This window comes from Epibacterium ulvae (assembly GCF_900102795.1).
Lineage (GTDB): Bacteria > Pseudomonadota > Alphaproteobacteria > Rhodobacterales > Rhodobacteraceae > Epibacterium > Epibacterium ulvae.
Genome location: NZ_FMWG01000007.1, coordinates 57672 through 173014 on the forward strand (window position 1 = coordinate 57672; position 115343 = coordinate 173014).

Here is a 115343-nt window from a genome sequence, read left to right on the forward strand (position 1 = left end):
GTCGGTCAAATCATCTATGGAGGTAATGCCGTTTTCTTCGGCAAACTTAGTGGGCACACACATTGCTGTGAAGGCTTCAACGCCATCACCGCCACCACGAATGACAGACTTCTTACCTTCCACATAGGTGTCATGAAGGTTTTGCTGGTTCGGCATCCAGACTTCGGGGTGGATATGCATAGAGCCCGTATCCATAGCCTCGAAAATGATGGGGTTGGTGCCGTTCTGGATTTCGACCTCCAGGCCCAAGTTATCCTCGATCACGACTTTCAGAATGTTGCCAACAGCATTCACCGACGGCCAACTGGGAAGACCGATAACGATGTCCGCCGCCATCGCGTTAGACGCAACACCCAGTGCAACTGTCGTCGATAGGCAGAGTGCTTTGAATTTCATTTTACAGTTCTCCATCTCTGTTGCTTTTCATTTTATGATTTTTATTTTTCACATTATACAACAAAGCGGGGCGCATTCTGATTGTCAATAGATTTGCGCTTGGGCAAGAAAAAAGGGTCTGCGTTCAGCACAGACCCACATCAAATTATGATGAATTTTTGACCTATTTAAATCAGCTTAACAATCGCCCGAACCGAGCAGATATCTCAGCCGCGGCATCCATTAACTTTGGAGCAAGGGCAACAAGCCCCTCCGCTGAGACGTAATGCGTTGGCGACCAAAGGCTAATAGCCGCCAGAATCCGGTCATCATAGTCAAGTATTGGCGCTGCAATACCGCGAATCTGCCAAAATTCCTCACGGTTGGAAAAGGCATAGCCCTGCTTGCGAACAACGCCCACCTCATCGCGCAGAGCATCCTCATCGGTGATTGTGCTCTCGGTAAACTTTTCAAGTTTCGCCGCCTCGTAATACGCAGCCTGCTCAGTGTCGGTCATATAGGCGAGAAAAACTTTACCGGCAGCGGTACAGTGCAGCTCTGATTGCCCACCAACCTTAATAGCAAATTTATAAGGCTTTGGGATATGCGTACGAATAAAGGTTATATTCGCGTCACTTAAAACGGAAACCGCTACATTGAAACCAGTCGCGCCACTCAATGACGCCAGATCCTGATCCTCTATCAAGTTAAGATCTGTCTTTTGCCAGGCCGCGCGCGCCCAACTGATCAGCTTAGGCCCCACTGAATAAAGCTTTTCGCGTTCATCAAATTGCACAAGACCCTGACCGACCAAAATCGACAAGATGCGGTAAACAGAACTTTTACTCAGACCGCTAGCCTTCATGATTTCCAATTGATTCATTTTGTTGGGCGCCTGCGCAAGCAAATCAACAACGCGCACACTCTTCTCAACAATTGAACTTTGAACGTCCCTTACCATGCCACTCTCCACCTCTTGCCCAACCGCGTTATGCCCGAGCGCACACCAACGCAAGAGCACCGCGCCAACACAAGGTACACCTCACCCACCCATTACCCAAGCAAAGATAAGAATTGACAGAAAATCCACCTCGCAGATAGAACACATTGTGAAATACAAAATTCACATTATGATATTTTAAGGTGAAAAGATGTCTCAGAACTATCAAGCCGTTGTTATCGGCGGGGGAATTGTTGGTTGCAGCGTCCTGTATGGCCTGGCCGAGCGCGGAGTCACCGACACACTGCTCATCGAAAAGAATGAGCTGACGGCCGGTTCGACCTGGCACGCAGCCGGTAACTGCACTCACTTTGGACATGATGCAGAGATCACCCAGCTCTATATCAATTCGCTGAAAACCTATGAACGCGCACAGGCGGATTCCGGTCAAAACGTTGGATTTCATAAAACCGGCAGCTTGCGCCTAGCCAGCAAACCAGAGGAACTGGCAGCTTATCAATCCCTCGTGCCGATGTATGAACAATTGGGCATTCCCTATTCGATCGTAGACCCAGAACAAATTAAGAAGTTGCATCCGTTCATAAATGTCGAGGGCGTTCTGGGCGCAGCGCATACTCCGGATGATGGACACGTAGATCCCACCGGCGCAACCCACGCTTTAGCAGCTTCTGCGCGATCACGCGGTGCAAAAATCCTTCGCCAGCACCCTGTTGATGCGATCGAACAATTGGCAGATGGTAGTTGGAAGGTCTTGGCAAAGGGCCAAGAGTTCACAACAGAAATTCTGATTGTCGCCACAAGCTTCTGGGCGCGCGAAATGCTATTACCCTTGGGGATAGACATGCCGCTTTATGCGTTGGAGCACCACGAGATCGTGACTGACGCACATGAAAGTGTAAAAAGGCTCGGATGGGAACTCCCAACCGTCCGTGATCCGATCATCCCCGGCAATGTCCGTCAGGAAGGCAACGGCTTTTTGATTGGTATCTACGAACCGCAGCCAAAATCGTGGAACACTGAAGGTATTCCACCTGAGTTTGGTCAAGAATTGTTGGCACCCGATCTAGAGCGATTAATGGACAACCTTGAAACAGCCATGTGGCGTTTCCCTGTCTTGGCGGAAGTCGGAGTTAAGGTCGCGAACAATGGACCTCTTTGTTACGCACCAGATGGAATGCCGGTGCTCGGCCCGATCTCCAGCCACCCGGGGCTTTGGATGGCTTCAGGTTTCCACGTTGGTATTGGCACAGGTGGTGGCGCAGGTCAGTTCCTTAGTGACTGGATCGTCAACGGCACGCCTCCATATGCGCTGCACTCCGTACATCCTGATCGTTTTGCCAATCCCATGTCACGCGAGGACGCCGTGCGGCAGTGTTTAAGCCACTACGCCGCAGGCTACGCCACACCAAAGAACGATCTGGAAGTCGCCTGAACGCCGTCAGATCAAACAATCATTTGGAGCTGCAATGAAAAAACTCATCAATAAACCCGAAAACTATGTCGACGAAGTCTTGCAAGGAATGGCTGCGGCTCACCCTGAGACCTATGCAATAGGCGGAGCGACAGGGCGTATGCTTCATCGTCCGCAGCCTGTGGCGCAGAAAGTTGGAGTCGTCTCCGGCGGCGGTTTTGGCCACATACCAGTGTTTGGTGGCTATATCGGCGATGGCTTGCTTGACGCTTGCGCTATTGGGGATGTTTTCGCCTCGCCTGATATGAATCCGATGCTTGAAAGCATCCAATTTGCCAGCACCGGCAAAGGCGTTCTGTGTATCGTTGGCAATTACGGCGGCGACCGGATGAACTTCGACATGGCCTGTGAAATGGCGGCAATGGAGGACATTACTGCTGTTAAGGTCGTTGTGGCTGATGATGTTGCAGCAGCACCACCGGAAGAATCTGAAAAGCGTCGGGGTGTTGCCGGGTTCGTTTATGTCACCAAGATCGCCGGTGCAGCGGCGGCGGCAGGGTATGACCTTATCCAAACGCAGAACGTAGCACAAAAGGCTGCTGACAACATCCGCTCAATAGGCGTTGCCTTGACGTCCTGTACGGTTCCGCAGGCCGGTAAGCCGACTTTCGACATTGCAGATGACGAGATTGAGATCGGCATGGGCATTCACGGTGAACCGGGCGTTGGACGCTCCAAGCTCACATCTGTGGATACCATTGCGGATCAAATGATCGACCGCCTTCTCACGGACAAACCCGTTAACTCTGGAGATCGCGTGGCAATTCTGGTCAATGGCCTCGGAGCGACTCCGGTTGAGGAACTTTACCTAATGATGCGCCGTGCAAAGGCCCGCCTTGCTGATCTCGGTGCAGAACTGGCGCATATTCGCGTTGGAAACTACGCAACATCGATGGAAATGGCAGGCGCATCCATCACTTTGATGCATCTTGATGACGAATTGGAATGCCTGCTTAACGCCGGTGCCGATTGTCCCTTCTGGAGAAACTAAAATGGCTTTCACCACAGAGAATTTACGTACGAGTATTGTCCGCATCAAAGACCGTATTGGCCCGATTGGCGATGAAATGAACGCATTAGACGGCCGTTTGGGCGACGGAGACCTTGGCGTGACACTGGTCAATGGGTTTCGCAACATGTCTGAGGCGACGGAAGCAATGCCGGAAGACCTTGGCATGGCACTATTCCATGCAGCCAAGGCAATGACAGCCGTGTCAGGGTCCAGCTTTGGAACACTAATGGCGACAGCATTGATGGCTGCGGGGAAGAACGTGAAGGGTCAGAAAGAGGTAGAATGGGTAGAAGTCGCCCAACTTTTACAATCAGCGCAAGACGCTATGATCGCACGTGGTGGTGCTAAACTCGGCGACAAAACAGTACTTGACTCATTGGCTGCGATCATCGCTGAAGTGCGCGATGAAGACTCTCCCGACGCTCTTTTAAACAAAGCAGCAAGTGCGGCCCGGGAGGCCCGAGATTCATTCAAGGACAAACCCAACAAGATTGGGCGCGCCAGAGTTTATGCCGATAAATCAATTGGCCTTGAGGATCCCGGAATGGCTGCCATCGTCCGGCTGCTCGAGGCATTGCATCCGTAATCGAGAATTTGCAATTCCCAAAATTTGCGGTGCGCACACAACGCGCCGCTTTTTTTGAGTAGCTTGCTCACTATGCATATGAATTTCTTACTAACCCTCGCTCCATGACGGATACGATGGAATAGAAATTCTCGGTGTTCAGAAATTCAATTTGTCACGCACAGTTCTAATCAGGAGATCTTCTGTTTTCGCACGGTAGCACATAGCAGTAATACGGGCGGTGCTTGCAGCATCGGAACAAGGCACTGAGCGTCTGACATAGCCGTTTTTACTACGTTCAGCTTTCCGCAAAAGCAATATTCAGCCTATGCATCCATGGTAAAAGTGGGCTCAAACCGGCGTTGCGGCTATTAAACAGCCGCGGCTGCCTCAAAGCGAACCGGGTGAGCCAAAATGCTTTAGTTCCGGCATATTTCCGCAAGGAGAGGCAATTTTGGACTTTTGCGGCGCGCCTCCCAGTATCCCAATCGTCACACCGATCTGGCACCCCCCCGGCAATCGTTGCGCCTTGTCCTTACAAAACCTCCACCTGCCGAAGCTTTGATACACTCTCTTCGGGCTTTTCTCCTTTCCCAGCAATCGCTGATCCTCCAATTTGGGGGATATCCGATCCCAGTTGGTGGACCACTTTCAGGGCGCCACTCCAATAGCACTTCTTAGGAAACGATAGCATCTGACATTGGTTACGATCCCCATATGGCAAAGGCATTACGACCAAGTATCAGCGATCTTGAGGTCCTCATGTCGCTGCACTGGAAATATTCGCAGACAACAAGGAAATTGAAGCAACAATTCATACGTTATCGAGGAAGAGTTCTTCCGCAGAAATCACTCCAAGTGGCGGCCGTCATCTCAGCTTCGGGCCGATAGCCTGCTTTCTAAACCTAGCCCCACTTTAAGCCTAACCTGTTCACCCGTGAGTGTAATCCGCCTTATCATCATTGCTTGAATGCGATTGGAACTTACTGCGGCACGTCCGCTTAATTTTTATTGGCGATAAAGCTTGAGCCTAGGCGATACGAGAGCTCTTGGGGCGGGGTTTGCGAAGCGCTTCACGAGAATAAATAGGACAGCCTTTTTTGTTTATTGAAATTGACAACATCGCCTCAAGTGTAAAATAGGCGCGCAAAATTCTGAGCACCAGATATTCAGGTAAAAACAACACTGCAAAGGGGCGCCCCAACAAACAGGCGCATAAGGTGGCCATGATCGCAGGTGCCCCGATAAAAACAGCAACCAAAGCTTGCCAAGACAATATGTTAAAGCTGTCATAAACGGTAAAATATTCAATCACACCAAACAATGCCAAAGGGATCATCATTGCCCGTCGCGCTGAATTGACCAGCATATAAGGCAGCGTGATCTTCCCCCGAATGCTCGCTTGCGGAGCATATAACAGATCCCTGCAACGCGCCGAGATATGAAACACTGAACGGAACCAGCGTGTTCGTTGCTCTCGCATGTGTTTATAGGTTGCTGGCACTTCGGAGAGGTAGCGCGCAGATGGGTCGACCAAAAGTTTGTATCCAGACTCTCCCGCGCGCAATGAGATATCTGTGTCTTCTCCGTTCATCCCAGCAACAAATCCCCCCAAGCTGCGCGGAATTTCAGTCCTATAAACAGAAAACATGCCTGGTATCCCTACGACCGAATTAATCGCAGAAAAGGCCACTGAGTAGAATCCGTGTTTCACTGCAACTTCTAAAAACCGAGCACGATCAAACAAGCCACCACCCGGAGGCAAGGGCAGCCCTCCAACGACGCCGACAGTGGGATCAACAAAATGGCGTAAAGCACGATTAAATGCCTGTGGATGCAGTTGTGTGTCAGCATCGACCCGAACGCAAAAATCCGTCTGGACCATGTCCAGCCCTTTATTCAAAGCATTTGCTTTACCCGGCTGCGGTACATCAATGACTTCCCCAGTCAGCACAGAACACTGCGAAAGCGCGTATTCGGCAACTTGTTGGGTTTGATCGACGGAACCGTTGTTCATCACCAGCAATCGAACACGCCCGGCATAAGCAGCGGCGGCACTATCCATAGCTTTGATCGTTTCAGTGATAATATGTTCTTCGTTATGAGCCGGAACAAACACGGTTAAATCTGGGCTAAACGTCGACTTACGCGCCATCTGCGCTTCGACAACTGCACCCAGATAAAGCAGGATAAAAAATAGGGGGAGAAACAAGAAAACCCCCGGGCCAATCCCACCCAAAAGGCTGACATTTCTCAATCTTGCTTCAACAGGTAGATTTAGTGACCCGATATACCAGGCAAAAACACCCGCAATAGACGCAACAAAGAGAAGCCGCGCGGCAATGAGCCGTGTCTGAGCACTGTCAATGTTCAGCGGGAGACGGGATGGCATTTCGCCATGTTCGAGAAGCTTGAAAGAAAAGATCGCAAACCCGATCAAACCCGATGCGATTTCAACAATATGCAGGGTAAAAATAATTCCAAATCCTGCAAAAACCAATGTTAACAACAAGTCCAACGCGAGGCAGAACAGAAAATATGTCGCCACCAGATCCGCGGTTATGGTTAGTTTGCGTTTCCACCGCGGATCGCAGGACATCCCAAACGCAACAAGAAAACTGAACAGGAAAATTCGAACAGGTATCGCATGTCCCCCAGTTGCCGGGGCAAAGATAATGTCATTGTGCAGGAAGTAGGCGTTCAATAGCGGCAGGTTATTGAGCAGCCACAGCAAAACAAAAGCAACCAAGCAAAAAATCAGCAAGAGCACGGGCGCCCGCCACGGCGAAACTTTTTCGGCAAAACGCCGTGGCGCACTGTCTACAGACCAGTAAGTCTCATTGTCTTTTTTAGCGGTTGTGCTGTCCTGCTGCGCCACTCACGCACCCTTTGCAACGCGTGAGGTCACAAGCAACAGCGAACGCGGCATGTGTCTAATAGGCAACTTGGCTGCTTCGGTCTTGGATACAACAACAAGCCGGTTGTTATCCTCACGCGCCAGATAAACAAGCCAGCTAACACTCTCACCTGCTTCGGTAAGAACACTTGGCAATTTGTCTGGAGTGATCACTGAAACCCGTGTTTCTGCGGTTTCGTCCCCCGCAGAAAATTGCATGTCAAACCCCAGTGCTGACAGCCCCTTTAAGGTTTCAAATGCAATTTGTGCATCATACGTCGAAACCGCAGATGGGACCAGAAGCGCTACCTTACCGCTGAGAGCAGCACGTAAGTTTCGCGTAGCGGCAGCCTGATCTGTTTTTTCATCCAAAACAATATCAGCTCGGCGGACATCAACAACAGAAGGCACACCAGTTGCGCATAAATTCTGATGCTCTGCGCCGCTTTGCATGGTCACTGTCACGAAATTTTCGCTCGCAAGATAGCTGTTGGGCAAAGCGATACGCTGTTGAAACACCCCTGTGTGTGCCGATGTTCTCTCTGCGTGCACCAGCCGATCATTGAGAAAAACCGAGATCAGCCATGAAGCGTCATTCTGTTCTGCTGATACATATTGCATCTCCAGGTCAAGCGCCTTCACCTGCCCGTCGAGCGTTGCAAGATCAAACGGCATGCGAAAACGCGTTTCACGCTCAAACGTCTGCGCGCGACGCTGGCCCAGACCGACCGCTAGATCTGTATACTCGCGGTCTATACCGGCTTCAAAATCAGGCAATTGCGCATCCAATGCGGCAATATCATCCGAGGTCAAAGCAAATTCACCGCTCTGGGCCTCAACGAACAAAAGATCCCGGTCGTTTTGATGCAAACGATGAGCAAGACCCAGAGTCTTAGCTTGATCAACGACAGTCTGACTAGGCCATATCAGCCTTGTCGGGGCACCAGCGAGCAACAACTTGTCCAGTGGATTGGTCACGACGTCGTTAAGCTGAAGCTTGAGATGAGAACTGGGCAACACCTGAAGTGCAACACCACCGTTCCATTCCGCAGTACATGCAACTTGCGGCGTGCGCCCCTCAATAGACAATGAAACAGTAAGTTGATCCGATGCCAGCTCACGTGTGTTCAGCGGCATGACAAGTTTGCGTTGAATTCTACCTTCGTCGAGTGCGAGTGCCGTTCTACGCACACCATTTACGGAGATCCGCAACACTCCTTCGGCGCCTTCGTTCAGCTCTCCTGCAAGCTCAAGCAGAATTTCACCTGATCGCGCCAAAACACTGGTTGGCATATCAAAACGCGCCCGCGCAAAATCGGGAAAGCTGGTCAGCGTAGTTAAGGTTCCTCCTTCACGCATCGCAATCGTTGCAAGTCCTGCAGTCAGATTTTCAGGTTCTAGACCCGCTGCCGGTGCGTCAATCACCGCAAAGTCACGGGGCAGCAGATTCTCAACGCTCTCGGTCAGGTGGTTGGTGATCTCATGGCGACGCTCATAACCAAAGACCAAAGCCGTCAAGAGGATCACACATAAAGCAACAACCCCAAGAAGCCGCATGGCTTTCTCCTTAAATAACTTATGAAGCTGGTCGGTTCGTCAAGAACCCGATCAATGCATTTGGATCACGCAGCTTTACCTGACCCTACCCGCAACTTAAAGCGTTTCTGCCCATGCCGCTTCACAACGAGACCCGGTTTCTGCTCATCGGTCCAAATTGACTTGCTTGCGATCGTTTCAGTGCGCGCTCTATGGCTATATGTCTTTGCGATTTCAACCGTTTCGCTAAGCAACCCCTGTGCCAATGTGGTCGGATTTAAACCGAGATCAAGAAAGGTCTTATTGGAGACTTTTAGGTCGTTCTCTGCCGCTTCTTTCCGGGGATTGTTCACATAGGCCAGCTCAGTATTTGTGACACGTGCGACCAATTTTGCGAGGTCACGCACACGGTGCGTTTCGGTCATTTGATTCAGGATCTGAACCTTCCCATCTGGCAATGGCGGGTTTTCAAGCGCCATTGCAATACAACGCACCGTATCCTGAATATGGATAAAGGCCCGTGTCTGCCCTCCGGTTCCATGCACCGTAAGCGGATGCCCCAACGCAGCCTGCATCAGAAAGCGGTTTAACACGGTTCCATAGTCACCGTCGTAATCAAAACGGTTGATCAATCTTTGATCCAGTCGCGTTTCTGAAGTTTGGGTTCCCCAGACGATGCCCTGATGCAAGTCAGTAATGCGCAAATCATTGTTCTTTGCATAAAACTGGAATAACAGCTGATCCATAGATTTGGTCATGTGGTACACGCTGCCAGGGTTCGTAGGGTACAAGATATCCCGGTCAATCAACTTATCATGGTCAGGAGACTGAACTTTTACGTTGAGATATCCCTCGGGAATTTCCAGCCCGTCTCCGTCATAACCATAGACCCCCATTGTTCCCAAATGAACTATGTGCGGGTTGAGACCAAGTTCTGCTACCAGAGCAAGCAGATTATGCGTACCTGAAATATTGTTATCAACAGTATATAATTTCTCTGTCAGGCCGCGCATGGAGTATGGCGCCGCGCGCTGCTCACCAAAATGAATGATTGCATCTGGACGATGTGCGGAAAGCACATTTTGCAATCCATCCACATCGCGCGCGATGTCCAATTCCACAAATTCTATCGTCCGTTTCGTCACATCATGCCACGCCGCAATACGTTCTTGCGGTGAGGAAATAGGCGTCAAACTGTCCGTACCCATCTCCTGATCAATGCGACGTCGAGACAGATTGTCGACAATTACAACATCAAAGCCACACGCCGACAAATGCAACGATGTTGGCCAGCCACAAAACCCGTCACCACCCAGAATCAATACTTTCGCCATGTATCTGCTCTCCGCTTTTTTGTCGCGACATGTTATTTAGTAGGATTTTTATACAACAAACTAGAACGGGAAAAATTCGCTCAGAAGATCATATCTAATATACCAAACGGATAGAGATCAGTATCGAGACAGAGAGCTATTCTGTAAAAATATTTTAAAAACAAAAGATTACAAAACACTCAACCCCTACCCATAAGATCACATGGCACGTGCTTCACCTAAGTGTTACCTCAATTCCAAGACGTAACGTCACGCCCTGATAGTCTCTCACAGGAATATTTGACCGATTTGTCTCCCAGCCAACTGCAGCAAAGAATGCAGTGTCGAGGCTGTAGGCCTTGCGGAGTTCAACTTCAAATGCTGTACGCGTGTCATTGCGTTCGATCGGGAAGACCGCCGAAAACACATCTTTGTAGTCGCGCACAAAAGCACGTGCGCTTGCATTCAACGTCACATCACTTCTCAATCGATATCGACTTTGCACGCGAATGCCAAATTCATCGTAACTAAAATTCTGACCTTCGGCATCACGCAAGTCGAAATAAGGTGTTACAGCGATTTGCTCCACCCGCCCCTGTGGCGGAGCCCAAGCATATCTAACGCTCCCAAACAGCTCGTTCTGATCAAACCCATCAAATGAGTTTGCCTCGTTCTGGTCACGATACCGATACCGCAACGTGTAGATGCTGGAACGCCCCCGCGCGTGCCTCACTCGCAGTGCCCCTTGCGCGGTGTAGCGAATAAAACGTTCATCCGGAAACCGGCTAAGACGCTCAATGCCGGTTCTCAGCCGGATCTGCTTGTCCCGTTCTGGTGTCAAGTTGAACCGATATTCACCAAACAATGAGAGACGCGCTTCGTTCAAATCGGTTTGACTTGGGAACAGGTTCACAGTGATCCCTGGATCCAAATAGATCTGACGCCCATCCGCATTTTGCCATTCAACCCTGCCCTGAGCAGACAGAGATGGTGAAAAGCGCAGTTCAGTCGCAGCAATATCGCTGCTTTGGTCAACAACACGTGCCGCCGTTCCCAACTGACCGACCAACCGAAGAGATGTTTTGGGCGGGCCAAACGTCTCTGCCGTTGCATATGTCCCTCCCGAAAGGATCACGGCCGCTATGCAAGAAAAACACATGTTGGAAATTACGTTTAAAGGCAATGGCACGCTCCTAAAGCACGCGTCTGGCGCTATAAATTTGCCGCGATGCTGTCAACTACAATGAGATCAACACATGCAAGTAGTCCCTGCGGCGTCCTAACGTGGCTTGATCGTATGAAATGAGAGCCGAACGCATAGGTTTATAATCAATTATCATTCAGGGTCGAAGGGCTTTCCAGATAGGCAACCACCAGTCGTTCGATAATTTTCTGCACGCTGGTATCTTCTTCAATCGCGCGGATTTTTAATGCTTTCAAAGTTTTACGATCCAACCGCAACGAGGTGTTCTTTTTGTCAGCCTCTTTTTTATCAGACGTTTTATCTTTGCCCATCACATATTCCTTTCATGACGTCAAAATCGCAGTTGCCTTAAACAAAGTCAAACAGCTGACCCCCTAGAATTTTTGCGCGACACAGGGCATTACCTTCAACAACACCCTTAACGTGAGACACCCTATGAAGCTCTTTGTTGGCCTTGGAAACCCCGGTTCCAAATATGCAAGAAACCGCCACAACATTGGGTTCATGGCCCTTGATGAGATTGCCTCTGCGCATGGTTTCAGCCCTTGGAAATCTAAATTTCAGGCAGAAATCTGCGATGGAACACTAGGTGACAGCAAAGTTTTGCTACTTAAACCACAGACCTTTATGAACAATTCTGGCCAATCCGTCGGCGAAGCCATGCGATTTTACAAGCTCACGCCCGCCGACGTTGTTGTCCTGCATGACGAATTGGATCTGGCACCCGGAAAATGTCGTGTCAAACAAGGCGGCGGTCATGCCGGTCACAACGGGTTACGCTCCATTCATGCGCATATTGGCGCAGATTATGGGCGCGTGCGTTTGGGCATTGGGCACCCCGGACATAAAGACGCGGTTTCAGGATATGTACTGCGCGATTTTCCAAAAGCGGATGAAACGTGGCTTGATGATCTGATGCGTGGCATATCCGATGGAGCCGCGGCGCTTGCGGCCGGAGACGGCGGTAAATTCATGAATGCCGTTTCCTTGCGTGTGGCCCCGCCGCGCAGCTCAACCAGCAAACCAAAAGAGCAAAAAGCACAAAAGCCGGAAAACGCAGCATCAAAAGAAGATACCCGGTCGCCGATGGAAAAACTGATGGATAAATTTCGTTAACCTCACGCATCTGAGGGCGTCATGGGCTTTCCTTGCCCAAAAAATGCGCTAGGCTTTTGCACATGGAAAAAGATCAAAGCATCAATGTTCTGGGGCAGGCTCTTGCGCCCTGCTCCACTCGACCTCTGACGGGTTTCTTTCGTGACGGCCATTGTAATACCTGTGCCAGCGACACGGGCAGCCACACGGTGTGTGCCGTGATGACCGAAGAGTTCCTCGCTTATTCGAAATATGTCGGTAATGACCTGTCAACGCCGCAACCACAATTTGGCTTTGCAGGTCTAAAACCCGGAGACCAGTGGTGTCTGTGTGCGGCACGTTTTTTACAAGCCGCCGACGAAGGCTGCGCGCCGGACGTACATCTGGAAGCAACCCATCAGCGCGCATTGGACATTGTGCCAATGCACATTCTGGAACGCCACGCAGCCAAGCAAAGCGAATCTTAGATCAAAGACCGTTTCAAAGCAAAACGGCCCCGCACAGGTGCAGGGCCGCTTGAATAAATGAAATCTGCGCAAGGTCAGCCTTATTTTCTATCCAGATCGCGCCCTTCTTCGGTGTCTGACATATCAAACCCCAGATGACGGGCCACGGTAAAGACATCTTTGTCGCCGCGCCCACACATGTTCATCACAATGATATGGTCCTTGGGCAGATCTGGTGCAATCTTTGTCACATGAGCCAGCGCATGGCTGGGCTCCAATGCAGGGATAATCCCCTCCATTGCGCAGCTCAGTTGGAAAGCCTCCAGCGCTTCACGGTCAGTGATTGCCACATATTCCGCACGACCAATATCATGCAGCCAGGCATGTTCAGGGCCAATACCCGGATAATCCAGACCTGCTGAGATTGAAAAACCTTCGAGGATCTGGCCATCGTCATCCTGCAACAAATAGGTCCGATTACCATGCAGCACGCCCGGACGGCCGCCAGTCAAAGACGCGCAGTGCTCCATTTTTTCGTTGACGCCTTTGCCACCAGCCTCAACACCAATGATGCGCACAGATTTATCATCAAGGAAGGGATAAAACAGGCCCATCGCGTTTGATCCGCCACCGATAGCAGCGATCACGGTGTCCGGCAAACGTCCCTCGCCTTCCTGCTCCGCCAGTTGCCAGCGTACCTCTTTACCAATCACAGATTGGAAATCCCGCACCATCGCAGGGTATGGGTGTGGACCCGCAACAGTACCGATGCAGTAGAAGGTGTCATTTACATTGGTCACCCAATCGCGCAGCGCATCGTTCATTGCGTCTTTCAGCGTACCACGGCCCGAGGTCACAGGGATGACTTCAGCCCCCAGAAGACGCATCCGGAACACATTCGGCGCCTGACGTTTCACATCATGCGCGCCCATATAAACCACGCATTTCAGACCAAATTTTGCACAGACCGTCGCTGTGGCGACACCGTGTTGCCCTGCACCTGTTTCGGCGATAATGCGGCTTTTGCCCATACGGCGCGCCAGCAAGATCTGGCCCAACACGTTGTTAACCTTGTGCGCACCAGTATGGTTCAACTCATCCCGTTTGAGATAGATCTTTGCACCACCCAGATGTTCAGTCAGACGCTCTGCAAAATAAAGCGGACTGGGGCGGCCCACATAGTGTTTCCACAGATCATCCATTTCTGCCCAAAAGGTCGGATCATCCTTGGCCTTATTATATTCCTCTTCCAGGCTCAGAATTAGTGGCATCAAGGTTTCGCTTACAAAACGCCCACCATGAATGCCAAAACGTCCCTGTTCATCAGGGCCATTCATAAAGCTGTTGAATAGATCGTCGGCCATAGGTCTCTCCATCGTCGTACCTGTTGGTTCTAGAGCGCTATGCCCAGAGTGGAAACTCTGTTTTGCAAGTTTTTACACCGATTGCGACCTTTCCCAGACGAATCTCAACCCTTTGCAGGCACGCCTGAGGGGTTTCGCGATGGTCAGCGTCAAAACGAGGAGCGCCGCGCCTCCGGCGCGGCGCGCGGCCCAACGCTGTGAAGGGGCCTAGAAGGCCACAAGCAGGGGCGGGAGCCCCCGTTCTCTTAGATCTTTTATGAACACAGTAACTCTGACAGCCGATCCAAAGCATCCCGGATCACGCGATCATGACGGGCTTCGTGATGACAAACCAGCCATTCTTCATGCGAAAGCGCCTCGATCCTTTCTCCGATCTGCTGTAGCTCCTGAACCGTCTCACCAACAAAACAGGGTAAGACCACAAGGCCAGCACCGGCACAGGCCAGATCCAGTAACATACGTGGGTTGGTCGCGGTTATTGAAATGTCTTCACGGTATGTATCCCAAACCCACTTGGCCGAAGGTGTTTGTCTCACCCGTTCAGACAGGCCAAGAAAACCTTTGACCTCAATTGAGCGAGCGTAAACTGCGTAAGTCACACGTCGCGTACGCCGCCCTGCCAGCCAGGGCTGTTCTGGCGGAGCATTCCGAAGACCAATATCAGCACCGCGCCGCGCGATATCCAGCGGAACGGTACTTTCCATGAAATCCGGAACCCAAGCACAGGTCTGATTCCAAAAACGGGGCAAGTTTTGTGCCAAAAACAGCGCCGTCCAACTGCCTGCCGTAATACGCACCTGAGGGCGTGGACCATGCTCCAGAACCTTTCGCAAATCGCGCTCGATCCCTTGAAATTCAGACAGGTTCTCACGCAGCACACGACCCTGCGCAGTCAAAATATATCCTTGTTTTCCACGTGAAAACAAAACCAGTTCCAGCACACGCTCCAGCTGCTGCATACGTCGGCTCAACGTTGGAACAGAGCGCCCGGTTAAACGTGCAGCACCCGCAAGACCGCCATTGTCTGCCACGGCAAGAAACAGCATCAAATCATCCAGTGATGGCATCTCTTTCATTTTTGAAAGTCTTCTCTCAAATTTCATTACTTTTGCAAAAGGCGCTTCAAAGCGAAATTCAAACACAGATTTCAAATATGGAGCAAGCTATGATTTTCCTCTTTGCCCTGCCACGGACACAAACCGCACACGAAGAAAAATCAACCTGGCAGAAAGAACGGGCCGCTATAAAAACTGCACTCGATCAAAGAAAAACCCGACGACGCGTATTGCGACGTCGGCTCTTCTTCAGATGGATAAAACGAACCCGCAGGTTGGCCGGAGCGTACCTTATCCAGCCTTTGAAACAGCTGCTAAAAACGCATGGATCAGATCTGGATCTTTAACGCCCGGTGCACTCTCTACCCCCGATGACAGGTCAAGTTGCCGAGTGCCTGTCTTACGCACGGCTTCTGCTACATTCTCAAGCGTTAGGCCGCCTGCCAACATCCAAGGTTTTTGCCAATATTTTTTGCGCGCAAGCAAAGACCAGTCAAAGGCGATACCATTGCCCCCCGGTAAATCAGATGTCTTTGGCGCTTTTGCGTCAATCAACAGCTGATCGGCAACCTGCGCATAGGTATCAATCTGTGCCAAATCTTCCGCATCAGCGATACCAATTGCTTTCATCACTGGCAGGCCATAGCGGCTGCGGACCTCAGCGACACGATCTGGCGTTTCCGTGCCGTGTAACTGCAACATATCGATTGGAACCTGCGATGTAAGCGCATCAAGTTCAGCATTATCTGCATTCACCGTCAGGGCAACCTTGCACAACCCAACAGCAGCCTCTGCTGCGAGAGACGCCGCCTGCTCATATGAAACGTTACGCGGAGATTTAGGAAAGAACACAAAACCAACGTATGCCGCCCCTGCCTCTGCAGCCGCAGCAATATCCTGTGGCCGGGACAGGCCACAGATTTTCGTCCGAATGCGGCTCATCTTTAGCCCGCGTCTTCAAGCAGCGCGAGAACCTCGTCCTTGCCTTTGTTTTTCTGCTCTTTCAATTTGTTCACTTCGCGTGCCAAACGACGCGCTTCGCGTTTGCGTTCTCCTGCTTCACGGCGGTGCTTATGCTCGCGCAGGTATTCTGCAAGGAAACCAATCATCAACCCGGCACCAACACCCCCGATTACCACAACAAAGAGCGGCAGCGAAATACCAGGGTTCACCCCAACCAATTCCGCCAAGGCATCCGGCATCAGTTTTAGGTCAACAAAGTTGCGATTGGCCATCGCAATAGAGGCAAGGATGATTGCAAGGCTCGCAAGAACCGCATAGCGAAGATAGCGCATTTATTCTTTTCCGTTCAGCCGATCCCTCAAGAGCTTACCCGTCTTGAAAAAGGGAACATGTTTCTCTTCCACTTGGACCGTTTCGCCGGTGCGCGGGTTGCGCCCAACGCGTGCATCGCGTTGCTTGACTGAAAAGGCGCCAAAGCCACGCAGTTCTACCCGATCACCGCGCGCCATCGCCTCGGTAACTTCATCAAACACCGTATTAACGATCCGCTCTACATCACGCTGATACAGGTGTGGGTTTTCGTCTGCAATCTTCTGAATCAATTCCGACCGGATCATGCTGTCACGGGCCTCCCAAACCAGTTGTTCGTTCTGCTGTTCCATCGACTATAAGAACAAATCGCAATTCCGGGAACAGTTTCAGCACGTTGCAGGGTGAAATACGCATGGTTTTGCGTTCAAACCTGCTGCATGGGGCCTTTTCAACACAACTTATGCCCCAAACAGATCATCAAGTTCCCCACAAAAAGCTCACAACAATTTGATTCGGAATGTTCAGAAATAAAAAACGGCCCCGAAATCCGGGGCCGTTCTATCGTTTTATCAGTGAAAACAGCGACGATTAGTCGTTGTTCAGAGCTGCACCGAGGATGTCGCCCAAAGACGCGCCGGAGTCGGAAGAACCATACTGTTCGACGGCTTCTTTCTCTTCCGCGATTTCGCGTGCTTTGATCGACAGACCCAGACGGCGGGTCTTGCTGTCAACGTTGGTAACGCGCACGTCGACCTTATCGCCAACATTGAAACGCTCAGGACGCTGGTCAGCGCGATCACGAGACAGATCGGAGCGACGGATGAAGGACTTCATGCCTTCATATTCAACTTCGATGCCACCTTCTTCGATCGCGGTCACGTTAACAGTTACGATAGAGCCGCGCTTCACGCCGCCAACCGCTTCTGCGAACTTGTCGCCACCCAGGGCTTTGATCGAGAGCGAGATACGCTCTTTTTCAACGTCAACTTCAGAGACAACGGCCTGAACCACATCGTTTTTGTGGTAGTTCTGGATCGCATCTTCGCCACGTTCGTCCCATGACAGGTCGGACAGGTGAACCATGCCGTCGATGTCGCCTTCGAGACCAATGAACAGACCGAATTCGGTGATGTTCTTGACTTCGCCTTCGACCTCGGTGCCCTCGGGGTGTGTTTCTGCAAACACTTCCCATGGGTTGCGCTGTGTCTGTTTCAGACCCAGTGACACACGGCGCTTGGAACCGTCGATTTCCAGAACCATGACGTCGACTTCTTGTGAAGTAGAGACGATCTTGCCGGGGTGTACGTTCTTCTTGGTCCAGGACATTTCAGAAACGTGAACCAGACCTTCAACACCGGCTTCCAGCTCAACAAATGCACCGTAATCGGTGATGTTGGTGACACGGCCTTTGTGCACAGAACCCAATGGGTATTTCGCGCCAACCAGATCCCATGGATCTTCTTGCAGCTGCTTCATACCCAAAGAGATACGGTGGGTGTCTTTGTTGATCTTGATCACTTGAACTTTGACAGTTTCGCCAATGTTCAAGATCTCGTTCGGGTGGTTCACACGGCGCCATGCCATGTCGGTGACGTGCAACAGGCCGTCAACGCCGCCCAGGTCAACAAACGCACCGTATTCGGTGATGTTTTTGACGACACCGTCAACCGCTTGGCCTTCGGACAGATTGCCGATGACTTCAGCGCGCTGCTCGGCACGGGATTCTTCAAGGATCGCACGACGTGAAACAACGATGTTGCCACGGCGACGGTCCATTTTCAGGATTTGGAATGGCTGCTTGAGACCCATCAGCGGGCCAGCATCGCGCACGGGGCGCACGTCAACTTGCGAACCAGGCAAGAAGGCAACTGCGCCACCCAGATCGACAGTGAAGCCACCTTTGACACGGCCAAAGATCGCGCCTTCGACGCGTGCGTCGTCTGCGTATGCTTTTTCCAGGCGGTCCCATGCTTCTTCGCGACGTGCCATCTCACGAGAGATAACCGCTTCACCGCGTGCGTTTTCTGCAGCGCGCAGGAAGACTTCAACTTCGTCGCCTACAGCAAGCTCAGGCGCTTCGCCAGGGTTTGCGAATTCTTTCAGATCAACGCGGCCTTCCATCTTGTAGCCTACGTCGATAATGGCTTGGCCTGCTTCAATTGCGAGAACCTTACCTTTGACAACAGAACCCTCATCGGGTGTGTCCATTTCGAAGCTTTCTTGCAGGAGGGCTTCGAATTCCTCCATAATGTTATCAGCCATCTGGCGTCATTTTCCTTTACTAAGTTTTGCTGGCCGCGCGGTTGTCTCCGCCGGTCTTGGTGGTCTTGAACGCAATCTGCAGATCCCGAAACGGGCCTTCACACAGACAGCCATTGCAAACATACACAAAGGGCCGGAGGAAACCCCGACCCTGCTCAGGCTGTCGATTGTGCGTTTTCCACATCTCACTCGACAGGCGCCTTATAAGTGCTCGCGTTTTAGGAAACAAGTAAAAGCAACCTGTTTCCTCCCGTTTCCTACGATTCAACAGCCCTGTTTCGATCAGTAGTCACTTAAATCGTGATACATTTTCCAATCAAAGCGAATCGATTCCCAAACAACAGCAAATCTCAGGCATTTGCTCGCCTCAGTCAGACACAAGCTATCAACTGGCGAAACGGATTAAATCTCTTCACCCTTTTTCAGCAGATCATCAATCAGCTGACGCTGCAGATTGCCACTGTCTCCGCCGCCAAATTGCATCGCACCACCTGAATATAACGTGCCATAAGTCTGTGCGGCATTCACCGTTTGACCTAGGCCAGAAATCAACTGATCTCGCTGCAGAGCGGACAGAGGGTGAATAAAGGTCGCCCATACCGTTCCATTTGCTACAGCGTAGCGTGCATCCAATGCGCTGTCGAAATTGGCCTGCATCATCCGCAACAGCTCTTCACCACTAAGCCCTTCGGCAGGTCGGATCGGCACCATAGCGCGCATGCGATCCGCACTGCTGTCTGTCACAACAAGCATGGGCATTTCCGCAAGGGTCAGCGCGAAAGAGGCCCCATTGGGCTCCAGTTCAGGATCAAGCGCGGCCAATATACGCCCCAAACGCTCATAGGTCATTGGCGGCTCAACCTGACTTTCAGGCGCCGGTGCGTCTGGTGCAGTCTGCGCCAAGGCTGAAAAAGGCAGGGCAAGACTGAACACAACGGCAGACAGGCGTAGGATATGCATAATGTTATCTCCTATAAGGTTGTTTCAAACTATGCGAGAACATGCAGCGGAGCGATGCACAGCTTAGTGATGAAATGCGACCTGCGGCTGAATGCTAAGCTGACATGCATGTGAGGTAAAGATGACTGACAGACCTGCAACAGCGATCTTCACGATCCAACCAATTGCGATTGATCATGCCCTCCCCCTTCGGCAAGAGGTTTTATGGCCCAACCACCCCATTGCCGCCAGTCAGGTCAAAGGGGATGACGCAGCGCTGCATTTTGGTGGTTTTCTCGCAAACTCCCTTATCTGCACCGCATCATTATTTGCCTTTGAACACAGCTTGAGACTGCGAAAATTCGCAACCCGCCCCCAGTATCAAGGGAACGGCTATGGCGGACAGATGCTCATGCATCTAATCGAATATGCCAAAGCAGAAGAAGCCCGGCTCTTTTGGTTGGATGCAAGGGAAAACGCGCTGCGCTTTTATCAAAGGCACGGGTTCCACCCCGTTGGTGCACCTTTTCGCAAGCGCACAAAAACATATCTGCGCATGGAATTGTCGCTATAGGAGCGCCCCCGCTCAGGCTTTGGCCCGCAGCGCCTCGATAGAGGTCAGAGCTTTAGTGACAGCCTCATCAATGTTCAGATCACTGGTATCAATCAAAATCGCATCATCGGCAGGTTTCAAAGGAGATTCGGCCCGGTTTATATCACGCTCATCCCGCGCCTTTACATCGGCCAGAACTTCATCAAGAGAATCCGCAAGACCCTTAGCGGCGAGCTCAACAAAACGACGCTTTGCCCGCACCTCTGCGCTTGCGGTGACAAACAGCTTTGCCTCGGCCCAGGGGCAAATCACGGTCCCAATATCCCGTCCATCAAGAACAGCGCCACCGGCACGACGGGCAAATGCGCGCTGAAAATCTACCAGCGCAGAACGCACTTCGCTAATGACCGCCACCTTAGAGGCCGCTTGTGCAATTTCGGGCGCCCGTAACTTAGGGTGCTCCAAGTCATCCGGTTCTAGATTCTGCGCCGCAGAAATCGGCGCGACACCCTCCAACATCTTTGCACCAACCGCCCGGTACAATAGCCCGGTATCCAAATGCGCAAATCCGTAATGCGCTGAAACCGCACGAGAGATTGTGCCTTTGCCCGCCGCGGCAGGGCCATCAATAGCTATGGTGAACCGCATCGCTGGCCCTCCGGGTTCTGTCCAAACACTTACTGATTGCTACGCACAATCTGCGCGCCAAGGTCTCCCATCAGGCGCTCAAAGATCGGGAAAGACGTAGCAATAGGTGTACCATCATCCACTGAAACCGGTTTTTGCGCCCCCATGCCCATCACCATAAAGGACATGGCAATGCGGTGATCGAGGAAACTTTCACAAGTTGCGCCACCTTGCACGCCATCTGGGCCAAGCCCTTCAACAGACCACCAGTCTTCACCTTCTTCAACGGTCACACCATTGGCGCGCAAACCCCGTGCCATTGCATCGATCCGATCGCTTTCCTTCACACGCAGTTCTTTGACACCAGCCATCATCGTCGTGCCGGTCGCAAATGCAGCCACCACCGACAATACAGGGTATTCGTCAATCATCGAGGCGGCCCGCTCCGGCGGGACCTCGATCCCCTTCATATTGGGCGAAAATCGCGCGCGCAGATCTGCGACGGGCTCGCCGCCTTCTTCGCGTTCATTCTCATAGGTTAGATCCGCGCCCATATCCCGCAACGTGGTGAAAAGACCCGCCCGCGTTGGATTCAGACCGATTCCCGGCACCAAGACATCAGATCCCGGTGTCACCAGTGCTGCACAGACCGGAAACGCCGCCGAAGACGGATCACGTGGCACCGCTATCACCTGTGGTTTTAGTTCAGGCTGTCCTGTCAGGGTAATCACACGCCCTTCATCCGTATCTTCTACGGTGATTTCCGCGCCAAAGCCCGCCAACATACGTTCGGAATGGTCGCGCGTGGCCTCTTTTTCAACAACAACGGTTTTACCCGGCGCATTCAATCCTGCCAGAAGAACGGCCGATTTCACCTGCGCAGACGGAACAGGAACGACATAGCGCACAGGCGTTGGTTCCTCCGCACCAACAAGCGTCATTGGCAGCCGCCCACCGCTGCGACCAACTGCTTTGGTGCCAAATAGAGCCAAGGGGTCTGTTACCCGTGCCATTGGGCGCTTGTTCAACGAGGCATCACCGGTAAAGGTCACCGCAATCGGAGAGGTCGCCATAACCCCCATGATCAGGCGCACGCCCGTACCGGAATTGCCGCAATCAATCACATTGTCCGGTTCTGCAAAGCCGCCGACACCAACACCAAATACAGACCATTCGCCGCCGCCGTGATTGATCACCTCAGCCCCAAAGGCGCGCATCGCTTTTGCAGTGTCCAGAACGTCTTCGCCTTCCAACAGACCAGATATCTTGGTTTCGCCAACCGCCATTGCACCTAGAATCAAGGAGCGGTGCGAAATTGATTTATCACCTGGCACCTCAGCAACCCCTTTCAGGGGCTGCGCACGGCGAGAGGTCATCGGGATCGGCGTTCCATGTGCGGACATCGGGGCTTCCTCGTCTAAGTTGCTGGATGCTGTTAGCGCATGCGGCCGCTGTAGTCCACGCCCAGAACGCAGGCTTCTGTCATGCACGCAGGCCCAACACAGCAACAAGAGACAAGGGGATCAGTCCGCCAAACGCCTAAATGTCAGATAATGTGGTGTACGCCCTTCCCGCAGTGCCTTTTGCTCATACCGGGTTGAGATCCAATCACCCCAAGGTTCACGCCAGTTCTCAGGTCCTTCTGCCAGCCATTCAAATCCCTCCTTTGGCACCTCTTCCAATGTTTGCCGCACATAATCAGGAATATCTGTCGCCACACGAAAAATGGCCCCGGGTTTCAGAACCTCAGCCAAAGGCTTCAAATGTTCTGGGGTCACAAAACGGCGACGATGATGGCGCGCTTTGGGCCAGGGGTCGGGATAAAGAAGAAACGCACGCGAAATCGATTGGGGTGGCAAAACATCCATCAAATCACGCGCATCGCCGGGGTGCACAGCGATATTGTCGTTGTTGCTGGCCCGAATTTTTCCCAACAACATGGCCACACCATTGATATAAGGTTCCGCGCCAATAATACCCACATCCGGGTTTTGCCCAGCCTGATGAACCAAATGTTCGCCCCCGCCAAAGCCCACTTCCAGCCAGACATCACGTTTGCCAAACAGCGCCTCAAGATCAAGAGGGCTACGATCTGGGTTTACATCCCAATCCACCGCGCCGGGGCTCAGTGCTGCAAGGTCTTCTTCGATATACCGCTGCTGGCTCTGTTTCAGCTGCTTGCCCTTAATGCGCCCATAAAAATTACGCCAGGGCGCACCGCTTGCGTGTTTTTCGGCGGCATTTGGCTTTTGATCATCAGACATCGGGCGCAGATCCATCTTCTTGCTTGGCTGGGCGACCCTGTGCCGTATCACTGGCCATCGGTCAACCCCGCCGCAACTCTTTGCCCACCTGCCAATAGTTCTGCCATTCTTGCAAAACCAACTTTTGCGCCGCGGCAGGCATCACTGACAGCAAGGTACAATGTTGCATTCGCAGCAAAAGAACGCAGCGATCCGTTCCATGCGGCAGAAGCAGACACTGCGTTTCATGCGCATATGTTTTGCTAGCAAGATCGGCAAGTATAGCCTGTAAAACATCCACATCACTCTCGTGCTCGTTTTGTTCTATCAGTTCGCCAGCCGCATCCAGCACCCACCAGCTGCGACCAAAGGTTTGCAGCGTTTCAAAAAGCACTTTGAGATCTTCGACGCCCTCCCCTGATGAAGACTTCAGCTGCGCCACCGTTAGGCTTGATGCGCTCACTGGTATCTTATCGGCTGTCGGCTTTATGATAATGCGTTCGGTGCCAAGCTGCCCTGCGGCATCCCAGAATTGCTGCCTAAGGCTGTCAGGCTGCGTCCATGTTTCCATTGAGACCAAGCGGCGTTGCACAACCCACATTGCAAACATCTCAGTTTCTGAGGCGCCTTTAAGGCGCACGCTCAGACGTCGCGGCAATATGGTTTCATCAATCTCTGCCAAAAGCCGTGCAACCGGGTGAGCGACCTCGACATAAGGCGATGCCAGACGCTCCATAGCCTCACCCAAGACGCCATGTTGTTCAGGATCCGGTGAAAAAGAGTGCGCTGGTTTGGACATATCAAGTTGCACCGATATGCAATATGTCGCGCACTTTCGGAATCAAGGCTTGCATCTCTGTAAGGTCAGCGCCAGCAAGCATGATGATGTCATGCCTGTGCCTTACAAAGATACGGGCCTCATCAGGCGCTAAAGCAACCAGATGATCAGGCTGACCCGCCACATGCTCCAGAAGGGAAAGCGCTTGGCAAGCCTCTGTAAAAAGACGCTCTAGCTGCGCGCCCTTCCAAATCGCATCACGGCTTTCCGCCAGCACCGATTGCGTTTTCAAGTCCCCAAATGCCACCAATCCGCACCCCATTGCAGAGGCGCGGATCGCAGTAAGCTCTTGTTCAATTGCCCTTCGGGATCTTTGTGGTGTCATCCCAAATCCAATTTCACCCGTTCAGGCCGCACACTATGGCGTTCTCGTTTGACCCGGCGCGGCACAACACGTGCTTGCAGGATCGTATCCGGGGTCGGTGATGAGGTACGCCCCCGATCACGCGCGGCCTCCAGCGCCAGAACATTGGCCGCCGTCGGCCCATCCTCACACGTCGGCGCAGCCCAGCGCAGAAGATATTCGATCAAATTCTCGACAAAAGCATCTGCACCGCTGGCCTCCCAGACTTCCATATCGTCCCCTGCAGAGATCGCTTGTAACAGAGAAATCGGATAAACAGATTTAAATGTATCCCCTGCTTCACGCACTACCCGCTTCAGAACCCGTGTTTTGTCGGTGTCTTCGTGTAATTTATCGAAATGCGTGATCAACAGAGTGCTTGGCCCCGGCAGTTCCGCACGAATACTCTCCCAGGCGGCAGCCTCTGATTGGCGCCAGGCCTGTGTCGCATGCGTACACCAGATCACCCCGTCGACTTCGGGCATCAAGGCCCGCCAGACATCCGAAGGCATATTCGGATCAGAGATCCCCGGCATATCGATGATATCGCAAAGCTCCAGCGCTTCAGCTGGCAACGATAAGCGGATAAACGCCGTGTCTTCCAGCGGAACATCATCGATTTTATCCAATAATACAGGGGTTTCGATCCCTTCCAGATCAACCCGCACCGCTGATGTCGGACCATAACTGATCCAGACAGGCGGTAAACGCGTTGCCGTGACCCGTACAGGCAAAGGTTCCAACCCGACGAGCAGATGCGTCAGCGTGCTTTTTCCCGCACTGAACTCTCCCATCAAGGCAATGCGCGGTTTACGGGTCTGTGCGGTCTTGTCGGGCATCACAAGCTCCTGTGTCAGGCGACGTAGTTGCGCAAAACCTGCAGTGCATCTGCAACAGCGGCCCTGCGCGCAGCGGTTTCGCCATCCGACAAATGCGTTTCGAAATCACGTTCCTGCGCATCAGACAGCTCGACCAAGATAGCTTCCATTTCGTCAAGAAATCCTTGCAGCCGCGTTAAAAAATCCTGTTTTATCCCTTCAAGTTGGTTAAATTTCACCTGCTGCATAAAGTCTTCTGTCTCACCGGCGATTAATGCCCGGAATTTATCTGCAAATGCAGAATAGCCCCGGGTCCTGCGCCACCAGCCAGCCCACCACCCATCATAGAAATCTAAAGCAAGCGTCTGGCCTAAACCAACCGGTGCAGGCACATCGGGACAGGTTGGCACGCCCAGCATGATCCCCTCGATCTTGGTACCAAAACGTGCATGGAGCAGGCGCGCAACATCTTCGACGGCGGCCTCATACCGCGATTTACCGGTGTTTTGCAGCGCGCGGTTCATCACGGAATAGGCGCTGCGCAGCAACATCCGTAACCCCGAAGGATCATACTCCCATTGCGTCTGGTCGCCGTGATTATCCAGATGCAGCAACAAGGCCTGAGTTGCCCGGTCCAGAAAACCCGCATGGGCGCGATCGGCGCGGTTTTGAAACGACGTCTCGATCTCCGTCAACTCTCGCTCAAACTCTCGCAGGTGATGGGATTTCAGCTGGGTAAAATCTTCAAACAACCGCCCTTGCGCAACCTCACGTGCATCAACATCTTGGCTGGATTGGATTTGGATTCCAAAACTCGCCTCAACGCCACTTGCAGCAGCAACAGCCGCTGCCGCCGCACGCTCCAAAAGCGGCTTTCCCTCACGTTCGACACACCGCTTAGACAATAAATGATTCAGCGCAGGCACCGCCGACAGAGACCACAATAACGCCTCGGTGCTGTCTTCCTGCGTGACCCCTAGCTCCTGCTGGCGCTCAAGCCGCACCTCTGCCCAATTCAACAAAGCAGCCGCACTGGCCGGCGAAAGGGTCTCGACCTCGCCGCGCAGGGCTGCATTGGCCCAATAAGCACTGCCAAACAAGATCTCCGCATCCTCTGGCCCCTGATGCACCCGCAGTGTTTCCCGGATTGAAGCTTCGATTTCAGGGATCTGTTGGGCGGGATCAGAGAGTTCATCAATCCGGTTCACAAAAATGATCACTTCACGCCGGTCCAGATTGGCCAAAATGCGGATCAACCCCAAATCAACCGAGGACAAAGCCTGCCCTGCAGACAGGACCACCACACATAAGCCGCTGTCGCGCACGGCACGCAAGGTAACCTGCTCACGCATCATAAAGGTATCATTCACCCCGGGCGTGTCACGCAAACACAGGCCCTGCGGCAGCGCCTGAGCGTTCAGCGTTAAGTCTGCCGCGCGGGTGATATCAGCAAACCGTCCCTGATCAGAGCCGTCTTGATCCTCATAAGTATCGCCGAGACAGATGTAGCGTTCAATCAAATCGGGTTCGACATATCCATATTCGTGCACCTGCCCCATGAGCGTTTCGAACTTATCACCCAGGCGTCTCCTTGAGCGGGCGCGCATGTCATCGATTTGGGCACGGATTTTCTGCAATTCACCCTCGGCGCCGATCCGCCCCGCCATTTCACCAATGCGCCCGCCTTTTTGAAGCAGCCGATCCCATTCCTCTTCTGACATGAATTGAAAACGCGCTGAGGCCACACTTTGATCGCGTCCGGGGCGCAAATGCAAAGAGGTCACAACCGAAGTCCAGGGGTTCACATCACACGGCAGTAAATCAGGACGACCCGCCATCGCATTGATCAGTGAGGTCTTTCCAGATTTCACCTGCCCCAAAACGGTCATTGCAGGTTCAAACCCATCCAAAGCCCGCCATTGGCGCTCCAATCCGCGCGCGATCTTTGGACTGCATACCCCGGCCAAGCGTTGTAATGCCCGTCGCACCTCGTCCTTTTCTTTGCGAAACGCCGCAAAAGCCGTAAATCCCGTGTCTAAAAGAGCCACCTCGGATGCGGGTGCAACCTCTTGTGCGACCTCAAATTGCGTCTTTGCGTTCATTCGCCTCCCTCCTGTCCGGCAGCATGTGAGGTGAGTTCCTTTTTCAGTTGCAACAATACAGTAACAGCATCAGTCGCCGCCTCTTCATCCTGCTCCAATTGCAACAGCATCAACATCTCTTCCCCCTCTTCAGCGGCAGCGCGCGCTGCAGTGAGGCCAGTCCCCTGTTCGGTGGTGTTACACAAAGCGTTGGTCATCTCGCGCGCGGCCTCAACACATTGTGCCAAAACGGCTGCACTGCGCGGATCCATGTCTTGCGTCTCTGCCAACATCGCTTGCGTTTTGTGTTGCAGGTGATCCAAAGCCTGCTCCAAAACAGTGCCACTGGCGACCTCCTTGGCAACAGGCCTGGGCTGCTCCACCTGCTGAAACCACGGCGCGGTTTGGATTTTCTGCAGCAAGACTGCTGCTTGATCGGCATCCCCCGCGCGTCCTGACGCGACAAGCTGCAACACATCTTTGCGCAACTGTCCCGCACCACTGGTGCCCCACAGATTAGCATCAGCCCCATCTCCTGCGTCCAAAGCCTCAGCGTCGCGCAATGCTGCAACCGGGTAAATGCCCAGAAATTCAGTCTCTGCGACAGGTGCAACACGTGACAGGGTTTCGGGCAAAGCTTCGTGCGCGCCAACAGGGCCAACCATCGTCAAGGCCAGAAAACTATTGTCTTTGCGACGCTCCGGAACCTGCGCCCACAGCGCTTGCTCTCTGGTATCAAAGGAACCGCTGCACCAGATCAGAACATCGGCATAATCTGCAGCATGCTGCACAATCGCCTGCTGATGGGCCAGATCACCGTCGACGGTGATCTCGATAATATTATGAGCTTTCAGGCTCTCAAGCGGCAACTCTTGCGCAACGCTCAGAACTTCACCCTTGATTTCATAATCACACAGGCACCCCATCTGGTCTTCAACCGTGCCATCAGGGGTCTCAAACCGGACCGTTTCATAGGCACCATAGGTAATCTCTACGATCGGAATACCAGCTTGTACGCCCAAGACACGCTGCCCAAGCAGCATATCAATCACCACCGATTTGCCGGACCTTGGCGCCCCCAGGACGACAATCTTTACCGTATTGCGCAAACGATGCAGCAAATCCTGCGCTCGTCGCTGAACCTCCGGCGGCATCTGCGGATGCCTAAGCGCCTGTTCAAGCGTATCATCCAAAGCGGGAGACGTCTGCTGCAATGAGGTCACGACGAACTCCGGGTTAACGTTTCAAAAGCCAACTCACCCTCCCGACGGCTGGCGACGGCGGCAAAGGTCAATCGCCGCAGACGCGGTTTGCACTGTTGCGTTGATTGGGGCGACACGACAGGTGCAATTGGCCTGCCATTGGGCAAAACACGGATCACACAAAAGGCCAGATTATCCTGATCCGGGTCCGCCTGATCCAACACGCGCTGCTGCAGCTTTTCGGCAAGCGCCGTACTTGACAAGTTCATGTCAGTGCAAAGTGCGTCCGCCATCTCAGCCAGTGACAAGGTTTCGATACCATCACTTGCAGCAAGGATGATATCCCCCGCAGATAACGCCACGGGAGCACGATCGACATCCACCTCATGCACCTCACGCCCCATCAAAACAGATGTCACACAATGGCGATCAGGATGTGTTTGTGCGGCGTGTTCAGAAATCCTGCCCTCTGCCACCCACTGATCCAAACGTTCCGCCATCGCGTGGTTTTCGTTCAACCGCCGGCCCCGACCCTCGCGAAACAGATAAAGGGGCGAATCCCCAACTGAAATCCAGTGCAGCGCACCCCTGACAACCAACGGAGCCAGCAATGTTGTGCCCATGCCGGACTGATCAGGTCTGGCTGCGACATAAGCGCCAAGCGACGTGTTTGCCCCTTCTGCAGCGTCTTGCAACAGGGCTCCGATACGACCTGCATTAGAACTCAGATCATCTGCACGCAGTTTGAGGGCCGCGAAAACCTCGCTCACGACAATTTTGCTGGCCACATCACCAGCCGCATGCCCCCCCATCCCATCAGCTAGAATCGCAAAACCTCCGTTTGCGCCCGTTGGAAAATCAGCCACGACAGCATCCTCCTGCCGCGACCGGCATCCCTGGCTGATCGCGGTGGCGCTGTCGTACACAAAATCACGCAAAAGGACGCTCGTCGCCCAAGGGCTGATCTGCCGTGTCTTGCCAATCAAATCCTTCGCTGCAAAGCGGCACGAACTTTAGCGTTGTCTCTCCAATGCGCAGCTGATCGCCAGCCTCTAAGGCCTCGGTGCATAAAACAGGCCGCCCATTGCGACGCACCAGATTTGCCTTGCCACCGTGGCCCACAAAAAACGTGCGTTGTTCAGCATCATAGGCAACGGCTGCGTGATTATCTCTTGAGATACTATTGTCGCCAAAATCCAGACGCACCGCTTGCCCTTCACCGCGGCCGATCGAAGACACCCCACTGAACAAGGTAAAGGTGGCACCACGCCCTGGGCCTTCGACAACTGCCAGCCATCCGACTGGAAAATGCACCAGATGGGCGGCAGCCTCACCGAGTTCCTGATCCAAGGGCCCCGCAATATCGGCCTCTGCCGCAAAGCCAAGCAACCGTGTCTTTACCCGCCGTGATCGTGGCGCTGCGGGTTCTCTTTCGGCCTGATCAAGGGAAACAGGTGGATCAACCTGTTCAGGTGCAACTGGGGGATCAAAGGTTGCATCCATGCGCAATGGCGGCTCTGTCTCTCCCTCACCAGAAGCTGAACGTGACTCAGCCTCTGATACCAAATCTGATTGACCTTCCATATTCTGGCTAAGGGATTTGCGCCGTGTAAACACACGACGCACCGGCTCCTTTGGTACGCCATCGGTACTGGGATCACGCTGTACCTCCTGCACCTCCTGCGCGGGCACACGCTGTGTCGCACGTTCAGCTTGCCGCGCCAGAAACGCAGCAACAACATCTTGGGCGTGCTCGTCTGGTGTCTCTGTCACTGCGGGCTGTCGACGCGATCCAAAGGCAGCCTCTGAGGTCGCCACCTCTTCAGACATATTCTGTTCAGGCTCAGCAGCTGTTTCAACGCGCAATGCATCGCCCAGTTGCAAAGGCTGATCGCTCTCCACCCTCTCTGCAAGAACCCGCGTGATCTGTTCAGGCGTTGCTAACGTTGCACCTTCAGGGTAGCCAACCTCTTCACGCTTTTCTGCAATGATATCTTTGATGAATTTCATGCCCAATCCCCATAATCATCCCGAGTGGTTCTGCGCGAAAATCCGAAAAAAAGCCCCCCAACGCGATGCAGCAATGATCGCTTCTCCGGCTGTGAAGACACGGCCGGCTGCACAGATGCGGATTGCTGCAAACGCGGGGGGCTGCGGGTGACCTCTGGTGATAAGTCTTCTTGTAGTGGTTGGGATGCTTTGGCCCGCGCCAGTCGATCCTGATCTTCTAACCACGTATCAATGTCGGAAATCGGGTTTCCAAACAGGTCTACCACCTGACGCGGGGCGTCTTGGACCGGCAGCAATGGAGCAGCTGCGGGGCGCACGCTTGGGTTTAGAACTGTAGCCTCTGACGCAGAAACCAGATCAGCGATTGCACTTTCAATGGCAGCTGTCGCAGAGACAGCAGAAGCGCTGTGAACCTGCGGCTCCTCAGTCTGCAGGGGCCGGTCCAACGGTTCTGGCAGGGATGCACACCACTCTGCCGCGCTCTGATACCTTGCACCTGGCAGGATCGACAAAGCCTTATCAATGGTCTCCAAGAAGGCTGTTTCGTAGGGCCAATCGCCCATGGCCAAAAGCGCCATAGGATCCTCGGCCCCAGCCGTTACCGCATCCAAACGTTTGACACTGCTAACAGGTGTTTCGCCAGTCACAAGAAAATAAAGCGTCGCCCCAAGCGCGTATATGTCACAGGCTGGGCGATGGGCAATATTTGGGCGATACAGCTCGTGTGCGGAATAGCCATCCTTGACCGATAAAATCGCAGACAACGCTGTGTCCTGACCATCTTCCAAACTGCAAGCGGCCCCGAAATCGATCAGCATCACCTGATCCAGTTTGTCGATCAAAATATTGTCGGGTGCAATATCACGGTGCAATATCGCTTTGTCGTGCAAAGATTGCAAAGCCTGCAACATCTGTGTCGCGATATGCCGCACCAATTGTGGAGACACACGCACAGCTTGCTCGTGGCGCAAATCATGCAGATCACAACCTTGCACGTAGTCCATTGCAATATAGGCCGTGCTATTTTCCTTAAACACCTGATGAACGGAAACGATATTTTGATGGCGCGCACGTTCCAACCATTGAGCTTCGCGCAGAAAATGGCGCAGCACATTGCGGTATGATTTCTTCTGCAAAGGCGATTGCGCCGCGACCTCCGTTCCTAAGCGGCGACAAAACCCCGCTGGAAAGCACTCCTTCACCACCACTTGCCGTTCCAAACTGTCCCGCGCAATATAGGTCACGCCAAATCCACCCGCACGGATCACCCGTTCGATATGATATTGACCCTCCAATAAGCTGCGCCCCGGGGGCAAGCCCTCTTGGAGGGGGGTGTCAGTTTGGCGACTTTGGTGCAGCACGAGCGTATCCTCATTGCGTTGGTGTGACGCGACAAGGCTGAGTAAGATCCAGGGCACAAATACGGCACTATTTAGGCAAACAAGGCAAATTCAACGTATTTCCGCCGCAATTCAGGTTAAACCTCATGAAACAAAGGATTTACCCTAGCTTAACGATCTGTTGCGACTTTTGGTAAAATTGTTTTCTTTCAACGAAATAGGATAAATACTCCACGACATCCTTCATCCTTGCGATCTGACGTGTTCGGAAAGCTGGCTTTGATTCTCTGGCCGAGCGAAATCGGCGAACATCCACAGCCAGTGCGTTTAAAAGGAGCTACTCGACGAACGAGAGTGGCGACTGTGCTGGTATCCGAAACGGCGCGATCCACATTTCAAGATTGACAGAACCTTAATTAAAATACCTTGCAATTTGCAACCTACCCGGTTCAGGCTGCCAAATCTTGCAGCAGATCTGGTTCCAACTTCCAGCTACCTGCCGCTCCGAGCCATATATACTTGCCCAATCGATGAAACTTAGCGCTGAACGACGGCACAACCCAAGATTGCTAGAAATAATGGATAACTCTCAACGATTTAAATAGAGCATCAAAAAATCATATTTCCTTGAAAACCCTCCCCGCCCGCCAAGCTCTTTAACGATTTTTTATCTACTAGAACGGTTATTAAGTTTAGTTTTTTGGTGGTTTTCGCTCTTGGGGAGGGTGATAATGAGTAAGATATGGAAAGCGACGAAAGGTGTCGAAATAGGTTTTTTGATGTGCTGGGGTGGGATCACCAATACATTAAATTACATCAAATTTAATAAAAAGCGTGCATTTGACGTGGTAGTTTCAGCTCTTCTACTGCCCACTTTAATCAGCACCATTATCATCGTCTGGGTTTTGAACTTTAAGCTCAATCCTGGCCCCATGTTTTATGTCCAAAAGCGCATGGGAAAAGATATAAAACCTATATATGTTTTCAAACTACGCAGTATGTCACCGACAACACAGACAACGCGCAACAGCACTGATCCATTAGAGTTGGACCGAATTACGCCGCTCGGGGCAATTTTGCGAAAGACGCGTCTGGATGAGTTACCTCAGATACTTAATGTCTTGCGTGGCGAAATGTCTTTGATTGGACCACGGCCCGACGCATGGGAGCACGCGCTCTACTTCTGCGAAGCTCTTGATGACTATAAAAAACGTCATGCTGTCACTCCGGGTATCAGTGGGCTCGCGCAGGTCCGGGTGGGTTATGCGGAGGATATGGATGCCGTCAAAGAGAAAGTGAAAGCTGACCTAGAATATATAGAACACGCATCATTTGCCTTAGACCTTCGTCTGGTCTGGGAAACAATCCGCACAGTTATCTTATGCCGCGGCACTTGAACCATTGAGAGCGTGAACGACATGTCCGAGCATCAGTTTAACTCTTCTTCCTTGCCGACAGCACATCACGATGTGACCATCGGTGATTTAATAGGATACCTATGGCACTACCGGGTTAGGCTTTGCTCGATCATGGTCATAAGCTGCGCTCTGGCAGTGTATTATTTAGGTGCATTTACTCAAAACACGTACCAAGCCATGACAACGGTTCGCCTAGATCCGCAAAATATAAATGTCGTGGATGTAGAACAGATACATGAGCAGTTTTCTGTCGACGCGTATCTCTTAAATACCGAATTACGCGTCATGAAATCTCCTAAAATCCTGCGCAACGTCATCGACAAACTGGAACTCCACAAAGATCCAGATTTCATATCAGAAGCTGGCAGCGGGTTTTCGATAGGCGCACTCAGAAACCTGATATTAGGCAGCGGCGAAACCAAAGCCCCAACCGACCTTGCACAAACAGAACTGATGGAAGCTCTTCGCGCTATCTTAGATGTTAAATTAATTCGTGAAACCTACATCATAGAGATCTGGGCTGAAACAATATCTCCCGATCTATCCGTTAAAATTGCAAACGCTATGGCGGATTCATATATAAAGCATCAGCGGGATGAAAAGATTGACTCTGCTGCTGAAGCCGCACATTGGCTCGAAAACGAGCTGAGGGTTTTGTCTTCGGATTTGTTGACAGTGGATCGCAAAATCGCAATGCGCCGCGCGATTTTGGAAAGCACCTCAGAGGTCGAACTACAAGAGAACGCAGACCAGATCCGTCAAATGCGTCTGCGTTTGGCGGATCTGCGTGCGCAACGTGACGCCCTCAAAGTCCAGCCCCCCCCACAGGAGGGCGCAGAACTTGCAGAAAGTGACATCAAGGCAATTCTGGAAACAGCAGAAACCGTATTGGGACCAATGGAGGCACCGTCGGACGTCGAGAGATACGAGGCCATTCTGCCTCCGTTACAACGTTTGGCCCGTATTGATTTTCTGGATACACAAATCGAGTCCTTGGAACGCACCTTGCATGGTCTGACTGAACGGATTTCAACCCGCGCAGCTGACCTAAATCGCCTGAAAGAGCTTGAACGGGCACAATCCAATACAGAAGCCCTTCATGAAAAATTCTCAAATCGGCTCCGCGAAACAGCTTTGCAATCCGGCCTTTTGCGACCGGATGCCAGACTGCTGGACTATGCCAAGCGGCCCAACCAGCCTTCTGGTCCAAGATGGTTACGTACAATCTTTTTCATCATCAGCGCCGGAACAATTCTGGCATCTATGTTGATCATCCTCTGGAACCTGATTGAGCCAGTGATACGATCAACCCAAGACTGGAAACGCCTGAACACCGTCCCAATTCTGGCCGAACTTCCCAAACTACGTACCTCACCATGGCAACAGCCTTTGCCATGGTGGCCTGCGACAGGGTCAGATTCAAAATTCTACTTAACTGAGTTGCGGACCAAACTCATGCGCCGCTTTGCGAAACCTCACGGGGTCATAATGGTGACGGGATGTGGCATCAGGTCTGATCACACAACGCTAGCGGCGCAACTGGCCGAAACCTTTTCTACACTGCCAAACAGACGCGTATTGCTGATTGATTTTGACCTTCAAAATCGCACCCTATCACAACAGCTAGCGCCTTCTCAAAATAGCCTATCCCTACAAGGGATGCTGGCAACACCTGAGCACGAATGGAGCGAGGCTTTCACACAAATCTCTGAAACGTCCTCAAATCCGAACCTCAACTATCTTCCTGCAGACAAGACAAACGGCCTGCCATTGGATATTGTGGCCGATACCCTACTCCCAAACCTGTTAGAACATTGCCGCAGCCGATATGATTGGATCATCGCCTGTCTCCCAGTTGCAGAACAGGGCGAAATTGTAGCGCTCACCGCGGAACTGGGGGATCACACGCTTTATGCTGTCGACAACGGCTCACCTCAACGCGCTGTGGTGTCTTCACTAGGAAATTTAATGGTCAATAGCGACATAGTATTAAGCCCAATCCTGATGAATATGCGCGGTTTGAAACAGCCCAAAAATCAACGTCTTTCAAACTTTAAACTTAAAAGACTGCAGGCATGATACACGAACGAAACTGCCCCCTTAAGGACACCCCGTGTCTGATCATAGCCGGACAACCCAAAGCCAGCAGCACATCCCTGTTTGACTGGCTGGCCAGCCATCCGGATTTTAGACCTTCACGTATAAAAGAAGCCCGTTTTTTCCTGGATCCTGACTATCCAGTTCCAAGTGGAGCACGCCACACAGGCAGCAATCTGGAGCGCTACCTGGATCTGTTCCCAGACAGTGGCGGACGCATCCTTCTGGACGCATCACCAGATTACATGTTCTGCTCTGGGTTTACCGAAGTGGCCCAGCTTTTGCCGCGTGCACGGGTTATCCTGCTGCAGCGCGACCCTGTTGATCGGTTGATTTCATGGTATCGGTACGCAGCACAGCGCGGCTTTTTACCACCACACACAAGCTTTGAGACATTCATGTCTCTGCAACACTCTCCCGTACAGGATCCACAGCTTCCGGTCTGGCGACGCGCCTTAGATCAAAACCGTTTTGATCACTATGCCGCTCCAATACTAAAAGCTTTTGGCGCACGCTCGCAGGTCGTTCACTTTGATCAACTGCGCGACAACCCCCGTGCAACTCTGGAAAACATCTGCGATTTTGCCGGCGCAGATGCTGCAGGCCTCTCTGACCTGACGTTTGAAGCACGGAATGTGACATCAGGACAGACCAGCAGCACATTGATGTGGACCTATGACAGACTGCGTGCAAAAGCTGTCTATAATCTGCCCCTCTCCCAGAAAAACATGGCCCGGTTAAGACCTCTCAGCCGCTTTGTACGCAAACTTCTAAGCCGTCGCGGCCCGCGTATAGAGCGCCCCGAAATCGACATCGAAACACGTGATTTCATACGGCATGCGGCCACCCGATGATCCAGTCTCTGCATAGATATTCCATTTTACGGCTTCATCGTGTTCGGCTAACCGATGCACTGATGGTCGCCGCAATATTGGGCGTTCTTTATGCCGAATTCTTACGCCAATTTTTGCCCTCATCCATTGGGGGCCTCATTCAACATGGCGTGGTCATGGGCACCTTTGCTGTCGTCATAACGCGCGGCATAATTCAGAAAGCACTGCCCCATTCAGCACTGATCTGGTTGTTGGTTCTGGCAAGCGGCCTAGGATTGCTTTCAATATTGGGCAGCCATTCACGTGGCATTCCAACCGACCTGATTTCAACGGTTCTTCTGGTTAAACTAGGCTATATCGCCTGTATTGCGGCAGTGTTTGGTCCAGACCGATTGGCACGGTTGATCCCCATTTTATCAATGGTTCAAGTGATGGGCCTTTTTGTAAACTTGGCGTTTCCTGATCAAATTGCGACAATGATTCCTCAGGTTTATGGCTGGCTGGATCGCAGCGATCTGGTTGGGTTTCAACTAAACGTAAACCGCTTTGGTATTCTCGCAGCGCTCCTATTCACCTGGTACTGTTTCCTGCGCCCAGACCCTCTGCTGGCGACACTGATGCTGATTTGCCTCGTAATGTCTGGCTCGCGTTCTGGGATTTTGATGCTGATCCTGTTTGTCGGCTACTTTTCTGTTCGCGGCTCCAACCGCAACATTACAGTATCGCTAATTGCGTTTATATTCGCCTGTCTGCCCATCGGCTTTTTATTGCGCGATGCCCTTATGCTGGGCATAGAGTTCATGCGCCAATCTCTCATGGTCGAAACCGGCTACATCCGAACTATTATGCTGATGCATGGCGGCAAACTTGCAGTGGAAAATTTTCCATTTGGCACGGGCGGTGGCACATTCGGATCACCTCTCTCGTTGGGCTCTGCAGTCTATCATGAAATCGGAATAGCGCAGCTGCCCACTGTTTTAGAGGGACACGGCATCAACGATAGCGGCATCGGCTCCCTTTTAGGAGAATATGGATTGCTCGGTTTTGCGCTGGTTTCGATTTGCGTCGTGCAGCTTCTTAAAACCGTGGCGCCCGACCGTATCAGCGCTGCCGATCAGATTTTTCTGCTCATTGTGTTTCTCATGGGGTCTTTATTTCGCGCAATGATTTCAAGCTATTACTATGCAGCACTTATGATCCTTCTCGTGGTCATGCTCGCCGTACATCGCCCCGGCAAGAAAAGACAGAAAGCCTATGCCCCATGAAGGTTTTACAGATAAACAATTTCCACAGCCTGCGTGGCGGCGCAGATCGGATCTATCTCGAGACGGGTCACTTGCTTGCACGCAAAGGACACGAAATCATGTGGTTTTCGGGTGCCCACCCCGAGAATCTTTCTCCTGTTGAACCCGCAGCGTTTGCACCTGTTGCAGACCTAAAACATCCAAAAGCAACAAGCGTGCCAAAATTTCTATACAACCGCACGGCAGCACAGGCATTGGAGCAGTTGATTCAAACACAAGGTAAACCGGACATTGCCCATCTCCACATTTACCATGGGGGTTTGACGACCGCGATTTTGCCAGTTCTTCGCCGTCACCAAATCCCGATTGTACAAACCGCGCACGAATATAAACTCGTCTGCCCCGTCTATCGTCTGGAACGTCAGGGCAAAAATTGCATGGATTGTATTTCAGGATCAAAGCTCAACGTTATCAAGCACCGGTGCAAAAGCAATTCGGCGCTGCAATCCGTAGTACTTTGGGCCGAATCCTTTGTGTCGCGCCTAGGTGGGGACCTTGCAAAGGTCGACAAAATTCTATGTGTAAGCGCGCGTCAAAAAGAAATTCTCGCACAGGCTGGCATACCCAAAACCAAATTGACCCTCTGCCATAATTTCGTTGACACCACTCATTTCAAACCAGTGCCGCATACCGAAAAGCAATCCTACTTCTTATACTTTGGGCGCATTGAAACGCTGAAAGGGTTGCCGACCCTTCTAGCTGCAGCTGAAAACACAGACCTGCCTGTCAAAATCGTCGGCGAAGGCAGCTGGGAGAATGAACTCTCGGAAGCAATTCAATCAATGCCACATGTAGAGTTTCTGGGCCGCAAAGATGGTGCCGAATTACGGGAACTTATTGCACGAGCAAAAGCTGTTATCGTACCCTCACAATGGGAAGAACCTTTTGGTTTAACTGTCGTTGAATCTCTGGCCTCTGGAACGGCTGTCATTGGGTCCGCAATCGGTGCGATTCCCGAATTATTGCGGGACGGAGTTGATGGGATTCTCGCCCCGGTTGGCGACAGCATAGCCCTTACGCAGGCCATGTCGTGCCTGTCACACGAGAAAGCAATCGCAATGGGACACGCAGGGCGCGAACATGTCGAAAATAATTTCAATTCAGAGGTTTACATTGCTCGTTTGCTAGAAATTTATTCAGGTTTGACGGCGTAAAATCATCCTATCGCAAGATGGGATTAGAATATGGTTTTCCAGTTAGATAAAGAGTATCTGCGCCAAAGACCGTCAAAAATTTGGGCACGGTTGGTGGCCTATTTGTTGTTCGAAGGGCGCCCCCTTACCACGCGTGGGCAGTTTATAAATCCGATCCTACAACACTTTCACCGCGGACTGCTGCTGCTGCCTCAGCTGCGCACAGTCGAAAAGCCTGCCTTTATCATTGGCACCGGACGCAGTGGTACAACAATACTTGGAAAACTGCTATCAGCGCACCCTGACGTTGGCTTCCTCAATGAGCCCAAGATCCTTTGGAATGCAGCCTTTGAAGAAGAAGACCTGATCGGCAGCTATTCACGCCGCCCCGTCAAGGTCCGCATGACTGCTAAAGATGTCACGCATACAGCGCGCCACAAAATACACAGCCTTCAAGGGGCGTATCTGCGGTTTGCTGGCGCACGACGTCTGGTCGATAAATACCCCGAATTGGTGTTTCGCTGCGACTGCGTGCGTGCACTTTACCCGGATGCGCGCTTTATCTTTATTTCGCGCGGTGGCCAAGCAACAACCTCCTCGATCAAAGCCTGGTCTGAACGCCTCGGGGAACAACGTGATGGGGAGCGTCACGACTGGTGGGGAGCAGATGACCGCAAATGGCATGCAATTGTAGATCAGTTGGTTGCTGAAACACCTCAGTTTAAGGACCACGTTGACCACCTGCGGCACACATCGGACCACCAACTCAGGGCCGCCGTTGAATGGCTTTTGTCGATGCAGGAAGGTCTGGAGCTGCAAAGAACACTCTCGTCTGATCAATTCTTACATGTACGCTACGAAGCACTCTGTGAAACACCCGATCAGGTATTGGGCAATATCTTGCGCTTTGCGGACTTATCCGCTGACCCACGCTGCTTTCAATATGCGCGCTCTATTTTGTCCCCTGCGCAGCCCTATCCAAAACCAGAATGGCCACATTGGTTTGCACCGCTCTTTGAAGAGACGCAGGCCCAACTTGACAGGCTGCAAAGCCCTGCGGAGTGCTCAACATGACAAAAATTGCGATCGTTGGCACCGTCGGCCTGCCTGCAAACTACGGGGGGTTTGAAACACTCGCAGAGAACCTTGTGCTTAATCTTGGCGAGGGTCCAGATAAACTGGATCTCTCGGTCTATTGCAGCACCAAGGCCTATTCAGAGCATCCCACCCATTTTAAAGGCGCTCAGCTTCGATATATTTCGCTTGATGCAAATGGACCGCAAAGCGTTCTCTATGACGCCCTGTCATTGTTTGATTCCTGCCGGAAAGGCGATGATGTAGTACTGCTCCTTGGCGTATCCGGTGCCTTATTTATTCCAATCGCCAAACTCTTTTGGAACATAAAAGTCGTCACCAATATTGACGGCTTGGAATGGCGGCGCGCGAAATGGGGGCGTTTGGCGCGGGCCTTTCTGAAGTTTTCAGAACGCATCGCCGTTCGGTTTTCAGACACGGTTGTTTGTGACAATCAGGCCATTTCTGACCATGTCACACAGGCCTACGCCGCACAAAGCACGATGATCGCTTATGGCGGCGATCAAGCACTTGCCACAGAGCCCGGAGATATCCAAGATCTCTCCCTGCCAGCCGACTATGCGCTTGGCTTGTGCCGTATCGAACCTGAAAACAATGTTGAAATGATCCTGAACGGGTTCAGCAAATGTATCGAACGTAAACTGGTATTTGTCGGAAATTGGAACGCCAGCGACTATGGTAAAAACCTCCGGCAAACCTATAGTACCTACGAAAATATTACGCTGTTAGACCCGATCTACGATGCGCCACGCTTACGCGCGATCCGGGATGGCGCTGAAATTTATGTACATGGTCACTCAGCAGGTGGCACAAATCCATCCCTCGTCGAAATGATGCATTTTGGCATTCCCGTGCTTGCCTTCGATTGCACCTACAATCGTTACAGTACCGAAGATCAAGCAACATATTTTTCATCGGCTTCGGACCTGCGTCAAAAGGTTGAACAAAATGATCTGTGCGATGGGAGCACCATCAAATCTATCGCAAACAAACGGTATTGTTGGGCCCAGATTACAAGTTCCTACAGCAGCTTATTTAAGCCTTTACCGAAAGAAAAGCGCTTAAAGCGCCGCCGGGACAAACGCGTGTTTGTCGTTGCGCTTATGGCCTTATGTGGTCTGCTTCTTAGCAGCTGTGGTGTCCTTTATATTTCACCATCGGTGAAGACCGACGATGATCAATTCCCCGTCTCCATCATACCTGTTTCATTCCAAACTATTGAAACTGCAAATAAAAGTACCTATAAACCTCTCTCCCTTCCCAAGGCTTTTTACCAATTTATCCCAGCCTCAAGCGCGACTTCCGAAGTGGCGAAGCTAACTCTGCCAATGACACCTCAAGACGGCGGTATCAATCTTGACGCGAAGCTTCCTCCTAAGATCAAGTCAAAGCCTTATCGTATCGGCGTTGGTGATGTGGTTGCTTTGCAGTCAGACGTGGAAAACGGCACTGAATTACCCTCGGAAGGCATGGCAAAACAAAGCCTTGGCTATAGTGTTCGTGATGATGGTGCGATTGTCGTCCCTTCGATTGGAGCTGTACAGATCGCTGGCCGTACGTTGAGCGAAAGCAACCAGCTCATATTTGATCGTCTGCTTGCACAGGGGCGGGATCCTGGAATTTCGGTTGATATCTTAGAATTTAACTCGCAGTTTGTGACGCTGGGCGGCGCCGTCGGCGCTCCCGGTCGTATCCCACTCAAAATGTCACCGATGACATTGAACGAAGCCATAGCCAAAGCTGCCGGCCTACGCTTACGTGAAGATCGGGCTGGCGTCATCCTGATCGCACGGGGCAATGATCTATACCAGATCCCGATGAATCTTTACAAACGCACACCAGCCTTACAAAAAACGCTGCTGCAGTCAGAAGACGCGATTTTCGTCGAAGAAAACTATGATGTCGAACAATCGCTGGCTTTCTTTGAACGGCAAATTCAGCTCGCAGGGGTTCGAAATAATGAACGCAGCGGCGCAGTGGCACGGTTAACACAACGGTTGAGCCATCGCCGGAATGCTCTGGATGAACAGCGCCGCAGTTTTGAAATGCGTGATGCTCTGGATGCTGTGCCACGTGATTACGTCTACCTTGCTGGTGAGACCGATGGACAGGCGCGCTTCACCCTCCCCTACCAACGCCATGCAACCCTGGCTGATGTCCTGTTTAGCGAAGGGGGCATAAACGTCCCATTTGGCGATCCCAGAGAAATCTACATCCTGCGGATTGTCCAAACGGATGAAGATGCAAAACAGGTTACGGCCTATCATCTGGACTCGCGCAATGCCGCCCGCCTGTCATTGGCCACCGAATTGCAGATGCGTCCAAACGATGTGATCTTTGTCGAAGAACAACCCATTGCAAAATGGGAACGCTCCTTGCGATCTATTTGGGATCTCAACGTAACCCACTCGATCAAATAGCAATAAGCAGGTTGATACCCAATAAAATGAGGTGCACCGCGCTCGCAGCGGTGCATTGAAACGCAAACCTGTCAAACCATCGCCCGATAGATCAGGACAAGCCCAACACCGCACAGCGATGCGTGAACAAACGTCACAAACCGCTCGGCACTGATCCAGCGCACAACCAAAATCCCCAAAAACGTTGCCCCAATTGCCGCAGGCATAAGGATCGCAGACAGGCGCAGACTATCAACTGTGAACAGGCCCATGCTCATATAGGCCGGTAGCTTCAGCACATTTGTCACCCCAAAGAAAAACACCGTGGTGGCGACAAACCCATTTTTTGAAAGCTTCTGAGACAACAGATAGATCTGAATAGGCGGTGCTCCCGCATGGGCGATTGCGCTTGTCAGCCCGGCAAGCGCCCCCGCGCTTGCCCCCAGCAACAGTCCCGCACGCCTGATCTGAAAACGTCCCCTGCCACCGTTCACCAATCCAAACAGGCCAAACGCCAGCGAAATCAGCCCAAGTATCCAGACAAAGACAACTGGTTCCACCACCTGTGCCAACCCCACGGCCCCGAAAATCCCGATCACTGCACCGGGTAGCAAAACCTTCAAAAGATCCCAAGCCACAGAGGCACGAAAGGACCACATGCTGAACACATCCTGTGCTACAAGAATTGGCAACATGATCGCTGCGGCCTGCAAAGGGGGCATCACCAATGCCATCACGGGCGTCGCCAGCATGCCGAGCCCAGCCAGCCCTCCTTTGGACAGGCCAGATAACATCACAGCCAAAAGCATCGCGCCCCAATAGAGATACTCCGCCATGGCTCAAACCTCATTTGATTGGATACAGGGGCCAAAACCCACCTGCCCTGAAGCAAAGGGCCCTTTCATCTACTGATAGATGTAACCGGGATCAAAGCGGAAGATGAGGGAGAGTGCAATATTCTGCTACGTTTTCGATGCCTGTCCAATCACAAACCAGACTGCCCGCCTCGGCCATAGCTGAAGCGGGCATGACATAGGTCACTGCGCAAAGAGCCAAAACGACGCCAAACGTGACAGGTCAGTTATGCGCTTGCGGGGTCTGATCAGACCTTGGTTGCCGTCAGTGATTTCAAAACAGCGACGGTGTCTGTCACTTCAGGGCGTACAGTGTAGTCTGGGTTGATATCCAGATAGCGCACGACGCCATCGGTATCGATCACAGCGCGCAGCGGCATCGGCAAAGTCCAGCTGTCATCGCCATTATACATGGGCATATCGATACCAAACCCAGCATATAGTTTTTCCAGATCTTCGGGCAGACGGAACACGGTGCCCAACTCGTTTGCATAGGCATTGCCCGCATCCACCAGAACATCACAGGTCAGCGCGCGGTCCTTATGGCTTTTCTGCGCAAATTGCTGGGTCTGCGGTGAAATCACCACAAGATCACCACCCGCCGCACGAATTTCATCTGCTGCAGCACCCAGATGCTCTAGTTCGATATTGCAATAGGGGCACCAAACGCCGCGGAAAAAACTCACCACCAACGGGCCTTTGGCCAGCTTCTCGCTCAGGCTAACGGTGTCACCATCCTGGTTGGTCAATGCAAACTCGGGCATCTTGTCGCCCAATTTGATCGTCTTCTCCATAATACCAGAATCGCGCAACGCTTGTGTTGCACCATGCATAACCTTCAGGGCTTCAGCTGGGGCCTTGTTGGTCTCAAAATCTTCGCGAAATGCTTCTAGTTTTTCTTTGAGAGTTGTCATCGGTAGAGGTCCTTTGATTTGGAAAGCCTACCCGCAGCCACGGAGGCGGTATGTTTAAGACATAGCGGGGTAGTCGGTGTAACCGCGATGGTCGCTTGCATAGATTGTGGCTTGCTCGATCCCTTTCAAGAGCGCAGGGACGTGCGCTGTTTGTCAGTGATCGGATCTAAAAAAGAGAAATGTTCAACCATATAGAGAAAGCCCAACTTAAATTCGTTCATCGTGGCGACGACCGTTTTAAACCCCATCAGCGTATCGCGGGTGGGCAGATCATTGAAATCACCATTTAGAGAGAATCATAACTGAGCCTGCAGCAACGCCCACAGCATGATCATGCACTTCACGCGAAACCGGCAACGCTTTTAGTGCGCCCCAAGCCGATCCGCGAACAAGCATCCAGAACTCGATAGGTCGCCCAGCCTTGGTTCTTCAAAAAATTGAAGAACCAATATGCAAAGAAAGAGCGCCCAAAGGCGCTCAATATTCTATATCAGCAAAGTCTTCGCGGTGTCTTCACCCCGGTCTACAAACCTCAGTGTGTCCAAGGGGTCCGGCGGTTGGTTGCAAAATTTTCACCGTATCCGCCTGCGCGAATGTTGGCTTTGCGGGTCTTAGGTTCAACCACTTGCGCCAAAATGCCATTGGCGTCTGCATATTCCAAAGCCGCTTCTTTGCTGTCAAAGCGCAGACGAACCTGTGCCTGTGTATCATCAGATGAGGTCCAGCCCATCAACGGATCCACTTCACGCGCCGAACTTTGTGCATATTCCAACACCCATTTGCGCGTTTTTGCCATGCCCGAAGTCATAGCGTTTCTGGCTGGCCGATAGATGCGCGCTTGCATGGCAGTCTCCTTGCTGAAAACCTGTGTGAATCCTTTGTCCCCTTATGCGACAGCCCAACACCGGGCCGCAAGATGGCATTTAGCCTGCATTGCATGGAAATCACGCAAGCGTTTCACGATTGCGACAATTCAAACCACAAAAGCCTCTTGCAGCGGAACAAAAACAGATCAAAATCAGCACACCCTGATCCAGTCGAGAGAGTCGCAATGACTGATGCCCCAATTGCCCCAGAAAACCCCATGATGGTGGATCGTGCCGCAGCGCGCCGCCCCAAGCTGGAAGGCGGCAAACAGTTCATTATGCAAACAAATTTCGCACCTGCAGGGGATCAACCCACGGCAATATCGGAACTCAGCCAAGGGATCTTGGACGGAGATCGGGATCAGGTGCTCTTGGGTGCAACCGGCACCGGTAAAACCTTCACCATGGCCAAAGTGATTGAAGAAACCCAGCGCCCGGCGATTATTCTGGCCCCAAACAAGACCCTTGCGGCCCAGCTTTACGGCGAATTTAAAGGGTTTTTTCCAGAGAATTCGGTCGAGTACTTTGTCTCGTTCTATGACTATTACCAACCCGAGGCCTATGTTCCGCGCTCTGACACCTATATTGAAAAGGAAAGCCAGATCAACGAACAGATCGACCGGATGCGCCACTCGGCGACCCGTGCGCTGTTGGAACGTGACGATGTAATCATCATTGCATCCGTGTCCTGCATCTACGGGATTGGCTCGGTTGAAACCTATTCCGCAATGACACAGGATCTGAAAGTTGGAGAGGATTACGATCAGCGTCAGGTGATGGCAGATCTGGTGGCCCAACAATACAAACGCAACGATCAGGCCTTTCAGCGCGGCTCGTTCCGGGTGCGCGGCGACAGTCTGGAAATTTTTCCCGCCCACCTCGAAGACCGCGCATGGAAACTGTCATTTTTTGGCGAAGAGCTCGAAGCAATCACCGAATTTGACCCCCTGACAGGTGAGCGCACAGGCAGCTTTGAGCAGATCCGGATCTATGCCAACTCTCACTATGTGACGCCAAAACCAACGCTGAACCAAGCCGTCATCAAGATCAAAGAAGAGCTGCGTCAACGTTTGAATCAACTCACCAACGAAGGCAAACTCCTCGAAGCACAACGCCTAGAGCAACGCACCAATTTTGATATCGAAATGCTGGAAGCCACCGGTCACTGCAACGGGATCGAAAACTACTCACGCTATCTGACGGGCCGCGCACCGGGTGAACCACCCCCCACCCTGTTTGAATTTATCCCTGACAATGCAATTGTTTTTGCAGATGAAAGCCATGTTTCCGTGCCCCAGATCGGCGGCATGTACAAAGGCGACTTTCGGCGCAAATCCACCCTTGCAGAACATGGCTTCCGCCTGCCCTCGTGCATGGACAACCGCCCGCTCAAATTTGAGGAATGGGACGCGATGCGCTCTCAATCGGTCTTTGTGTCAGCGACCCCTTCAGGCTGGGAGATGGAGCAATCAGGCGGTGTCTTCACCGAACAGGTGATCCGCCCAACAGGTCTGTTAGACCCCGAGGTTGAGATCCGCCCTGTCTCTATGCAGGTTGATGATTTGCTGGATGAAATCCGCAAGGTGTCAGCCGACGGCTTCCGCACGCTCTGCACGGTTCTGACCAAACGTATGGCCGAAGATCTTACAGAATACCTGCATGAACAAGGCATCAAAGTGCGCTATATGCACTCAGATATCGACACGCTGGAGCGGATCGAAATCCTGCGTGATCTGCGTCTTGGGGCCTTTGATGTTTTGATCGGCATCAACCTCTTGCGCGAGGGTCTGGACATCCCCGAATGTGGGCTGGTGGCCATTCTGGACGCTGATAAAGAAGGGTTCTTACGCTCTGAGACCTCTTTGATCCAGACCATTGGCCGCGCCGCGCGTAATGCCGAAGGCCGCGTGATCATGTATGCGGATAAGATCACCGGATCGATGGAGCGCGCGATTGGCGAAACCAACCGCCGTCGTGAAAAGCAAATCGCTTATAACAGCGAACATGGCATCACGCCTGAAACGGTGAAAAAGAACGTCGATGATGTTCTCGCTGGGCTGTATGAGGGCGATGTGGACATGAACCGCGTCACTGCCACCGTTGATAAACCTATGCATGGTGCGAATCTTGAGGCAGTTCTGGAAGGCCTGCGCAGCGATATGCGCAAGGCGGCCGAAAACCTTGAATTCGAAGAAGCCGCCCGCCTGCGTGATGAGGTCAAACGCCTTGAAGCCGTGGATCTGGCCGTTTCAGACGACCCACTGGCCCGCCAATCCGCAGTAGAGGCAGCCAGCGACGCTGCCGTCAAATCAAGGGGGCGCTCAACGGCTGGCAAGGCTGGTACGCGAACGTATCGGGGAAAGTCACAGAAGAAATATTCGTAAGCCAAACGTTCCTTACGAGACGTATTCCGATCCTGAACGAAGCATCAAAAAGAGGCGACAATGACACGTACATCTTTCCTATTGCCAATCTTTGGGGTCGCTCTTGGCGTGCTGAGCGCCTGTGCCACGCCACTTGAACGCTGTATCAAGACTGCGAATTCAGAGACGGCCACATTAAATCGCCTCATTTCGGAAACGGAAAAAAACCTCGCACGAGGGTATGCAATTCACAAAACGACTGTGCCCTACACCTATAGCGGCGTGTGTCATAATCCCACTATCGGCTCGTATAGCTGCCCTCAAACCGGCTATCGCACTCAAGAGACGCCGGTGGCCATTGATGTGCCTTTGGAGCAAAATAAGCTCTCAACCCTGCGGACAAAGCTTGCCCCCGCCCAGAAAACAGCAAGGCAGGCAGAGCAACAATGCCACATCGCTCATCCAATAACATGATAGCCCGCGTGTGCTGCAATCCAAGCCACAGGCCCAGGCTAAAACCATTTCTCAACCATTCCCTGCGAAGTTATTTGAAGTTTATTGTATAATAATCCCACTGCGGGCCAACCGCGGGGGAGACGTCGTGGGATACAGACTATGCAAAACCCCCATACCGCCAACCGGTTGCACCCCCAGCGGCGGGCAGCGCCGCAGCCCGAACAACGCCGCCTAACACAAGAAGAAAAAGATCAGGTTGGGGATTGGGTTGCCAGCAAAGCCACAAATTCAAACTGCCCGGTTTGTGACCACAACAGTTGGGCGGTAGGGGATTACCTTGTCCAAAATCCCGCATACGTGCCGGGTAGCTCGAAACCCGGACGCGCATCTTATCCAGCGGCCATGCTCATGTGCAGCCATTGCGCCTATTTGCGTTTGTTTATGGCAGCCCCAATGGGGCTACTTGATTGATCGCAGGTCGCGGCTTTTCCCTGCCTGCTTAGTCAAATGTTGCAGCGACATCATACATCACAGGCTCAAAGCTGCGACACAGCGCATTAAAGGCGCGGGTACGTTCGCGCATCTCAGGTGTGCGCAGCATGGCCTGAAAATCTTCGCGCTTCTGCCATTGTGAATAATTGGCAATCCGGGTCTGGGCATCATTCACATGCAGCCCTGCCGCCAGAAAACCCGGCTGTTTGGAAATGAACTCACCATAAGCGGCCTCCAGCGCGTCCATCAGATCCTGACATGTACCCGGCGTCACCTCAAATGTGGTGATCACGGTTTGGATCGAGGCCGATTTGTTAATTGTTGGCATGCGCACCTCCCTATTGCGTAGCATGTTGCCCTGTCAGCTTAAGCCGAATGCCCCACATTCCGAGGCTTTTTTCAAAAAAAATTCCCCTCATCCGCCACGTCTCTTACAATTTAATACAACCTATGGTATATTTTCTCAATGTGGCATTCCCTTCGCCTATTGTATTCCCTGGGCCTGATCCTCCCCCTGATCGCAGGGATTGGCCAGGCTGGTGCCTGGCTTGAACCTGTGGGTCAGGGGTTTTCCGCAACAACGGCAACGGTGCGACAAGGCGGCAGAACAGAGCTGTCATACTATGCAACCTACGGCCTGCGCCCCCGTTTGAACCTTGGTGTCGATTTAAACCGCGGCCAAAATTACGCGCATGCCTTTGTCTTTTTACGCCAACCCTTGGGCGATCAAAACCTCGCAAGTAAATGGGCGGTAGAGCTTGGCGCGGGCGGGCTGAAGGTTGATGGGATCTGGATGCCCGCCCTACGGGGCAGCCTGTCGTTTGGTCGGGGGTTGACTGGCTCGGTTTCGGGTTGGATCGCAGCTGATTTCACATTTGAAACCAACCAGATCACACGGCAACGCACCTATAAGCTGGATGCGACACTTGGCATCCGGCCCAACACTGGTCCAGCTCACCTCCTTCAATTTGAAAGCAATCGCACAGGCTCCCATGCCACGTCATATAGTCTTACGCCTGCCCTTCTGTTTCCCCTCCCTTATGCGCAAAGCGAGGGGCTGCTGGGGCTTTCTTTTAGCCCCGCGCGGAAGGATCGGCTTGGCCTGAAACTCGGCCTATGGCATAGGTTCTAGGGTTTCTCGCAAGGGTTTTCAAACCATGACCAAGGTGATTCAAGATACCGATAGCGATGCCTGTACATTGGCCCAGACGCTGCTGAAAAATGCCCGGCATGCGGCCCTTGCCGTGATGATAGAGCCAGGCCAGCCGATGGTCACCCGTATTGCCCTTGCACAGGACATGGATGGGGCTCCACTCAGCCTGATCTCGGACCTTGCAACCCATACGCGCGCTCTGCGCGAACACGCTGCCTGCTCGCTTCTTATTGGTGAACCCGGCGAAAAAGGGGATGTTTTAGCTCACCCCCGTTTGACCCTAGTGGCCAAGGCGCAGCTCATACCACGTGATCATGCCGATCACGACAAGCGTGCAGCCCAGTATCTGGAACATAACCCCAAAGCCAAACTGTATCTTGGCCTTGGAGATTTCAAATTTGTGCGATTTGACGTGCAAAGCGCGCTGTTAAACGCAGGTTTTGGCAAAGCATATCACCTCACCCCTGCGGATCTCGCGCTCTGAAACTTAACGATCCATACGGACCTGCAATTGCACCTCTCCACGCACGGCCTCTTGCCAGACCAGTTCGATCTCATCATCGTCACTGCCACGTTGAACACGCACATAAGGAAGGGCAAAACGATTGGACCCACTGGCGCTTTCGATACTCCCCAAGGGCAAAACGCTATCGACCCCTCGTGCTTCTCCCGCAAAGGGTAAGGCGCCCTCTGTTTCAATGCGCCAGACACGATCTGCAGACCCTTGCTCATATCGCATTCGAAGCGGGTTCGCCGCGCGCACTGAAATACCGTGATAGGTATTCCCATCAAAAAAGACATTGTTGGACCGCCCCAAGTCCAGATTTGAGAAACTTGTGTCCACGCGCTCTGCCCGTTCTATACTCCCGTTGATCGAGCGGAACTTGTTGCCTGTCACCGAAACACCATTCAGGAAATGCCCGGTTCCATAGGGCTTTACCACGATAGGGCTGAACCAGGAGGCAACATCTCCTGACAGAAAAACATTGTCAGTGATCGACATCGCGCTGAAAGAAAACCCGCCATCATAATCAGGCTCTTCGTCGCGCTCGTTTGTCCATTCGATAAAACAGTTGTCAACGTAGTTGTCTGATATGGTTGTCGAGCAATAGGTGCTTGTCAAAATCAGACCCGCCGTGCGCACACCGTTGTTTTCCCCGTCTCCTTGAAAGAAATGATTGCCAATGATCGTGTTATTATCTCCGCCCAAAACAGCAAAATGACGAAACTGCGTGGCACGACAATTGCGGATTTTCGGATCATTGGCGTTCAGGTTCATCGCAATGGACTCGCGCTGTGGCACGGTTAAAGGTGCCTCATCCGAGAGAAACTGGCAATTGTCGATCAAAATGCCCTGACACCCCCGCCCATGTGATGTCAGCCCACGATCTTTGGGGCGGGTGATAAAACAGTGATCCAATGAAAACGTCGCCCCTTCGGGCGCCAGCCGTATACCGCTTGCACGCCCATTGCATTGCACATCAATTTCCGTCAGGCCAAATTTAGACAAGGCGCTGAAACCGCTGAAATCAAGCAAGCATTTAAAGTACTTAAAGGTATAATTCTGCGTCCCCGCCGCATCATAGAGCGGCTCGCTCAGGGTGATTTCACGCGCACCTACATTGATTGAACGCACATAGATTTCGCGCCCAACCCCACTGCCTTCGACCAACGAACCCACACGGATATTTGCGGCGTTGCTCACATTGCTCAGCACGCGCTGATCATCGGGATCATAAGTCCCGCGTGAGCTCACCTCAATCGTATCCCATTGACCACTGTCAGAGGCCTGCAGCTGCCCATTCCGGATCACCCGCCGTGTCGCATAAGACGCGCGGTTGGGACAGGCGGCCTGCATATCGATCGGTGCACGAACCGAGATAATCCGCCCCTTTAGATCAAGTGATTCATGATCAACAGAGTTCAATAAAGCCTGAAAGGCCTTCTTAAACGCCAGTTCTTCCTCCCCAAACGCCGCCGCATAGCTGGGAAAATCAAAGCTCTTCGTCAGTAAAAGCATGCTAGCCGTGGGCATCCTGACGGTGCCTTCAAACACAACTTCATGGTTCAGTGAAAGCGAGCTTGCCAAATAAAACTGTCCCTCTGGAACAAGGATACGCCGCCCATTTGCTGCCTGATCAGCCGCTTCAAAAGCGGCGGTGTTATCGGTGCTATTGTCACCAATCGCACCGTAATCAACGACATCGACAAGGCTTAGCATATCCCGATGATAGATATGGGTGACATCTTCGATGACCAAATCATCAATGCGCACAATCGCACCATTTGGCCCCGTCAGGTCCAGACCAATATGGCCATATTCAGCTGCCCGCCCCCAGGCCATATCGACACCACCGCGCCGCCCACTGCCGATGATTGCGCTGACCTCAAACACCCGTCCATATTCGGTGAGGGGGACACTTGGACCAATCTCCAGAACATTGTTCAGATGGGCCGTGCCCCCGGAACTGGCCCAGGCCCCAATTCGCACAGCCGGTAGCGGCCCGCTCAACACTTTCACGCGGGCGCGCACCTGCACATAGCATCCCGGCTCGATGGGCGTACGCCCCATAAATCGGAGGCGTTGCAGCGTTTCGGTTTTTTGCACCTCCAGACAGCCTGCAAAATCGGCATCTGCTGCGACCAACGCCGCGTTGCTGGACCCTTGGTAAGTAGCCGTCCCTGCAGTTCCATTGCTGCGGGACCATTGGTTCAAGCCTTCTGCAAAGGCAGGGGGCATCAGGGGAACGTTATCTGTGATTGCCTTATTCATCGGAGAGAACCTTTTCTGTGAACATCGAAACGCGCTATATGCCTACGCCGATGCCGTTCACATCCACTGACCAATACGTACGCCTGCCCCGCAACACCAACTGCTTTGCAGTGGTGGGCTTTGATGCGTTCTTACAAACAAAAAGAGCGCCCAATAGGCGCTCAATTCAGGAATATATTCAGCGCCTTACGTTAGGTCGCCCGCAAGCGCGCGATTGATAAGCTGAACAGTTTCTTCAACACCATAAAGCGCGATAAAACCGCCAAAACGCGGACCTTGGCTGGCGCCCAGCAGCACCTCGTAAATGGCGGTAAACCAATCCCGCAGCGGCTCAAACCCGTGGATTTTTCCGATCGCAAAGACCACCGATTGCAGGAATTCATCATCGCCAAAATCAGCCACTGGCAGGGGATCGTCCTTGCCCAGCATCTCGTTTTTCTTGCTGATCGCATCCAGTGCTGCCTCAGGCGAGGCCAAGGCCGCTGCCAAATCTACCAATGCGGCGCGTTCCTGCTCGCTTGGCGCGCGGAAGGTTTTATGGGGTTTTACCTTGTCGTTGAAATAAGCCACCGCAAATCCAGCGGCCTGATCCATCCCCGGATGGGTATCCGCCGTTGCATTGGGCGCATATTTGTTGATGAACCCCCACATGGTTTCTTTGTCTTCCGCGCTGGAGGCCGACGCCAGATTAAGGAGCATCGAAAACGGCACCACCATATCCGACTGTGGCACATCCCCGCCATGAATGTGCCAAACTGGATTGTTCAACTGCTGCTTTGCATCTTGCCCATGATAGGCGCGCAATTGTTGGTGATATTCGTCCACCGCCTTGGGGATCACATCAAAATGCATCCGCTTCGCGGTTTTGGGCTTTTGATACATGAAATAAGACAGGCTTTCGGCCGAAGCATAGGTCAGCCATTCATCAATCGACACGCCATTGCCGGAGGTTTTCGAGATCTTCTGTCCGTTTTCATCCAAGAACAATTCATAAGTGAAATGTTCAGGCGCGCGATGGCCCAGAATGCGGCAGATCTTGTCATAGATCGGCGTGTTGGTGCTGTGGTCTTTGCCATACATTTCAAAGTCCACCTCCAGCGCGGCCCAGCGCGCGCCAAAGTCAGGTTTCCACTGCAGTTTCACATTGCCGCCAGTGACGGGGAGCGTCCATTCCTTACCGTCGTCATCATCAAAGGTGATGGTATAGGTCTCCGCGCAGACCTTTTTCATCGGCACATACAAAACGCGGCCGGTTTCAGGGTGGATCGGCAAAAAGATCGAATAGGTCTGGCGACGCTCTTCCCGTAGGGATTTCAGCATCACTTCCATCACATCATCATATTTATCAACCGCGCGTTTCAACACCGCGTCAAACTGGCCGGTCCCGTAAAATTCAGCGGCTGAGATGAACTCATACTCAAACCCAAAGGTATCCAGAAAGCGGCGCAGCATGGCGTTGTTGTGATGGCCAAAGCTTTCATGGGTGCCAAAGGGATCTGGCACCTGCGTCAAGGGCTTTTGCAAATGCTCTTCCAGCGCCTCCGGGCTTGGCACGTTTGACGGCACTTTGCGCATGCCATCCAGATCATCCGAAAAACAGACCAGCTTGGTTGGAATGTCGGAAATCTCTTCAAAGGCGCGTTTGATCATTGTGGTGCGCGCAACCTCGCCAAAGGTGCCGATATGGGGCAGACCAGACGGGCCATAGCCCGTTTCAAACAACACATACCCCTTGTCCGGCGCGCCCTTGGCATAACGTTTGAGAATGCGGCGTGCTTCTTCAAACGGCCAGGCTTTGCTCTTGAGAGCCTCTTCGCGCAAGTTCGACATGATGTTCTCCGGTAGGCGGCCCCCATGGCCGCAAGATCGCTGATTGCCCCATGCAATCCAGCCGCCTCCCTTATGATGGGTTGAGGAGCCAAGTCAACCAACCCCACCCTTGTAAAACACCGCGGATGCCGCCAATCTGGCCCGAAATTTAATTTCATGAGATTTTGATGGACGCACTGCTGTCGCCCCTTGTTGCGATTGTCAAAGGTTGGAAAGAGTGGGGCACCGTTCTGCAGATCTGGGCTATTCTGACCCTCGGTTTTTACAACTGGCTGTGGCGCGGGGTTTGGCGCGACGAAAAGACCCGAAAGGCCATAAATGGCTGGCTGGGTCAGGACCGTGTGTTCACACGTTACCAGCGCAGCCTTGGCCGCGTTCTGGATCAGCTGGATCACTGGCTTTCGGTGCCTGAAATTAACGCCAACCGCGCGCCGCTGTCCCGTGCGTTTAGCCGCGGCCTGATCCAAACCACCATGCTGTGGGCGGTGGTCTATCCGTTTACACTATTCTTGTTGCAATGGCTGTTTGGCAGTGCGCTTACCCTAGGGGGGATCACGCTAACCTCTGCCCCTGAAACAGAACAGATCCTGTTTGTGATGGTCTGGATCAGCGTTGTGGCTGGGGTATTGGTCGCAATGCGCATAGCGCTACATGTATCCTTTCTGTGTTACCTCATCTCATTTCTCGCAGCTTTGGGGAGCTCGATAGCCGGTCCATGGCTCGCCAATCAAATCAATACTCCACTGCCAGACATAGTCGAAATCCTAGGCATGGTTGCAGTTGTCGTCGTATTTACTGCAACAGCCGGACTTGCTGGTACGACCGCAATCACAATCGCGTTCTCGAGCACAGTAGCAAATATGGAATTAGTCATAGGCGCGATCGTCGGCGCGCTTGTGATCGTAGTTCTAGGTGCAGCCGTTCTAGAAGTACGCGTAAAACGACGCAGCTCAAGCTCACTAGATTCGATTGGCTACATTCTACTCCTATTGAGTGGGTTGGCTGCCCTCGCCCAGTTCATCCCCGAGACTGCTCTTCCAGCCACAAACGAAAGGAGCGCTCTCCTATTTCTGGGCTTTTTCCCGGTGCTGAACGCACTGGCGGATTTTGCATCAATCGGTGCCACCCGGTATTTCCTGCGGCGTGGGCTGGCCAAGGGCAACAATGCCACCCTTTGTGCGCTCAGCGATCTGGCGGTGGGGCTGGGCATTTTCTTTGCCCTTGGATGTGGCATGATCTGGCTGATTGATACGGTGCGTTTTGCCGATGGCTCCGCCCTGCTGGATCTGGAAGGCCTGTTTGAGGATCTGCGCCACAGCCCAGCAGATCAGATCTGGGTACTGATCATGCTGGGCTCTACCCTGTTGCCAACACTGCTGCATGCAGCCCTTGGGCTGACGACGGTTGTGCTCAGCCACCCGGAAAAGCTGCAGAAATTTATTAGTTACTTGTTGCACAAAGGCGGTGAAGGCTACGCGCCCCTTGGACGTTTGGGGCAGCTTTTGCTGTCTGTGGTCTGCGCCAGTGTTGTGACGCTGATGGGCCTTATGATGTATCTGATTACCCAGTTTGACCACGGCTGGCTACTAAAGCACCTGATCGACATCTTTGAAGGCTTTGCACAGATCATCGGCGCGGTCTCTATCGTGGTCTGACTACGCCAAAGACCTGCGCACGGCCAGATTTTTCCACGTATTTCCCTATCACGCAGCGGCATGGTTGAACATTTTGCACATCTGATGCATTTTCACGCACCTTACCACACTGCCCGGACCAAAGGGTCAGCAATATAGGACTGTCAATTCGTGAATTTCCTAAAGGCGCTTGCACTGGTGCATCTTCTTTCCGCAAGCGCGGTTTCAATGATCCCTGCCGATCAGCTTTGGCTTTTTGGAGAAACGGGACCGTTTGAGATTCTAAGCTTATTTGCCCTGGTGCTGGCCGCTGTGGTCCTGATCTGGCATGCCCCTTTGCGCCCTGCACTGTTTCCGATACTCAGCCTTTTATTGCTGGCGGAACGCGAGTTGGAAGAAGACGTTTGGAAAGACGACAATCTGCTGAAAAACATCGCAATCTGGCTGGATGATTCTGTTTTGGACAATCAGGTGGTGCTTTATGGGTTGGGCCTGTTTCTGCTGACCACGTTCTTTTTCTTTACCCTGCCCTATTTACGCAACCGCCCGTTTTTCAAAGCCAAAGACGTTCAGGTGCTTGCCTTTGGCGCGGTCTGCGCTTTCATCGGGCAATTGGGGGAATTTATCGCAAAAGACATCCTCAACGATCCGTCACCGGGGGTGATTGGGTTTTTCCTTGGCATTGAAGAGGTGTCCGAGGCGTATTTTGCGCTATCTGTACTATGTGCCTGTGTGCTGGCAACAGTGCACAGCCGCACCCCAAAACACAGCATGGATACAACTGCTTTGCCTGCGTCGCGCATTTGATCCACGTCTGGAACATCGAAAAAGAAGGGCCAGCCCCGTTGAAGGCAGGCGGCCAAGATCCTAGGATCAAACCGTCTGAACGCGATACGATAGGATTTGCATATGAACGCCCAAGCCCTGCATCCAATGAGCCCTCAAGATTGTCTGGTGGCTCTGATGGTGGCGGTTTCAGCCTCGGATGAGGATATCCGAACTGCGGAACTCGTGAAAATTCAGAACTCTGTCAATATGCTGCCCGTTTTTGCGAACTATGACATCGACCGCACCAAAGTTGTCAGTGAGGTGGTTTTTGATCTGTTCGAACAGGAAGACGGGCTGGATGCATTATTTGGGCTGATCCGCGAAGAGCTGCCAAAACGGTTGTATGAGACCGCTTATGCCTTGGCCTGTGATGTCGCGGCCGCGGATGGCACAATTGCCGAAACAGAGCTGCGTCTATTGGGCGAAATCCGGTATGAGCTGGATATCGATCGCCTGCACGCCGCTGCAATCGAACGCGGTGCGCGCGCGCGCCACATGGTGTAATTTCACCCAAAAAACGACTTATCAAATGCAATGCGCCGCCCCTGTCACAAGGGCGGCGCGCTTGTTTTAAGTATTTGGCGCTTTGGGCTCTTCGTTCAGGTGATCCCGCTTGATCCAGACCTTTGCACCCCCGTCTGCGACGGTGAGCGATGTCTGGCCGCCTTTGGGCAGGCGCAGCCAGCTTTGCGCGGTGAAGTCCTCACCGCCTTCGCGAAAGCCACCCTCCAGAACAAGGATCTCCAAACCACCCGGAGCGTCAAGATCCAGCGCAGTGCCAGCTGCCCAGCGTTCAAGCACAACATCCTCGCGCGTGTCCGAGAATAAAGGCATCAGCTCTACGCCGGGGGCTGTTTCGACAAAGCGCATCTTGTTGGTATCTACGCGAATATGCGTGCGATCCTTGGGGTCAAATTGCCAGAGTTTCACAAAGATCGTACAGCCCTCATCAGAGCCCGGTGTATGCGAAGACTCTGGCGGATTGCGAATATAGCTTCCGGCAGGAAAATCACCGTGCTCGTCCTGGAAAACGCCTTCCAGAACAACAAACTCTTCGCCGCCTGTGTGCACGTGAGGTGAAAACTTGCTGCCAGGTGCATACCGCACAATCGTGGTTGCGCGGGCCACTTCGTCTCCGATGCGATCTAGGATGCGACGATCAACCCCTGCCATAGGGGATGCAACCCAAGGTTCTTTGGTGCTGTGAACAGCGGCGCGTTTTGTGAAATCTTCATTACGTCCCATAGCAGGGCTCCTTTTATTAAATCTTATGCGGCGATTGAAGGACGTGCCGCCACGCGTGCCTGCCAGTCTTTCAGATTGGCACAGTCTTCTGGAACGTCAATGCTGGCAAAGCCTGCAAAGCCCAGACCCGCAAATGCGGTAATATCTGCCATCGAGAAATTTTCGCCTGCAAGATAGGGGCGATCAGCCAGAAGACCATCCAGATATCGCATACCTTTTAATGCAACTTCCTTTTGATGGTTTCCCCATTCAGCGCATTGGTAGCCCTCGATCTCTTTACCAAGACCAGGTGTGGCATGGTGGAAATAGGTCCCTACAGCATCCAAAAGGCCAGACTCCGCCCGACGCTGCATCATGTGGATAACGGCGCGCTCTTTGGGTGTGCCGCCGGTCAGTGTTGGATTGCCATCCAGATGATCAAGATATTCGGTAATCGCAGTGCATTCTGAAATGCATGTGCCGTCTTCCAGCTCTAGCAGAGGGACCGCCGCAGATGGGTTTTTTGCGCGAAACGCTTCGGATTGGTGCTCTCCTTCCGGGACATTCACCGAGATAAATTCAACTTTATCCGTCAAACCTTTCTCAGCCAAGGCGATACGCACGCGCGCAGGATTTGGGAAGCCTTCAAATTCGTAGATCTTCATGAGTGAGTCTCCTTACCTATCGGTAGGTAGATAGTTAGGGTTGCTTTCTCCGTTCGTCAAGCCTATCTACTGATAGGTTTCAAAAAAGAGCTCACTATGCCTGATACCCGTACTCAAATTCTTGATCTCGCCGAAGAAAGCGTGCGCGCGCGCGGCTATCACGCTGTCAGTTTTCGTGACATCGCAACGGCGTTGGACGTGAAATCTGCTAGCATCCACTATCACTTTCGCCACAAACAGGATCTTGGTCTCGCGATTGTAGACCGCTATGCGCTGCGCGTTGCAGATCGTCTTGGATCATCAGAAGGATTGAGCTGGCCTGAAGCCGTTCAACGCTTTGGGCAAGTCTACCAAGAGGCTGTACAACAACAGGGCCTGCAGTGTTTATGCGGATTGCTTGCTGCAGAAAGCGCTGGCTTACCTGAAGAGATTTCAAAACGTGTTGCAGAATTTTTTGCGGGCAACCTTAAATGGTTGGAAGCTGCACAACGTCAAACTCCTACCCCTCTCAGCCGTGAGCGCGCAGTGCGGGTTCAATCTGAGGTTCAGGGCGCAATGCTGCTGGCAGTAAGCCTAAAAGATCCGGCCCTACTTGCCATGGTGATCAAACGATTACACAGCGAAGCGCTTCAGCTTTGATAGACGCTGCCCCAGCGTTCAATCAGATCCTGTTGTAGACGCTTTGCCTTTGTATTCCAGGTGCGCGCACCTTTGGGACGTTCCCGATTGGCACGGGGAATTTTAGCGCGCGTTTCTTGATCGGCTGAGAAAATCGCAAATACCAGTTCGGTTCCGTCGGCTGCGGTCAAAAAGCCGCCAAGACCCGATACAAAATTTAGCGTTCCCGTCTTTGCCGCCACTTTCACGGGATGTGATTTAATCTCTCTCCCGTTTTTGTCCCGCAGTTTGACAGGTTTCAGCAAAGGTTTAAGCTGACCAGTCCGATGCGCAATCACCAAAGCCCCGACCAAATCATGTGGCGTCATACGCGAGGCTGATCCCAACCCGGAATGATCAACCAGTTTTGTGTTTGTCATGCCATAGGTCTGCGCGGCCCAACGGCTCATTTCAGCAGCAGAGGCTGCAAGGCTCGACACGTTGACACCCCGCGCCACAGTGGCAGACAAACCGATCATCTCAGCCATCAGATTGTTGGAATATTTCAACATATCTTTGAGCAGAACAGAAAGGGGTGCGCTTTGATGCACCGCCAGCACGGTGCCTTTAGGGCGGGTTTTAGTGATCTTTGGCGCAGGCAACTGAATACCATGTGACCGCACAAGAGTGCGCAATACATCGCCCGCATAGGCCGCAGGCTGGCGCACAGGCAGCCAGCGCGTACCACCATTCCCGAGCGCACGATTGGCCACTGTCCACTGATCCACACCCGCCTTATCCGCATAAGTGTAAACCGGGGTTGTGCGCTGAGCAATTTTCATCCGTGCGACCGAGACTTCAGGACGGTATTTATCGGTGCGCGCATCCATCGACACCCGCCAATGCTGTCCGGCTCTTTTCCACTCAAAATGTACGCGGTTGAAATTCAGCGCCAGCCCAGAAACCGCAGGACTGTATGAAACATGATCGGGTTGGGCTGGATCGATTGTTTTGACATTTGGCAGCGCACGCTCCCAGATCCGAAACCCGCCTTTGACCTCACGCACCCCAGCTGATTTCAAACTGCGCGCCAGGGCTGCCAGATGATCCGTCGTCAACGTGCTATCACCGCCTCCGGTGAGGACCAAATCCCCCTGTAACACTCCCCCGACCACAGGCCCGGTGGCGACAAGCTGTGTTTGGAAACGATGTTCGGGGCCAAGCACATCCAACGCATATAGAGCTGTCAGGGCTTTTGCGACACTGGCAGGAGGCAGAGATTTATCGCCGCCTACATCTTCCAGCCGTGCTCCGGTTCGCGCATTCGCAACCGCACAAATGACCTGCCCACGCAGGTTTGCACGTTGCAACAGCCCCGCAAGCCCACCTCCTGCTGAGGGGCTGACAGGTGTTCCAGGGCGTGCAACCGGGCGCAAGGAAACTTGCACACCTGTGTTGGCCGTAGCAGTGCTACCAAGGCTTGCAGCAGATGCTGCCAGAAAAAAACGTCGTGTAATCATCAATGCCATCTTGAATCAAAATCACTACAAAAGCGCAAACACTACCAGCGCTAACTCAGCTAAAATCGATCACGCTTATGTTAATATGGTCTCGCTCTTGCTGTTTGAGGCCGTCCATTCACCGTTTGCGCGAAGCTTTGTAGAGCTAAGATCCACCATCGGCATATTTAAAAAACACCATGCTGGCGCGGGCTTTTTCCCCAAACCACGGCTTTCATTGGGCTTCAACAGTGCGTGGCGATAGATCTGCGCCACGGCAGACGTACGTGCCGAGATGCGATCTCCTGGCCGTGCCAGAACCCCCATCGGAACAGTTTCAATAATGCGACGCCATTCCCGCCAATGGTGAAAATGCGTGAGATTATCAGCCCCCATAAGCCAGACAAAACGAACACCGGGATGATTTTTTTGCAAAACACGCAGTGTATCTGCCGTGAAACGGGTCTTTAGCTCAGCTTCAATGGCGCTGACATGCACCCGCGGGTGACGCAGTAAGCTGCGCGACCGGGCTACGCGGCGCGAGAGCATAGCCGGTGCATGCGGTTTCAACGGATTGCCCGGGGACACAAGCCAAAACAAATGATCAAGGGCAAAGTGTTGCAGGGCAACTTTGCTCAGCGCCACATGGCCTCCATGAGGCGGGTCAAAAGATCCCCCCAATAATCCCACGACCTGTCCCGGGCGAATATGTGGCAAACGTATCGGCATCAAAACCTGATGCACATAAAAACCCCATAAGATCAATCGCAACCGCGCGTTCAATACAATCCAGAAAGGCAATGCGATTGACACACAACATTAGTTGACGTAAGTCAACTTAATGACACCCAATCCTATTGCTCGCATTCGCCGCTTCAATCGCGCCGTCACATCACAGATTGGCGCACTTGATCAGTCCTTTTTAGGGCGCGGGCGCCCTTTGGGCGTTGCGCGTGTTCTGCATGCTATTGGCCATTTTGGCTCTGACATTTCCATAATCCGTACCCGATTAAACTTAGATAAGGCCGTATTAAGCAGGCATTTAAAAGGGTTAGAAGATGAAGGGCTCATTCGGTTTGCGATTGATCCCAAAGACGCGCGCAAACGTCACGCTGTTTTCACAATCGAAGGCGAAAGGGAATTTGCAGCCTATAATGCGCTTTCTGATGCCCATGCTGAGGGTCTGCTCGAACGACACCCACGCCCGGATGCCCTGCTTGCAGCGATGGACCTTGTCGCCTCGGCCTTAACTGCTGATCAATTGGAAATCACCCTATGTGATCCCCAATCACCAGAGGCTGTCTATTGCCTTGAAAACTATTACGCAGAACTGTCACAACGCTTGGAGAGAGGCTTTGACGTCTCACTCTCTTGTGATCCCGAAGCCAAAGATATGACGCCGCCGCGCGGAGGATTTTTCGTTGCTCATTCAGATGGGCTTGCACAAGGGTGCTGCGGGTTAAAAGGCACCAATAAAGGATACGGCGAAATCAAACGCTTGTGGGTTGCCCCGTCTGCCCGGGGATTGGGCCTTGCCCAGAACCTTTTAGAAGCCTGCGAGACGCAAGCCAAATCTCTCGGCACCACATTACTGCGCCTTGATACAAATTCCGCCCTTCCCGAAGCCGCCCGATTGTATGAGAAATCAGGTTGGACACAGATAGAGCGCTTTAACGCAGACCCCTACCCCGATCTGTTCTTTGAAAAGAAGCTACAAATTTAACAAAAGCCAGAACAGAAAAACCCGCTGCGTTATTGGTTTAACAACCATGTTCCTCCTATTCTTAATCCAAGTATTAAGCCTGCGCTTGCGCGGGAGGGGAACAACCGTGCGCCATATAGGCGCACCAAAGTGATTGGGTAAAATTCGATGACCTTCTCTCCGATTATTACCGGACCCGGCATTATCGGGTATCGCTACCTTACGGAAACCCGTGAAAGCCAACAGGCCGTTCTTGCCGAATCTGCCGAAGTGTCACGTCTGACCGACGGGTTTGTCGAGGAACTCAATTCCATCGAAACAGCTGATCAACTGCTTGCCAATCGCGATGTGCTGACCGTGGTTCTAGGGTCTTTTGGATTGCAGGATGATATTGGTAATTTTGGCCTCTTGAAGCGCGTTTTGGAAAGTGATCTGTCAGATTCCAGCTCCCTAGCCAATCGGATGCCAGACACACGCTATCTTGAACTGGCACGCGCCTTCAATTTTGTCGGAGAAGGCGGCCCAAGCCTCGCAGCTTTGGAAGTCAGCAACCCCGCGCGTGATCAACTGGCACGATTTGAAACCGCCGATGATCTGCTCAACGCGACATCCTTTGCAGATCGCAATGTACTGAATGATGTCTTAGAACAGTTCGGCCTTGAACAATACGCGGCCAATACCAACTTTTTAAAACGTGTTCTGGAGTCTGATCCGGATGAGGTTGGCTCGTTCACCAATCGCCTACTAGATCAAGGTTTAATCGAGTTTTCGAGAGCGTTTAACAACGTCGAGAAAGAAGCAGAGCGCGCAAAATACGACAATACAATCTACCGGTTTGCCGAACTGTTTGAAGACGAAGCTGCAAATATCAAAACGGTTGACGACCTATTTGCAAAACCTGAGCTTTTAGACGAAGCTTTAAACCTATTCGGCGTCAGCCGGGCAGCTGACAGAACTGACTTCCTGCGTGATGTGCTCGAGTCTGATCTAGACGATGAAAATTCTTTTGTAAACCAACAGGAAGATCCCCGTTATTTCGCACTGGCAAGCGCATTTGAATTCCATGAACGCAGTGAACGTGAAGCCTTTATCGCGACCTTTGCAGAAGATGACGAGGATCGCCCACGTCCCTTTGAAAGCAATCTGGAAAAAATGGTTGAAGCCATTAACGACCTACCTGCCCCCTTGGAAGAACCTCAACAATTTCTAGAAAGTTTTTCAGTCTTGCTGAGCGCTAAAGACTTCTTCGGATTGGAATTTTCATCGGCCGACAACGATCCGCGATTTGCAAATCAGGGCGAACTGGAAGCCTTCCAATACGATCGTATCCTCTCCTCTGACCGCAGCGATCCTTTCTCATTTGTAAACGTGAAATCCGATCCTCGGTTCAGAGTTCTGGCTGACGCCTTTAATTTTCAGCCCCCCCAAGAGGACACATTTACCTATCCCGACGGGTTTGCAGAAAAAATCTTGGAAAACTATCTGGATGAAGAGTTTGTTATCAGTGTCGGGGAAGTCGATCCAACCCAACGGTTTGCGTTGGCCTTTGAACCCGGTGTCACGGAAATTGTTGATGGGGCTTCCTCTGAAGATTCAGAATGGTTTTCTGTGATTGCGTCAAATCCCCTGCGTGAAGTCTTTCAGACAATTTTCGGCCTGCCAGATAGTTTTGGAACATTGGATGTGGATCAGCAGGTGACAGACCTGAAGGCCCGCGCGCAATCGCAATTTGGAGTGACAAGCGTGTCTGGTTTGATCGACGGCGGCCACATTGATACGATCCGCACGCGCTATCTGTCAATCGCAAGCATAACAAACCCACCATCGACGGTTAGTAGCCCGCTGCTTTCCTTGTTTGCATAGTTTGGACAATAAACGGTATTAAAAACACCTTTTCTAAAAAGTCTTAAAAAAGCCCAGACTTTTGCGGAATCCTTTTGTAGGGTCTCTCCTGCAGGAGGATCTATCCGTGAACTTACCCCAGCTATGCAAACGCCCAACAATAGGCATACTCCTGCTTTTCATGTTCGCACTGCTGGGCAGTTGTGGGAGTTCAATCAATAGGTTGGCTCCAACGCCCAATCTCTATCTGGATGGACGCAATTATAATCCTGAACAGGTGCCGATCGCACAACAGACAATTGCGCCGCAGATCCTCTATGTAACCAATCGTGCCCAAACAGATCGAAGACGTTCATTTGCATATGCGGCTGAACGATCTGATCAAATGGCCTTTGGCACTGCAGATGTATCTTTTGACGGGGTCGATGACTGGCAAGACCTGATTGACATCACACAAGGCCAGAAACGTGGACGCTCTCGTCTACGTGTCGCCAATTATTCCGAGGAAATTAAGTTTTCAACCACACCGCTTGCCACCGAACGTGCTGAGGGAAACCTGCGCGTCCAAGAACCTGTTCAAGCCGAATATGAAGCCCTAGGAGAAGAGTTTAAAGCTGCCCTCGCTGAACAGATGAGACGCCAAGAAAGCGGGCGTGTTCTGCTTTACATTCACGGTTTCAACAATCAATTCGATGATGCACTCGTCACATTGGCCAATATCTGGCATTATGCTGGACGCAGGTCCGTTCCTATGATTTTTTCCTGGCCCGCCGGAAACAGCGGCGTCTTTAAGTACTTTAAAGACCGCGAAGCAAGCAACTTTTCAGCCTTTCACCTGAAAGAAACACTGGATCTGATTGCAGAGGTGCCCGAGGTTGAAACCATTGATATCGTAGCACATTCTCTTGGCAGCGATGTCACCACTGTTGCGTTGAGAGAATTAATCATTCGGGAACGTGCCAAGGGCAATAAACCCAAAATATCTCTGAAAACTGGCACCTTGATCCTTGCCGCCCCTGATCTGGATGTCGGCAGTGTCCGACAACGCCTGCTGACGGAACGTTTCTCAGAAGCGTTCGAGCAGGTGAGTGTCTATATCAATCCAAATGATACCGCGCTTGCGCTGTCCTCGCTGTTCACCCAAGTCAGCCGCCTTGGGCGCTTTGAAAGCGATGATTTCGCGCCAGGGGAAATCGAGCGCATCATGAAGGTCGGATTGATGCACTTCATCTTGGTTGAAGGTGCGGCCGGGTCTGGTCACTCTTACTTCCGACAAAACCCAAGTGTTCTGTCTGATATTGCCCTCACCTTGCGCACCCGGGCCTTCCCAGGAGGGCAACTGCGACCGCTTGAAGTCAATGATGATCACATCTGGACCCTGCACCATGACTATCCTCTGGATCGTTTACCTGTCCTGACCCCACAAGAACTACGCGATCTGCGCTGATCGCATATGATCGTTGTGGGGCGGCGTTACATCCGTTATCACCTCTGCCAAACTTCGTTTCCCATCATGGAGCAGCTCTCATGGCAGCCTATCAATACGTCTACCATATGGAAGGGGTCTCAAAGACCTATCCCGGTGGTAAAAAATGTTTTGAAAACATCCACCTGTCCTTCTTACCCGGTGTAAAAATTGGTGTTGTTGGCGTCAACGGCGCGGGTAAATCGACCCTGATGAAAATCATGGCCGGTATGGATAAGGATTTCTCCGGCGAAGCTTGGGCAGCTGAGGGCGCAAAAGTCGGCTACCTGCCTCAGGAACCAAAGCTGGATGAAAGCCTCACCGTGCGTGAAAATGTTATGCTGGGCGTCGCCGAAAAAAAAGCCAAGGTGGATCGTTTCAACCAGATCGCGGTAGAGATGGCGGAAAACTACACCGATGAGCTGATGGAAGAGATGACAACCCTGCAGGATGCCATCGATTCTGAAAACCTTTGGGACCTTGACAGCCAGATCGATGTGTCGATGGAGGCTCTGCGCTGCCCCCCGGATGACGCCGACATTGCCAACCTCTCGGGTGGTGAAAAACGTCGTGTTGCGCTGTGCAAATTGTTGCTTGAAGCGCCTGATATGCTGTTGCTCGACGAACCGACCAACCACCTGGACGCCGAGACCATCGCCTGGCTGCAGCAACACCTGATTGACTACAAAGGCACAATCCTTTGTGTAACCCACGACCGCTATTTCCTGGATGATATCACAGGCTGGATTCTCGAACTTGATCGGGGCCGCGGCATTCCATACGAAGGCAACTATTCTGCGTGGCTGGAACAAAAGGCCAAACGCCTGGAGCAGGAAGCGCGCGAAGACAAATCCCGCCAGAAAACGCTAGAACGCGAGTTGGAGTGGATGCGTCAAGGTGCAAAGGCCCGTCAGGCAAAATCCAAAGCCCGGATCAACGCCTATAACGATCTGGCAGGCCAATCTGAGCGTGAAAAACTGACCCGCGCCCAGATTGTCATCCCCAATGGCCCACGTCTGGGCAATAAGGTGATCGACGTTGAAGGCATTTCCAAACACTACGGTGACAAGCAACTGGTGGAAGGTCTGTCTTTTGATCTGCCCCCCGGTGGCATCGTCGGCGTAATCGGCCCCAACGGCGCGGGTAAATCCACCCTGTTCCGTATGCTGACCGGTCAGGAACAGCCGGATGAAGGCTCAGTCACCTATGGTGACACGGTGAAACTGTCTTATGTGGATCAGTCACGCGACGATCTGGATGACAATGAAACCGTCTGGGAGAGCATTTCCGGTGGCGCTGAAATCATCGAACTGGGCGACGCGCAGGTGAATTCCCGCGCCTATTGTTCGTCTTTCAACTTCAAAGGCGGCGATCAGCAAAAACCACTGAAACTCCTGTCTGGTGGTGAGCGTAACCGCGTGCATATGGCACGCCTGCTGAAAGAGGGCGGCAACGTTCTCTTGCTCGACGAACCCACCAACGATCTGGACGTTGAAACCCTGCGCGCACTCGAAGACGCCTTGGTCGATTTCGCGGGCTGCGCGGTGGTGATTTCACACGATCGTTTCTTCCTTGACCGGATCTGTACCCACATTCTGGCCTTTGAAGGTGACGCGCATGTGGAATGGTTTGAAGGCAACTTTGAAGACTACGAAGAAGATAAGAAACGCCGTCTGGGCCCGGACGCTTTGGAGCCAAAGCGCCTTAAGCATAAGAAGTTCGCGCGGTAGCTAGGCACGGGGAGCACAAATGCTCCCCTTTTTTATTGAGGCTAAGAATTAGGAGAAAAGATGAATTGGACTTGCCCATATTGTCATCATGCTCAGGTCGTCACTAAGGAGACCGCCGCAACAATTAATGAAGGCTTCACTACAATCAAAACTGATTTAGGCCATATAGGGCTATATGCCGAAGCGATCGTCTGCGCGAATCCCGATTGTAATAAAGCAACCGTTTCAGCTTCCATAGTTGCAGGCCATTTTAGCCCTAGTACCCGCAAAGTTTACATTTCTCACAGTGACTTTCGCACTCACCACAAAATGCAATTGCTTCCAGAAAGCCTCGCGAAACCTCAACCAGAGTACATCCCTCAGCCACTGCGCGAGGATTACATCGAAGCTTGCCGGATACGAGATTTGAGCCCTAAAGCATCTGCAACACTAGCCCGCAGGTGCCTTCAAGGTATGATCCGAGACTTTTGTGGCATCTCAGAAGGAACACTGTTCAAAGAGATCCAAGCGTTACACGAACGCGTTGTCGAGGGAAACGCACCGAAGGGCGTGTCTGAAGATAGTGTCGAAGCAATCGATCATATTAGAAAGATTGGCAATATCGGTGCTCACATGGGAAAAGATATCAATGTCATCATAGATGTTGAACCCGAGGAGGCTCAAGTCCTGATTGAGTTGATCGAAACGCTATTTGATGAATGGTATGTCGCACGCCAAAAACGCGAAGACCGCATTGCGCGCGTGAAGGCAATCGCAGACGAAAAAGCCGGACAAAAGCTGATATCTCAGAGGTAACACAAGGCCCGTGCCTGACCTTGGGGAGGTGCAAATGCGCCTTTCCGGGGGGAAGGTTAGGTGCGGGCCGTGACACTGCGTGCCACATCCCAAGGGACCACCTTGCCAATGTTCCAAGTGTGGGAAGGTTGGCGCGTTTGGGCTCCGCCCGCCCACATCTCGAACAGTCCCCCGGACTGTTTGTCCCTTCGGGAGCCGATGTGAACTCCACGGGGGAAGCCCGGGCCACTTCGCGTCACGTCCTACGGGACATCCTGCAAACCGTGCTGAGTTCGCCTTATTCACGCTCTCACATGGCAAAACGTCATAAACACCGCCAACAGCCATCAGCGTGAATGGAAATAATACACTCATCCATAGCGCGCGTCGGCCCCATTCAGTGGGACGCAGGTTTTCATTTGTGATGCGAAACACCACCACCGTTCCTTATCCGCCACAGAAGCAGGGAATGGTCGCACGGTTTTCCTTGCCCCAAAGAGAATCAACTGGCATAGATTTTCCTGCTACTGCTTCTATCGACGTTCTGTCTCCCCCACTGGGCGGCGTTCAGTCTTTCGATCAAGGCGAACGCCAGGCTGCCGCAGGAGCGCGGGCAGCGTTTACAGAATGGAGATCTCTCATGCCTACAGGCACCGTAAAATGGTTCAACTCAACCAAAGGTTTCGGCTTTATCGCACCTGATGAAGGCGGAAAAGACGTTTTTGTACATATTTCTGCTGTTGAGCGCGCAGGCCTGACCGGTCTGGCCGACAACCAGAAAGTGACCTACGAACTGCGCGCTGGCCGTGATGGCCGCGAAAGTGCAGATCAGATTGAACTGGCCTAAGCCAGATTCAACCACGTTTGAGACAGCCCGCCCTTTGGCGGGCTGTTTTCGTTTGAAGGGTTAGAATCGGACAATAAAATTTACCATTGCGCCAAAAACCCCACATTGGTAAATAAAAATAACCAATCAGAGCGCAAGAGGTGCATCATGCCTGTCATCACCAACATCAACGATCTAAAGCGCATCTATGAACGACGCGTGCCCCGTATGTTTTTTGATTACGCAGAAAGCGGCAGCTGGACCGAACAGACCTTTCGCGAGAACACCAGTGATTTTGATCAGATCCGTCTGCGACAGCGTGTGGCAGTTGATATGGCAGGGCGCTCTACTGCGACGCAGATGATTGGTCAGGACGTGGCAATGCCGGTCGCGCTGGCGCCTGTTGGGCTGACGGGTATGCAATGTGCGGATGGAGAAATCAAAGCCGCCCGCGCTGCAGAGGAATTTGGTGTTCCTTTCACTCTCTCTACCATGTCTATCAACTCGATCGAGGATGTGGCCGAGGCGACGACAAAACCGTTTTGGTTTCAGCTTTATACGATGCGGGATCTCGATTATACCGCACGCCTGATCCAACGCGCCAAAGATGCCAAATGTTCCGCACTGGTGATCACGCTGGATCTGCAAATTCTTGGGCAGCGCCACAAAGATCTGAAAAACGGCCTGTCTGCCCCGCCAAAATTAACCCCGCGCACCATTGCAAACCTGATGACCAAATGGCGTTGGGGCATCGAAATGCTGGGCGCAAAACGACGCCATTTTGGCAATATCGTTGGCCATGTCGAGGGGATCTCTGACAATTCGTCGCTTGGCGCCTGGACAGCTGAACAGTTTGATCCAAGTCTGGATTGGAGCAAGGTTGAACGCCTTATGGAGATGTGGGGTGGCAAGGTCATTCTGAAGGGCATATTGGACGCTGAGGATGCGCGTATGGCTGCCAAGCTCGGCGCAGACGCGATTGTTGTTTCTAATCACGGCGGGCGTCAGCTAGACGGCGCGCTTAGCTCTATCCGTATGTTGCCAGAAATCATGGATGCAGTCGGGGACCAGGTTGAGGTTCATCTGGACAGTGGCATACGATCAGGTCAGGACGTCCTGAAAGCGGTCGCCCTTGGCGCAAAGGGCACGATGATCGGGCGGGCCTTTGTATATGGTCTTGGTGCGATGGGGCAGGCAGGCGTTACACAGACACTAAACGTTTTGCACAAAGAGCTGGACACCACCATGGCGCTGTGTGGCGAAAAGTCAGTCGAAAATCTGGGGCGTCATAACCTTTTGGTTCCCCAAGATTTCGGCGGCCGCTGGCAATCCAACACCTAAGGCTTCAGGTTTGAACGGGCTGCCCGCCTCTTGCAAAAAACCGAAGGGCGGGCACCAAGACGATGGCAATCAGGGCCAGCAGCGCACCTAAAATTGTAAAGGCCATGGGCAAACCAAAAGCCTGTGCTAGAAACCCCATTAAGGGGGGGCCAATGAAAAACCCGGTGTAGCCAACAAGCACCACACGCGAAATCGCAAGACTGCGCTGGCCTGCAGGCAGGGTCTTTGCGATCCAGACAAGCGTCATTGGTGCCGTAATCGACACACCAAAACCAATCACGGCAAAGCCCATATAAACCAAGGCCGGTGTTGGGGCCCATGCCGCCAAAACAGCGCCCAAAGCTGCCAGCGCGCCTGCCCCCTGTAATGCGCGGCCCTCAGAAACAAAACGGGTCAAGACCTGCCCCGTCAGCCGTCCAATCCCCATTGTGAACCCCAAAATCGCAGGCCCCATAGCCCCCTCTGCCGCGCCAACGCCCAGACTGCGTTCAAGGTGCAGCGCCGACCAGCCCTCCGTCGCTTGTTCAGCCATAAAACCGATCAATGTCACCAGACCCGCACAAATCAACAAAGGTTTAGAGAGCCCAAACCCATGGCGCGTGCCTGCTTCATCTGAGTTGGAGATCTTATCTTCATGGCGCAACCCCGGCGTCACGATGAGGGTTCCCAAACCAATCAATGCAAAACACACGATAGGGGGAATACCTGCCTCGCGCATCAGTCCGGCACCAATTGCGGCCACGCCGTAAGAAAAGGAATATAAAGCGTGATTGAGGTTCATAAGCGAGCGCCCTGCCTCAACTTCAATCCCGCTTAGCCGCGCATTCATAATCACATCCAAGAGGCCTGATGTTCCCATCGCAAGCAACATCGCCAGTGCAAAGAACGCCCAACTGTTCGCAAGCCCCGGCAGGATAAAGGCTGCAACCATTGCAACCGCCCCCCCGACCATTGCATAAGCGCCAAGCCCGCGGTCCACTTTGGGCGCAATCCACATAGCGCCTACCGCACCTGCAGCCCCGAACAGCAGCGCAAGCCCAAAATCAGCATCATTCAACCCGGCCTGGGCTTTGATCCAAGGCACATATGCCCCAAAGACACCCCAAAACATTCCCATGGCGATAAAAGCACGGGCGGGAATACGACTGGCAATAATATCATCACGAATGCTCATACGGCAGCTCTGCCACGCGCCTGTTTCCATAGGCAACCAGCGCTGCGACACTCGATCGTCGTTTTCAAACTATTTGAAATCACCAAACAGGTATAGCGACCTCAAAGACGCGTTCTTGAAACCAGATGAGAGAGGGGTATGCACAGAGCCAAATCCAGAAGAACCGGTTTAACCCAAAGAAACACGCGTTGGATAAATGAAAGGCGGCGGTACAGAGCAACGCCAGCTGTAGGGCTTGTGCATTCAAAAGCGTCAGCGGAAACAGCACTTCTAACAACATGACGGCCCAAGACATTAGAAACAGAACCAAACGCCGGTCTGCCCAGTCTCTGAGCCCTTCGCTCACAGGATAGGCCGAAAACCGGAACACATCGCTGAGCGCACGCCCAGATTGCCATTCTGGATTGACGATCTTGATCCAACCAGACACAAAATAAGACAAAACAAGCTGCACCGCGAGATACGCAAGCGCCATTTCAGCCCAAAAGACATTTGGGGCCAGATGGGCCAGCGAGACACAGCTTAAGATCAGGATCGTCATCTTGTCACTGCCGCCGTTATAAGGCCCCTGGAACCTGTGAAGCATCAGCACACTGATCCCCCAAAGCCCCCAAACCGCCACAGGCCCGAACACCCCGATGGCAAGACAGGCACAACACACAAGACGCAGACCAAAAAGCCAAGGGCTGTGGCGTACGCTCAGATGTTCAAGGCTTTGCTGGGCAATCACAAAGGCAAGCATCAGCTCAGTCAGGCGGAGTGTGTCTTCAAAGCTCACGCCAATGCCTCCGCCCGCGAGATACGCGCGCTCTCATATTCGACCGACTTTATAATCTGGTCTTCTTCGCGGGAAAGGAAGACCAAGCGAAATTGAAAATCCACCTCATGCTCTGGTAAGGTCTGTGCGATACGGCGTGCCAATTCAGCGGCACTGTGGACAGTAGGCGTATCAATCAATCGCTCCGAGCAGCTGACCATAAACAGCTGCTCATTCCAGGCCGGGTTCCAAAACAGGCGGCGGATCATCTGTAGCGTCCCAATGCGCGCAGGTCTTGGCCGATCTTCGCACCACTCCCCCCAGCTGCCACGATAAAACAGGCGATATTCAACCCGTGGAGACGGGGCGACGGTTTTGAAAAACCGCCAAGACGGGATCAATGCGGGCAGCAGCAGTCCAAACAAACGCAACAGTGACAGCAACATCAGGGGCGGGCTCTTGTAACAGGTTGTCGTGCTATCCTAGCCGAAGTGGATTAACACCCGCTTGCCAAATCCTGATTGCTTCACGTATCTCAGAGAGGTGATTTTAGCATGCTCAGACCGCTGGGTAATGGCCCGGCAGCTTTCGCTCTTGCCAGAATCTTCAATCCATACTAAGGGGGCAGCTTCACGCGGGGTGACAGCCTTGGAGGCACCCTGCCCTTATTACATTGGAGATTACTCATGGCAAAAGAGATTCCAGATCTCGTCGCCGAAGTTCGCGCGGGGACAGGCAAGGGCGCCGCTCGTGCAGCACGTCGCGCAGGCATGGTTCCGGGTGTTGTTTATGGTGGTGACGTTGATCCACTGGCAATCCAGATCCCTTTCAACGTTCTGTTGAAAAAGCTGAAAGCTGGCCAGTTCAAATCCACACTGTGGAACCTGAAAGTTGAAGGTCAAGACGACGTTCGCGTGATCTGCCGCGACGTTCAGCGTGATGTTGTTAAAGATCTGCCAACACACTTGGATCTGATGCGCCTGCGCCGCACCTCAAAAATCAACCTGTTCATCCCTGTTGAATTCGTCAACGAAGAAGAATGCGTTGGCCTGAAGCGCGGCGGTGTTCTGACCGTTGTCCGCTCCGAGGTTGAACTGGTTGTAACCGCTGGTGATATCCCAGAGAAAATCACCGTTGACCTGACCGGCAAAGCCATCGGCGACGTGATCAACATCTCTGACGTTGATTTGCCTGCTGGTGCGAAGCCAACCATCGACCGTGACTTCGTGATCGCAAACGTTGCAGCACCTGCTGGTTTGGCGTCTGCTGACAGCGAAGAAGAAGGTGAAGAGGAAGCCGCAGAGGCATAAACCTCGGGTCATACTCTTACAGATTAGAAACCCCCGGCATGACCACATGCCGGGGGTTTTGCATTCCCGACCTCAAAACACAATTTTGGACTGATTTTGATCAGCTCCCTAATCTGCATATCCATATTGTCAAAGTGCGCATGCGGCCTTTGGCAATTGCGATGAAAATCCCCATCTACAACCTGAGCGATGCCATTGAAACACAGCAATGGATGCAGCATTTCATTGCCAAAGGTCTGATCAATTATGAGCACATGATGTCACAGGGAGTTTATTCTTTCTGTGATGAGGTGACGATCGCAGATATTTGCCTTATGCCTCAATTCTATAACGCCAAGCGTTGGGGTATTGATCTTGCCTCGTCGCCTAAAATCCGAGAAACGGTTGCCCGGCCGGAAAAGCTGTCTGCCTTTCAGCAACACCCCCGGGTCAAACCCCGCACGGAACACGCTAAGACCAGAGACCCGCCGATGACACGCAATGAAAGCTACAAGCTGGATGATTTCCTTCCCTATCTGCTGAATCAGGCCGCAGATGCACTCAGTTTAACCTTTCAAAAACACTATCGCGACACGTATGGCATGCTGCGCACGGAATGGCGGGTGCTGTTTCATCTGGGCAGTTTTGGCGATCTGACGGCTAAAGAGATCTGTGAGCGCTCTAATATTCACAAAACCAAAGTCTCACGGGCTGTGACTGCGCTTGAAACCAAAGGGTATCTGGCGCGCCAAACTCTAGAAAATGATCGCCGCCATTCCGTGATCACGCTCACGCCAAAAGGTCGTGAGGTTTTTGAAGATCTACGGTCTAGGGCCATTCACTTTGATCGTGAACTCAAGCAGGGCATGACGGAAGAAGAATACCAAACCTTGCTCAAGCTCTTAGGGCACTTTTTAACATTTCACAAAAAGTAACCCCGGCCCCAATGAAACGGCGCTATCTGTGCCGCGCGCCCGAAGCGCCCAGATATAGGGGCTCGGCCTATTTCCAAGCGGAAAGCAGTGCTTTTCTTTAACATCAGGTGTAATAGGGCAACTGGTCATCCCGTGTATATGCGTGAAACACTCAAAACTAGAGATCCAATTCAAGAACCGCATCTGGTTCTGCAGCGCGGGATTGGCACGTGATCATTGCGGTCTTTTGCTGGCTTTTGGACAGTACATAATCGCGGTGCTCCACCTCACCAGCAATCACCCCGCATTTACACACACCACAGATCCCATCCGCACATTTGATATCAACTGGCACGCCATGTTCCACAAGCACATCTGCAGCTGTTTTATCTGCCGGAACATCTAGCAGCTTGCCTGATTTCACCAGTTTAATCTGAAAGGGATGATTTTCATATTCAGGTGCCTCAGGAACATTGAAATATTCCAGATGGCGGTTGTCTTCCGGAAACCCGCGCCGTTCTGCCGCATCCATCACCGCCTGCATATAAGGTTCAGCGCCACAGGTGTAGACATGCGCTCCTTCTGCATAGGTCAGAATCTGATCAAGATCTGCGCGCCCTCCTTCGGAGGAGATGTGCAAATACACATTGTCGGCCCAAGGCATCGCCGCAAGATCTTCCAAAAACCCCATCGTTTCACGTGAGCGTCCCGAATAGTGCAGTTCAAACGTAGCTCCAAGGGCGTGTAGACGATGCGCCATGGCCATCATTGGTGTAATCCCGATGCCACCGCCCATCAGATAAGATTTGCTGCCCTCTTCCTGCAGTGGAAAGTGATTGATCGGCTTTGAAACAAAGATTTTCCGCCCCTCACTAAAGATCCGGTGCAGTAACGCAGATCCGCCGCGCCCGGCATCCTCGCGCAGGACGCCAATCTGATAGGTGCTGCGATCTGCGGGATCGCCAGACATGGAATATTGCCGCAGAAATTCGGGGGCGACAACGATATCCAGATGCGCACCGGCCTCCCAAGCGGGTAAATCGCTGCCATCCAGGCTCTGCATTTCATATTTTGTAACACCGTCAGACATTGCTTCGGCTTTGGTGATCTTGACCTGCAAAACAGGGCTGTCAGAAAAATCTGGGCGTTGATGCGCCCCACTCGCGTCTCCATTCTTTAAACGCAGTTTGTATTCATCGGCAGTAATCATCGCTTGATACGCCTCGATGCCCGCTTCGCGGTCCATCGGATATGGATAGGCATAAGGATGCGGCGCAAGATTTGCTGGATAGACGGCAAGTGTCTGATCTTTGTACTGAAGGTCCAGATCTTTCTGAAGCGTGCGCGCGTTCACAGGTTTGTCGGTTGGCCGATAGCCGCCATCCTCCTGTATTTCCAGGTCCCACCACCATTTCTTGGTTGTGTTCAGCGAGCCCCGATCCAAGAGGTCGTCCAATTTTGCCAAAGCTGGCGCAGTGCCCGGCAGCTTCATTGCGGCCCAGCGAAATGCACTATCTGCCAGAATACCTTCAAGGTTCCAGGGGCACGTTTTCATACAGCGACCACACATAGCGCCCCCCGGCGTGGTAATGCGATAGGTGGTGCACTTTTGGCTGTCTGATTTCCAGATCTCATAGCCATTGAACATCAGCTTTGGCCCTGCAGTAATAGCTCCAGATGGGCATTCGCGGGCGCATTTCTTACACGCTTCGCAGAATTTCTGCAGACCAAAATCAATCGGTTTATCGTGTGTCATCGGCAAATCGGTTGTCACAACACCAGATTTCAGACGCGGGCCCAGATAGGGATTCAGGATCACTTCACCAATGCGGCTGACTTCTCCAAGACCAGAAAGCAACAACAGTGGCGGTTGCAGAACTTCACCATCCATCACCGTATGGGCCTTGGCCTTGTAGCCAAGGTTACGCAGCTGCTGCGCCACCACACCGCCCAACAAAGAGAACCGCAGATAGGCGCGCATTGACATCGCAACCGCGATCCAATCGTCTCCAGATGAACCCTCCATCGTGTCATAACCCTGATCGATGATCATGCTAATCGCCTGATCATGGGGCGGTTCAATCGGCTGCCCCGCGGCATCATGGGAATACCACGACCAGTCTGGACAACGCGAAATCCCAACCGCATCGACACCCAGATAATAACTGGTTGCTTTGATCAGATCATGCGCGATCTGCGGATCCACTTTTTCCTGAATGGGGGCTGGGTCGCCATCCTGCAGCAGGGTAAAAGCCCCAAGCGCGCGACGCTGGGCCATAGACGGCGCAGATTTACGCACATACAACCCACCCTTTGCCCCCTCTTGCACATGTTTGCCCATATCGCCAAACAAGGCACGGCTGAACATATCGGTACGTTTGGGAACGCGTGGCACACGTGCTTCATCAATGTACGTCGTCGGGTTTTCTACACGTTTTAATGTCTCAAAAGGATGCAAACCGTCCTTGTATTTGCGATCCGCATAAAGCGGAGCTTGCGCCTTTGGCAGCTCTGCAAGCGGCAAGTCCCCCGCAAAGGCAAAATCTGTCGTTACAACGGCAAGCCCAAACCCAGTGCCGATGTATGGCGCAACAAGCTCACCCCCTTCGACCTTGGCAGTGCCAGCAGCAACCGCAACACGGCCAAGATCCACATCTGTTGAGCTCATTGTATGTGCCCGTGCCTCATGACCCAGAAGACGCAGATAATTGGCGATCACCACGGCTGTCTCAGCCGCCAGCAATGCGGAACGGTGCGCATCGGCATCCTTGATCCACTCAGTTCCCGGCTCATCCATACCGGGCGCACGCGGATGTGCATATAAAAACACCAGAGCATGGGTGTGGCTGTTCAAAGACCGCGCGGGAGCCTCCATCGACTCTTTCAGATCCGCCATGATCAAATCTATGCCAGAGGCAAACGTCTTGACCTGTTTCGTCCGTAGATCTTGGGCCAAGCGGTCAATATCCGGGTTGCGCACCGGATGTGGTAGAATCGCCTCTTCCGGTAATTCACAGGTTCCGACAATCGAAGCGTCACTGAAGTAGCCAAAAGCTTTCAAATGCTCGGCTCGCTCAACAGGATCTTCAGGTGTTGCAGCGACAGATTTGTTAATCAACCCATCCCGAATGGCATCTAGCATGGCCTGATGATCTGTCATCGCATTGACGATAGAGTTTGGTTGTTCAGGACGTTGGAACCGAAGGGGCGCAAAGGCAGGCACCTGTGCCAGATTTACGCGAGGCGCACGTGCAAGCGTTTCCAATTTCAATCGGCCCAGATGCACCGGTCGATTTTTGGCGGATAGCAATTGCAGTCCCATAACAACTCCTCTGTCTTTATACGTATGCCAAGCACACCACGCTGACGATCCACATATCGCGACCTGATATAACCATGTGCTGGCACAACGAGAGAAAATGTATCCTCTCATTTAATTACCATTGATAACTATTAACGAAGCGATAATCTCGTCAAGATAATATTTACATTCGCAACCAATATTTATTAAATAAGAGCAGTCGCCCACATCGCCACGAAAAACAGAAAGTATGATCCGTGACCAACGCGCACGTTCAAGAAATCTATGACCTGCACAGTCGGCTGGGTTTTCGGCTCACGCGGCTTTCAAATCTAATGAAAGCCCGGCTGGATAAAATCCTTGCACCACATGGTTTATCGCGCCTGTCATGGTGCGCACTAACGGGTATTGGACTCCAGGGTATAACAACACCCAGTCAATTGGCGGATCACATTGGCATTACACGTCAGGCGGTATCACGTCTTTTGCTGCAAATGCGGAAAAATGGGCTCGTCGAACAAAGCTTTGATACATCGGACGGGCGCGCACGTCGGCTAACTTTGAGCACCTATGGCAACGAAAAGCTCGCACTTTGCCATCCGCTGGTGGATGAAAATCAACAGTATTTTGCTTCCAAGATCTCTCAATCAGAGCTGCATCAGTTCAACCAGACAATTGATAATTTGCTAGACGGGGAAACAGCAAGATTGGATGAAGTATAGCAAAGCAAGATAGATAGGCCGACATGACGATGATCCGCCTATCTTTGATGTATTTCACACAGCTGGTACTACAGATCCAGCTCAATAGGGTGATCTTCATCCGCGGGGACCGCGCAACAGATCAGGACATCCCCCTGTTCCGGTTCAAATTCTGGATCTGTGCGATAAAGAACCTCACCACTTTTCAATCGCACTGCACAGCTTCCACATGAACCACGGCGACAACTGGAATTTGCGGTTATGCCGTGTGCTTCCGCAAAATCCAGAAGCGTCCCATCAGAAGGTCTCCAACGCTTTGGATCCGCCAATGAGGTGAATGAGACCATAGCAACCTGAGGCTCCTGAACGGAAGGGCTGTCAATAACCTCTTCCTCAGCACGCCGCAAAGAGGCTGGGCCGAAAGATTCAGAATGGATCCGCAGATCACGCACGCCCAGATCAATAAGCAGATCATAGGTTGCCTGCATAAAGGCCGGAGGCCCACACAAGTAGAACTCATAATCTGCAAGTGGCAGCAAGCTTTGCAACAATTCGGCTGAGATCCTGCCGTGTGCATGGAAATGCGTGCCGACTGCCTCTTCACTGGTCGGTTGTTCAATCAAAGAGACATAACGCAGCTCGCCTTGGGTTTTTTCCTGCAACTGGGTGAATTCATAGGCAAAGGCCCGCTCAGACGTGGTGCGTGCAGCGTGGATGACTGTCATTTGTCGCATGTGACGGCGCGAAAACCCATCTGAAACCGCTTGTCGCGCCATTGAAATCATCGGCGTGATCCCAACACCCGCTCCAATCAAAACCGCAGGGCGTGTTTCAGCCGTATCCAACACAAAAGCGCCTTGAGGGCTGCGCGCGTGAAGGATATCGCCTTCTTTCATAGAGCTATGCAAATGCGATGAGACCACACCAGCAGGCAGATCATCACGCGCATCTTCGCGTTTGACCGAAATTCGATACTGCGCATCAGAGGGCGCAGACGAAAGTGTATAGGTGCGCATCATCGTACGGTCGGCCCCTTTTGGACGCACCTTAATTGGTAAGTATTGCCCAGGTTTAGAAGGCAGGCAGGCTTTTCTATCCACGGGTTCAAGATAGAAAGAACGAATTACACAGCTTTCATCTTGAATGCGTGTGATCCGAAAATCGCGCCATTCCGTGCGGGCTGCCTCTGCCGCCTGCCGTTCTCCTGCTTGTGTCCAATTCCCAGTAAGACGTGCATTGGGAGAGGCCTCCCCTTCTGCGAAATTCAAGGGGGATGCGCCAACCAGCCGTTGACCATGGGTCAATGTAAACCGCCATGCACGTTCCGCCCCTTGGAAGGCAGCCACTTCATCGGTCATATCCCAAAGCAGTTCAACTGTGCCTGTCAGCTGGACCAGATCGCCCGTCTCAAAATCAACAAAAAGCAAACCAGCCTTTGGATTCACCAGAAAATTGCCCAAAGTGTTAAATGCAAAGTTGCCGATGAAATCCGGCACCGTCAGCGTATCACCGTCAACTTTTACAAATCCCGGATTGCCGCCCCGGTGGTTCACATCAACACCACCATTGATCCGTTTGTCATCTTTGGGGTTGTTACTGGCAACAAAGAAGGTGGCGGATCGTTCAATCAACGCGCGGATGTCATCCCCAATAGCGCTAAATTCCTCGCACGGCCCTTCAAAAGGCAGGCTTGGATCACGTGAAAACACCATATCACGGGTGTGAATATATTGCGGGCAATTGCCAAAGGATTGCACCACATCCACCAGCGTATCCCCGCCTTCATGACTGCGCACCACGCCATTCAACCGGTTGCGACGTCGTGTTGGCATTTCCAGTCCAAGATAGCTTACCGATGCCTCGGTTTGAACATTATCGATATAGGGATCACCCGTCATGGCGAACCCCTTGATCGAAAGCGTTTTGGGATCTGGAGAGGAAACAAACCCAGGTTGCCCAAACAGGATCGATGCCCATGGCTGTCCAGTATGATCCACACTACCAGCAATAAAAAACGGCAGCTGTGCGAAAAACTCTCGATGTTGCTCAGGCATATAGGGCCTATGGATGAACCGCCCCATGCGTTCTTGCCGTTCTGCACGCCCCAGACGCGTGTGTAATTCCACCTCACCTGGGTGATAAGGCGATGCGTCTTTATCCCAGCCAGACAGCTCCATGGTACGTCTCCTTTTCCAGGTCCGCGGGCGTATGCATGACGCATCAACCCGCGGCATAGATACATTCGCGTTTAGTCTGCCGCCGCCATCAGGTCTTCGATGCGAACCATACCTGGCAGGCCCTCGATCGCTTCAACCCGTGCAATCCAGGCATTGATTGCAGGATAGGCTGACAGGTCAAATCCACCTTCAGTAACCCGTGCAACATAGGCATAACAGGCCAGGTCTGCAGCGGTTGCCGTCTCACCAGCCAACCAGTCATTCTTGGCCAAATGTGGCTCAAACAGCGTATCATACAGTGCTTTGGTTTTCGCTTTTGCAACTTCGGGGTCCCCAGGCATGCCAAATAGCTTGATCGCACGCACAACAAAGGGGCCATTTTGGACTTCATTTACGGCAACAGAGAGCCATTCCTGCACACGCGCAGACTGCAGTACGTCTTTCGGGAACCATGCGCCTTCGGTGTCAAATTTACCCGCGATATAGGTCATGATCGCGATGGAATCGCGCAGTACAGCATCACCATCACTGAGAACTGGAACTTGCCCCAAAGAGTTCATGGCTAGGAACTCCGGTGCTTTATGTGCGCCCGCTTTCAAATCGACGGTCACATATTCATAGTCTACTTTCAGCAGATCAAGCAGCGCCTGAACGCGGTGGGTATTGCCAGAGAGAGGGTGGCCATAGAGTTTCATGGTGTTTTCCTATGCTGGATAAAACAGTTGCATCCCCCATTGTCTAACGCAGCAATGACATACAGGATATTTAGTGGTATCCATATACACTATGGAGAAAACTGATTACCTTAACATCGATGGGCATCAATTGCGTATTCTGTTGACGATACGTGAAGCCGGGTCCTTATCAGGTGCTGCAAAAATACTTGATATGAACCAATCTACCATCAGCTACTGGCTGGACCTGCTGAGAAAGCGAACAGGGGACCCCCTGTTTGTCCGCCATGGAAATGGGGTAGAACCCACCGCACGGGCGAGGGATTTATTTCCCGCAGCGGAAGCTGCCCTGCGCCAAATCGAAGCCATGTTTGAACCACAGCTTTATGATCCAGCTGAGGATCACGGCGTTCTGCGTATTGCCTGCACTGCGCTAGAACGCGACACGCTGTTAAAGCCTCTGATCCATCACGCCCAACAGGTTGCGCCAGCCTTGTCTTTTGAATTGCCGAATTCCGGATCCTCGTTCCAACTGATTGAGCGCCTCCGCCTTGGGACGCTGGATGCCGTATTTATGCCTGCCGGGTCTTCTGAACGTGACGGTATTTTGCAGCGAACACTTTCCCGGTTTTCTGATGCTGTGTATTTTGATCCCCAATATCCGCTGGAAACCGATAACCTTGATGCCTTTTGTGATCGCCCTCAGGTCCGTGTTGCATTTGGCCCGGATGCGGGGTTTAGCATTGATCGCAAACTGACCAAGATGGGACGCACGCGCCATGTCGCTGTACAGGTTTCAGATTTTGAATCTGCTCTTGCATTGATTGCGGGCACCCGACTCATTGCGACGTTGCCAGCCTTACTTAACCGCCAAGGTTTGCAAAAAATTGCCCCCCCATGGGAGAATCCGCAACGTGAATTGGCGCTTTATTGGCACGCACGCAATCAAACCTCTGCACGACACAGATATTGGCGAGATACACTCGCAAAGCTTGCAAAATCAGACTGAAGCAGTCTGTCCGGGATAGGCCAAATCCTGAACCTCGGCGAAAATCTCAGCCAGATGCAAACGCCAGCCAGATAAAATATGTTGGGCGGTTTGTGACATTGGGCGATAGCGTGGTGACAGGATCGCATAGTCATACAGGATCTCTTCTCGGATCGGACGAAATACGATATCAGCGCCCCCCCCTTGCATGGTGATCTGAGTAAATGCGGAAAGTGGGTCACAAATCACAACACATTGCCCTTGCTGTACAAATTGCATCAGCGGCAAAACGATCTGGCTATCAACTTTTCGCACAAACGCTACGTCATGTTCCACAAACGCGCGCTGCACCCGTTCAAATAGCGGATGTCCCTTGTGCAACGTCCCCTGTGGCACCCCATCCAAGTCTGCAACCGAAACAACATCTTGCCTCGCAAGGGGATGTTGTCTGGGCAATGCACACAAACACGGCGCCGTCACACGTTCTTCCGCATAAAGCGCACTGGGATCCAACTGTTCGACCGCATCTGCAAAACCGAAATCAAGCGTTTGCGCCCCAACCATCTCGCGAATTTGCTGTGAAGACCGGGAAGAGAGTGAAATTTGGACATTGCTATTGTCCAAAGTGGCTTGCGCAATAAAACGTGGGAACACCAGCGTTGACGGGCCAGGCATCGCCGCTACATTCAATGCGCCCCCCTGTCCAAGGCTGAGCATTTTCATCGTCCCCTGCACAACATTCAATCGCTCAAGGATCATCTGCGCTTCGGCAAACAGATATTGCGCCTCTGGCGCCGGGTGCAAACTGCGTCCCTCGCGCATGAAGAGTTTCACGTTTAACAGCTCTTCCAGACTTTTGATCGACAGGCTGACAGCAGGTTGGGTGCGTCCAAGATTGCGAGCAGCCTGAGAAATAGAGCCCGTTTTCATGACTTCGCAAAAGGCAGACAGTTGAGGTACGTTCATATAAAAATACATAAAACAAACTTATCAAAATACAAGAATATAAAATTTGTAATTATGATTGCGCGTCGTAAACTGACCGTCATGGATCGTAGAATCCAATCGAATTAGACCACAGGGAACTCGCTATGAGCAAAATGAAGACATTTATTGGCGCGGTGCTTGCGACCACCATTCTTGCTGGTGCAGCAGCTGCACAAAGCCCCACATTTTTCCGTATCGGCACCGGCGGTGCTGGCGGCACTTACTTCCCCATCGGTGGCACAATCGCGAACGGAATTTCCTCCCCTCCCGGTTCGCGCGCCTGTGACGAAGGCGGCCAATGCGGCGTGCCTGGCCTGATTGCAATTGCACAATCTACCACCGCATCCGTGTTCAACAATGCCGCCGTTCAAAACGGTGAACTGGAAGCGGGTCTTGCTGCGGCTGACGTGACACGCTCCATGTATCTGGGCGAAGGCAAGTTCGAAGGCAAAGCACACCCCAAACTGCGCGTCATCGCCAACCTCTACCCAGAAGATCTGCATCTGGTGATGCCAGAAGGCGCTGAAATTGGCGATCTGGGCGATCTCGCTGAAAAACGCGTCGGTATTGCACAGGCTGGTTCCGGCACCCAGGTAGCCGTTCTGCAGATGCTGAACGAATGGGGCGTAACCCGCGACAATATGAGCGAAGCAGAACTGAACCAAGCGCAGTCCGCCGAACGCCTGGCCGACGGTCAGCTGGATGCCTACTTCTATGCGGCAGGTTGGCCTGTAGCGGCGATGGTGCAACTGGCATCCACCAAAGGTATGGAGCTGCACTCCTTCTCTGATGAAGATCTGGCAAAGATCAATGAGCTGGTTCCGGCCTACATTCCGTCAAAAATCCCCGCAGGCGTGTACGAAGGCATCGACTATGATGTGAAAACCCCTGCTGTATCTGCAATGCTGGTTGTGTCCTCTGATCTGGACGATGAACTGGTATATGGCATCACCAAAGCACTGTGGAACGACAACACCCGCAAGCTGCTGGACAATGGCCACGCCAAAGGCAAACAGATCACTCCTGAAAGCGCACTGGATGGTGTCGCGGCCTTGGGTGTTCCATTGCACGCTGGTGCTGAACGCTTCTACAAAGAAGCCGGACTGCTGAAGTAAGCCTCACAATTCCTTCCCGCCGCGCAGCCCACCCGTGCAGCGCGGTCAACTTGAGATGGCAGGCAGTCGATTGCCTGTCATCTTTTATTTTACGCCCCAAAACAGAGTTGTTTGTCATGACGACCACACCGGACACGGCCGACCGTGACCTCACGGCCGAGGAATTGGCCGAGATTGAGAAAAAATATGACGAAGGTGCTGCCACGCGCGAAGTTGGGCCAAAATTTGGCCTGTTCCTGCGCGCGGTTTCGCTGGCCTTCGCCATGTATCACTACCTCACAGCAGGATTTTCCCTGCCGCCAGATCATTGGCACATGGGCTGGCATCTCAGCGGCCTGTTCATCCTGACCTATGCCCTGTTTCCCGCCTTCAAAGGCAAAAACGCTTTTGCACTAAAAACCGGCCCATTGCGTTTGGGCGGTGTGCCTTATTTCGACATTCTGTTGATGATCCTCGGCGTCTCTGCTGCACTGTATCTGGGGATGGCCTGGCGTGGCATACCGCTGTTTGGCATCGAAGAGCAGACCTTTCGTATGGGCAATCCCAACTCCTACGATATGGTGTTTGGTATCATTATCATCCTACTGGTTCTTGATATCGCGCGGCGCACCCTAGGCTGGGTTTTACCTGGCATTATCTGCGTCTTTATTGCCTATGCGCTGTTCGGCCCCATTTTCCCCGGCATTTTGCAACACCCCGGTGTGAAGTTCCGCACCTTCGTTTCATCAATGTATTTCCCTCAGGAAGGCATCTTTGGTGTGACTCTCTGGGTGGTATCTACCATTGTATTCCACTTTGTGCTGTTTGGCGTGATTGCCCAGCGCACCGGACTGGGGCAACTGTTTATTGACAATGCATCCATTCTTGCCGGTCGTTATACCGGCGGTCCTGCAAAAGTTTCAGTTGTGTCCTCTGCCTTTTTCGGCACCATTTCAGGCTCTTCCGTGGCCAACACAGTCTCAACCGGGGCGCTCACCATTCCCAATATGAAACGTCTGGGATACCCCGGTCATTTCGCAGGCGGTGTTGAGGCTGCGGCCTCAGCTGGCGGTCAGATTACGCCCCCGATTATGGGCGCTGCAGCCTTCATAATGGCTGAGTTTCTAGAGCTTCCCTACACCACCATTGTGATTGCCGCGATCTTCCCTGCGATCTTGCACTATGTGGGTGTGTTCACCGTTGTGCACCTGATGGCACGCAAGCTGGACCTGAAAGGTCTGAGCAAGGAAATGCTACCCAAATTCAAAGAGGTATGGGCAACGGGCTGGGCCAATCTTGTGCCCCTTGTCGGACTGCTTGTGGTGCTGTTTTCGGGATACACCCCCTTCATGGCAGCCTTTTGTGGCATTTCCCTATCGCTGGTCGTGGGCATGTCCCGCATCAAAGAACCACTAACCCTGGTCTATGCCGCGCTGTTCGCTGGATTTGCTTTATGGAAGTTCTCAAACGGTGGTTTTGATCTGACGATCACATCCGTTCTTGTCATTGGTGCGATCATTGCAACCTTTAACCCGCAAGACCGCATCAAACTGCCGCAGATGGCAGAAACCATGGAGCTGGGCGTGAAATATGCGCTGGCCGTTGGCGCGGCCTCTGCTGCGGTGGGCATCGTTGTGGGTGTGATCAACACCACCGGCGTTGGCTTCCGTATCGGCTTTATGGTGACACAGGGTGCAAGTTCATTAGCTGATAGCATCTTTACACTGACGACCTTCGGCAACTGGGCACTGTTTGCAGTCGAAGATCTGACGCTGTTTATCTCGCTCGTCTTTATTGCGCTTGCCTGTATCCTGATGGGCGCAGGCATTCCAACCACCGCGTTGTACATCATGCTGGTATCCGTGGCGCAGCCTGCACTGGCACAGTTGGGGGTTCCCCCCATCGCAAGCCATATGTTTGTGTTGTACTACGGGGTTGTGGCCGAGATTACGCCGCCGGTCTGTACATCTGCCTATGCAGCAGCTGCGATTGCGAACTCTAACCCGTTCCGCACCGGGATCTCAGCCTTTACGCTGGGTCTTGGCAAGGTGATTGCGCCGATGGCATTTGTCTATGCACCTGTGCTGCTGTTTGTCTCCTCAACCGGTTTTGATCTGTGGGAATTCACCTATACCGCGATCACCTGTATCGCAGGCGTGGTAGCCCTTTCTGCCGCAGTCGTTGGCTATTGGCTTGCGCCGATCAGGACATTTGGGCGGTGGCTTCTGGCGATTGCAGGTCTGGTGTTTATTGCACCGACGCTGCAGGCAGATCTGGTGGCCCTGCTGATTGCAAGCCCTGTGCTGATCTCACAATTCAGCCAGATACGTCGTCAGGGGGCAGCAGCATAAGATGCCTGAGACGATTACTATCATTGGTGCAGGTATGGTTGGTATCTGCACCGCACTCTCCCTCGCGGAGCGCGGACATAAAGTGCAAATCATTGACAAAGCTGCCCCCGGCCAGGGGGGAGCTACCTTTGGGAATGCCGGAATCATCTCCCCATGGTCTCTGCTACCTCAACCCGTGCCAGGTATTTGGAAGAACATTCCAAACCTCATCTTTGGAGAGCACAAAGTCCTGAAACCACGGCTGTCTATGTGGCATAAACTGGTGCCATGGGGGCTGTCTTTTCTGCGTCATGCGAACACAAAGCAGGTCTACGCCAGTGCAGAAGCGATGCAATATCTCTGCGAACCAAGCATCGATATGTACCGCCAGCATCTCAAAGGCACCGGTGCCGAAGATCTGGTGCAATCCAGCTGGTATATCCATGCTTTTCGCACCGAAGAGATGGCAAAGCGCTGGGATGAAACGGCAATTGACTACGTTTTGCGGCGCGCGTTTGGGGCAAACATTGAATGCATCAACGCGGGTGAACTGAAAGATCTGGAACCCGCCCTTGGACCAGTTTTCAAAGCGGCGGTCCTCGTCAAAGACCAAGCACGGGCACGTGCTCCCGGACGGATCGCCGAGGTTTTGTTTCAAAAAGCGTGCCAAATGGGCACCGAACTGATCCAGACCGAAGTCCGTCACATCGAACAAGAGGAAGGTGACTGGCGCGTCATCTGTGCAGATCGCGACATCACAACCTCGAAATTGGTGCTGGCCACAGGCGCATGGAGCGCAAAGCTGCTTGAACCATTAGGCATCAAAATCCCATTGCTGGCGGAACGCGGCTATCACGTTGAATTCTCCAATCCCGGTGCTGAGCTCAAGCATTCGGTGATGGATGTTGACGCAAAACTTGTCGCATCCTCAATGGAAGGCGGCCTACGTCTGGCTGGGGCTTCGGAGTTCTGTAAAATCGATGCCCCGGTAGACCCCAAACGTCAGGCATTGATGGAACAACAGGCCAAAACGATGGTACCTGATTTGAACATCAGTGAGGGCAACCTATGGATGGGGCACCGCCCTTCCCTTCCCGACAGCCTGCCAATGCTTGGCACCTTTGAGAACAGGTCCGGGCTTTATGCGGCATTTGGCCATTCTCACTATGGCCTTATGATGGCACCGAAATCCGGCCAAGTCGTGGCAGATCTTGTGGAACAACGCACACCCAATCACGATCTGGCCGCCTATAGTACAAAACGTTTCGCTTAACGCAAAAGAGCGGCCTATATCAGGTCGCTCTTTTTGCTCATGCGCCGCTGCCAGAAGCACCAGATTAAAATCGTGTACACATACAATGCGCAATCTTCTGAGATGCGACACCCACAGCAGGTGCAGTCCACAATTCTTGCGCGTTGCCAAGCGGATCAGAACACGCGCCAAGCAACGCGTCCCCCTGTTCAATATTGCCAAAATAATAAATCTGCCGCTGACGGATCGGCGCCCAAGGGCGGCGAGGGTTGAGCCTGCTATCCAGTTCGTCAAAAAGCCGCGTGAAGCTTGGAAAATACAACAGCCCCACGGCGTTAAAGTCACTGCCGACGCTGGGAAACAGTGGCGCGGTCTGGCTCATCTTTTGCGGCTGGCCGGATCGCAAAGATTTAACGTGCTGGCTGCTCTTTTTGGCAAACCCATCAGGTGCGGGCAGCAAAACCGGCACCAGACGCGGTGTGACCCTGCGCACGCTTGCATTTATCCCTGACTCAATATGGGCAACAAAGGTCGAAACCAATCGAAAGCTCGCAACCTTTACGCCCTTTACATACAGAATGTGGTTGGACTGAATGCGGCTGCGCCCCGCAGCCCATAGGCTGGAGTGTAGCTCTATTTCAGCACCAAGGCTGACAAGATCTGGCTGAAATTGCGCAAACTCAGTCGCACAAAACGCAGCATACATCTGCCGTCCGGCCTGATCGCGAAACACCGTTGTCTGTTGCCCTAATGCGCGGGCAATCAGCTGCCAATGAACATCACCCAGATGTTTAAGCCACCACACTTCTGCCAACCCTTTGGGCGCAAGCTGCGCCATGCCCAAAGACAAGGTCGCACGATGGCTTAAAGCAGAGGCTTCACCTCCACACCTTGCATATGCAAGCGTTGCGCTCACGACACCGCTCGCAGGTTCGCTTTTGCCTTGTTTGCAATCGCATCCACAAGATAGCGGCTGTCTTCATCAATCCCAAGAAAACGACCGGACCCCCACGTGTTCAGCCAGCCAAGTCCGATGAAATAAAACCCTTCTTCCTTGCACACGCCACGCTGATAGACTGGACGCCCCAAGTCATCAAAGACATCCACCTCAATCCAGCCGTAATTGGGGCGAAACCCAATCGCCCACAAGATTGACGTGATCCCTTCTTTTTCACAATCAATCTCAGTGATTTCCTGCTCGGGCTGCCAGAGCTTTTCAAACGCAGGTTCGATTGGGGCATCAATATTGTGCTTGGCGATATAGTCATCAATCACCTTGCGAATGCCAACGTAGCTATCATCGGCATCATCCAGATTGGTTTCCAGATCGGGCAGGAATTGCACCTTTGTGCCTTCCATACCGCTGACAGAACCATAAAGAGAGACACCTTCATTGGCGAATTTGCGCAAATCGATCTCATGCCCGCCATCGCGGCCAGTCATATAATGGTTGGTCTTTGATACCGCATGTTCAGGGTTTGGGTGTTTGTCGATGGTCATATGATAATGCCCCATCTCATACAGCCAGTCCGTCGCATCCCGACCGCGATACATTCGCGGAGATCGTGGGGCGGGGCCAACAGCCAAATGAACATTGCGCCCCTTCAGGTGCATGTCTTCCATCAACTGCACACCGGATTGACCTGTCCCGACAACCAGCGTGCCTCCCTCAGGCATCTGTTCTGGGCGGCGGTAGTCAACGGAATGCATCTGCACAATCGAAGGATCAAGGTTCTTTGCATAAGGTGGAACAATCGGATTGTCGTATCCACCTGTGGCAATCACCACTTGATCGGTAGAATAATTGCCCTGGCTGCTATCCACCAAATAGCCTCCACCGGCGCGTTTGGTGATTTTGGTCACCTCACAATTTTCAACGATCGGCGGATTAAACGTTTCGGCAAAAGCATCCAGATAGTCGGTGATCTCATCTTTCACCATAAACCCTTCAGGGTCCGTACCCTGATACGGAAAATCGGGTAAACGGCACTGCCAGTTTGGCGTCACAAGACAAAACGTATCCCAACGGTTTACGCGCCAGGAATGGAACTTTTGATGGCGCTCCAGAATGACGTGATCCAGCCCTTCCCGAGAAAGGTAATAGCTGACAGACAGGCCCGCCTGACCGCCGCCGACAATAACAACAGATTTATGTTCACGATGGGTCATGAGGACGGCTCCTTAGGTAATCGACAGGCAGGTCACATCTGCCGGTGCGGAATATGTGCTGGCTTTGCGTTCAATCTGGGACAGTTGTGCATCCGCATGGCCGCAGCGACTGCCATATTTGGCTTTGACCCGCAGGCTTGCACTGTCCAGCGCTTCACGGCATAGCGAAACAAATTCGTCGAGCGCATAGGTGGTATCAGCGGTCAGATATTGGCGCACAACGGTCGAAGGAGAGTAGCAGTGCTCCACCTCACCATCAGGCCAACGAACAGAAAAACGGGTTTCAGGCATAAGAGGCCTCTTTTTGTGTAAGGTTCAAATACGGCGTGCGTGCATAATCCCAAAACAGGGCGCGCCCATCACGACCAGACAGATGCAGGGTTGAACCTTCGGTGACGTCCCCACACACAGAGGCCGAAACGCCCTGCGCCCGGAACGCTGCACAGACGGCATCTGCATTTTCAGAGCGCGCAGTCAGTAAAAAGCCAAAGCTTGGGAAACTGCGCAGCCAGCGGGCCAGGTCCACGCCCTGTGGCCGTGGCAAAGCGTCATGTTGGATATCAACGGCAACACCAGAAGCCTCCGCCAGCATCAGTGCGGTGCCCACGATCCCACCCTGACTGACGTCTTTGCCTGCACTCACAAGTTCGGCTTCGGCGAGGTTGGGCAAAATTTCCATGTTGCGCCGCAAGGCCTCATGGGGCGTGGTCAGGGCGGCGTTCCAGTTGTCAAAGGGTTCACGATAACTGCCCCTTAAATCCATCGCGCAGATCAACACATCGCCAGGCCGTGCCTGAAAGCTAGAAATCACGTGTTTAGCCTGCCCCAATATAGAGACTGACAATTGCAATTGATCCGTGTGTAAATTGGTATGCCCTCCAACGATGGGCACCCCATAGGCCTGCGCTGCAGCTTTCATACCAGCCAGTACCGGCTGAGCCTGTTCCGCATTTTGGGCCCATATTGCATTGGTCACGCAGCGGGGGCGTCCACCCATTGATAGGATGTCCGAGATGTTCACCATCACACCACACCAACCCGCAAACCATGGATCTGCCTGAACAAAAGCGTTGATAAACCCTTCGCAAGCAAACAGATCATACCCATTTTTTCCCGGCAGCACGGCACAATCATCGCCGGGCTGCCCTTCGCTGGTTGCGGTCAGTCCCAAGGTTGCTGTGCTTTGGGCGATGTCCAGTTTGCTGCGGATTGAGGGATGATCACGCAGCGTTTGCGCGATCTGACGAAGATTTATCTGCGCGCTCATCTTACACGTCTCCGCCGCGGCGATAGTGCTTTCCATCCGACAAAAGGATCTGGGATTGGCGGATAGGCTGCCAGATCAGCCTGCATCTCCATATGGGGCACGCCATGCACCTCGATTTCTCGCAAAGGAACCCAATGCAGCCGCTTGAACAGCGGTACATTCTGCATCTGAACCTGTGCTAGAAACCGATCACAGCCGCGCCCATGTGCCGTACAAACGGCAAGCTGGATCAGCTCTGCCCCTAATCGCCCCATTCGACGATGAGAGCGTGCAACAGCAAGGCGCGAGCCGCGCCAAAGCCGTGGTGCCTCTTCATGGATGCGCACGGTTCCCACCACCTGGTCGGCCTCGCTTGCCAATGTGCTGATCGCGGCCAAAGGCAGCGCATGATCGTCAATTCCATCGCGATCATGATCAGCAAAAATACCCTGCTCCTGCACAAAGACCTGATGGCGCAGCTCTTCGACGCCGCGCAGCTCCCAAGGTTGAGCAGCCGCACGGATAATGAAATCAGGGGATAAAAAGGCGCGAGGGTTCTGGAAGCTCATGACGCTTTCAACTTTTCATAAGTCGACAAAGCAGAGCAGGCGCCGCATTTTGCACAGCCAGCCTTAGCGGTTTCCGCGCTCATACCCGCGCGCAAGATCATTCCTGACAAGGGCTTTAAGATGCGTGCCATGAAGTCCGAGCTCGGCGCTGGGTGGCTTTCCAATGGGGTGCCAGACACAGGCACAAAAGGCACAACAAAGGGATAAACGCCAATTTTGCACAGCTCTTGTGAGGTTTTCAAAATCGCCTCAGGCGTATCGCCAAGCCCTGCCAGAATATAGGTCGACACCTGTCCGCGCCCGAACACCTTTACCGCGGCTTTAAAACTGTCAAAATATTTCTCAAGGCTGACCTGCGCCTTACCGGGCATGATACGTTCGCGCACTTCAGGCGTGACCGCCTCTAGATGCATCCCAAGTGAATCGATACCTGCACTGAACATACGTTCGTGCCAGATATTATCTTCTGGCGGCTCGCACTGGCCCTGAATGGGCAGGTCAACAACCGCTTTGATCGCCTTCGCGCTGTCCACCATGACGGATGCACCACGATCCTTACCCGCGGGTGTCCCCGTGGTCATGACCATGTGTTTCACACCGTCCAGCTCGACAGCGGCTTTGGCAACCTCTGCCAATTGTTCAGGCGTTTTATGCGCAATGGTGCGCCCTGCAGCAAGCGACTGCCCGATAGAACAGAACTGGCAGGTTTTCTTGCGGCTTTCATAACGAATACAGGTTTGCAGAACCGTGGTGGCTAGAACATCCTTTGAATGCAGGGTCGCGATTTTGCTGTATTCAATGCCATCGGCTGTTTTGAGATCATAAAATTTAGGGCGTGACGGAAAGCGGATTTTGCCCATAGGCGCGCCCAACTTAGTGACCTCTGCCATGCCATCCGGCCCCGGCGCCTGCACCACGTATGGGCTGTCAAAAGCCGGAGCCGTATGAACCGGCACCATCACGGTGGTGTCACCGACGGTCACCGCCTTATGATCTGTTGGACCTGCGCCCCCGCGGCGGCTTTCCATACCCGCGGTTGGATCGACCAGCCGCATACCGCGTGTTTGCAGTTCATTGATGAATTCAGCTTCAGACATCTTCGACCTCCACATCAGGAGCAGGAGTTGCAATCAAACTCGATGGATCTTCGATACGGTGAACGGTCTGCGCAGGGCGCGCATCATGCACCAGATGCAACAATTCGGGGCGCGCATAATGGCCAACGCTGTCCATCATACGCTTTCGCTTGGTCACAAGACGCATATCAAGATCAGCAATCAGGATACCCTCTCCGTCTGTCAGCGGCGGCACCACATGGCGTCCTTCAGGAGAGATGATGCAGGTCATGCATCCGCCGCGCAGGCCTTTTTGCAATACAGGATCATCAGAGACACTTGCGATTTGCTCTTCGGTAAGCCACCCTGTTGAATTCACAACAAAACACCCGGATTCCAGCGCATGGTGGCGCATGGTGATTTCGATCTGTTCGGCAAAAATAGGCCCCACCAGACTGCCGGGAAAATGGCCTACATGGATTTCCTCATGCTGGGTCATCAGCGCATACCGTGCGAGTGGATTGTAATGTTCCCAACAGGCCAATGCACCGACACGGCCAACTTTGGTCTCAACCACTTTCAGGCCCGCGCCATCGCCCTGCCCCCAGATCATACGTTCATGGTAGGTGGGTGTGATCTTGCGCCGTTTCAGAGCCAGCGTGCCATCTGCATCAAAGATCAACTGGGTATTATAAAGCGAGCCATTGTCACGTTCATTCACCCCCAAAACCACAACAACACCGCGTTTACGCGCTGCATCCGCAACGGCCTGCGTTTCAGCAGAGGGCACAACAACCGCCTCTTCATACAGGCGCAAATGTTCTGCACCTTGCTGAATCGGCGGTAAAACAAATGAAAAGTACGGGTAGTAGGGCACAAAGGTTTCTGGGAAAACGATCAACTCAGCGCCTTTTTCAGCGGCTTCTGCAATCGCGTTTAACACGCGTTCAATCGTGCCAGCCCGACTTGTCAGATCAGGCGCGATCTGCACAGCGGCGGCGCGGACGATGGGAGCGGACATGATATCATCCTTTGTGCGGGAAAAGGGAGCGACGCCATTGCCGCCAATTACAAAGAGGAAAGAAAAAACCAAGCCAGCGCAGCGCCGTTGCTGCGCTGGCCAAATGGTGCCTTACAGCGTCCAGGTGTCCACGATCACTGCGTTGTCGCGAATGTGCAGCAACTTCAGATCCAACACGTCCTGAGGTGCAATTGGCGTGATACCCGGCAACAGCGACGGCTCACCGTGGCCCATCAGCATTTGCAGCGCAAAGCGGCATGCATAGACTTTACCGCCTTCTTTCATGAACTTCTGCAGGTTTGCCGCATAGTTCTGCGCGCCGGGGAAGGCTTCATCTCCGAGGGTTGGGAAACCCCGCTGGACGCCCAAAGAAACACCGGGACCATAAAGCAGGACGGAGGTCTCAAAACCTTTGCGCTGCAGACGGATGGCCTGCAGGATGTTGACCAGACCAATAGACCCTTCAAAGGCCACAGTGTGGAACGTTACGAGGGCTTTTTGCCCCTCTTCGGCTTGCACATCTTCAAAGACCTTTTCTTCGTAGTTCACAAAGAAATCGCCGTCCTTATGAGCGGGAGTTGTGACTTCGGGCATTGCGTTCTCCTGTCGTTCGCATTGGTGTTGCATTTACCTAGACAGGGGAGCGGGAGAGGCACCATTTATACATACAATATTGCAATCAATATAATTGTATTGATTGTATGAACATGCTTAAATCCACAGCAATTCACCCCTTAATGTACTCTTTTTTCAGCTATACTTGACTAAAATCGCCTATCTCCCCACAAAAAAGCATGCCGATATTGTCTGCAAAACATGCATACAATAAACTAATCAAGAGATGATACAGCAGGTATGGCATGGACAATTGGCACCAGAGAATCGAACAATCCGGCAAACCGCGATATGTCGCCATCGCCGATTGCATCGCGCAGGATATGAAAGACCGGGTTTTATTGCCCGGTGATCGCCTGCCCCCACAGCGCCGCCTTGCGGATCAAATCGGGGTAGACTTTACGACTGTTTCACGTGGATACACAGAGGCGCTCAAACGGGGCCTCATTGAAACCCACGTCGGGCGCGGCACCTTTGTATTACCTCAGCAAGATCTGCGTGCACCTGCAGATGAACGCCGCGCCCTTGCCAATGATCTTACAATGAATGCCCCACCTGAACCCACTGACCCGGCATTGCTGGAACGCATGCGCGCCGGGCTTACTGCGGTTTCAGATGACCTTGTTCACCTCCTGCGTTATCAAAATCCAATCGGCGGTGACATCGACAAAGAGGCCGCCTCTATTTGGCTCTCAATGCGCGGCCTTGTCCCAAATCTGGACCGTATCGCCGTCACCCCCGGTGCGCATGCGACAATGCTTGCCATTCTGACCGTTCTGGCAGAACCCGGAGATCGCATCCTCTGCGAAGACATTACTTATGCAGGCTTTAAAAAGATCGCGGCGCAACTGGGACTGCGCCTGATTGGCCTGCCCATGGACCACGAGGGCATTCTTCCCGAAGCGCTGGAGCAAGCAATCGTAGAGCACGGCCCAAAAGCGCTTTATCTCAATCCCACATTGCACAATCCCACAACCCTTGTGGTTCCACACAGCCGTCGTCTGGAAATCGCAGCTGTCATCAATCGCCATCAGCTCCCTTTGATCGAGGATGACGCCTATGGCTTTGTCCTCCCTGATGCCCCACCGCCCATGGCAACCTTTGCACCAGATCTGACATGGTACATCGGCGGGTTGGCCAAATGCATTGGTGCGGGCCTGCGTCTGGCATATTCAGTTGCCCCCAATGCGCGCATGGGATTTTCGCTTGAAAATGGAATTCGCGCTGTGTCGGTGATGGCCTCTCCGCTCTCGATGGCGCTGACCACACGCTGGGTGCTAGATGGCACCGCCGACCAGATCCGCCGCTTTATCCGAACAGAAACCGCCTATCGCCAGAACCTTGCAACCCAATTGGTCACCGAAGCCACGTTTGAAGCGCACCCCAACGCTTTTAACATCTGGCTACGCCTGCCCGAAGGTGTGTCCTGCGCAAGCCTTATGGCGCAGATGTCCAATCATGAAATCGGAATTTCACCAGAAAGCGCCTTTCGTGTCCTGCACTCCAAAGACAGCCATGCCCGGATCTGCCTGGGCGGCAAAATGCAGCGCCACACGCTGGAGCAAACATTAGAACATCTCAACAACCAAATCTGGCGGATGGGGCAGGCAGGGTAACACGCGCAGAGACTGCTTGCATAAATCCGCTAAGACGCCTTCAGACAGGTTTACCTTATGCGCTGTGTCGCCGCCTGAATGACAGCGTCCCACCTTTGATAGGCCCCGTTAGAACGCGCCGTGGCAGGGCAGCTTCGAGCTATCGCCAAATACGATAGCTGTCATGCATTCGTAACATACCTCACGTTTTCGCGTAGGGCGTTGGCGAATGCGAATTCGTGCATATTATTAAAACTGTAAATACCCCGCAATCACCGGGTCGCGGGCACGACAGAAACAATAGACCATCAGGGACAGATCTGCATAGTCGCGCCTCCACTGAAGCCGTCGCAGCCTGCCCCTTATATGAAAGGCGAGGCATTCAGGCCCCAGGCCAATCCTTTGAAACGCATTAATGCAGTTATTTCACTCTTGCCATTGTCAAACTCCTGCCCCCATAGCGCGCCCTCAATGGGCCACACATGCGCCCCGCGGGCTGCCCTTGAAAGAACACGTCACTCCCCCCCACCCCTCCACTTTCAAAAGCTGCACCACGTCTGAGAGGATCGTGTCATGACCCCGTCCCCAGCTCCGGCAACACCAAATGAGGCGCTCACCCTCTTTGAACGCACCCGATCCCGCACCGATGCGCTCGCCGCCCCCCTCACCCCAGAAGATATGATGCTGCAAAGCATGGAGGACGCATCACCTGCGAAATGGCACCTCGCCCATACCACCTGGTTCTTTGAAGAGTTCATCCTCAAACCGCGTCTGCCGGGCTATCAGTCCCCCGATGACCGTTTCGCGTTTCTGTTTAACTCTTACTATACGCAGGCCGGGCCTCGGCATGCCCGCGACAAACGTGGATTGGTATCTCGCCCCGGCGGCCAAGCGGTCCGCGATTACCGCGCCCATATTGAAGATAGTCTGGCCCGCCTGCTGTCTGCTGCGCGCGATGATGCGGATGATATTGCCGGACTGGTTGAACTGGGCTGCCATCATGAAATGCAACACCAGGAACTCTTGGTGACAGATCTTTTACATGGGCTCAGCTTTAATCCACTGCTGCCAACCTACAAAGACCCTGAACCCCTTGCCGTGACCGAAGAAGTTCCGCTGAGCTTTACCCGCCACGCTGGTGGTCTGGCTGAAATCGGCCATAGCGGATCCGGATTTGCCTATGATTGCGAAAGCCCGCGTCACCAGACCTTTCTACACCCGTTTGAAATTGCGGATCGCCCAGTTACAAACCGCGACTGGATCGCCTTTATTCAAGATGGCGGCTACGACGACCCGCGTCATTGGTTCATGGAAGGCCATGCAGTCGCCCAGCGCGACGGCTGGGAACATCCGCTTTACTGGTGGAAACAGGATGATGAATGGTGGACCTATACCCTGCGCGGACCACAACCCGTCGCATTGGATGCACCCGTTGTGCATGTCAGCTACTATGAGGCCGACGCCTATGCCCGCTGGGCCGGGGCTCGCCTGCCCACCGAAGCCGAACATGAAATCGCATTTAAAGACACCCCGATTGGCGGCAACCTGATGGGCGATGCAAAGAACACCGGCGCTTTGCGCCCCCTGCCCGGACCCGGCGTCTGGGGGGATGTCTGGGAATGGACCGCAAGCGATTTTGCCCCTTACCCTGGCTTTCGCCCACCTGAGGGCGCGCTTGGCGAATACAACGGAAAATTCATGGTGAACCAGCGCGTTTTACGCGGTGGATCTTGTGCGACCCCTCGTGAGCAGATGCGCGCGACATATCGCACCTTCTTTTATCCACACCAGCGCTGGCAAATGCTTGGCCTGCGCCTTGCTCGGGATGTGACCTAATGGATGGCGATTTTAAACTCGAACAGCTGACCGCGACCGCTCAGACACTACTGGAGGAGACACTATTGGGGCTCGGCCAGCCTCAAAAAACGCTCAGCCCGAAATGGCTTTATGACCGGCGTGGCAGTGAATTGTTTGAACAGATCACGGAACTCCCTGAATATTACCTGACGCGCACGGAAACAGCGATCTTGCGCGAGAACGCAGAACATCTTTGCGGGATTGTCCCCAACGGAGGCGTTTTGGCAGAACTTGGCTCTGGGGCCTCTGCCAAGACACGCCTGCTGTTAGATCAGGGCCACCACTTTGGGGCCTATGCCCCCATTGATATCTCAGAAGATTTCCTGCTGGACACAGCTGCAACCTTAAAGGCGCGCTACCCCGCCTTAGCCATCACGCCAATTGTTGCGGACTTCCTGTCTCCAGTCACCTTCCCGGCTCAGATTGCCGAACTGCCAAAGGTTGGCTTTTTTCCGGGATCAACCATCGGCAATCTGCCACCAGAACTGGGCACTGAGCTGCTCAAACGTGCTGCGAACTGGCCAAGGGTGACGCATTTCATTCTCGGAGCTGATCTGGTGAAAGACCGCAGCGCACTGGTCGCGGCCTATGATGACGCACAAGGTGTAACCGCGGAATTTATTACCAATATTTTACGGCGCCTCAACCGTGAGCTGGATGCGAATTTCAACCTTGACCACTTCAGGTACCAAGCAGATTGGAATGAACGTTTGCAGCGCATCGATATGCGTGTCGTCTCGCAAATCGCGCAATCCGTCGATCTGTGCGGCCAATCCATTTCTTTTACGGCAGAAGAAGCAATCCACGTAAGCGCGTCGCGAAAATACACCAAAGACACGCTTAACGCGCTGGTTGAAAGCGCTGGATGGTCGTTGGACGATCTCTTGACCGACCCAGATGAAAAATGCGCGCTTGCGATCTTGAAAACAAAGACGGGCTAACGAAAAAGCGCCTCTCAACCGAGAGGCGCTTTTATCATTCAAGCGTTGACTTTGGCATCTAGCGCGCCGCTGTCGTAGCGCTTTGCCATATCGGCCAACGGAATAGGTGTGATGTTTGCGGCCTGCCCCGCACTGCCAAACCGCTCAAACCGGTCTTTGCACACGGCTGACATCGCCTCGATACCGGGGGCCAGATATTTGCGTGGGTCAAACTCTTCGCGCTTGCTCCACAAAAGCTTGCGGATGGCCCCGGTCATCGCAAGACGCAGATCCGTGTCGATATTCACTTTGCGCACACCGTGTTTGATGCCCACTTCGATCTCTTCCACAGGTACGCCCCATGTGGGCGCGATCTCACCGCCAAATTCATTCACGATCTCCTGCAGCTCTTGTGGAACCGACGAAGACCCATGCATCACCAGATGCGTATCCGGCAGTTTCGCGTGAATCTTTTTCAACGCATCCATGGCCAGAATATCGCCATCCGGCTCGCGGCTGAATTTATACGCCCCATGTGAGGTCCCAATCGCCACGGCCAGCGCATCAACATTGGTTGCTTTCACAAATTCAGCAGCCTCGTCCGCATCCGTGACCAGCATATCCATCGACATCTCACCATCAAAGCCATGGCCGTCTTCAGCCTCGCCTTTGCCGGTTTCCAGTGATCCCAGATGGCCAATCTCTCCCTCAACAGAGGCCCCAACCATATGGGCCATATCGACAACCTGTTTGGTGACACCAGCGTTATAGTCAAAATCCGCCGGGGTTTTGCCATCGGCCATCAAAGAACCATCCATCATCACAGATGAAAACCCATTGGTCAGCGCAGACAGACAGGTCTGTGGTGAATTGCCGTGATCCTGATGCATACAAACGGGGATATGCGGATAAAGTTCAATCGCAGCCTTGATCAGATGGCCCAGAACGATGTCATTCGCATAATTGCGCGCACCACGGCTGGCCTGCATGATCACAGGGCTGTTCGTTGCATCAGCCGCCTTCATGATGGCAAGCATCTGCTCCATATTGTTTACGTTAAAGGCTGGCAGGCCATAGCCTTGCTCTGCCGCGTGATCCAGCAATTGCCGCAAAGAAATAAGTGCCATTCACTTGGTCCTTTTGTTCAATCCACAGACAGCGCGTTACTGCGCGTCGCGATAATAGGAATCGATCAGATCCACCTCAGCTGCCGTGCCAAGGATGACTGAAATACGCTGATGGTGGCCTGTAGGTTGTACGTCCAGAATACGTCCGTGCCCGGTTGAAGCCTTGCCGCCTGCCTGCTCCATGATGAAACCCATCGGATTTGCCTCATACAATAGGCGCAGCTTGCCGCCTGCAGCAGCGTTGCCTGCATCTTTTGGATAAAGGAACACACCGCCACGCATCAAAATACGGTGCACTTCCGCAACCATAGAAGCGACCCAGCGCATGTTGAATGTCTTGCCGCGCGGCCCGTCCTTGCCATCCAAGCATTCTTCAACGTAACGCGTGATCACCGGATCCCATTTACGTGCACGGGATGCGTTGATGGCAAATTCCTGTGTCTCGGCCCCAAGGCGCATGTCAGGGAAAGTCAGCAAGAACTCGCCATTGCCGATCTTATGCGTGAAACCGTTGACCCCATGACCAGTGGTCAACACCAGCGAGGTGGACGGACCATAAAGGCTGTAGCCTGCGCAGATTTGCTTTGCGCCCTTGATCAAAACCGCTTCGTTGCTTTTCTCTGTGATGTCTTCCTGCAGCTCAACCACTGAAAAGATCGATCCCACAGAAAGGTTCACGTTCAGATTAGACGACCCATCCAGTGGATCATAATACACAAGATAATCGCCTGCCTTAGGCGCGTCTTTCAGCCAGATGACCTCATCAATCTCTTCCGAGACAAGCGCTGCGACGCGGCTGCAGTTCGCACAATGCTCCTGAAACACTTCATCAGCAATCACATCCAACTGCTTCTGTGTCTCACCCTGCACATTTGAGGTCTCAGTCGCTCCCAAAATGTCCAGAAAGGCGCCGTTGCGAACCTTATGCGCAATAATCCGGCAGGAGGTTGCGATATCTTCCATCAGCAGGACCATGTCTTGCGACATCTTTCCTTGCTTGTGTTCCGCCAGCAGAAACTGGCGCAGCGTTTGATGTCCGCTCATATCAGAGCTCCCTTGTTCCTCGCAAAACAGCGCCCCTCACACAGAGCACGCAGTCAGTTTTTCCCCATTTTAGCCAATGTTCCCTTTTGACTAAAATTATGTTCCACCTACAGCAACTGGTGTAAAAAGCAACAAAAAGAGCTGATAGGAACATTTATTTTGCAATTTCGAGCAATTTCGAGCAAAAAACGTAAAACGCACATACACACACAGAGGTGTTAGCGCTGACGGATTGCGCTCACAGTGTGATTTTGTTTTAAATCGGTCGAATCTGGAGATCTCATGACTCACGCTCACACACACGACCGCATGGCAGGCGACGCACGCAAGTCAACGATTGTCGAAATCCTACGCGCAGATGGCCGGGTCAGTGTTGATGCGCTGGCGCGACAGTTCAGCGTAACAGTCCACACCATCCGTCGCGACCTGACCGAACTGGCCGATGCGGGCCATCTGGAACGTGTGCATGGTGGCGCCATACTGGCCAAAGGCACCACAAATATTGACTATGTCCAGCGTCAACAACTGAACGCAGAAGGCAAGCAGCATATTGCCAAATCCTGTGCACAAGCCATCCCCAATGACGCCTGTGTTTTTATCAATATCGGCACCACTACCGAAGCGGTTGCGCGTGAGCTGTTAGGCCATAAGGGGCTGATCGTTGTCACAAACAGCTTGAACACCGCCAATATCCTCGCTGCCAATCCAGACATCGACATCGTTGTCGCCGGCGGTTCACTGCGTCGCGCAGACGGTGGTCTGCTGGGCAATCTCACAACACAGGTGGTGGATCTGTTCAAATTTGACTATGCGGTGATCAGCTGCGCGGCCATTGATGCAGACGGCGAACTCCTTGATTTTGACCTGCAAGAGGTTCACGCCACCCGCTCTATCATCAACCGTGCGCGCTCAACCTTTGTTGTGGTTGACCATTCAAAAATCATGCGCGCCGCGCCAGGACGTGTGGGCACCTTACACGATATTGATGCGCTTTTCACGGATCGTGCATTGCCCAAAGATCTGCACACCCGATGGGCCGCAATGGACGTCGAGCTGAACATCACAACAGGTGAAACCTAAAACAGGCCAGCCCTTAGGTCTGACCTGTTCTTTTTACACATCCAATAGAATGGATTTAAAAGTCATCCCATTTGGCATTGGCGGCCATCGGAGCAGGCTCACTCGCCTCACCCTGGTCCTCCCACATTGACGAAATATCAGGGCCTGCGCTGGGTTCCAAAGGTGCGGCCTGTGGCGCACTCGCGACCGCAGCATCTGACTGGTCGTTGTCGATCTTAAAGGTCTCCACATGTCCGGCTAGCTTTCGGGAATCTCCCAGTAGCATATGGCTAGCAGCAGTTGTCTCTTCCACCATAGCGGCATTGCTCTGGGTGACTTTGTCCAACTCCACCATGCCTGTATTGATCTCAGACAAAGCCAAAGACTGTTCTTCGGATGATTTCGCAATCCCACTGACCAGTCCCGCAATATCAGAGACACGTCGGACAATATCCACCAAGGCCTCTCCGGTATCATCCACCAGTGTAACACCACGCTCCACGTGCTTTTCACTGCTTTCAATCAACGTCTTAATCTCAAGCGCCGCGTCAGATGACCGTTGGGCCAGTGCCCGCACTTCCGAGGCAACAACCGCAAAGCCTCGCCCTGCCTCACCTGCCCGCGCAGCTTCGACCCCTGCATTCAAAGCCAGCAAGTTGGTCTGAAAGGCGATGTCGTCAATCACACCGATGATCTGCGAGATATGTGTCGAAGAGTCTGCAATCTCTTTCATCGCAGCAATCGTCGTCTGCACCATTTCGCCACTTTTTTCAGCCTGTTGGCGCGCAGATGAAGCTGTATTTTCAACATTCTGCACTGTCTCTACTGCCGATTTCACACTTGCAGTTACCTCTTCAAGTGCAGCCGCCGTCTGTTCCAGAGTCGCCGCCTGGCTCTCTGTTCGGGTCGAAAGATCATCCGCCGCGTGGCTGATTTCCTCAGCTCCTTTGCGAATATTGAAGGAGGATTCTTTCACCTGCGTAATCCCTCCGGCCAGATTAGCGACAGCGCCGCCAACCCGTTGTGCCAAAGCCGCATGGCTATCGGGGAAACCATCGGTCAAGGACTTCCGGAAATCCCCCCCAGCGACCTCGACCAAGGTATCGCTCAGCAGATCCACTTCTTCCTTGTTTTTGATCTGTGCCTCGGCAGCGCGCTCTTGATCAGCGGCGGCTTCTGACAGGCGGGCGTTCAACTGCTCAAGCGTTTTCGCCATTTCACCGATCTCATCGCTGACATGGCTGCCCTCAACCTTGTCGCTATATTTAAACGCAGCCGTGCGGGCCATGCTTTTGCCAATACCGGAAACACGTTTGGCAATCGTGCGCCCAAGGAAGACAGCCAAGCCAATGACCAAAAGCGCGATCACAGAGAGTTCCATCAACGAGGTTTTGACCAGCGCGTTCAAACCCGCATTGGCCTCAACCTCATCCATCTCCAACACAATACCCCAGATCTCACCGCTGGGTGTTTTCACCACACTTGAATTCGCTGTAACCGTATTCCCAGAAATACCACGCACACCATCAAAGGCTGCAGTCTCACCAGCCAATGCCGCTTGCAGCTGCGGGCTATCAGGCAATTTGTCCAGCACCTTAAACCCACCCTCATGTGGGGAAGGAGACAAGGCGAATCCCTCCGCATTCACAAGATAGGTCAAACCCGTTTCACCCAGCAGATCAGCTGGCTTCAAGATTTGTTTCACCCGGCTCAAAGGCACTTCAATTGCGACGACACCCACACGTTTCCCATATTCATAGACAGGAACTGAAACAAACATTTCAGGTTTGTTGCCACTGGGCTCGTACGGTTCAATAGGTGATATACTCACCTCGCCTTTTTGCGCTTTCATTGCCGCGCGATAAGCATCTGCAAGACCCGTATCGCGATATTTTCCAGTCTCTACATTACGTGCAAAGTCACCCGCCTTATGCACGGAATAAACCATGTTCCCTTCGGTATCGAACAGAAACAAATCATAATAACCCCGTGCTTTCTGATAGGCGCGCATCCCTTCGTGATGGCGTCCGTGTTCATTGCTCCAGGCGGAGCCATCACTGGCTTTATCAAGACGATCCTTTTCTTCCTTAGGGTGTGGATTGTCCGTGATATAGAGCTTCCTCAGAACGTCACCCGCGTTGTCCCCCAATGCCAACCAGGCGGCGCGGAAATCGTTGATCGCCGAATGCGTCGCATAGCTTTCAGACAAGGCGTAAACGTCTCTTTCGATATCTTGCAGCCAGCGTTCAACCGCCTCTCCTTCGCTCTTGATCAAGGCCGCAAAGGCGTTGTGATGCTCGTGAAGCATCGTGCTGCGAGACTGGCTCAGTTGCAGCGCCCCGGCAGTCACAACAAGGATCAGTGTCGGCACTGCGATGTATATCGGCAGCTTGACACCAAGCTTCATATCTCGGAAAACTCTCATACATTTACCCTTTGTCCTGCGCAGTCAGGCCATCATCCCCATGGCAACTGCGTTTCCCGCCGCCATAGCACCGGCGCAAAGCGAGAAGTGAGTGTTGTTCGCTAGGCTGAAAATCGTGGCTGCCGCGATGGCTTAAAGCTGCGCGTAATTCGTAAATTTATCGCAAACATATAGCTTTTTCACTTTAGAATTGTATTACTCTTACTGTACGACCTAAAAGGTGAACAGATACTTAGTTTTTTCAATGCTCTAACGAGTTTTACCCAATAAGGGGTTCAATTTCCCCTAACCGCAACCTCGCTGCACAAACAAATGGCGAGCGTACACCATGGTCTCGCGGCTCGGCTATCTTACGGCCTCTGTGGGGCTCTGTTGCACAAATCCGCTGATAGATAGAGTTCCCCTTTCTCCGGATGGACTTATCCCAGGGCCTCGGTAATGGGTATGCCAAGCGCCGTATTGCCATTCGTAGCGGCGATGCGGATTTGGACTTCCGCGGCCTGCCGGTAAAGTCCCGTGACATGAGGCGCTGCCCCAGCAGTTTAACGCAATGCATCTTGGTCTAGACGCGGCTCTGGCGGTGGTAACCACTCCAGTTTCTCCAGATGGCGCGGCCGAGGTATTTCGAATCTCTCAGGGACTCGTTTCTGGCCACCGCACCCGCGGTGACGCTGCCAATCACCTCGCTCGCCGGGATTGGGTTCAGAAGATTCGGCGGTGCAGGCGTATCACCGATGTGGCTCCCGGTGATCTCCACAGCCAGAACCTCTAGCGTTTGTTCGTCGATCCCCAGATGTATCTTGCGCTAGACCCGCCGCTTGGACCCATCATGCCTGCGTACGCTCCACTCTTCTTCCCCTTTGACCTTGATACCGGTGCAGTCGATCAGCACGTGCAATGGGTCGTGAGCGCCACGATACGGGATATTCACGGCCAACGTTCTCGGGCGGCGCGATAGCGTGCTGAAGCCGGGAACCGCCCAGTTCACACTGATCAGACGTAACAGGCTCTCAACGAACCCGGTCGTCTGTCGGAACGCCATACCGAACAGCACCTTCATCGCCAGGCATGCCTCGATGGCCGGATCGCTGTGGATTTGCCGCCGCCCGCGTCTCCCTGTCGGCACAGCGTCCCAGCTCATCTCGAGGTCGAACAAGATTGTCAGAGAACCTCTAGCGCTTCATTGTAGGCTGGCCAATTTTTGGTCTTGTAGGGTGAGCGGGCGGTCTGCTCATACAGCCCGGCTACCACGCTAGATTCACGAGATGCATCCATCACAGAGTTTGTGCAACAAAGCTCCGCCGTGGCAAACATAAACAAAGCGATGCAGCGGTTGAGAATCGCAACACCGAGCTGAATTTCCGCAACCTGCAGATTGTATTTCCTTGCCATCACGAATGGATCAAGCAGAGCCCAACACGGCTCATCTCATGTTCAACGCAGCCTCAGCCATGCGCCACGTTCCATCGTCGTCAGATGGTTTCACCTAATATATCCCAACCGGTTGCCCATCTTGCTTCAGGCAGTGGTTGGTTTCTATAGCTTGGCATTGTTTCAGGATAGGGTTCAAACCAAATCGGCAACGACCCACTACGTCTCGACGTTTTACTTTAAGAGGGCCGGTTCGCGGCTTTGTGGGTTATGGAGAGAGTAAACGGCACATTCACCTCAATTATCACGCTGAATTCGCAAGATGCGATCCTCACTAGATTTGCGGAACATGCCAAATCCTGCGCGCAACAACACCGAAAAGACCGCGCGCCTCTCCAAAATAGATCTTGTTTCAGAAACCAGGTTACAAAGGTAAGATCAAGGCCCGCACCTTTGACGCGGGCCTTTAAAACGAGCCTCTCGAAGGCATGCTAAACGGGAAACCAAGCACGCACATCTTTCACACGCTGCGGTTCTTCACCAATATTGGCTTATATTGACCTGCTCCACCAAAAGCGTGTCCTAGATCGCAGCGCCGCCGCCGTTTGAGCTCGGGGAACGGCCGCTTAAGCAGCGGCCTCTCCGATCATTGCAGTGGTTCCGCCTTCAGCATCCAGTCGGAAATCACAGATCAAACCAGCAAGCTGATTGGACCGCTGGGCAATATCGCCTGATGTTGTACGTGTCTCTTCAGCCATTGAGGTATTTTGCGCGGCAAGATTGTTGATGGTTGTCATCGCATCAGACAGGTCATGCAAGCTCGCAATTTGGCCTTGCGAAGCCTCCAAAATACGATTGAGCACCTCATCCACCTGCATAATATCACCAGAAATTGCGCCCAGCTCGATCCCGGTGCGATCTACCAGATCGACACCATCTGCAACATGTCGGCCACTTTCTTCAACAAGCTGTTTGATTTCCATGGATGCGTCGCTCGCTCGTTGTGCCAAGGCACGCACTTCTGAGGCCACCACCGCAAAACCGCGCCCTGCTTCACCTGCGCGTGCAGCTTCCACACCAGCGTTCAGCGCCAGTAGATTGGTCTGGAAAGAGATATCTTCAATCATCGAAATGATCTGGCCAATCCGTTCAGAACTGTCCTGAATACGCCCCATTGCAGCCACAGCTTCCTGAACCACGTCCGACGAACTGTTGGCGCGCTCCCGTGTCTTGCCGGCAAGGGTCGATGCGGTTTGGACTTCGCCACCAAAATCTTCAACTTCCGTAGACAAACGCCCCATGCGATCCGCCGTCTCGCGAATGGTTTCAACCTGTTCTGTTGACCGCGCCGCAAGATCCAGTGCGGATGCTTTCATCTGAGATGAGGAATTATCCAATTCGCTAATGGTTCCCGAAATTGAAGTAAGGACATCCCGCAAACGACTAGAGGCTGTATTAAAATCAATTCTAATACTGTCATACCCACCATCCAGTGGAGTCTCAAAATGACAGGACAGATCTGATTTTGCCAAAGCCGCAAGGCCTTCTGTGACCAGCTCAACCACGCGGCCATGTTTGGCGTTCAGCTCAGCCTCATCGTCTTCCTTCATCTGTTCTGCTTCACGACGCAACGCCAAGGTCTCTTGCTTGAAGTGGTAGATCGCCCGTGCCATTTTGCTCAGCTCATTTTTACCATCAATGTTAGGCACCCAAATTTGGAAGTCCCCTTTGGCAAACCCATCCACAACCCCTGTAAGGACCTTGATGCGACGGATCATACGTTCGAACACAAACACCGCAAACACGCCAATCACCACTGATGAGATTAAGCCCACAGCTGCAAAGCTCCACAATCTCTCATTTTTTTCTACGACAATCGAATTAGCCAATGTATCAATCTTTTCAGCGATATCCAATTCAAGCGCCCGCAAATGATCGATCCAATTCGTGCTGAGGCTAAACCATTTTTCAGGTGTCAGATGTTCATAGTTCTGTGTTTCAAAACCGCCACTGATTATGCGGCGCGCGTCGCTCAATGCCGCGAAACTCTCCCCGGCATAAATGGGTTCTTCAACATTGATTTGCTCTAAAACGTTAGATGCTTCAGCCAGCAGAACCTCTTGTGCCCCACCCAGTTTGATAAACCGATTATGAAGAGGCAAAACAAAGCCTCGGGAGAGACCACCCGCTCCTGCAGCACGTTCAAGGCCCGCCTGCTCTTTTGCGGCCGAGATCAATGTTCGCACTTCAAGAAGCGCTTTCAATGACCCATCATCGCCCCCCGATTCAATCGGATGCGCGGCGGTCAGCAGTTTCTGGATCAACCCTGTGTAATACCCAACCATCGTGGGCACTGCGGCTTCCAACCCGCTGACCTGTGCGCGCATAGATTCCAAATTCTGAAGGCTTTCAGCAATTTCACCCAGTTTCGCCAAATGCTCTTGTTTTAATGTCTTAGTCAGTTCCTGAAACACCGGGCTGGCGACAAACTCTTCAAAAGCTTCCCTGCGCAAAGTGGTTTCTTTACGCTGCTCCGACAGCTGTTCGGTAAATTTCACCCCTTTGGAGGAAAGAAAACCGGCGGAAAACCCGCGTTCTTTTTGTAGTTCGTGAACAAGATCGGCAATAATCGTTTCTTCGTGCAACTTCTCACGCGAATCCAATGCGTGGTCACGGATGTCCTTTTCTGTCTGCAAATGCAGTAGACTAAAAAAACCCGACAGCGCGAACAATGGGCCGATAATTAGTAACATTACCATACGTAGTTTCATGCCAACCTCGGAATAGACTAGATCGGCAACAACTCTTGCAAAGATTCATTAATGCAACGTATCTCCATCATTAAATGGAATTAAAAAAACAACCTTAAGTTATTTCCCCAATTCAAATATCAAATAAAACACTGAAAGAAGGCGATAAAAAATCAAAGCGATTGGCCAGCACTAATCCTAGATTGCAGCACCTCATGCACGGCAAGTAAATTCCCGCCCTGTTCTCGGGCCTTCAATACGATCTCAGCCGCACGTTTGCCAATGGCCCGGCGGCAAGAATCAGTTGTCGCCAGCGGCAATGGTAAGCCCTGCAAAATCTCTAAATTGTTGAATCCTGCCAATGCGAGGTCATTGGGAATATTTAGTCCTGCAACCTGACAATGCATCATCCCGCCAACGCTCATCACATCACTTGAATAATAAATACACTCTATTTCAGGACTTCGCCGCAGCATGTCCGCAGTCAATTCACGCCCCGTTAAAATAGAGGATCCCCCCGAAAACAATTCTTGATCCGAAAGCTGCACCCCTTGATCTGTCAGCTCTGCAACAAAACCGTCAAATCTCTTTTTCGCACGGAAGTCTTGCGGCATTTTGGTGCCAATAAACCCAATCCGCCGATAGCCACGCGCTAGCATTTCACGCGCCATCAAACGCCCCGCTTCCAAATGCGAGATGCCAACGCAATGTCCGACTGGATCCCCATCTGTGTCCATAATCTCCACCACGGGGCAATCTGCCTGCGCCAGCATCTTACGAGTTGTTTCAGTGTGCTCCAACCCCGCGACAATCAAACCAGACGGGCGCCAGCTAAGCATTTCACGAATGACCTCTTCTTCTTCAGCCAGATCATAGCCTGAAACCCCCACCACAGGTTTTAATGGGCTATTCGCCAAAGTCTCGGAAACCCCCGATAAGACTTCCGGGAAAACAAAGCTGTTCAACGAGGGCACCACAACCGCTACCAGGTTAACCGATTTAGAAGACAGCGATCCTGCAATACGATTGGGCACATAGCCGTGACTCTGCGCGATGCGTTCCACCTTGGCCTTGGTCGCCTTGGACACATCCGGCGCGTCCCGCAAAGCACGCGAAGCGGTCATCTCGCTCACACCTGCAAGCTTGGCAATGTCTTTCAGCAATAATTTCTTAGTCATCTCAGGCCCACGCTCATGATTTTGACGGCGACTCTCCCCCCTCTAGCATCTTCGGGCTTGCTTTTGATCACCGTTAGCGATACCGGTACCGCAATCATCAACGATGTCCAACCGATATCACCCCAGATCTCTGTCGGAGGAAACGACTATGACCTTGAAAATTGCGATTAACGGCTTTGGCCGCATTGGCCGCAACGTACTGCGCGCTATCCTGGAAAATGACGTGCAGGACATTGAAGTTGTTGCTGTAAACGACCTCTCCCCACCAGAAACTCTGGCGCATCTTTTGCAGTATGACAGTGTGCATGGTCGTCTCGCGGACGCTGTCAGCATCGAGGGTGATGTTATGCGCGTCGGCAAACAGTCCATCCGCCTGACTGCGATTCGCAACCCGGAAGAGCTGCCATGGTCAGATGTCGATATTGCATATGAATGCACCGGCCTGTTCACCTCACGCGATGGCGCAGCCAAGCATCTGGCAAATGGCTCCAAGCGCGTTTTGATCTCTGCTCCGGGGAAAGAAGTCGACCGCACCGTGGTCTTTGGTGTGAACGATGGCGATCTGACCGCCGATGATGTGATCGTGTCAAACGCGTCCTGCACCACAAACTGTCTTGCCCCTCTGGCCAAAGTTCTCGACGATGCCTTTGGGATCAAAACCGGCTACATGACCACTATTCATGCCTATACCGGTGACCAGCCAACACATGACACCACGCACAAGGATCTCTACCGTGCGCGTGCGGCAGCAATGTCGATGATCCCCACGTCAACAGGTGCCGCGCGTGCCATCTCAGAGGTCCTACCCCACTTGAAGGGCCGCTTGGAAGGCTCCGCAATCCGCGTCCCCACACCAAATGTGTCGCTGGTTGACCTGACATTCGTCCCAGAAAAAGACGCATCACTGGAAGGCATCAACGCAGCAATCAAAGAAGCTGCAGAAGGTCCATTAAAAGGCATTCTGGCCTATTCAGATGCGCCTCTGGTCTCCGTTGATTTCAACCATGATGCACATTCTTCTAGCTATGCACCTGCCCAAACCTCTGTCACAAGCGAAGGCTTGGTCCGGGTTGTCAGCTGGTACGACAATGAATGGGGTTTCTCGAACCGCATGCTGGACACAGGCCGTGCAATGGGCAAGTTCCTGTAATTAGCTCATAGCCAGATTAAACAGCAAGGTCGTTCTTCTCCAGAGCGGCCTTTTTACATTGAACATCCTCTGCCACCTTGCCGGGTCCAACCAAGTCTTCCCCACCGCTGCAACAGCCACAACCGCGCCGGACCTAAGTCCGGCGCTCGGCCCAACGCTTTTGAGATTATCTTTGATGATCACCAAAGGGGCGGGAGCCCTCCCCTTTTATAAAAACGCTAACGCACCGCGTTGAATACAAACAGTGTTTTACCCTCTATCTGATAGCCATCTATCAATTCTTCCGCCTTGGCAGAGATCAACCAAGCGTCCAGCGCGTGCGCCAGATCCTTTTGTACATGCGGGTGTTTCACAGCGCTTACGGGCAAATAAGAATACTGATTAAACAGGGCTTTATCCCCTTCAAAAACGATGGAAAGTCCTTGTTGGTTCCCAAAATTCAACCAGCTGGCACGGTCTGCAAGAATATAGGCATCCAATGCAGCTGCTGTATTCAACGCCGCCCCCATGCCTGCGCCAACAGCACGATACCATGAAGAAAACGCATCTGGCCGCTCTCCGGCCCTCACCCAAAGCGACAGCTCTTTCTTATGTGTCCCGCTGTCATCTCCGCGACTGACAAAATCCGCACCTGCTGCCGCAATCTGTCGAAAAGCGTCCTCCACCCGCGTCGCCCCTCTTACACCAGCGGGATCAGCCCCCGGCCCGACAATGATAAAGTCATTATACATGATTTCACGCCGATAGGCGGCATGACCCTCAGCGATAAACGTCTCTTCTGCAGCCCGTGCATGAACCAGGATCGCATCGACATCCCCCGCAGCCCCAAGACGCAACGCCTGTCCTGTGCCCACGACCAAAAGCTGCAGGTCAATCCCCAGATCCTTTTCAATTTCAGGCACCAGCACATCTGCTAGACCAGAATTGTTAAACGAGGTGGTTACCGCTAGCTTCAAGACATCCGCCCGTACACTTGTGGCCAGAAGAAGGCCCGCAATCAACGCGTAGATCAGGTGTTTCATTCTACAATATCCCCTCTGACAAAGGCCTGCGCCGCTTCTGATGCAGGTCTTTCAAAAAACGTGGTCGCTGCTGTGGCTTCTTCAATGCGGCCCTTGTGCAAGAACACCACCTCATCTGCCAGACGTCGTGCCTGTCCCATATCATGTGTGGACATGATCAGCCGTGTTCCTGCCGCGACGGCTTCGCCAAGTAGGGCTTCAATCTCGCGGGTTGCGCGCCCATCCAAGGCGGCGCAGGGTTCGTCCAGAAACAACACCTCTGGTGCACGGATCAACGCCCGGGCCAAAGCCAGTTTTTGCCGCTCCCCACCAGACAGGCCCAGCGCCGCGCGCTCTGCCGCCTCCCCCAGACCGATCCGTGTTGCCCAAGTATAAGCACGCATGCGCGCATCAGCCCGTTTTATCCCTGCAAGGCGCAACGGATAGGCAATATTTTCAACCACGCTGCGCCGCATCATGACAGGCGTTTGAAATACAAAGGCCTGTTTTGCACGCGCCTCAGCCAAAGCGCAGCCATAGTGCAAATGCCCCCCACGCAAGCGTTCGATGCCGTGTAAAAGCTTTAACAGCGAGGTTTTTCCGGCACCATTTGGCCCCATCACAATGGTGATGCCTGCGCCTTCAATGGTCAGATCAACAGGGCCAACCAGCACCTTACTGCGTCTGCGCGCTGTGGCCCCTTTGGCCCTGATCGGTAATACCGCCATCACCAACGCCCTCCGCGTTCCGTTTGGCCAAGCCAATGGATGCATAGGTTCACAGCAACAGCCAAAGCAATCAGCACAAAACCTAGCCCCAGCGCCAATGAAAAGTCACCACGCCCGGTTTCAAGCGCAATCGCCGTGGTCAACACACGGGTGGCGTGGTCGATATTTCCCCCCACCACCATGATCGCGCCGACCTCACCAATCGCACGACCAAATCCAGCAAGCGCAGCTGTTAACAGCGCGCGCCGCCCGTCCCAGAGCAAGGTTGTGATGCGTTGAAACGGAGTGGCATTCAACGAAATCAGCAAGTCGTGATAATCGCTCCACAACTCCCGTAGAGATTGGTGGGCAATCGAGGCAATCAACGGCACGATAATCACCACTTGGGCGATGATCATTGCAGTGGGGGTGAACAACAACCCAAGCACCCCAAACGGGCCAGAACGAGACAGTAAAACATAGACAATCAAGCCCACAACGACAGGTGGCAATCCCATCAATGCATTTAGTACAGCAATTGTGGCACGGCGCAGCCGAAAGCGGCGCACAACCAAAACTGCAGCAAGGGGCAGCGCAATCAAACAAGCCAGCACCAACGCACTGAGCGTGACCTGCAGTGACCGCAAGGTGATTTCGACCAGATCGCGATCCAGCGAGGCCACCAGCCAGAAGGCTCGCAGAATGCCATCCCATAGATCCGTCATTGCGTCATCATCTCGTTTGTTTCGTCTACTGCGAAAAATCGCCTGTTGATCAAAAGCACAAGGACGCGGTGCACAATAGAGTAAAACCGACGTATAAATCATTTCTTTGGACGCAAAGCACATCCGTGCTGTCACTCTTTGCGATGTTAGCGCACGCTGCCTTGGCAACGCGTTTCGCTGCGAAACGTCAAAGCCCAGACGCATATGGGTAAACACGAGCTACAGAGACAGGCATAGCTAACCGATCCAAGGTTTCTTCTGAGATCTGACAAAAGAGAGGTTACTTTTAACTCCGTTAGCGCTAACGTTCACACGAACCCTAACCGCGATTCGTTTCACATGTCGCATGAGTGAGCACCCGGAGCCATGACGCAGCGCATGCAGCACAAATTGCAGCAGATTGCACAGTTCAGACCGGGTGTTATTGCTTGGGTTACCAATGCCAAGTACATGCCAACAGTGTGGAAAAAGGTTCAAAACCTGACACTCCACATCATCGGCATCTGCCGTACAATGGACCTTTTCTGCCCATCTTAAGAAAGGCGCGCGTACCCTCATGGTCTCAAGAGTTATCCCAGTTGACACCTTTGATCTGGTGCTGTTTGGCGCCACCGGTGATCTTGCCCGTCGCAAAATTCTTCCCAGCTTGTTTCACCGCTATAAAATCGGCCAGTTTGATAAAACCTGCCGCGTGATTGGAGCGTCGCGCAGTGTCTTGACGCAAGACGGATTTCGCGATCTTGTCACCGAAGCCCTGCAAACCTATGGCCATCCTGACGATACCAACAGCACAGATATCGCGGCTTTTGTCAGCTTGCTTGACTATGTGGCGATAGATGCAAAAGGCGACGACGGCTGGACCGATCTGGCAGAACACCTGCGCCCGGATGTTGTTCAGGCCTTCTACCTGTCCGTCGCACCAAGCCTGTTTGCAGATATCGCCGGGCGTTTGAAATCCAAGAAAATTGCCACAGCTGACAGCCGGATCGTGGTGGAAAAGCCATTTGGCCATGATCTGGCCTCAGCCAAAGCCCTAAACGCCGCTTTGGGGGCGCATTTCGAAGAGCATCAAATCTACCGGATTGACCACTATCTGGGCAAAGAAACCGTGCAAAACCTAATGGCGCTGCGCTTTGCCAATTCCCTGTTTGAACCGCTTTGGAACTCGTCCCAGATTGATCACGTTCAGATCACAGTTGCCGAAAGCATCGGCGTCGAAGGACGCGGTGAATATTATGATAGATCAGGTGCTATGCGTGATATGGTGCAAAACCACCTGATGCAGCTTTTGTGTCTGACAGCGATGGAGCCTCCGGCCCGGTTTACGCCCAATGCAGTGCGCAATGAGAAACTGAAAGTCATCGAAGCCTTGGAACCTGTGGCGCAGGACGAAATCGCGCGTGGGCAATATCGCGCCAGCGCCGAAGGCGGCGACGGGTATCTGGATCATGCGGGCGATCCAAACAGCAAGACTGAGAGTTTCATTGCGATGAAGGTCAAGGTTGCCAACTGGCGCTGGAATGGCACGCCCTTTTATCTGCGCACCGGCAAATGCCTGCGCGCGAGAGAATCTGAGATTGCCGTCTTTTTCCGCGCGCCCCCACACAACATCTTTGATGCAGGAAAGCCGGTTGCCGGCAATGTGCTGGTAATCCGCCTGCAGCCCGACGAAGGCATCACGCTGCACACAACAATCAAAGACCCCGGCCCCGGCGGTATGCGCCTGACAACCGCCAAACTGGACATGACCTTTGCCGACAGCCTGCCCGAAGCGGGGCGTCCTCAAGATGCCTATGAACGGCTGATCATGGACGTGATCCGCGGCAATCAGACCCTGTTTATGCGCGGCGACGAGGTAGAGGCCGCCTGGAACTGGGCAGATCCGCTGATTAAAGGCTGGAATGACGCAGGCACTGCACCTCAGTCTTATGATCAAGGATCATCAGGCCCAGAGGACAGCCTGCTGTTGATGCATCGCGACAACCGACGCTGGCGCGAGATCAGCACATGATTTCTGTTTTCCCTCTCGCCACCGATCTTTTCCCAAAGGCAGCTCTCTCATGACGTTGAATGCAACTCTTCTTTCGGTGACCAATCGGATCATCGCACGCAGCGAAACAACACGTGGCACCTATCTGGAGCGCATGCGCGCCGCAGCCTCCAAAGGCCCTGCCCGCGCGCATCTCAGCT

Annotated in this window: 101 protein-coding genes and 1 pseudogene (2 of these 102 cut by a window edge); 43 read left to right on the forward strand and 59 right to left on the reverse strand. The window is 52.8% G+C overall.

From position 1 onward, the window contains the following. Together BLP79_RS12045 and BLP79_RS12050 are read right to left on the reverse strand one after the other, a co-directional pair. A protein-coding gene (locus BLP79_RS12045) for an ABC transporter substrate-binding protein (RefSeq protein WP_232716474.1) crosses the window boundary here: on the reverse strand, nt 1-396 show its start. The gene continues 561 nt to the left of window position 1, outside the view; 396 of the gene's 957 nt are visible here — the first part of the coding sequence; the start codon lies at nt 394-396; its stop codon lies beyond the left edge, outside the window. A 172-nt stretch (nt 397-568) separates the two neighbouring features. Beyond that, a complete protein-coding gene (locus tag BLP79_RS12050; RefSeq protein WP_090219302.1) occupies nt 569-1336 on the reverse strand; it encodes an IclR family transcriptional regulator in 768 nt (255 codons plus the stop codon). Nucleotides 1337-1526: 190 nt separating this feature from the next. Here BLP79_RS12050 and BLP79_RS12055 point away from each other — a divergent pair, with 190 nt between their 5' ends. Genes BLP79_RS12055 through BLP79_RS12065 form a run of 3 tightly spaced genes read left to right on the forward strand, consistent with a single transcriptional unit; the run spans nt 1527 to nt 4405 of the window. Further along, complete coding sequence (locus tag BLP79_RS12055; protein WP_090219303.1) at nt 1527-2768, forward strand: NAD(P)/FAD-dependent oxidoreductase; 1242 nt, start codon at nt 1527-1529, stop codon at nt 2766-2768. A gap of 34 nt (nt 2769-2802) precedes the next feature. Then, nucleotides 2803-3798, forward strand: coding sequence for a dihydroxyacetone kinase subunit DhaK (locus tag BLP79_RS12060; RefSeq protein WP_090219305.1), 996 nt, complete (start codon nt 2803-2805; stop codon nt 3796-3798). A gap of 1 nt (nt 3799) precedes the next feature. Continuing rightward, nucleotides 3800-4405 (forward strand): dihydroxyacetone kinase subunit L, encoded by a 606-nt coding sequence (locus tag BLP79_RS12065; RefSeq protein ID WP_157843989.1) that lies wholly within the window; start codon nt 3800-3802, stop codon nt 4403-4405. A 1009-nt stretch (nt 4406-5414) separates the two neighbouring features. On the opposite strand, the gene BLP79_RS12075 is transcribed toward BLP79_RS12065, so the two are convergent. The 5 genes from BLP79_RS12075 to BLP79_RS12095 all read right to left on the reverse strand — a co-directional run bounded on the left by BLP79_RS12075 (nt 5415) and on the right by BLP79_RS12095 (nt 11644). Further along, complete coding sequence (locus tag BLP79_RS12075) at nt 5415-7262, reverse strand: glycosyltransferase family 2 protein (protein ID WP_090219311.1); 1848 nt, start codon at nt 7260-7262, stop codon at nt 5415-5417. Next, nucleotides 7263-8837 carry a cellulose biosynthesis cyclic di-GMP-binding regulatory protein BcsB gene (locus BLP79_RS12080; protein ID WP_090219313.1) on the reverse strand — a complete coding sequence of 525 codons (1575 nt, stop codon included), beginning with the start codon at nt 8835-8837 and terminating at the stop codon, nt 7263-7265. It abuts the gene before it with no gap. Nucleotides 8838-8902: 65 nt separating this feature from the next. Further along, nucleotides 8903-10150: an NAD-dependent epimerase/dehydratase family protein gene (locus BLP79_RS12085; RefSeq protein WP_090219315.1), complete on the reverse strand. Its 1248-nt coding sequence runs from the start codon at nt 10148-10150 to the stop codon at nt 8903-8905. 214 nt (nt 10151-10364) lie between these two features. After that, nucleotides 10365-11312, reverse strand: a complete 948-nt coding sequence (locus BLP79_RS12090; protein ID WP_139163204.1) for a hypothetical protein — start codon at nt 11310-11312, stop codon at nt 10365-10367. A gap of 146 nt (nt 11313-11458) precedes the next feature. Next, nucleotides 11459-11644 carry a hypothetical protein gene (locus BLP79_RS12095; RefSeq protein WP_090219319.1) on the reverse strand — a complete coding sequence of 62 codons (186 nt, stop codon included), beginning with the start codon at nt 11642-11644 and terminating at the stop codon, nt 11459-11461. A gap of 124 nt (nt 11645-11768) precedes the next feature. Between BLP79_RS12095 and pth the strand changes: the two genes are divergently transcribed. Both pth and BLP79_RS12105 read left to right on the forward strand, forming a co-directional pair. Next, the gene (pth, locus tag BLP79_RS12100) at nt 11769-12449 is read left to right on the forward strand and encodes an aminoacyl-tRNA hydrolase (RefSeq protein WP_090219321.1); all 681 of its coding nucleotides are present in this window, start codon (nt 11769-11771) and stop codon (nt 12447-12449) included. Between the two features lie 62 nt (nt 12450-12511). Further along, nucleotides 12512-12895 carry a DUF2237 family protein gene (locus BLP79_RS12105; RefSeq protein ID WP_090219323.1) on the forward strand — a complete coding sequence of 128 codons (384 nt, stop codon included), beginning with the start codon at nt 12512-12514 and terminating at the stop codon, nt 12893-12895. Nucleotides 12896-12975: 80 nt separating this feature from the next. Here BLP79_RS12105 and trpB read toward each other — a convergent pair whose 3' ends face one another. From trpB to BLP79_RS12140, 7 genes are all read right to left on the reverse strand, one after another. Then, a complete protein-coding gene (trpB, locus tag BLP79_RS12110) occupies nt 12976-14238 on the reverse strand; it encodes a tryptophan synthase subunit beta (RefSeq protein ID WP_090219325.1) in 1263 nt (420 codons plus the stop codon). A gap of 254 nt (nt 14239-14492) precedes the next feature. After that, the gene (locus BLP79_RS12115) at nt 14493-15314 is read right to left on the reverse strand and encodes a LysR family transcriptional regulator (protein WP_090219540.1); all 822 of its coding nucleotides are present in this window, start codon (nt 15312-15314) and stop codon (nt 14493-14495) included. A gap of 270 nt (nt 15315-15584) precedes the next feature. Continuing rightward, a complete protein-coding gene (locus BLP79_RS12120) occupies nt 15585-16235 on the reverse strand; it encodes a phosphoribosylanthranilate isomerase (RefSeq protein ID WP_090219326.1) in 651 nt (216 codons plus the stop codon). 2 nt (nt 16236-16237) lie between these two features. Then, nucleotides 16238-16588, reverse strand: a complete 351-nt coding sequence (locus tag BLP79_RS12125; protein WP_090219328.1) for a lipopolysaccharide assembly protein LapA domain-containing protein — start codon at nt 16586-16588, stop codon at nt 16238-16240. Beyond that, entirely contained in the window at nt 16589-16873 is a 285-nt protein-coding gene (ihfB, locus tag BLP79_RS12130; RefSeq protein WP_090219541.1) for an integration host factor subunit beta, read from the reverse strand. Nucleotides 16874-17156: 283 nt separating this feature from the next. After that, nucleotides 17157-18830 carry a 30S ribosomal protein S1 gene (gene rpsA / locus BLP79_RS12135; protein ID WP_090219329.1) on the reverse strand — a complete coding sequence of 558 codons (1674 nt, stop codon included), beginning with the start codon at nt 18828-18830 and terminating at the stop codon, nt 17157-17159. Nucleotides 18831-19232: 402 nt separating this feature from the next. Then, entirely contained in the window at nt 19233-19790 is a 558-nt protein-coding gene (locus BLP79_RS12140) for a hypothetical protein (protein ID WP_408607949.1), read from the reverse strand. A 121-nt stretch (nt 19791-19911) separates the two neighbouring features. Here BLP79_RS12140 and BLP79_RS12145 point away from each other — a divergent pair, with 121 nt between their 5' ends. Continuing rightward, nucleotides 19912-20343, forward strand: a complete 432-nt coding sequence (locus BLP79_RS12145; protein ID WP_090219331.1) for a GNAT family N-acetyltransferase — start codon at nt 19912-19914, stop codon at nt 20341-20343. Nucleotides 20344-20355: 12 nt separating this feature from the next. On the opposite strand, the gene BLP79_RS12150 is transcribed toward BLP79_RS12145, so the two are convergent. The 11 genes from BLP79_RS12150 to BLP79_RS12200 form a co-directional block, all read right to left on the reverse strand. Then, nucleotides 20356-20970 (reverse strand): (d)CMP kinase, encoded by a 615-nt coding sequence (locus BLP79_RS12150; RefSeq protein ID WP_090219333.1) that lies wholly within the window; start codon nt 20968-20970, stop codon nt 20356-20358. Between the two features lie 29 nt (nt 20971-20999). Continuing rightward, complete coding sequence (gene aroA / locus BLP79_RS12155; RefSeq protein ID WP_090219335.1) at nt 21000-22352, reverse strand: 3-phosphoshikimate 1-carboxyvinyltransferase; 1353 nt, start codon at nt 22350-22352, stop codon at nt 21000-21002. A gap of 120 nt (nt 22353-22472) precedes the next feature. Beyond that, entirely contained in the window at nt 22473-23213 is a 741-nt protein-coding gene (gene trmB / locus BLP79_RS12160; protein WP_170830492.1) for a tRNA (guanosine(46)-N7)-methyltransferase TrmB, read from the reverse strand. A 61-nt stretch (nt 23214-23274) separates the two neighbouring features. After that, entirely contained in the window at nt 23275-23991 is a 717-nt protein-coding gene (locus BLP79_RS12165; protein ID WP_090219340.1) for a hypothetical protein, read from the reverse strand. A gap of 1 nt (nt 23992) precedes the next feature. Next, nucleotides 23993-24355, reverse strand: a complete 363-nt coding sequence (locus BLP79_RS12170; RefSeq protein WP_139163205.1) for a hypothetical protein — start codon at nt 24353-24355, stop codon at nt 23993-23995. Then, complete coding sequence (locus BLP79_RS12175; protein WP_090219343.1) at nt 24352-25212, reverse strand: dynamin family protein; 861 nt, start codon at nt 25210-25212, stop codon at nt 24352-24354. Before BLP79_RS12175 ends, BLP79_RS12170 begins: the two co-directional genes overlap by 4 nt. A gap of 14 nt (nt 25213-25226) precedes the next feature. After that, nucleotides 25227-27293, reverse strand: coding sequence for a dynamin family protein (locus BLP79_RS12180; protein ID WP_090219345.1), 2067 nt, complete (start codon nt 27291-27293; stop codon nt 25227-25229). Further along, entirely contained in the window at nt 27290-28495 is a 1206-nt protein-coding gene (locus tag BLP79_RS12185) for a P-loop NTPase family protein (RefSeq protein WP_139163206.1), read from the reverse strand. Before BLP79_RS12185 ends, BLP79_RS12180 begins: the two co-directional genes overlap by 4 nt. Further along, nucleotides 28492-29340: a PP2C family protein-serine/threonine phosphatase gene (locus tag BLP79_RS12190; RefSeq protein ID WP_157843988.1), complete on the reverse strand. Its 849-nt coding sequence runs from the start codon at nt 29338-29340 to the stop codon at nt 28492-28494. Before BLP79_RS12190 ends, BLP79_RS12185 begins: the two co-directional genes overlap by 4 nt. Before the next feature lie 64 nt (nt 29341-29404). Then, a complete protein-coding gene (locus BLP79_RS12195) occupies nt 29405-30484 on the reverse strand; it encodes an FHA domain-containing protein (protein ID WP_090219350.1) in 1080 nt (359 codons plus the stop codon). Further along, complete coding sequence (locus BLP79_RS12200) at nt 30481-31845, reverse strand: serine/threonine protein kinase (RefSeq protein ID WP_157843987.1); 1365 nt, start codon at nt 31843-31845, stop codon at nt 30481-30483. Before BLP79_RS12200 ends, BLP79_RS12195 begins: the two co-directional genes overlap by 4 nt. Nucleotides 31846-32555: 710 nt before the next feature. Between BLP79_RS12200 and BLP79_RS12205 the strand changes: the two genes are divergently transcribed. From BLP79_RS12205 to BLP79_RS12235, 7 genes are read left to right on the forward strand one after another with little or no spacing between them, the layout of a single operon-like run. After that, complete coding sequence (locus BLP79_RS12205; RefSeq protein ID WP_232716471.1) at nt 32556-33221, forward strand: sugar transferase; 666 nt, start codon at nt 32556-32558, stop codon at nt 33219-33221. 21 nt (nt 33222-33242) lie between these two features. After that, entirely contained in the window at nt 33243-35321 is a 2079-nt protein-coding gene (locus BLP79_RS12210) for a GumC family protein (RefSeq protein WP_090219353.1), read from the forward strand. Next, nucleotides 35318-36193: a sulfotransferase family protein gene (locus tag BLP79_RS12215; RefSeq protein WP_090219355.1), complete on the forward strand. Its 876-nt coding sequence runs from the start codon at nt 35318-35320 to the stop codon at nt 36191-36193. The genes BLP79_RS12210 and BLP79_RS12215 overlap by 4 nt, the downstream gene beginning before the upstream one ends. After that, complete coding sequence (locus BLP79_RS12220) at nt 36190-37437, forward strand: hypothetical protein (RefSeq protein ID WP_090219356.1); 1248 nt, start codon at nt 36190-36192, stop codon at nt 37435-37437. The genes BLP79_RS12215 and BLP79_RS12220 overlap by 4 nt, the downstream gene beginning before the upstream one ends. Then, nucleotides 37434-38630: a glycosyltransferase family 4 protein gene (locus BLP79_RS12225; RefSeq protein WP_090219358.1), complete on the forward strand. Its 1197-nt coding sequence runs from the start codon at nt 37434-37436 to the stop codon at nt 38628-38630. The genes BLP79_RS12220 and BLP79_RS12225 overlap by 4 nt, the downstream gene beginning before the upstream one ends. Before the next feature lie 30 nt (nt 38631-38660). Next, nucleotides 38661-39683 (forward strand): sulfotransferase family protein, encoded by a 1023-nt coding sequence (locus BLP79_RS12230; protein ID WP_090219360.1) that lies wholly within the window; start codon nt 38661-38663, stop codon nt 39681-39683. Continuing rightward, entirely contained in the window at nt 39680-42124 is a 2445-nt protein-coding gene (locus tag BLP79_RS12235; protein WP_090219363.1) for a DUF1972 domain-containing protein, read from the forward strand. The genes BLP79_RS12230 and BLP79_RS12235 overlap by 4 nt, the downstream gene beginning before the upstream one ends. 71 nt (nt 42125-42195) lie before the next feature. On the opposite strand, the gene BLP79_RS12240 is transcribed toward BLP79_RS12235, so the two are convergent. From BLP79_RS12240 to BLP79_RS12250, 3 genes are all read right to left on the reverse strand, one after another. Next, the gene (locus BLP79_RS12240) at nt 42196-42939 is read right to left on the reverse strand and encodes a sulfite exporter TauE/SafE family protein (protein WP_090219364.1); all 744 of its coding nucleotides are present in this window, start codon (nt 42937-42939) and stop codon (nt 42196-42198) included. Nucleotides 42940-43205: 266 nt separating this feature from the next. Beyond that, nucleotides 43206-43871, reverse strand: coding sequence for a peroxiredoxin-like family protein (locus BLP79_RS12245; protein ID WP_090219366.1), 666 nt, complete (start codon nt 43869-43871; stop codon nt 43206-43208). A gap of 532 nt (nt 43872-44403) precedes the next feature. Then, a complete protein-coding gene (locus tag BLP79_RS12250; RefSeq protein ID WP_090219368.1) occupies nt 44404-44715 on the reverse strand; it encodes an ETC complex I subunit in 312 nt (103 codons plus the stop codon). Nucleotides 44716-44922: 207 nt separating this feature from the next. Here BLP79_RS12250 and uvrB point away from each other — a divergent pair, with 207 nt between their 5' ends. The 3 genes from uvrB to BLP79_RS12270 all read left to right on the forward strand — a co-directional run bounded on the left by uvrB (nt 44923) and on the right by BLP79_RS12270 (nt 48027). Beyond that, nucleotides 44923-47121: an excinuclease ABC subunit UvrB gene (gene uvrB / locus BLP79_RS12260; RefSeq protein ID WP_090219370.1), complete on the forward strand. Its 2199-nt coding sequence runs from the start codon at nt 44923-44925 to the stop codon at nt 47119-47121. Between the two features lie 60 nt (nt 47122-47181). Next, complete coding sequence (locus BLP79_RS12265; RefSeq protein ID WP_090219371.1) at nt 47182-47574, forward strand: hypothetical protein; 393 nt, start codon at nt 47182-47184, stop codon at nt 47572-47574. A 141-nt stretch (nt 47575-47715) separates the two neighbouring features. Beyond that, nucleotides 47716-48027 carry a hypothetical protein gene (locus tag BLP79_RS12270; protein ID WP_090219372.1) on the forward strand — a complete coding sequence of 104 codons (312 nt, stop codon included), beginning with the start codon at nt 47716-47718 and terminating at the stop codon, nt 48025-48027. 28 nt (nt 48028-48055) lie between these two features. On the opposite strand, the gene BLP79_RS12275 is transcribed toward BLP79_RS12270, so the two are convergent. After that, nucleotides 48056-48376, reverse strand: coding sequence for an antibiotic biosynthesis monooxygenase family protein (locus BLP79_RS12275; protein WP_090219374.1), 321 nt, complete (start codon nt 48374-48376; stop codon nt 48056-48058). Between the two features lie 138 nt (nt 48377-48514). Here BLP79_RS12275 and BLP79_RS12280 point away from each other — a divergent pair, with 138 nt between their 5' ends. Next, nucleotides 48515-49180 (forward strand): hypothetical protein, encoded by a 666-nt coding sequence (locus BLP79_RS12280; protein ID WP_090219375.1) that lies wholly within the window; start codon nt 48515-48517, stop codon nt 49178-49180. Nucleotides 49181-49205: 25 nt separating this feature from the next. After that, nucleotides 49206-49685 (forward strand): HugZ family pyridoxamine 5'-phosphate oxidase, encoded by a 480-nt coding sequence (locus tag BLP79_RS12285; RefSeq protein WP_090219377.1) that lies wholly within the window; start codon nt 49206-49208, stop codon nt 49683-49685. 3 nt (nt 49686-49688) lie between these two features. On the opposite strand, the gene BLP79_RS12290 is transcribed toward BLP79_RS12285, so the two are convergent. Continuing rightward, entirely contained in the window at nt 49689-51974 is a 2286-nt protein-coding gene (locus BLP79_RS12290) for a glycosyl hydrolase family 28-related protein (RefSeq protein ID WP_090219378.1), read from the reverse strand. Nucleotides 51975-52160: 186 nt separating this feature from the next. Then, nucleotides 52161-53804 (reverse strand): lysine--tRNA ligase, encoded by a 1644-nt coding sequence (locus BLP79_RS12295; RefSeq protein WP_090219379.1) that lies wholly within the window; start codon nt 53802-53804, stop codon nt 52161-52163. Between the two features lie 167 nt (nt 53805-53971). Here BLP79_RS12295 and BLP79_RS12300 point away from each other — a divergent pair, with 167 nt between their 5' ends. The 3 genes from BLP79_RS12300 (at nt 53972) to BLP79_RS12310 (ending at nt 56770) form a co-directional block, all read left to right on the forward strand. Further along, entirely contained in the window at nt 53972-55459 is a 1488-nt protein-coding gene (locus BLP79_RS12300) for a hypothetical protein (protein ID WP_090219381.1), read from the forward strand. Between the two features lie 150 nt (nt 55460-55609). Then, nucleotides 55610-56245, forward strand: a complete 636-nt coding sequence (locus BLP79_RS12305) for a hypothetical protein (RefSeq protein ID WP_090219383.1) — start codon at nt 55610-55612, stop codon at nt 56243-56245. A 102-nt stretch (nt 56246-56347) separates the two neighbouring features. After that, nucleotides 56348-56770 (forward strand): tellurite resistance TerB family protein, encoded by a 423-nt coding sequence (locus tag BLP79_RS12310; protein WP_090219384.1) that lies wholly within the window; start codon nt 56348-56350, stop codon nt 56768-56770. A 66-nt stretch (nt 56771-56836) separates the two neighbouring features. Here BLP79_RS12310 and BLP79_RS12315 read toward each other — a convergent pair whose 3' ends face one another. Further along, on the reverse strand, nt 56837-57511 hold the full coding sequence (locus tag BLP79_RS12315; protein WP_090219385.1) for a cupin domain-containing protein: 675 nt from the start codon (nt 57509-57511) through the stop codon (nt 56837-56839). Nucleotides 57512-57534: 23 nt separating this feature from the next. Then, nucleotides 57535-58155 (reverse strand): glutathione S-transferase family protein, encoded by a 621-nt coding sequence (locus BLP79_RS12320; RefSeq protein ID WP_090219387.1) that lies wholly within the window; start codon nt 58153-58155, stop codon nt 57535-57537. Nucleotides 58156-58251: 96 nt separating this feature from the next. On the opposite strand from BLP79_RS12320, the gene BLP79_RS12325 reads away from it, so the two are divergent. Beyond that, entirely contained in the window at nt 58252-58794 is a 543-nt protein-coding gene (locus BLP79_RS12325) for a TetR/AcrR family transcriptional regulator (protein WP_090219389.1), read from the forward strand. Here the strand turns inward: BLP79_RS12325 and dacB are convergent. After that, nucleotides 58785-60272 (reverse strand): D-alanyl-D-alanine carboxypeptidase/D-alanyl-D-alanine endopeptidase, encoded by a 1488-nt coding sequence (gene dacB / locus BLP79_RS12330; RefSeq protein WP_090219391.1) that lies wholly within the window; start codon nt 60270-60272, stop codon nt 58785-58787. The two genes, BLP79_RS12325 and dacB, sit on opposite strands and share 10 nt — an antisense overlap. A 75-nt stretch (nt 60273-60347) precedes the next feature. Beyond that, the gene (locus BLP79_RS12335) at nt 60348-60980 is read right to left on the reverse strand and encodes a nicotinate-nucleotide adenylyltransferase (RefSeq protein ID WP_090219546.1); all 633 of its coding nucleotides are present in this window, start codon (nt 60978-60980) and stop codon (nt 60348-60350) included. Between the two features lie 112 nt (nt 60981-61092). Between BLP79_RS12335 and BLP79_RS12340 the strand changes: the two genes are divergently transcribed. The 7 genes from BLP79_RS12340 (at nt 61093) to BLP79_RS12370 (ending at nt 69931) form a co-directional block, all read left to right on the forward strand. Continuing rightward, nucleotides 61093-61974: a bifunctional helix-turn-helix transcriptional regulator/GNAT family N-acetyltransferase gene (locus BLP79_RS12340; protein WP_090219393.1), complete on the forward strand. Its 882-nt coding sequence runs from the start codon at nt 61093-61095 to the stop codon at nt 61972-61974. A 147-nt stretch (nt 61975-62121) separates the two neighbouring features. Next, the gene (locus BLP79_RS12345; RefSeq protein ID WP_090219394.1) at nt 62122-63816 is read left to right on the forward strand and encodes a DUF1217 domain-containing protein; all 1695 of its coding nucleotides are present in this window, start codon (nt 62122-62124) and stop codon (nt 63814-63816) included. Nucleotides 63817-64018: 202 nt separating this feature from the next. Then, nucleotides 64019-65242, forward strand: coding sequence for an alpha/beta hydrolase (locus BLP79_RS12350; RefSeq protein WP_170830493.1), 1224 nt, complete (start codon nt 64019-64021; stop codon nt 65240-65242). 80 nt (nt 65243-65322) lie between these two features. After that, the gene (gene ettA / locus BLP79_RS12355; RefSeq protein WP_090219398.1) at nt 65323-66990 is read left to right on the forward strand and encodes an energy-dependent translational throttle protein EttA; all 1668 of its coding nucleotides are present in this window, start codon (nt 65323-65325) and stop codon (nt 66988-66990) included. Nucleotides 66991-67050: 60 nt separating this feature from the next. Further along, nucleotides 67051-67785: a DUF4145 domain-containing protein gene (locus BLP79_RS12360; protein ID WP_090219400.1), complete on the forward strand. Its 735-nt coding sequence runs from the start codon at nt 67051-67053 to the stop codon at nt 67783-67785. A 619-nt stretch (nt 67786-68404) separates the two neighbouring features. Beyond that, nucleotides 68405-68611, forward strand: a complete 207-nt coding sequence (locus BLP79_RS12365; RefSeq protein ID WP_090219548.1) for a cold-shock protein — start codon at nt 68405-68407, stop codon at nt 68609-68611. Nucleotides 68612-68758: 147 nt separating this feature from the next. Continuing rightward, complete coding sequence (locus tag BLP79_RS12370) at nt 68759-69931, forward strand: alpha-hydroxy acid oxidase (RefSeq protein ID WP_090219402.1); 1173 nt, start codon at nt 68759-68761, stop codon at nt 69929-69931. Between the two features lie 4 nt (nt 69932-69935). Here the strand turns inward: BLP79_RS12370 and BLP79_RS12375 are convergent, their stop codons facing one another. From BLP79_RS12375 to BLP79_RS12385, 3 genes are all read right to left on the reverse strand, one after another. Beyond that, a complete protein-coding gene (locus BLP79_RS12375; RefSeq protein WP_232716468.1) occupies nt 69936-71105 on the reverse strand; it encodes an MFS transporter in 1170 nt (389 codons plus the stop codon). 79 nt (nt 71106-71184) lie between these two features. After that, nucleotides 71185-71883 (reverse strand): HTTM domain-containing protein, encoded by a 699-nt coding sequence (locus BLP79_RS12380; protein ID WP_170830494.1) that lies wholly within the window; start codon nt 71881-71883, stop codon nt 71185-71187. Continuing rightward, on the reverse strand, nt 71880-72308 hold the full coding sequence (locus BLP79_RS12385) for a hypothetical protein (protein WP_090219403.1): 429 nt from the start codon (nt 72306-72308) through the stop codon (nt 71880-71882). The genes BLP79_RS12380 and BLP79_RS12385 overlap by 4 nt, the downstream gene beginning before the upstream one ends. A 240-nt stretch (nt 72309-72548) precedes the next feature. On the opposite strand from BLP79_RS12385, the gene BLP79_RS12390 reads away from it, so the two are divergent. Continuing rightward, nucleotides 72549-73172, forward strand: a complete 624-nt coding sequence (locus BLP79_RS12390; RefSeq protein ID WP_090219405.1) for a 50S ribosomal protein L25/general stress protein Ctc — start codon at nt 72549-72551, stop codon at nt 73170-73172. Between the two features lie 38 nt (nt 73173-73210). Continuing rightward, nucleotides 73211-74086, forward strand: a complete 876-nt coding sequence (locus tag BLP79_RS19985; protein WP_232716466.1) for a MarR family transcriptional regulator — start codon at nt 73211-73213, stop codon at nt 74084-74086. Between the two features lie 157 nt (nt 74087-74243). On the opposite strand, the gene BLP79_RS12400 is transcribed toward BLP79_RS19985, so the two are convergent. Beyond that, on the reverse strand, nt 74244-77387 hold the full coding sequence (locus BLP79_RS12400; protein ID WP_090219407.1) for a 4Fe-4S dicluster domain-containing protein: 3144 nt from the start codon (nt 77385-77387) through the stop codon (nt 74244-74246). A 236-nt stretch (nt 77388-77623) separates the two neighbouring features. Here BLP79_RS12400 and BLP79_RS12405 point away from each other — a divergent pair, with 236 nt between their 5' ends. Continuing rightward, complete coding sequence (locus BLP79_RS12405; protein ID WP_090219409.1) at nt 77624-78088, forward strand: MarR family winged helix-turn-helix transcriptional regulator; 465 nt, start codon at nt 77624-77626, stop codon at nt 78086-78088. Nucleotides 78089-78156: 68 nt separating this feature from the next. Here BLP79_RS12405 and BLP79_RS12410 read toward each other — a convergent pair whose 3' ends face one another. Together BLP79_RS12410 and BLP79_RS12415 are read right to left on the reverse strand one after the other, a co-directional pair. Further along, complete coding sequence (locus BLP79_RS12410; RefSeq protein ID WP_090219411.1) at nt 78157-80244, reverse strand: pyridoxamine 5'-phosphate oxidase family protein; 2088 nt, start codon at nt 80242-80244, stop codon at nt 78157-78159. 71 nt (nt 80245-80315) lie between these two features. Next, a complete protein-coding gene (locus BLP79_RS12415) occupies nt 80316-80939 on the reverse strand; it encodes a glutathione S-transferase family protein (protein ID WP_090219413.1) in 624 nt (207 codons plus the stop codon). A gap of 91 nt (nt 80940-81030) precedes the next feature. On the opposite strand from BLP79_RS12415, the gene BLP79_RS12420 reads away from it, so the two are divergent. Further along, nucleotides 81031-81927, forward strand: coding sequence for a LysR family transcriptional regulator (locus tag BLP79_RS12420; protein ID WP_090219415.1), 897 nt, complete (start codon nt 81031-81033; stop codon nt 81925-81927). Here the strand turns inward: BLP79_RS12420 and BLP79_RS12425 are convergent. Further along, a complete protein-coding gene (locus tag BLP79_RS12425; protein ID WP_170830495.1) occupies nt 81919-82872 on the reverse strand; it encodes a LysR family transcriptional regulator in 954 nt (317 codons plus the stop codon). The two genes, BLP79_RS12420 and BLP79_RS12425, sit on opposite strands and share 9 nt — an antisense overlap. A gap of 125 nt (nt 82873-82997) precedes the next feature. Here BLP79_RS12425 and BLP79_RS12430 point away from each other — a divergent pair, with 125 nt between their 5' ends. From BLP79_RS12430 to BLP79_RS12440, 3 genes are all read left to right on the forward strand, one after another. Further along, nucleotides 82998-84008, forward strand: a complete 1011-nt coding sequence (locus BLP79_RS12430) for a TAXI family TRAP transporter solute-binding subunit (RefSeq protein ID WP_090219418.1) — start codon at nt 82998-83000, stop codon at nt 84006-84008. Nucleotides 84009-84124: 116 nt separating this feature from the next. After that, the gene (locus BLP79_RS12435; protein WP_090219420.1) at nt 84125-86338 is read left to right on the forward strand and encodes a TRAP transporter permease; all 2214 of its coding nucleotides are present in this window, start codon (nt 84125-84127) and stop codon (nt 86336-86338) included. A gap of 1 nt (nt 86339) precedes the next feature. Further along, nucleotides 86340-87590: an NAD(P)/FAD-dependent oxidoreductase gene (locus BLP79_RS12440; protein ID WP_090219422.1), complete on the forward strand. Its 1251-nt coding sequence runs from the start codon at nt 86340-86342 to the stop codon at nt 87588-87590. A gap of 64 nt (nt 87591-87654) precedes the next feature. On the opposite strand, the gene BLP79_RS12445 is transcribed toward BLP79_RS12440, so the two are convergent. The 8 genes from BLP79_RS12445 to BLP79_RS12480 form a co-directional block, all read right to left on the reverse strand. Beyond that, complete coding sequence (locus BLP79_RS12445) at nt 87655-88485, reverse strand: Pnap_2097 family protein (RefSeq protein WP_090219424.1); 831 nt, start codon at nt 88483-88485, stop codon at nt 87655-87657. Further along, nucleotides 88482-89738 (reverse strand): MSMEG_0569 family flavin-dependent oxidoreductase, encoded by a 1257-nt coding sequence (locus BLP79_RS12450; protein WP_090219425.1) that lies wholly within the window; start codon nt 89736-89738, stop codon nt 88482-88484. The genes BLP79_RS12445 and BLP79_RS12450 overlap by 4 nt, the downstream gene beginning before the upstream one ends. 12 nt (nt 89739-89750) lie before the next feature. Next, nucleotides 89751-90029: an MSMEG_0570 family nitrogen starvation response protein gene (locus BLP79_RS12455; RefSeq protein ID WP_090219427.1), complete on the reverse strand. Its 279-nt coding sequence runs from the start codon at nt 90027-90029 to the stop codon at nt 89751-89753. Further along, the gene (locus BLP79_RS12460) at nt 90022-91005 is read right to left on the reverse strand and encodes a sll0787 family AIR synthase-like protein (protein ID WP_090219429.1); all 984 of its coding nucleotides are present in this window, start codon (nt 91003-91005) and stop codon (nt 90022-90024) included. Before BLP79_RS12460 ends, BLP79_RS12455 begins: the two co-directional genes overlap by 8 nt. Then, nucleotides 91002-91553: an MSMEG_0567/Sll0786 family nitrogen starvation N-acetyltransferase gene (locus BLP79_RS12465; RefSeq protein WP_090219431.1), complete on the reverse strand. Its 552-nt coding sequence runs from the start codon at nt 91551-91553 to the stop codon at nt 91002-91004. Before BLP79_RS12465 ends, BLP79_RS12460 begins: the two co-directional genes overlap by 4 nt. After that, on the reverse strand, nt 91550-92650 hold the full coding sequence (locus BLP79_RS12470; RefSeq protein ID WP_090219432.1) for an MSMEG_0568 family radical SAM protein: 1101 nt from the start codon (nt 92648-92650) through the stop codon (nt 91550-91552). The genes BLP79_RS12465 and BLP79_RS12470 overlap by 4 nt, the downstream gene beginning before the upstream one ends. Then, complete coding sequence (locus tag BLP79_RS12475; RefSeq protein ID WP_090219434.1) at nt 92643-93629, reverse strand: Nit6803 family nitrilase; 987 nt, start codon at nt 93627-93629, stop codon at nt 92643-92645. Before BLP79_RS12475 ends, BLP79_RS12470 begins: the two co-directional genes overlap by 8 nt. Before the next feature lie 111 nt (nt 93630-93740). Continuing rightward, nucleotides 93741-94223 carry an MSMEG_0572/Sll0783 family nitrogen starvation response protein gene (locus BLP79_RS12480; RefSeq protein ID WP_090219436.1) on the reverse strand — a complete coding sequence of 161 codons (483 nt, stop codon included), beginning with the start codon at nt 94221-94223 and terminating at the stop codon, nt 93741-93743. Between the two features lie 266 nt (nt 94224-94489). Here BLP79_RS12480 and BLP79_RS12485 point away from each other — a divergent pair, with 266 nt between their 5' ends. The 3 genes from BLP79_RS12485 to egtD all read left to right on the forward strand — a co-directional run bounded on the left by BLP79_RS12485 (nt 94490) and on the right by egtD (nt 98637). Then, a complete protein-coding gene (locus BLP79_RS12485; protein ID WP_090219438.1) occupies nt 94490-95860 on the forward strand; it encodes an aminotransferase-like domain-containing protein in 1371 nt (456 codons plus the stop codon). Nucleotides 95861-96412: 552 nt separating this feature from the next. Next, the gene (gene egtB / locus BLP79_RS12490; protein ID WP_090219439.1) at nt 96413-97675 is read left to right on the forward strand and encodes an ergothioneine biosynthesis protein EgtB; all 1263 of its coding nucleotides are present in this window, start codon (nt 96413-96415) and stop codon (nt 97673-97675) included. Further along, entirely contained in the window at nt 97675-98637 is a 963-nt protein-coding gene (egtD, locus tag BLP79_RS12495) for an L-histidine N(alpha)-methyltransferase (RefSeq protein ID WP_090219441.1), read from the forward strand. The genes egtB and egtD overlap by 1 nt, the downstream gene beginning before the upstream one ends. A gap of 38 nt (nt 98638-98675) precedes the next feature. On the opposite strand, the gene fba is transcribed toward egtD, so the two are convergent. Together fba and BLP79_RS12505 are read right to left on the reverse strand one after the other, a co-directional pair. After that, on the reverse strand, nt 98676-99743 hold the full coding sequence (gene fba, locus BLP79_RS12500; RefSeq protein ID WP_090219443.1) for a class II fructose-bisphosphate aldolase: 1068 nt from the start codon (nt 99741-99743) through the stop codon (nt 98676-98678). A 36-nt stretch (nt 99744-99779) separates the two neighbouring features. Beyond that, the gene (locus tag BLP79_RS12505) at nt 99780-100787 is read right to left on the reverse strand and encodes a class 1 fructose-bisphosphatase (protein WP_090219444.1); all 1008 of its coding nucleotides are present in this window, start codon (nt 100785-100787) and stop codon (nt 99780-99782) included. Nucleotides 100788-101069: 282 nt separating this feature from the next. On the opposite strand from BLP79_RS12505, the gene BLP79_RS12510 reads away from it, so the two are divergent. Beyond that, a complete protein-coding gene (locus tag BLP79_RS12510) occupies nt 101070-101867 on the forward strand; it encodes a DeoR/GlpR family DNA-binding transcription regulator (RefSeq protein WP_232716463.1) in 798 nt (265 codons plus the stop codon). A 55-nt stretch (nt 101868-101922) separates the two neighbouring features. On the opposite strand, the gene BLP79_RS12515 is transcribed toward BLP79_RS12510, so the two are convergent. The 4 genes and pseudogenes from BLP79_RS12515 to BLP79_RS12535 all read right to left on the reverse strand — a co-directional run bounded on the left by BLP79_RS12515 (nt 101923) and on the right by BLP79_RS12535 (nt 109570). Further along, nucleotides 101923-104271 (reverse strand): methyl-accepting chemotaxis protein, encoded by a 2349-nt coding sequence (locus BLP79_RS12515; RefSeq protein ID WP_090219448.1) that lies wholly within the window; start codon nt 104269-104271, stop codon nt 101923-101925. A 419-nt stretch (nt 104272-104690) separates the two neighbouring features. Further along, nucleotides 104691-105506 (reverse strand): annotated as a pseudogene (locus BLP79_RS12520) (IS5 family transposase). A gap of 762 nt (nt 105507-106268) precedes the next feature. Continuing rightward, nucleotides 106269-108401 (reverse strand): methyl-accepting chemotaxis protein, encoded by a 2133-nt coding sequence (locus tag BLP79_RS12530; RefSeq protein WP_170830496.1) that lies wholly within the window; start codon nt 108399-108401, stop codon nt 106269-106271. Nucleotides 108402-108565: 164 nt separating this feature from the next. Further along, entirely contained in the window at nt 108566-109570 is a 1005-nt protein-coding gene (locus tag BLP79_RS12535) for a LacI family DNA-binding transcriptional regulator (RefSeq protein ID WP_090219453.1), read from the reverse strand. A gap of 148 nt (nt 109571-109718) precedes the next feature. Here BLP79_RS12535 and gap point away from each other — a divergent pair, with 148 nt between their 5' ends. Next, nucleotides 109719-110720 carry a type I glyceraldehyde-3-phosphate dehydrogenase gene (gap, locus tag BLP79_RS12540; protein WP_090219454.1) on the forward strand — a complete coding sequence of 334 codons (1002 nt, stop codon included), beginning with the start codon at nt 109719-109721 and terminating at the stop codon, nt 110718-110720. 218 nt (nt 110721-110938) lie between these two features. Here gap and BLP79_RS12550 read toward each other — a convergent pair whose 3' ends face one another. Genes BLP79_RS12550 through BLP79_RS12560 form a run of 3 tightly spaced genes read right to left on the reverse strand, consistent with a single transcriptional unit; the run spans nt 110939 to nt 113153 of the window. Further along, the gene (locus tag BLP79_RS12550) at nt 110939-111742 is read right to left on the reverse strand and encodes an ABC transporter substrate-binding protein (RefSeq protein WP_090219458.1); all 804 of its coding nucleotides are present in this window, start codon (nt 111740-111742) and stop codon (nt 110939-110941) included. Next, the gene (locus BLP79_RS12555) at nt 111739-112449 is read right to left on the reverse strand and encodes an ATP-binding cassette domain-containing protein (RefSeq protein ID WP_090219459.1); all 711 of its coding nucleotides are present in this window, start codon (nt 112447-112449) and stop codon (nt 111739-111741) included. The genes BLP79_RS12550 and BLP79_RS12555 overlap by 4 nt, the downstream gene beginning before the upstream one ends. Next, a complete protein-coding gene (locus tag BLP79_RS12560) occupies nt 112449-113153 on the reverse strand; it encodes an ABC transporter permease (RefSeq protein ID WP_090219555.1) in 705 nt (234 codons plus the stop codon). The genes BLP79_RS12555 and BLP79_RS12560 overlap by 1 nt, the downstream gene beginning before the upstream one ends. Nucleotides 113154-113709: 556 nt before the next feature. On the opposite strand from BLP79_RS12560, the gene zwf reads away from it, so the two are divergent. Both zwf and edd read left to right on the forward strand, forming a co-directional pair. Then, entirely contained in the window at nt 113710-115164 is a 1455-nt protein-coding gene (zwf, locus tag BLP79_RS12565; RefSeq protein WP_090219461.1) for a glucose-6-phosphate dehydrogenase, read from the forward strand. 49 nt (nt 115165-115213) lie between these two features. Then, a protein-coding gene (gene edd / locus BLP79_RS12570; protein ID WP_090219463.1) for a phosphogluconate dehydratase crosses the window boundary here: on the forward strand, nt 115214-115343 show its beginning. The gene runs 1679 nt beyond the window's last position; 130 of the gene's 1809 nt are visible here — the first part of the coding sequence; the start codon lies at nt 115214-115216; its stop codon lies beyond the right edge, outside the window.

What these genes read in the sequence shown, in the direction of transcription:
- BLP79_RS12050 (WP_090219302.1), bottom strand. Translation starts at nt 1,336, where the DNA reads ATGGTAAGGGACGTTCAAAGTTCAATTGTTGAGAAGAGTGTGCGCGTT.
- BLP79_RS12055 (WP_090219303.1), top strand. Translation starts at nt 1,527, where the DNA reads ATGTCTCAGAACTATCAAGCCGTTGTTATCGGCGGGGGAATTGTTGGT.
- BLP79_RS12060 (WP_090219305.1), top strand. Translation starts at nt 2,803, where the DNA reads ATGAAAAAACTCATCAATAAACCCGAAAACTATGTCGACGAAGTCTTG.
- BLP79_RS12065 (WP_157843989.1), top strand. Translation starts at nt 3,800, where the DNA reads ATGGCTTTCACCACAGAGAATTTACGTACGAGTATTGTCCGCATCAAA.
- BLP79_RS12080 (WP_090219313.1), bottom strand. Translation starts at nt 8,837, where the DNA reads ATGCGGCTTCTTGGGGTTGTTGCTTTATGTGTGATCCTCTTGACGGCT.
- BLP79_RS12085 (WP_090219315.1), bottom strand. Translation starts at nt 10,150, where the DNA reads ATGGCGAAAGTATTGATTCTGGGTGGTGACGGGTTTTGTGGCTGGCCA.
- BLP79_RS12095 (WP_090219319.1), bottom strand. Translation starts at nt 11,644, where the DNA reads ATGGGCAAAGATAAAACGTCTGATAAAAAAGAGGCTGACAAAAAGAAC.
- pth (WP_090219321.1), top strand. Translation starts at nt 11,769, where the DNA reads ATGAAGCTCTTTGTTGGCCTTGGAAACCCCGGTTCCAAATATGCAAGA.
- BLP79_RS12105 (WP_090219323.1), top strand. Translation starts at nt 12,512, where the DNA reads ATGGAAAAAGATCAAAGCATCAATGTTCTGGGGCAGGCTCTTGCGCCC.
- trpB (WP_090219325.1), bottom strand. Translation starts at nt 14,238, where the DNA reads ATGGCCGACGATCTATTCAACAGCTTTATGAATGGCCCTGATGAACAG.
- BLP79_RS12115 (WP_090219540.1), bottom strand. Translation starts at nt 15,314, where the DNA reads ATGAAAGAGATGCCATCACTGGATGATTTGATGCTGTTTCTTGCCGTG.
- BLP79_RS12120 (WP_090219326.1), bottom strand. Translation starts at nt 16,235, where the DNA reads ATGAGCCGCATTCGGACGAAAATCTGTGGCCTGTCCCGGCCACAGGAT.
- BLP79_RS12125 (WP_090219328.1), bottom strand. Translation starts at nt 16,588, where the DNA reads ATGCGCTATCTTCGCTATGCGGTTCTTGCGAGCCTTGCAATCATCCTT.
- ihfB (WP_090219541.1), bottom strand. Translation starts at nt 16,873, where the DNA reads ATGATCCGGTCGGAATTGATTCAGAAGATTGCAGACGAAAACCCACAC.
- rpsA (WP_090219329.1), bottom strand. Translation starts at nt 18,830, where the DNA reads ATGGCTGATAACATTATGGAGGAATTCGAAGCCCTCCTGCAAGAAAGC.
- BLP79_RS12140 (WP_408607949.1), bottom strand. Translation starts at nt 19,790, where the DNA reads ATGCATATCCTACGCCTGTCTGCCGTTGTGTTCAGTCTTGCCCTGCCT.
- BLP79_RS12145 (WP_090219331.1), top strand. Translation starts at nt 19,912, where the DNA reads ATGACTGACAGACCTGCAACAGCGATCTTCACGATCCAACCAATTGCG.
- BLP79_RS12150 (WP_090219333.1), bottom strand. Translation starts at nt 20,970, where the DNA reads ATGCGGTTCACCATAGCTATTGATGGCCCTGCCGCGGCGGGCAAAGGC.
- aroA (WP_090219335.1), bottom strand. Translation starts at nt 22,352, where the DNA reads ATGTCCGCACATGGAACGCCGATCCCGATGACCTCTCGCCGTGCGCAG.
- trmB (WP_170830492.1), bottom strand. Translation starts at nt 23,213, where the DNA reads ATGTCTGATGATCAAAAGCCAAATGCCGCCGAAAAACACGCAAGCGGT.
- BLP79_RS12165 (WP_090219340.1), bottom strand. Translation starts at nt 23,991, where the DNA reads ATGTCCAAACCAGCGCACTCTTTTTCACCGGATCCTGAACAACATGGC.
- BLP79_RS12170 (WP_139163205.1), bottom strand. Translation starts at nt 24,355, where the DNA reads ATGACACCACAAAGATCCCGAAGGGCAATTGAACAAGAGCTTACTGCG.
- BLP79_RS12175 (WP_090219343.1), bottom strand. Translation starts at nt 25,212, where the DNA reads ATGCCCGACAAGACCGCACAGACCCGTAAACCGCGCATTGCCTTGATG.
- BLP79_RS12180 (WP_090219345.1), bottom strand. Translation starts at nt 27,293, where the DNA reads ATGAACGCAAAGACGCAATTTGAGGTCGCACAAGAGGTTGCACCCGCA.
- BLP79_RS12195 (WP_090219350.1), bottom strand. Translation starts at nt 30,484, where the DNA reads ATGAAATTCATCAAAGATATCATTGCAGAAAAGCGTGAAGAGGTTGGC.
- BLP79_RS12205 (WP_232716471.1), top strand. Translation starts at nt 32,556, where the DNA reads ATGAGTAAGATATGGAAAGCGACGAAAGGTGTCGAAATAGGTTTTTTG.
- BLP79_RS12210 (WP_090219353.1), top strand. Translation starts at nt 33,243, where the DNA reads ATGTCCGAGCATCAGTTTAACTCTTCTTCCTTGCCGACAGCACATCAC.
- BLP79_RS12215 (WP_090219355.1), top strand. Translation starts at nt 35,318, where the DNA reads ATGATACACGAACGAAACTGCCCCCTTAAGGACACCCCGTGTCTGATC.
- BLP79_RS12220 (WP_090219356.1), top strand. Translation starts at nt 36,190, where the DNA reads ATGATCCAGTCTCTGCATAGATATTCCATTTTACGGCTTCATCGTGTT.
- BLP79_RS12225 (WP_090219358.1), top strand. Translation starts at nt 37,434, where the DNA reads ATGAAGGTTTTACAGATAAACAATTTCCACAGCCTGCGTGGCGGCGCA.
- BLP79_RS12230 (WP_090219360.1), top strand. Translation starts at nt 38,661, where the DNA reads ATGGTTTTCCAGTTAGATAAAGAGTATCTGCGCCAAAGACCGTCAAAA.
- BLP79_RS12235 (WP_090219363.1), top strand. Translation starts at nt 39,680, where the DNA reads ATGACAAAAATTGCGATCGTTGGCACCGTCGGCCTGCCTGCAAACTAC.
- BLP79_RS12240 (WP_090219364.1), bottom strand. Translation starts at nt 42,939, where the DNA reads ATGGCGGAGTATCTCTATTGGGGCGCGATGCTTTTGGCTGTGATGTTA.
- BLP79_RS12245 (WP_090219366.1), bottom strand. Translation starts at nt 43,871, where the DNA reads ATGACAACTCTCAAAGAAAAACTAGAAGCATTTCGCGAAGATTTTGAG.
- BLP79_RS12250 (WP_090219368.1), bottom strand. Translation starts at nt 44,715, where the DNA reads ATGCAAGCGCGCATCTATCGGCCAGCCAGAAACGCTATGACTTCGGGC.
- uvrB (WP_090219370.1), top strand. Translation starts at nt 44,923, where the DNA reads ATGACTGATGCCCCAATTGCCCCAGAAAACCCCATGATGGTGGATCGT.
- BLP79_RS12265 (WP_090219371.1), top strand. Translation starts at nt 47,182, where the DNA reads ATGACACGTACATCTTTCCTATTGCCAATCTTTGGGGTCGCTCTTGGC.
- BLP79_RS12270 (WP_090219372.1), top strand. Translation starts at nt 47,716, where the DNA reads ATGCAAAACCCCCATACCGCCAACCGGTTGCACCCCCAGCGGCGGGCA.
- BLP79_RS12275 (WP_090219374.1), bottom strand. Translation starts at nt 48,376, where the DNA reads ATGCCAACAATTAACAAATCGGCCTCGATCCAAACCGTGATCACCACA.
- BLP79_RS12280 (WP_090219375.1), top strand. Translation starts at nt 48,515, where the DNA reads ATGTGGCATTCCCTTCGCCTATTGTATTCCCTGGGCCTGATCCTCCCC.
- BLP79_RS12285 (WP_090219377.1), top strand. Translation starts at nt 49,206, where the DNA reads ATGACCAAGGTGATTCAAGATACCGATAGCGATGCCTGTACATTGGCC.
- BLP79_RS12290 (WP_090219378.1), bottom strand. Translation starts at nt 51,974, where the DNA reads ATGAATAAGGCAATCACAGATAACGTTCCCCTGATGCCCCCTGCCTTT.
- BLP79_RS12295 (WP_090219379.1), bottom strand. Translation starts at nt 53,804, where the DNA reads ATGTCGAACTTGCGCGAAGAGGCTCTCAAGAGCAAAGCCTGGCCGTTT.
- BLP79_RS12300 (WP_090219381.1), top strand. Translation starts at nt 53,972, where the DNA reads ATGGACGCACTGCTGTCGCCCCTTGTTGCGATTGTCAAAGGTTGGAAA.
- BLP79_RS12310 (WP_090219384.1), top strand. Translation starts at nt 56,348, where the DNA reads ATGAACGCCCAAGCCCTGCATCCAATGAGCCCTCAAGATTGTCTGGTG.
- BLP79_RS12315 (WP_090219385.1), bottom strand. Translation starts at nt 57,511, where the DNA reads ATGGGACGTAATGAAGATTTCACAAAACGCGCCGCTGTTCACAGCACC.
- BLP79_RS12320 (WP_090219387.1), bottom strand. Translation starts at nt 58,155, where the DNA reads ATGAAGATCTACGAATTTGAAGGCTTCCCAAATCCTGCGCGCGTGCGT.
- BLP79_RS12325 (WP_090219389.1), top strand. Translation starts at nt 58,252, where the DNA reads ATGCCTGATACCCGTACTCAAATTCTTGATCTCGCCGAAGAAAGCGTG.
- dacB (WP_090219391.1), bottom strand. Translation starts at nt 60,272, where the DNA reads ATGATTACACGACGTTTTTTTCTGGCAGCATCTGCTGCAAGCCTTGGT.
- BLP79_RS12335 (WP_090219546.1), bottom strand. Translation starts at nt 60,980, where the DNA reads ATGCCGATACGTTTGCCACATATTCGCCCGGGACAGGTCGTGGGATTA.
- BLP79_RS12340 (WP_090219393.1), top strand. Translation starts at nt 61,093, where the DNA reads ATGACACCCAATCCTATTGCTCGCATTCGCCGCTTCAATCGCGCCGTC.
- BLP79_RS12345 (WP_090219394.1), top strand. Translation starts at nt 62,122, where the DNA reads ATGACCTTCTCTCCGATTATTACCGGACCCGGCATTATCGGGTATCGC.
- ettA (WP_090219398.1), top strand. Translation starts at nt 65,323, where the DNA reads ATGGCAGCCTATCAATACGTCTACCATATGGAAGGGGTCTCAAAGACC.
- BLP79_RS12360 (WP_090219400.1), top strand. Translation starts at nt 67,051, where the DNA reads ATGAATTGGACTTGCCCATATTGTCATCATGCTCAGGTCGTCACTAAG.
- BLP79_RS12365 (WP_090219548.1), top strand. Translation starts at nt 68,405, where the DNA reads ATGCCTACAGGCACCGTAAAATGGTTCAACTCAACCAAAGGTTTCGGC.
- BLP79_RS12370 (WP_090219402.1), top strand. Translation starts at nt 68,759, where the DNA reads ATGCCTGTCATCACCAACATCAACGATCTAAAGCGCATCTATGAACGA.
- BLP79_RS12375 (WP_232716468.1), bottom strand. Translation starts at nt 71,105, where the DNA reads ATGAGCATTCGTGATGATATTATTGCCAGTCGTATTCCCGCCCGTGCT.
- BLP79_RS12385 (WP_090219403.1), bottom strand. Translation starts at nt 72,308, where the DNA reads ATGTTGCTGTCACTGTTGCGTTTGTTTGGACTGCTGCTGCCCGCATTG.
- BLP79_RS12390 (WP_090219405.1), top strand. Translation starts at nt 72,549, where the DNA reads ATGGCAAAAGAGATTCCAGATCTCGTCGCCGAAGTTCGCGCGGGGACA.
- BLP79_RS19985 (WP_232716466.1), top strand. Translation starts at nt 73,211, where the DNA reads ATGACCACATGCCGGGGGTTTTGCATTCCCGACCTCAAAACACAATTT.
- BLP79_RS12400 (WP_090219407.1), bottom strand. Translation starts at nt 77,387, where the DNA reads ATGGGACTGCAATTGCTATCCGCCAAAAATCGACCGGTGCATCTGGGC.
- BLP79_RS12410 (WP_090219411.1), bottom strand. Translation starts at nt 80,244, where the DNA reads ATGGAGCTGTCTGGCTGGGATAAAGACGCATCGCCTTATCACCCAGGT.
- BLP79_RS12415 (WP_090219413.1), bottom strand. Translation starts at nt 80,939, where the DNA reads ATGAAACTCTATGGCCACCCTCTCTCTGGCAATACCCACCGCGTTCAG.
- BLP79_RS12420 (WP_090219415.1), top strand. Translation starts at nt 81,031, where the DNA reads ATGGAGAAAACTGATTACCTTAACATCGATGGGCATCAATTGCGTATT.
- BLP79_RS12425 (WP_170830495.1), bottom strand. Translation starts at nt 82,872, where the DNA reads ATGAACGTACCTCAACTGTCTGCCTTTTGCGAAGTCATGAAAACGGGC.
- BLP79_RS12430 (WP_090219418.1), top strand. Translation starts at nt 82,998, where the DNA reads ATGAGCAAAATGAAGACATTTATTGGCGCGGTGCTTGCGACCACCATT.
- BLP79_RS12435 (WP_090219420.1), top strand. Translation starts at nt 84,125, where the DNA reads ATGACGACCACACCGGACACGGCCGACCGTGACCTCACGGCCGAGGAA.
- BLP79_RS12440 (WP_090219422.1), top strand. Translation starts at nt 86,340, where the DNA reads ATGCCTGAGACGATTACTATCATTGGTGCAGGTATGGTTGGTATCTGC.
- BLP79_RS12450 (WP_090219425.1), bottom strand. Translation starts at nt 89,738, where the DNA reads ATGACCCATCGTGAACATAAATCTGTTGTTATTGTCGGCGGCGGTCAG.
- BLP79_RS12455 (WP_090219427.1), bottom strand. Translation starts at nt 90,029, where the DNA reads ATGCCTGAAACCCGTTTTTCTGTTCGTTGGCCTGATGGTGAGGTGGAG.
- BLP79_RS12460 (WP_090219429.1), bottom strand. Translation starts at nt 91,005, where the DNA reads ATGAGCGCGCAGATAAATCTTCGTCAGATCGCGCAAACGCTGCGTGAT.
- BLP79_RS12465 (WP_090219431.1), bottom strand. Translation starts at nt 91,553, where the DNA reads ATGAGCTTCCAGAACCCTCGCGCCTTTTTATCCCCTGATTTCATTATC.
- BLP79_RS12470 (WP_090219432.1), bottom strand. Translation starts at nt 92,650, where the DNA reads ATGTCTGAAGCTGAATTCATCAATGAACTGCAAACACGCGGTATGCGG.
- BLP79_RS12475 (WP_090219434.1), bottom strand. Translation starts at nt 93,629, where the DNA reads ATGTCCGCTCCCATCGTCCGCGCCGCCGCTGTGCAGATCGCGCCTGAT.
- BLP79_RS12480 (WP_090219436.1), bottom strand. Translation starts at nt 94,223, where the DNA reads ATGCCCGAAGTCACAACTCCCGCTCATAAGGACGGCGATTTCTTTGTG.
- BLP79_RS12485 (WP_090219438.1), top strand. Translation starts at nt 94,490, where the DNA reads ATGGACAATTGGCACCAGAGAATCGAACAATCCGGCAAACCGCGATAT.
- egtB (WP_090219439.1), top strand. Translation starts at nt 96,413, where the DNA reads ATGACCCCGTCCCCAGCTCCGGCAACACCAAATGAGGCGCTCACCCTC.
- egtD (WP_090219441.1), top strand. Translation starts at nt 97,675, where the DNA reads ATGGATGGCGATTTTAAACTCGAACAGCTGACCGCGACCGCTCAGACA.
- fba (WP_090219443.1), bottom strand. Translation starts at nt 99,743, where the DNA reads ATGGCACTTATTTCTTTGCGGCAATTGCTGGATCACGCGGCAGAGCAA.
- BLP79_RS12505 (WP_090219444.1), bottom strand. Translation starts at nt 100,787, where the DNA reads ATGAGCGGACATCAAACGCTGCGCCAGTTTCTGCTGGCGGAACACAAG.
- BLP79_RS12510 (WP_232716463.1), top strand. Translation starts at nt 101,070, where the DNA reads ATGACTCACGCTCACACACACGACCGCATGGCAGGCGACGCACGCAAG.
- BLP79_RS12515 (WP_090219448.1), bottom strand. Translation starts at nt 104,271, where the DNA reads ATGAGAGTTTTCCGAGATATGAAGCTTGGTGTCAAGCTGCCGATATAC.
- BLP79_RS12530 (WP_170830496.1), bottom strand. Translation starts at nt 108,401, where the DNA reads ATGGTAATGTTACTAATTATCGGCCCATTGTTCGCGCTGTCGGGTTTT.
- BLP79_RS12535 (WP_090219453.1), bottom strand. Translation starts at nt 109,570, where the DNA reads ATGACTAAGAAATTATTGCTGAAAGACATTGCCAAGCTTGCAGGTGTG.
- gap (WP_090219454.1), top strand. Translation starts at nt 109,719, where the DNA reads ATGACCTTGAAAATTGCGATTAACGGCTTTGGCCGCATTGGCCGCAAC.
- BLP79_RS12550 (WP_090219458.1), bottom strand. Translation starts at nt 111,742, where the DNA reads ATGAAACACCTGATCTACGCGTTGATTGCGGGCCTTCTTCTGGCCACA.
- BLP79_RS12555 (WP_090219459.1), bottom strand. Translation starts at nt 112,449, where the DNA reads ATGGCGGTATTACCGATCAGGGCCAAAGGGGCCACAGCGCGCAGACGC.
- BLP79_RS12560 (WP_090219555.1), bottom strand. Translation starts at nt 113,153, where the DNA reads ATGACGGATCTATGGGATGGCATTCTGCGAGCCTTCTGGCTGGTGGCC.
- zwf (WP_090219461.1), top strand. Translation starts at nt 113,710, where the DNA reads ATGGTCTCAAGAGTTATCCCAGTTGACACCTTTGATCTGGTGCTGTTT.